Origin of the sequence: Micromonospora sp. WMMC250, assembly GCF_027460215.1 — a bacterium.
Classification (GTDB): Bacteria; Actinomycetota; Actinomycetes; order Mycobacteriales; family Micromonosporaceae; genus Micromonospora; species Micromonospora taraxaci.
This window is the reverse complement of the sequence record NZ_JAPZBJ010000002.1, coordinates 1,887,279-2,002,621: the sequence shown is the minus strand read 5'-3', so window position 1 is coordinate 2,002,621 and position 115,343 is coordinate 1,887,279. Positions and strand designations below refer to the sequence as shown.

The window sequence follows — 115,343 nt, the reverse complement described above, 5'->3', positions numbered from 1 at the left end:
GCGCTGGTGTGTGCCAACGACCTGATTGCGGTCGGTGCACTGCACGCCCTGCTGGCCGCCGGTCGTCGGGTACCGCAGGACGTCGCAGTGGTCGGCATGGACGACACCGAACTGGCCCGGATGATGTTCCCCCAGCTTTCCAGCGTCTCGCTCGGCTCGGCCGAACGAGGTCGCCGTGCCGCCGAACTCCTCCTGCAACGCGTCGCCGACGCGACCCTGCCGCCGCGCCGCGAGCAGGTGCCGCCGAGCCTCACCGTCCGCGCGTCCAGCGCGGCGACGCTGCCGGCACCCCGGTCCGCCGCAGCGGGCTCCCCACCGACCACCCACCCGTCCAGCGAAGGGGTGACCGCATGACCACCCTGACCGAACGGCCGGACGTCGAGCGGACCGGACCGGCCCGCCGGCCGAACCGGTTCCGGTCCGACCGCACCACCATCTACCTCCTTCTCCTACCGTCGCTGCTGCCGATTTTGGTGCTCTCGGTGTTTCCGCTGCTGCGGGGCATCTACCTCGGCTTCACCGACGCCCGGGCCGGGCGCAACGTCGAGGTCAGCTTCACCGGCCTCGCCAACTACCGCGAACTCCTGGGCGACGAACTGTTCTGGAACTCGTTCAAGATCGGCCTGCTCTGGGCGGTCGGGGTGACGGTCCTGCAGTTCCTGCTCGCCCTCGGGCTGGCCCTGCTGCTCAACCAGCAGTTGCGGTTCCGCGGCGTGGCCCGGGTGCTGGCCGTGGTGCCGTGGGCGATGCCTCCGGTCGTGGTCGGCATCCTCTGGAAGCTCGTCTACCACCCCGACGCCGGGCTGATCAACGAGTTCTTCCACCGCGTCGGCGCGGACGGGCTGCGTACCAACTGGCTCGGCGACTTCAGCACCGCCCTCCCTGCGGTGATCATCGTCGGGGTCTGGGCGGGCATGCCGCAGACCACTGTCGTCCTGCTCGCCGGCCTACAGGGCGTGGGTCGTGAGCTGCACGAGGCGGCGGCGGTGGACGGCGCCAGCACCTGGCACCGGTTCCGGCACGTCACGCTGCCCACCCTGGCGCCGGTGATCGTGGCCATCACCTCGCTGGACTTCATCTGGAACTTCAACTCGTTCGGTCTTGTCTACGTGCTGACCGCCGGCGGACCGGGCGGCAAGACGATGCTGCCGATGCTCTTCGCCTACGAGGAGGCGTTCCGCTACGGCAACTACGGCTACGCCGCCGCGCTCGGCAACGTGATGGTCGTGCTCATCATCGCGCTGCTCGCCGTCTATCTCCGTCGTCGGCTCAGGGAGGCGAACTGACATGTTCGGAAAACCGAGCCGCACCAGCCGGACGTTGCAGTACCTGGCCCTCGCCGGCTACCTGATCTTCCTCGGGTTCCCGCTGGTCTGGTTGCTCTCCACGGCGTTCAAGCCGCCACGTGAGCTGGTCCGGCTGCACCCGACGTTGATCCCGGACAACCCGACACTGCAGAACTTCGTCCAGGCCTTCACCGAGCAGGAGCTGGGCCGGGCGGCGCTCAACAGCCTCCAGGTCTCGCTCGCTTCGGCGGTGCTGACCGTGCTGGTCGCCATGCCGGCGTCGTACGCGCTGGCCCGGTTCCGCTCCAAGCTCGGCACCGCCGCGCTGGGCTGGGTGCTGCTGTCCCAGCTCTTCCCGTTCGTGCTGCTGATCATCCCGATCTTCCTGGTGCTGCGGCAGGTCGGCCTGGCCAACACGCACGCCGGCCTGGTGCTGATCTACGTGGTGTGGGCGCTGCCGTTCGCGCTGTGGATGTTGCAGGGCTTCGTCCGCAACATTCCGCGCGAGTTGGAGGAGGCCGCCTCGGTCGACGGGGCGAGCCGGGTGCAGGTCCTGCGGCGGGTGGTCTTCCCGCTGCTCGCCCCGGGCCTGGTCGCGACCGCGCTGTTCTCCTTCATCTCGGCCTGGAACGAGTTCTTCTTCGCGCTGGTGCTGATCAAGACCCCGGAGTTGGCCACCCTGCCGGTGGCGTTGGCCCGGTTCGTCGGCATCGAGGGCACCGCCCGACTGGGGCCACTGGCCGCCGGTTCACTGCTCGCCACACTGCCCAGCCTCATCTTCTTCGCGTTCATGCAGCGTCGGCTCTCGTCCGGGTCGCTCGCGGGCGCGGTCAAGGGCTGAGGCGTCCCCCCAACCACCACCAAGGAGGTAACCCCCATGCTCCGTACCCGATTCCGTCGGCTCGCCGCGGCCGCCGCGGTCGCGGTCGTCGGCCTCGGCGCGCTCACCGCGTGCGGTGACGGCGGCGACGAGGCCGCGTCCGGCCCGGTTAAGCTGCGCTTCCTCAGCCTCGCCTGGCAGAAGGAGTCGCTCCAGGTCAACAAGGACCTCGTCGCGAAGTGGAACGCCGAACACCCGGACATCCAGGTCGAGTACGTCCAGGGTGACTGGAACTCCGTGCACGACCAGCTTCTCACGTCGTTCGAGGGGGGCGACGCGCCGGACATCGTGCACTACGAGGCGTCCTCGATCGGTGAGTTCAGCAAGCAGGGCTACCTGGCCGACCTGTCCGACCTGCTCTCCGACGACCTGAAGGGGCAGATCGACAAGGGCATCTGGGACACCGCCACCGTCGACGGCAAGATCACCGGCGTGCCGTTCCTGCTGGAGTCGCAGGTCGTCATCGCCAACAAGAAGCTGCTCGACGCCGCTGGTGTCACGGTGCCGCCGGCCGACAGCGGATGGACCTGGGACGAGTTCCAGACCAACGCGCAGAAGCTCACCAAGCCGGGCCAGTACGGCGCGGCCTGGGCGCTGAAGTCGCCGACCAACCGGGTGCTCAACCTGGCGCTCAACTACGACGGGAAATTCTTCTACGGCGACGGCCGGCGTGCCGAGGTCAAGGTCGGTGACGGCGAGAAGGAGGTCCCGAAGCGGATCCACGACATGCTCTACACCGCCAAGTCGGCCTCCCCGGAGGCGCTCGGCATGAGCGGCGCGGACACGCTGCCCGGTTTCTTCGGCGGCAAGTACGCGATGCTGCCCGGCTCGGTGTCGCTGCGTCAGCAGATGGTCGAGCAGGCGCCGGCCGGCTTCGAGTGGGTCACGCTGCCGCCGCTCAAGGGACTCTCCGCCAAGCAGGCCGCCAACCCGCAGACGCTGTCCGTCTCGGCGGACAGCAAGCACAAGAAGCAGGCCGCGCAGTTCCTCGAGTACTTCCTGAACCCGACCAACATGGCCGCGCTGGCCAAGGGTGACTGGCTGGTGCCGACCGGCAAGCAGGCCAACGAGGAACTGGTCAAGCTGACCGCCGGCAAGCAGGGCTGGGACGTCGCGGCGGCCAGCGCCAAGGACCTGACCGTCGCCCCGTTCCAGCAGGCCGACGGCTACCCGGAGTGGAAGACCAAGTACGCCACCCCGGCCCTCCAGCAGTACTTCGCCAACAAGATCACCATCGATCAGCTCGGTACGCAGTTGGTCGACGGTGGCAAGCAGGTTTCGAGGTAACGACATGTCACTCTTGCTCGACACATCGGTCGGTTGCCTGGTCGGCGCCGCGGTCGGAGACGCCCTGGGTGGGGCCACCGAGACGGCGCTGCCGGAGCAGATCCGTGCGCGTTTCGGCGGCTGGGTCGAGGGCATCGTGCCCCCGTACCACGCCGACTGGGCCACCGCACGACCGCTCGCGCCGTACCACAAGGGCGACGGGCACCTCACCGACGACACGTTGATGACCCACGCACTGGTCCGCGCGTACGCGGCCAAACGGGACCACCTCGACGCGTACGACGTGGTGGAGCTGTTGGTTCCCGACCTGATCGAGCGGGTGGTGTACATCCCCGACCTGGAGCGCGACGGGGTGACCTTCCACCGGCTCGCCGCTGCCGAGCGGTGGCTGGTCACCCGTCTGCACCACGCCCATGCCGATCCGCGTGAGGCCGGGGTCGGCAACATCGTGAACTGTGGCGCGGCCATGTACATGGCGCCGGTCGGCATCGTCAACGCGGGCGACCCCGCCGGGGCGTACGCCGAGGCGGTGGAGATCGCCGGTGCGCACCAGCACAGCTACGGGCGGGAGGCCGCCGCGGTCTTCGCGGCTTCGGTCGCGGCGGCGGCGACCCCCGGCGCGGGCGTCGAGGACGTCGTCGCCGCGGCCCTGGACCTGGCCCGCGACGGCACCCGCGCGGCCATCGACGCGGTGGTCAAGGAGGCCCGCGGTCACAGCGACTGGAAGCAGGCCATTCCGGCGCTGCGCGCGGCGGTCGCCCCCTACGACACGGTGGGGGAGGAGTACCGCAGTCCCGGGTTGGGCGCGCGGCGGCCCAGCCGTCTGCACGCCATCGAGGAGCTGCCGGTGGCCCTCGGCATGCTCGTGGTGGCCGGCGGTGACTTCCGGGCGGCGGTGCTCGGGTCGGTCAACTACGGCCGGGACGCCGACTCGACAGCCACCATGGCCGCCGCCATCGCCGGTGCGCTGGGCGGCGCGGACGCGGTGCCGGCAGAGTGGTCAGAGGTGGTCGCCACGGCGTCGAAGACCGACCTGGTGGAGCCCGCCCGGGTCCTCGCGGCGGTGGCCGGCGAGGTGTTCGAGCGCGACCAGGCCCGGTTCGCCCGGCGGGCCGACCGCTTCGCCGCGCTGGCACGGGAGTCGACCCGGTGAGGATCACCTGGGTGCAGCCGGAGGACCTGCTGCCGCACGAACTGGCGGCCAGCCGGGACGAGGGACGCGACGTTGCCGCGCTCGCCGCGCGCTGGACGGCGGCCGGCGGGGACCTCACCCCGCCGGTCAGCGGGGCGTCGCCGACCCCGGTGGCACCGGACCTGCGGGCGCTCGCTGTGGAGCTGCTGGACGCCGCCGACGCGCTGCCCACCGTCGACGCCGCCGACGAGCCGGACGACCTGGCCACGCTGCGAGCCGGTTGGCCGGCCGGCTGGTCGCTGCCGACCGCCGTGGACTACGACCGGTTGCACGGCGCGTGGCTGGGCCGCGCGGCCGGCTGCCTGCTCGGCAAACCGGTGGAGAAGATCCCCCGCCACGGGATCCGGGAGATCCTGGTCGCGACCGACAGGTGGCCGCTGCACGACTGGTTCACCGCGAAGGGACTCCCGGCCGACGTCGCCGCCCGCTGGCCGTGGAACCGGCGCAGCGCGCCGACCAGCCTCGCCGAGAACATCGACGGGATGCCCGAGGACGACGACCTGAACTACCCGCTGCTGGCCCTGCGGGTGCTGGAGACGCGGGGGCGGAGTTTCACCAGCGCCGACGTGGCGCAGGCGTGGCTGGACTGGCTCCCCGGCGGACGGGTCTTCACCGCCGAGCGGGTCGCGTACCGCAACCTGCTCCTCGGGTACGCGCCGCCGCGCAGCGCCCGCCGGCACAACCCGTTCCGGGAGTGGATCGGCGCGCAGATCCGCACCGACGTGTACGGCTGGGTCAACCCCGGCCGGCCGGACCGCGCCGCCGAGCTGGCGTTGCGCGACGCTGCCGTCAGTCACGTCCGGGGCGGGGTGCACGGTGCGATCTGGGCCGCGGCCCTGGCCGCGGCAGCTCCGGTCGCGGACACGGTGGACGAGGTGCTGGACGCCGCCGAGGCGATCCTGCCGCCGCGCAGCCGGTTCGCGACCACGGTTCGCGAGGCCCGAGCCCTCGGCGCGGGAACCGACGACTGGGAGGCCGTTGTCGACGAGCTGTACGCCCGGCACGGCCACCTGCACTGGGTGCACGTGCGCAACAACGCCGCGCTGGTGGCCGCCGCCCTGGCGTACGGCCGGGGGGATCTGGAGCGGTCCATCACCGCGGTGGTCAGCGGCGGCTGGGACACCGACTCGACCGGCGCGACTGTCGGTGCGGTGACCGGTGCCCTCACCGGCGCGTCCGCACTGCCGGCCCGCTGGGTGGCGCCGTTGCGCAACCGGCTGGCCAGCAGCATCGGCGGCTTCGACGGGATCGGCTTCGACGAGCTGGCCCGGCGGACCCTCGCCCTGGCGGAACAGGGCGGAACGGAAGGGAGCGCGGCATGAGCGCACGCGTGGCGGTGGTGGGCAGCAGCAACCTGGACCTGGTGGTCACGACGTCGCGGCTGCCCCGCCCCGGCGAGACGGTGCTCGGCGAGAACTTCCGGACCGTGCCCGGCGGCAAGGGCGCCAACCAGGCGGTCGCCGCCGCACGGGCCGGTGCGGCCTGCGACTTCGTGGGCGCGGTCGGCGACGACGGGTTCGGTACGCAGCTGCGGACGAGCCTCGTCGGGGCGGGCGTGGACGTGCGGGGTCTGCGGACCGTCGCCGGCCCCTCCGGCGTGGCGTTGATCGGCGTCGACCGGGAGGCGGAGAACTTCATAGTGGTCGCCCCCGGGGCCAACGGCACGTTGACCGCACTGGACGCCGACGACCGGGCCACGATCGCGGCGGCGGACGTGCTGCTGCTCCAACTGGAGGTGCCGCTGACCGCGGTGACCCAGGCGGCCGACTGGGCCAGGGCCGACGGCACCACAGTGGTGCTGAACGCCGCCCCCGCCGCGACGCTGCCCACCGAACTGCTCGACCTGGTCGACGTGCTGGTGGTCAACGAACACGAGGCCGCCGTCGTGGCCGGGATCTCCTCCGACGACCCGCCGGTGCTGCTCGACGCGCTGCTGAAGCTGGTGCCCCGGGTGGTGCTCACCCTCGGCGCGCGCGGCGCCGCGTACGCCGACCGGCGCGGACTGCGTATCGCAGTCCCGGCGCCGCAGATCGAAGCGGTCGACACCACCGCCTCGGGTGATGCGTTCACCGGCGCGCTCGCCGTGGGCTGGGCCGAGCGCGGCGGCGCCGTCAGCGAGGACACCGTCACGGCGAGCCTGCGCTGGGCCTGTGCCGCCGGCGCGGCCTGCGCCCAGCGGCCCGGTGCGTCCACCGCCCTGCCCGACCGGCCGGCCATCGACGCCCTCTACGACGCGACCTACCGAGGTGCCCAGTGAGCTTCAACCCGTACGTCCCGCGCCCGATCGACCGGCCCACCGACGTGCCACTGGGCGGGCACGCCGACCTGAGCACCCTGGACGAGGCGAAGATCTTCGCCGCGCCGGGCGACCCGGCGGACTGGCCGGCCTGGCGGGAGCAGATCACCCGGTGGCGGGCCGACGCCCGGGACCGGATCGGCTACGTCGGCGAGCACTACGACGAGATCACCGGCGACTGCTTCAGCGTCTGCCTGGCCTGGCTCTGGGACGAGGCGCTCTACGACCACGAACGCGGCGTCTTCACCGTCGACGGGTTCCTCGACGCGGCCGGCCGGGACTTCGGTGGCTTCGACGGGGTGGTGCTGTGGCACGCGTACCCGGTGATCGGCCTGGACGACCGCAACCAGTTCGACTGGTACCGGGACGTGCCGGAGCTGGCCGACGTGGTGCGCGCGTTCCAGGAACGCGGGGTGCGGGTCTTCGTCGACTACAACCCGTGGGACACCGGCACCCGGCGCGAGGCGGGCACCGACGCCGAGGAGGTCGCCGAGCTGGCCGGCAAGCTCGGCGTCGACGGGGTCTTCCTGGACACCCTCAAGGAGGGCGCCGGGGAACTGCGCGCCGCGCTGGACGCGGTCCGCCCCGGCATGATCCTGGAGGGCGAGAGCCGGGTTCCGTTGGCCCGTATCGCCGACCACGCGATGTCCTGGGCGCAGTGGTTCGCCGACTCCGAGGTGCCCGGTGTGCTGCGGGCCAAGTGGTTCGAGCGGCGGCACGTGCTGCACCACACCCGGCGCTGGCACCGCGACCACCTCGACGAGCTGCACTCCGCCTGGCTCAACGGCGTCGGCGTCCTGGTCTGGGAGAGCGTCTTCGGCGTCTGGGTCGGCTGGAACGAGCGCGACCGGGCGGTGCTGCGGGCGATGCGCCGGGTGCAGAGCAGCCACGCCGCGTGGTTGCGCGCCGAGGACTGGGTGCCGCTCGCCGACCACCCCGGCCACGGCCAGGTGTACGCGTCCCGCTGGACGCACGACGACCAACCCCTGTGGACGGTGGTGAACCGGGGCGCCGACCACGACGGCCCGTGGCTGGTCGTCGACCCGGGCGCGGGGCGACGGTTCGTCGACCTGGTCACCGGTGTCGAGCTGACCGTCACCGAGACCTCCGACGGTCGGCTCGCGGTGGGCGGTCCACTCCCGGCCGGCGCGATCGCCGCCGTCGCGCCCGGCGTCGCCGCCGCGCACCAGCACGAGCCACCGACCGGCGACCCGGCCTTCCCGGCCCGCGAGGCGGTACGCGTCCGCACCCCGTGGGCACCCCGCTTGGAGGTGCCGTCGGGCATGGTCGCCGTCGCGGGCGGCCGACGGGACCTCGTCGTCCGGCACCGGGTGCGGGAGACCGGGCTGTACGGCGAGGCGCCCTACGTCGACGAGTGGAAACCGTTGCCGCCCCGACTGCACCACCCCGGCACGGTGCGGCGCAGCGTCCGACTCGACCGGTTCGCCATCGCCGTGCGCGAGGTCACCCACTCCGAGTACGCCGAGTTCCTGCGCGCCAGCGGCTACCGTCCGGTGCGCCCCGAACGGTTCACGGCGGGCAGCGGACCGGCCGACGAGCCGGTGACAGGTGTGGAGTTGTCCGACGCGCGCGCGTACGCGGAGTGGGCCGGGCTACGGCTGCCCACCGAGGACGAGTGGCAGGTCGCCGCCGAGGCGGGGCTGCTCGTACGACGGGAGCCGTTGGTGTGGAACCTGACCGACAGCGAGCACTCCGACGGCCGTACCCGGTTCGCCATCCTCAAGGGTGGTGCCGCCTACCGGGCGGAGGGCTCCGACTGGTACCTCGACGGCGGCCCGCAACCGGCGGACGTCTCGGTGAAGTTGCTGCTCACCGGCGCCGGTCTCACCCGCTCCGACCAGGTCGGTTTCCGCTGCGCGGCCGACCTTCCCGAGACGACGGAGGTGACCCGGTGACCGCACCGCTGGACGGCGTCACTGTCGTCGACCTGGCCACCCTGTTCGCCGGCCCACTCGCGGCGGCGTTCCTCGGTGACTTCGGCGCCGACGTGATCAAGGTGGAGCATCCGGTCAAGCCGGACCCGTCGCGGGGACACGGCCCGGCCCGCGACGGCGTGGGGCTCTGGTGGAAGGTCCTCGGCCGCAACAAGCGCACGGTGACCCTGAACCTGTCCGACCCGGAGGGCGCGGAGTTGCTGCTCCGGCTGCTCGCCGACGCCGACGTGCTGGTGGAGAACTTCCGCCCCGGCACCCTGGAGCGGTGGGGGCTGGGCCCGGCCGAGTTGCACGCCGTCAACCCCCGGTTGGTGATCACCCGGATCAGTGGCTTCGGGCAGGCCGGCCCGTACGCCCGCCGGCCCGGGTTCGGCACGCTCGCCGAGGCGATGAGCGGCTTCGCGGCGGCCACCGGGGAACCGGAGGGCCCACCCACCCTGCCGCCGTTCGGGCTGGCCGACTCGGTCACCGCGCTCGCCGCCGCGTACGCGGTGATGCTGGCCCTGCGGGCCCGGGACGTCACCGGCACCGGGCAGGTCGTGGACCTCGCCATCATCGAGCCGATCATGGCGATGCTCGGGCCGCAGATCACCTGGTACGACCAGATCGGCTACGTCCAGCCCCGGCTGGGCAACCGGTCCAACAACAACGCCCCGCGCAACACCTACCGGTGCGCGGACGGGCGCTGGGTGGCGGTCTCCACCAGCGCGCAGAGCATCGCCGAACGGGTGCTGCGGCTGGTGGGCCGACCCGAGCTGGTCGACGAGCCGTGGTTCGCCACCGGCAGCGGCCGGGCCGCGCACGCCGACGAGTTGGACGCCGCGGTGGGCGCCTGGGTCGCACAACGGGACCGCGACGAGGTGGTGGCCGCGTTCGAGGAGGCGCAGGCGGCGGTCGCGCCCGTCTACGACGTACGGGACATCCTCGCCGACCCGCAGTACGCGGCACTCGGCACCGTCCGCACCGTGCCGGACGAGGAGTTGGGCGAGGTACGAATGCAGAACGTGCCGTTCCGGCTCACCGAGACACCGGGCGAGATCCGGCACGCCGGACGGCGGCACGGCCAGGACACCGACACGGTGTTCGGGGCGCTCGGCCTGACCGACGAGGAATTGGCGGCGCTGCGCGAACGGGGCGTGCTCTGATGCTGCTGAGCTGGCTCTACGTCCCCGGTGACCGCCCGGACCGGTTCGCCAAGGCGGTCGCCTCCGGCGCGGACGCGGTCATCCTCGACCTGGAGGACGCCGTGGTCGCCGGACGCAAGGCGTACGCCCGCGACGCCGTCGCCGAGTTCCTCGCCGACCAGCACCCCGTGCCGGTGCAGGTCCGGGTCAACGAGCTGACCGGCCCGGACGTCGACGCCGACCTGACGGCGGTGACGGGTCGGCCCGGGTTGACCGGGCTACGGCTGCCGAAGGTCGAGTCGGCCGCGACGGTGACAGCCCTCGGGGAACGCGTCGACGTACCCCTGCACCCGCTGATCGAGTCGGCGCTCGGGCTGGAGTCCGCGTACCCCATCGCCGCAGCCCACCCCGCAGTGGCCTCGATCGGCCTCGGTGAGGCCGACCTGCGCTCCGACCTCGGGGTGAGTGACGACGACGGCCTGCTCTGGGCGCGCGGCCGGGTGGTGGTCGCGGCCCGTGCGGCCGGCCTGACCCCACCGGCGATGGCGGTGTACGCCGACGTGGTGGACCTCGACGGTCTGGCCGCGTCGTGCGCGGTCGGGCGGCGGCTCGGGTTCCTCGGCCGTACGGCGATCCACCCGCGCCAGCTTCCAGTGATCGTCGAGGCGTTCCGTCCGGCCGAGCGGGAGGTGGCCCGCGCCGCCGAACTGCTGGCCGCGGTGGCGGACGCGGAACTGCGGGACTCGGGGACCGTGGTCCTGCCCGACGGCCGGTTCGCGGACCGGGCGATGGTGGCCGCCGCCCAGCGTGTCGTCGACCTGGCCGCGCGCTACACCACCTGAGGGGCACCGGCCGGAGGTCACCGAGCGGGCGCGTTGGCCGGTGGTGCGGCCGACGGCGGCTGGTCGAGCCGGTCGAGCCGCGCGAGGTGGGCGTTGCCGTCCCGGACCACCGCCCCGGCCATCGCCGTGGTCGCCGGCTGCGCCCCGGCGTGCTGTTCGGCGCCGGCGATCCGGACCGCCTGCGCCAGGTGCGCGCGGAGGTGCCCGGCGAGCAGCCGGTGGAACGGCGACCCGGTGGCCGCCCGCAGCGCGGTCACCTGCTCGGCGGTGACCATGCCCGGCATGTCGTGACCCTCGTGCGGGTTGGTGGCCGGCGCGCCGGCAACTGCCAACAGCCGGCGGGCCCGGTCCAGGTCGGCGCGCTCGGTGGCCTCGACCTGGGCGACCAGACGTCGCCAGGCCGGGTCCGTGGTCCGCGCCGGCACGAGTTCGAGTACGGGCAGCAGGCGTTCGGCCATCGCCACCGTCAACTGGAGCCAGGCGATGTCGGTGGGGCTGAACGACCCCGGCGTACCCGTCGGTGCCGGCGCGACCGTCGGCGGCCGGGTCGGTGCCAGGTCGACCGCCGGTGGCTCGGTCGCCGCGGTGCTGGTCGGGTTGCGGGGCTGCCCGGTACCGCAGCCGGCGACGAGCAGGACGGCGACGAGCACTGTGGATGCTGCTGATCGGCGCATCCGGCCTCCTTCCCGCCAGGGCGGCGGGCCCGTGTGACCGGGCCCGCCGCCGTGGTGTGCACCTGTCGCTCAGATCGGTCGGCCGTCGTGACCGCACTTGATGACGGGGCGGATGCAGTCCTGGACCCGGCGGGCCATTTCCGCGACCGGCCAGGCGTTGAAGAAGTCGCCGTGCATCGTGTAGCCGGGCCCGGACGCCAGCCGGAACCGCGACGGGTCACCGGTGACGGGGTACCGCAACACCTGCCGCAACTTCGGCACATGCACCGGGTGGGTGCTCGGGCAGGCCTGGTTCACCGGGTACGCGAGGTGGCTCTTGTGGTCCGCCGAGTCCAGGTCCCGGCCGTTCCAACACTGCGGGAAGTCCAGGTACGACTCCAGCATCGTGCCGGACGGGCAGTTCACGAAGTCCTTCGACGGCGGCACGTGCCCGGCGTGCAGGCACGACCAACGGGCGATGCTGTCGTTCGGCCCGGTGGCCTTCGCGTTGCCGGCGACCAGCCGCAGGCCGAGGGGGAACGGCTGGGTGTTCGCGACGACGTCGGAGCGTACGCCCTCGCCCAGGTAGTAGAACGTGGCGATCGCCGGCTCCACCGGCACGTTGTCCCGGTACAGCGTCGGCACCCAGTAGGACGAGACGTCCACCCGCGGGTTGCAGGTGGTGGAGGAGTTGACCAGGTCGGGGAGCGTGGTGCGGGCGTTCGTCACCGTGCTGCCGAAGAAGCTGTGCATGTGCGAGGCTCCGGGCAGCCCGGGGAAGATGATCGGGTCGTCCGGCAGCCGGTGGCTGTAGGTGCAGTCGGCGGGGAACTCGGCGACCCGGATGACGTTGGTGCCGAAGTCGCCATCGGCCCGGTCGGGTGCGGCGTCGGCCCGGTCGGCTCTGGTCGACGCGGCGTCGGCCCGGTCGGTGGCGGACACCAGGTACGTGCCGAGTAGCACCAGCAGGGCGCCGATGGCCGTGACGATGCGCAGGCGGCGGTGGGTGCCGGATAGGGGTGCGGCCCTGTCCATCTCGTGACTCCTGTCGGGGGACGGGTCAGGGACGGCTCCGACGCCGCCGCCGAAGACGTCGGGGATGGCCCTGGCCAGTTGTGGTGGCGGCCGGTTACGGCCGACGCGAGAGAGCGCTCTCAGCACCCACAAGCCTCACCGCAATGTCGAAACTTGTCAATACGTTGCGCAGTTGGTGGAAAACGACGACGAAGGGCCGGGCCCCGTGGTGGGGTCCGGCCCTTCGGTGTTCGTGTGCTGTGTTGCTGTGTGGTTTAGCTGGTGGCGTAGCCGCGGGTGGCGATCCAGTCGGCGAGGTGCTCGACGGTGATCTGGTAGGAGGCCTGGTTCGGGTCGGCGGAGTCGGCGATGGTGACGATGGTGCCGTTGTCGCGGTAGCCGACGACGCTGATGTAGTGCCCGCCCTCGTAGGAGTGCGTGGTGCCGTTGGTGTCGGTGCTCGTGCCGGCGATGTTCGCGACCACAGCCCGGCCGTCGTCGACGGTGCGGACGATGTCGGCGCGCAGCTGGTCGGTCTGCTTGGCGTCGGCGTCGGGGCTGGAGATCTCCACCGACCGGTACGCGTTCTTGCCGGTCTCCTTGTTCAGCACCGGGGTGATGTCGTTGATCGAGTTCGTGCCGGCCTCGGTGGTGCCCATCTCCTTGGCCATCGCGTCCACGTTGATGTCCTTGCCCTGCACGGACAGGGCGTTGCGGGTCGCGGCGGGGCCGCAGTAGTAGAAGTTCGGCTGCGCCTCGTAGCGCACACCCAACTCCCGCTCACCGCTCTTGCGGTCGGTCTGGGTTTGCGTGGCGGGCTTGGCATCCGACATCGCATACGCGGCGGTCACGGGACCGGCGATGGCACCACCGGCAAACGCGAGACCAGCGGCGGTCAGAGCGGTCTTACGAATCAGATCGGTACGCATGATGGCGTGCTCCTCTGCTTCATCGGGGGATACCGCACGACGCACGGGGGGCGGCCATGCGGGAAAGCTCAACTGCCCGGCGACCCTGTAGGGCCGGCGTCGGGACCGGGTGTAACCAGGTAGGGCGGCGGATCATTCCGCCGAGCTCCTCGCCCGGCGTGCTCCGGGAGGGGGTAACCGGCTGCGGCGGCGGATTCATTCCGCCGAGCCAGGGGGCGTGATCCGGCGGCCCAGCTCATTGCGCTGGGCTCCCGGCCCGGGGCGTTCGGGGTGTAACCCAGGCGGCCTGGCCGGTGTTCCCGGCGGCTGCCGTCCACCGCGACCCAGTGTCGCGGCCGTGCCAGGTATAACGACCCCGCCCGGCCCCCGATTCCGCCACCCGGGTGACCCCACCCACCGGACAAAACTCGCACAGCGGACAGCCCTGCCCGTCGACGACGGCGCACCCGGCTTGATCCACTCGGGTTCGGCGATATCGCGGTATCCGAGCGCCGGGGATACCCCGACTTCGGCGAAACGGAGTGGATCAAGGCGCGCGGGCAGCGGATCCAGGCGGCGAGCGCGGTATCGCACCATGTGCGCCCACGATCACGGCGAACTCACCGCCGCCGCCACCCGCGACGGGACGCGGGAGGCGGGCGTATGCGACATCATGGTCGGCGATCTCGCACTATCCCCGAAACTGCTGCCTCGTGGCGCCGTGAGGCAGCACCTTCCCGGAAGTTGCGCGAATCTTGGCCGGGCCGGGCCGGGCCGGGCCGGGTACGGGCGGGCATTCAGGTCGGCCACCCAAGGCGGGCGCGGGGGTGCCCGGAGGCGCGCACGCCCGGGCGCGGCACGCCGGGGCGGGCGCACCTGCGGGGGGCACGCGGGGCGGGCATACCCGGGCGGGGCACTCGGCGGCGGCACACCTGAGGGGGCACGCGGGGGCGGGCGCACCTGAGGGGCGCACCCGGGCGGGCGCATCCGGGCGGGGCACCCGGGGCGCGTCTGGGGTGGGGGTGGACGTGCAGGTGGGGCAGCCCGTGACATCTCGGACTGCCCCACCAGGGTACGAAAGTGACGGGATCAGAAGCCGAGGACGTTCCGCCCGCCGACAACCGGAAGACGCAGTTCGCTGTCGTTCGGCGCGACCCGCAGTTCGGTGCCGCCCAACGGCAGCAGCGTGTACTCCTGGTCGCTGGAGAAGACGACCACGCCGATCCGGTGCCCGGCCGGGAAGACGTAGTCCTTCGGTTCCATGGTCCACCGGTAGTCGTACATCTTGCCCTGCTTCACCGGCGTCGTCCGGGCGTCGCTGTTGCGGTTCTGCGGGTCCATCCAGCCCCGCGTCACCACTGTCGGCGCGGCGGTCGACCCGGCCGGGCCGTAGTCGACCAGGTACGCGGTGAGGTTCGCGTCCGGCTTGTTGTCGATCGCCATCCGCAGTCGCATCTCCGGACGTCCGGAGATGCGGACGCTCTGCGTCAGCTCGGGGGAGCGGTACGCGAGCCGGTTGTCGCTCGCGGTGTCCGGGTTGGACACCAGGGTGTCCGGGTGGATGGTCCGGCCCTCGTCGACGAAGCTCTGCTCGATCTTGGCCTTCGAGGGCTTGCCGGTGGTGAGGGCCCCGGGGGCGGTGGCGTCCGTGGCGGCGAACCGCAGTCCGACCTCGCGTGCGGCGGGGTCGGGCCAGTTGGCGTACGTGGTGTAGGCCCGGTCCTCGCGCTGGAGCACGGCGGTCGGCTCGTCCATGATGCCGTTGCGCACGTTCCACAGCCAGTAGTCGAACCAGCGGTTCTCGGTCTGCTTGTACGTCCAGGTCTGCCCGCTGGGCAGGGTCACCGAGGCGCTGCTGCCCGGGCCACCGTGGCCGCCCTGGTGCAGCCAGATCTTGCGGGGTACGTCGCGCTTGGCGAGCTGGTCCCACCAGCCGGCGAAGTGTTCGGTCTTGACGTTCCAGTCGTTGAGGCCGTGCACGACGAAGACGCTGGCCTTGACGTTGCGGGCGTCGAGGTAGTCGCGGTCGCGCCAGAACGGTGAGTAGTCGCCGGTGATCCGGTCCTGCTCCTCGGTGATCGTCGCGAGTTCGTCGGCGCACTGCCCTTCGGCGCGTGCCTGGCCGGCGGTGTACTGGGCCAGGATGTCGAGGTCCTCGCCCTGGAACGTGCCGGGTGCGACCACCAGACCGTTGGCCCGGTAGTAGTCGTACCAGCTGCTGATCGCGGAGACCGGGACGATGGTCTTGAGTCCCTTGACTCCGGTGGTGGCCACCTGGTTGGGCAGGGTGCCGTTGTAGGAGACGCCGGTCATGCCGACCGCGCCGGTGGTCCAGCCGGCGGTGACCGGGGCGCCGTTGGCGTCGTACCCCTTGGCCCGGCCGTTGAGCCAGTCGATGACGGCCTTGGTGCCCAGCGTCTCGGCCTGGTCACCGCTGGTCGGGCAGCCGTCCGAGTCGCCGGTGCCGACGCTCTGGCCGAGCACCACCGCGTACCCGCGGGGCACGTAGTAGTCGTCCAGTGAGCCGGGCAGGTTCGCCTTGGCCTGGGCTCGCTGCGTGCCGACGTCGAGCGCGCGGCGGCCGGAGCGGTCGGTCAGGCCGTTCTGCGGCAGCTCGTCGACGAGCACGCTCGGGTACGGCACGTCACCCCAGGTGCCCTTGCGGTAGGGGCTGTGCTCGAAGATGACCGGCACCTTGAAGCCGGTGGTGGCGGTCTCGCGGGGCCGGGAAATGTCGATGGCGACCCGGTCGAGCCGGCCGTCGTGGTCGGTGTCCACAGGGGTCTGGACGAACACCCGCTCCTCGATCGCGTCGGCGAGCGAGAACACCGGTTGGGTCATGCCGTCGCTGACCACGATGCCGGTGGGCGTGGTGGCGGCGGGCGGTGCAGCCGTTGCGGTGGGGGCTGCGCTGAGCACCAGTGCGCCGGACACACCGACGCTCAGGAGCGCTAGATGACGGGGTCGACGCACGCGCGTCTCCCTTCGGTTGGGCTGGTTGCCGGGGTCGGCACTGACCAAGCTCGAAGATCCATTCGTCGACATGCTAGGTCGGCGGCGCCGTCGCGTCGATCCCGTGAGGTCTCCACTCTGGCCGGTCAGGGGGTCGGCGGCGTCACCGCGATGATCAGGTGGGCGCGTTCTCCGCTGGCGTTGCGGTAGAGGTGTGCCAGGCGCGAGTCGAAGGTGACCGACTCGCCGGCGGTGAGGGTGTACGACTCGCCGCCGATCTGCGCGACGACCTCGCCGGTGACGACGATCGCGCACTCGGTGGACGGGTGTGCCCAGGGTTCCGCCGAGCTGGCGTCGCCGGGTGCGAGGTGGGCCTGGAGGACCTCCAGGTCGCCCCGGCCAGGGGTGAGTCGTTCGTAGGTGATCTGGCCGGGCGGTGCGGCCAGCCGGGTCCGGGCGCCGACGCGGCTGACGTGCACCGGCGGCGCCTCGGGCTCGGAGAACAGCTCCGCGATCGAGGTGTCGAAGACCTGGGCGAGTTTTCGCAGGGTGGACAGGCTGGGGTCGGTCGCGCCGTTCTCGATCTGGCTGAGCAGAGCGGGGGACACGTCGGCGGCTGTGGCGAGCTGGCGCAGCGTGAGGGAGTGCTGCTGACGCAGGTCGCGGAGTCGGTCACCGAGCATGTGTCCTCGTTCCAAAAACAGTGTGGCTGAATCTTGATTGACCCGACTATACGGGGCTGTTTAGTATCGCTGAACAACAGGCGGCGACGTTCGACACCACTAGACAAGGCCGCGTCGAGACGAACCGGACGACGTCCCCGTCCGGCCTACATCCAACCCGAGACGACGCTTCCCGAGAACCCCGCGACGATCTCCCGCCGCTTCCGCCGGTGGTCGGGTCGCCCGAGGCGTCGACGCCCCGCGGTTCCCGCACGGCGGGCCGCGCGATAGAAGGTAGGAACAGCATGTCGGTGTCCCCCCGCCGGCTCCTCGCCGGAGCGTCCGCTCTGGCGACGCTGGCCGTCCTGTCCGTCAGCGCCTGCAGCGCCGGCGGCAGCGGTGGAAACGCGAACGGTGCGGCCAAGACGCTCACCGTGAACACCTCGTTCGTGCTCAAGACCCTCGACCCCGGCCGGGTCTACGAGGCGACCGGCCTGACCGCCGTGCACGCCCTCTACGACACCCTGCTCACCTTCAAGGGCTCGGACGTGAGCAAGCCCGTCCCCGCGCTGGCCGAGTCGTACCAGGCGTCACCCGACGCCAAGACGTTCACCTTCAAGCTGCGGCAGGGTGTCACGTTCGCCGACGGCAGCCCGCTCACCGCCGACGACGTCGTCTTCTCGCTCAACCGCCTGAAGAACATCAAGGCCAGCCCGGCGGTCACCGTCAGCGGCCTGACCGTGACCAAGACCGACGACAGCACCGTCGTGGTCGCCTCGAACACGCCCGACCCGAACATCCCGGTCGTGCTGTCGATGCCGTCGACAGCTGTGCTCAACTCCAAGGCCGCCAAGGAGCACGGCGCCCGCGACGGCGCCGACGCCGCGCAGGGCGACACCGCGCAGCAGTACCTGGACACCAACTCCCTCGGCAGCGGCCCGTACGTGCTCAAGTCGTACGACCCGTCGGCGCAGGTGGTGCTGGAGGCCAACCCGAAGTACTGGGGCACCAAGCCGCAGTTCTCCCGGGTGGTGCTGCGCAACATGGACGTGCAGACCCAGAAGCTGACCATGCAGCGCGCCGAGGCCGCCGAGATCTCCCTGGACATCTCCGGCAAGCTCCTCGACGGCCTGCCGGGCAGCGTGCAGACCTCCGGCGTGCAGGACACCGTCTACTTCCTCTTCCTCAACGCCGACCCGGGCGTCTCGGCGGTCACCTCGAACCCGAAGTTCAACCAGGCCCTGCGCGCCGCCATCGACTACCAGGGCATCGCGGCCCTGTACGGCAAGGGCGCGGCGCCCGGCGCCGGGCTGGTCGCGCCGGCCTTCCCGGGCGCGCTGCCGGCCGGCGAGGAGTCCAAGCGGGACGTCGCGAAGGCCAAGGCGCTGCTGGCCGAGGGCGGCCTGACCAACCCCACTGTGAAGTTCACCTACCCGGCCATCACCTACAAGGGTGTGGACCTCGGTACGGTGGCCACCAAGGTGCAGGGCGACGCCGCCGAGGCGGGCATCAAGCTGGAGTTGAACCCGCAGCCGCTGACCACGTTCCTCGACGAGATGCGCGGCGGGAAGTCACCGCTCGGGTTCACCCCGCAGAGCCTGAACTACCCGGTCGCCGACTCGCTCATCAACAACATGGCACCGGGGCAGGCGACCGCGCTGCGCTCCGGCTGGACCGTCGAGCGGGCCGACCCGGCCGTGGTGGCCGCCGGCAAGAAGGTCACCGAGACCCTCGACCTGGCCGGCCGGGCCGCCGCCATGCAGGAGTGGCAGCGGCTGATGAACGCGTCCTCGCCGTACCTGGTGCTGGCCAGCAACTCCTCCATCGTCGTGGCGACCACCGACCTGACCGGCGCGGACTACACCGCCGCCGGTTGGCAGGTGGACGTCGCCGCGGTCGGCCGCAAGTAGTCCCGACGACATGACGACAGTCCACGACGGTGAGCCGGGCGCGGTCGCCACGACCGCGTCCCGGCCCCGGGGTGCCCACCCGCTGCTGACGTTCCTGGCCAAGCGGGTGGCGATCACCGCCGGCCTGCTGCTGGGCGTCACGGTGGTGACGTTCGGCCTGGTCAACGTGGTCCCCGGTGACCCGGTGACCGCCAATCTCTCCGACCAGGCTCTCAACGACCCGGCCGCGGTGGCCGCCTTCCGCGAGAAGTGGGGTCTGGACCAGCCGCTCTGGGCCCAGTACGCGCACTACCTGGGCAACCTGCTGCACGGCGACCTGGGCCTCTCCCAGCAGACCGGGCGAGCCGTCCTGGACGACCTGCTGCACTACGTGCCGGCGACACTGGAACTGGCCATCCCGAGCATGGTGCTGGCGTTGCTCATCGGCACCGGGATCGGCATGCTCGCGGCGGTCCGCAACGGTCGGCTCACCGACCAGCTCGTCCGGATCGGCGCCCTGCTCGGGCTGTCCACCCCGCCGTTCTGGCTGTCGCTCGTCGTGCTCTACGTCTTCTTCTACCAGCTCGGCCTGGCGCCCAGCGGCGGACGACTCTCCACGGACTTCAGCCCACCGCCCACCGTCACCGGCATGTACACGGTCGACGCGGCGCTCGCCGGGCAGTGGGACGTCGCGTGGGACGCCGCCCAGCACCTGTCCCTGCCGGTGCTCGTGCTGACCTCGCTGACCGTGGCGATGCTGGTCCGGTTCGTCCGCTCGGCGATGCTGGAGGTGCTCCAGCAGGACTACATCCGTGCCGCGTACGCCAAGGGTCTGCCGACCCGGGTGGTGCTGCGCCGGCACCTGCTGCGCGCCGGTCTCGTCCCGGTGGTCACCGTCTCCGGGTTGGCCTTCGCCTCGCTGCTGTCCGGGACGGTGCTGGTGGAGAGCATCTTCGGCTGGCCCGGTGTCGGTCAGTACGCGTACCGCAGCGCCACGGCACTGGACCTGCCCTCGATCCTCGGCGTCAGCCTGTTCGTGGCGCTCGTCTACACGGTGGTCAACCTGACCGTCGACCTGCTCTACGGTCTCATCGACCCGAGGATCCGGCTCTCATGACGACACTCGCTGACCCGAAGGCGGAGCGGGCTCTGGGCCGGCGTCGTTGGCTCGGTCGACTCCGTGGCGGCGCGACCAGCCGGCCGGTCTGGCGTCAGCCGATCACGATGGTGGCCCTGACCATCCTCGGTGGGTGGTTGCTGCTGGCGCTGCTCGCCGACGTTCTCGCCCCGTACGGCCCACTGGCGCAGAGCCCCGACGCGTACGCGCCGCCGTCGGGGGCGCACTGGTTCGGCACCGACTCGCTCGGCCGGGACATCCTCAGCCGGGTCATCCACGGCGCCCGCCTGTCCATCCCGCTGGCCCTGGCCATCGTCTCGTTGGCCCTGCTGGTCGGCGGGCTGCTCGGGTTGGTCGCCGGGTACGTCGGTCGGTTCGTCGACGAGGCGCTGATGCGCCTGACCGACCTGGTGTTCGCGTTCCCGCAGATCATCCTGGCCATGGCGGTGACAGCGGCGTTCGGCCCGAACACCCGTAACGCCGTGCTGGCGTTGGTCATCGTCTCCTGGCCGGTCTACGCCCGGGTCATCCGCAGCGCCGTGTTGGGTATGCGGGGCGACGACTACCTGAACGCCGCCCGGCTGCTCGGCGTCGGGCCGATCCGCGCGCTGCGTCGCGACGTGCTGCCCAACAGTGTCGGGCCGGCGATCGTGCTGGCCACGCTGGAGCTGGGCAACGCGGTGCTGCTGCTGGCCGCGTTGTCGTTCCTCGGCCTGGGGCCCCGCCCGCCGGCGGCCGAGTGGGGCTCGATGGTGGCCCTCGGCGCGCAGGACCTGTCGATGTGGTGGGTCAGCGTGTTTCCCGGCCTCGCCATCCTGACCGTCGTGATGGCGTTCAACGTGCTCGGTGACGCGCTGCGGGACCGGCTCGACCCCCGCTACACGAAGGGACGCTGAGGTGGCACCGCTGCTCGACGTCGACTCCCTGGCCGTCACCCTGCCCTCGCCGCGCGGCCCGCTGCCGATCCTGCACGACGTGTCGTTGACGGTCGACGAGGGCGAGCTGGTCGGTATCGCGGGGGAGAGCGGCTGCGGCAAGAGCCTCACCGCGCAGACCCTGCTCGGGTTGCTGCCCCCGGGGGCGGCGGTCAGCGGCTCGGCCCGGTACGCCGGCACCGAACTGCTGGGCCTGGACGACAAGGGCTGGCAGCGGGTGCGCGGGGCCGGTATCGCGATGGTCTTCCAGGACCCGAGCGCGGCCCTGCACCCGATGCTCACCGTCGGCCGGCAGCTCACCGAACACATGCGGGTGCACCTGCGGATGGACCGGCGGGCCGCGGCCCGCCGTGCGGTGGAGCTGCTCGACCAGGTCCGCATCCCGGACCCGGAACGGGCCCTGCGTGCCTACCCGCACCAGTTCTCCGGCGGGATGCGGCAACGGGTCGCCATCGCCATCGCCCTGGCCGCCCGCCCTCGACTGCTGATCGCCGACGAACCGACGACGGCCCTCGACGTCACGGTGCAGGCCGGCATCCTGGCCCTGCTGGACCGGCTTCGCGCCGAGACCGGGCTGGCCGTCGCGTTCATCACCCACGACCTCGGGGTGCTCAGCGCCCTCACCACCCGCGGCTACATCTTCTACGCCGGGCGGGTGGTCGAGACCGGCCCGACCGGCGCTCTGCTCACCGCGCCCACGCACCCGTACACGGCCGCGCTGCTCGGCGCCCGCCCGCACGGCACCCAGACCGGCGGGACGCTGCGACCCATTCCGGGCGCGCCGCCGGCACCCGGTGAGGCGCCACCGGGATGCCCGTTCCAACCCCGTTGCGGGTACGCCGAACCGTCCTGCGGCACGGCACCGCCCCCGCTCGCCCCCGTCGGCGCGGACCGGTCGGTGGCCTGCGTGGTCCGCCCGAACCTGGAGGTGGCCGCATGACGACCCCCGCGCCCGCGCGACTGTCCTTCACCGACGTCGAGGTCGAGTACCGATCCCGAGGTCGGGGGCGGGTACGGGCCGTCGCCGGGGTCGACCTGGAGGTGCTGCCCGGCCAGATCGTCGGCCTGGTCGGCGAGTCCGGCTGCGGCAAGTCCTCGCTGGCCCGGGTGGCGGTCGGGTTGAGCGCGCCGAGCGCCGGCACCGTCCGGTACGCCGACCGACCGGTCACCCCGCTGGGCTGGCGACCCCGGGCGGGCGACGAGGTCGGCCTCCAGATGGTCTTCCAGAACCCGTACGCCTCGCTGAACCCCCGGCGAACGATCGGCTCCCAACTGCTCGACGGCGTACCGGCGACGGTCACCGGGGCGGCCCGCCGGGCCCGGGTGTACGAACTGCTCGACCGGGTGGCCATGCCGACCAGCGCCGCCGACCGTTACCCGCACCAGTTCTCCGGCGGTCAGCGGCAGCGCCTGGCGATCGCCCGCGCGCTCGCACCGGAACCCCGGATGATCATCGCCGACGAGCCGGTGACGGCCCTGGACGCCTCGTCCCAGGCGCAGGTGGTCAACCTGCTCGTCGGGCTGGTCCGCGACCTCGACATGGGCATGTTGTTCATCTCCCACGACCTGTCGCTGGTGCACGAGATCGCCGACGTGACAGCCGTGATGTACCTGGGCCGCATCGTCGAGACCGCGCCCACCCGCGAGCTGTGGCGCGCGCCGCGACACCCGTACACCCGGGCGTTGATCGACGCGGTGCCGCAGATCGGGCCCACCCCGCGCCTGCCCGCCATCCTCGCCGGGGAGGTGCCCGACCCGGCCAACGCCCCCACCGGGTGCCGGTTCCGGCCGAGGTGCCCGCACGCGTTCGACAGGTGCGTCGAGCAGCCACCCACCGTCGACCTGGGCGACCGCAGCGTCGCCTGTTGGCTCACCGACCCCGCGGCGGCGCCGACCGTCGTGCGCCCACTCTGAGGACGTCCCGATGCGCATGCCCACCGAACAGGTCCTGGTCAACCTCGCCCTCTACGACGGTGTCGAGGACACCCTCCAGCCGGACCGAGGCATCTGGATCGGCGCCGACGGGATGATCCGCGCCGTCGGCCCGGTCGACGACGTCCTCGGCGAGGCCGGCGACGCCCGGGTGGTCGACCTCGGCGGCGACCACGTCATGCCCGGTCTGACCAACATGCACGTCCACCTCTCGCTGGGGCTGCCCGGCCACCTCGCCGACACGGTCCACAACTCCAACCTGGCCGAGTTGGTGCTGCTGATGGCCGACTCGGCCCGGCGTACGCTGCACTCCGGTGTCACCACCGCCCGCCTCGTCGGCGAGAGCCGGTACGCGGACTTCGCCCTGCGCCGGGGCATCGAGGCCGGCGCCGTCGACGGACCGCGCATCTTCACCGCCGGCCACGCGCTCTGCTGCACCGGCGGCCACGGCTGGGACGCCGACGCCCTGGAGGCCGACGGCGCGGACGGGTTCCGCCGGGCCACCCGCGAGCAGCTCCGCGCCGGCGCCGACCTGATCAAGGTGTGCATCTCCGGCGGCATCGCCGGCCAGCACGAGGCCATCGACACCCCGCAGCTCCTCGACGACGAAATGGCCGCCGTCATCCGCGTCGCCCACGACTGGGGGCGCAAGGTCACCGCGCACGCCGGCCCGGCCGACTCGGTCCGTCGCGCCGTGGAACTGGGCCTGGACTGCGTGGAGCACGGGTACGAGCTGACCGACGACGTCACGCGGCTGATGGCCGAGCGGGGCGTCTGGTACGTGCCGACGATCGTGGTGAGTCGCTGCGAGCAGTTCTTCCGCGACTCCGGGGTGCCCGGCTGGCTGATGGACCGGGCCCTCGCGGCCGGTCCCCGGCACTGGGAGAGCCTCCAGCACGCCATCCGCAACGGCGTACCGATCGCGCTGGGCAGCGACATGCCGCCACACGCCGGCTACGACGAGACCACCGCGACGGTGCGCGAACTGGAGTTCATGGTGGACGCGGGGATGCCGGTCGCGGACGCGCTCAAGGCCGCCACCGCCCGCCCCGCCGAGTGGCTGGGTCGCGCCGACACCCTGGGCAGCATCGCTGTCGGCCGGCACGCCGACCTGCTGGTGCTGCGCGACGACCCGACCCGCTCGGTGTCGGCGCTGCGCACCCTGCACGCCGTGGTGAAGGGCGGCGTCGCGTACCGCGACGACAATGGCCGGTTCGGCGTCGCGTGCCGCGACGACCACGGCCGGCTCGGCGTACCGCGATGAGCAGCATCACCGATGTCGCCGACGGGTACCTCGACGCGCTCGCCGACCTGGACCCGCAGGCGGCCGAGGCGGCGGGGCGTACACCGGTGTCGCAGGTCCCGGACCTGTCGCCGGACGGCTTCGACGCCCGCGCGGAGCTGGCCCGACGCACCGCGACGGCCGCCGCCTCGGCGAGCGCGCACGGCCCCGGCGAGCCGGCCCTGGCCGACGCCCTGCGCGACCGCCTGGCCAGCGAGGTCGACCTGTACGACGCGGGTTTCACCACCCGGCTGCTCGCCCCGCTGGCCACCCCGGTGCACCTGCTGCGGCAGATCTTCGACAACCTGCCCCGGGACACCGCCGACGACTGGGCGGTGGTGGCCGCGCACCTGCGCCAGGTGCCCGAGGCCCTCGCCCGGTACGCCACCACGCTGCGCCGGTCGGCGCAGCAGGGACACCTGGTCGCCCGCCGGCAGGTCCTCGTGGTCGCCAACCAGTGCACGGCGTGGACCCGCGCCGACTTCTACGGCTGGCTGGTGGAGGGCTACCCCGGTGGCCCGCTCGCGGGGCAGCTGCACCTGGGCGCACGGCTGGCCACCGCCGCCACGTCCGGCTTCGCCGCGTTCCTCCGGGCCGACCTGGCACCCGCCGCGTCCGAGGTGGACGGTGTCGGGGGAGACCTCTACCGGGTCACCGCCCGCAGTTTCCTCGGCGCGACGATCGACCTCGACGAGGTGTACGCGTACGGCTGGGCGGAGTTGGACCGCACCGCCGCCGAGCTGCGCACCGTGGCGCGCGAGCTGGGCCACCGGGGGGTCGCGGCCGCGCGGGCGGCGTTGGACGCCGATCCGGCCCGCCGGGTGCCGGCCGGCCCCGCCCTGGAGGAGTGGCTGCGGCAGCGCACCGAGCAGCTGACCGACGCGCTCGACGGCACGCACTTCGACATCCCGGCCGCCACCCGGCGTGTGGTGTGCCGGATCAGCCCCGCCACGTCCGGGGTCATGTACTACACCCCGCCCGACCCGTCGTTGACCCGGCCCGGCGGGATCTGGTGGTCGGTGCCCTCCGGCGAGTCGACGGTGCCGGTGTGGCGGCACGTCGGGACGCTCTGCCACGAGGGTCTGCCCGGCCACCACCTCCAACACGCGCTCACCCTCACCACCGCCGACCTGCACCCCTGGCAGCGCCACCTCTGCCAAGTGCACGGGTACGCCGAAGGCTGGGCGCACTACGCCGAGCGACTGGCCGACGAGATCGGCCTGTACGCGGACCCGGCCGAGCGGCTCGGCATGCTCGACGGGCAGATGTGGCGGGCCGCCCGCGTGGTCATCGACCTGGGCCTGCACCTCGGACTGCCGATCCCGGCCGGCAACGGGTTCACCGACGAGCGGCGGTGGACGCCGGCGCTCGCTGTCGACGTCCTGACCCGCGTCGCCGGACTGGACGCCGAGACGGCCCGCTTCGAGGTGGACCGGTACCTCGGCTGGCCGGCGCAGGCCCTCGCCTTCAAGGTCGGCGCGCGGTTGTGGCAACAGGCCCGCCGGGAGTCCGAACAGCGCGAGGGGACCGCGTTCGACCGGAAACGCTTCCACCACACCGCCCTGGCGCTCGGACCCATGGGACTGGACCCGCTGCGCGCCCGTCTGGCCCACCTGCAGTGACCTGCCGTACCCCTCGGATCGGAAGTGACAGCCGATGAGCGCTGATCAGCTCACCACCACCATCACCGACCTGTACCGGTCGCTCGGCGACCGGCAGGCGTTCGACGCGCACCTGCACCCCGACCTGACGTTCTGGGAGTCCGACGCCGACGGCCTGCTGTCCGGGCTGGGCGCGCTGGACGACCTGCGGGACCGACGGGCCACACGGGCTGCCGGTTCGCCGCCGCTCGCGGTCGCGCCGGAACACCTGCACGCCGACGTCTGGGGCGACACCGGCCTGGTGCGCTACGTGCTGCGGGCCCGCTTCGCCGACACCCGGCCGGACGAGTGTTTCCGGGTGACCGACGTCCTGCGCCGCGAGGCCGGCACCTGGCGGATCGTGCACCACCACGCGGAGGCTGTGCGATGAGCGCCGTGGAACCCACGACCGACCTGTACGACCTGCGCGTCGTGGTGGAGCGGATCGAGGGCCGCTCGGTGTGCGGCCTGAAGCCGGGCGACCACTTCGACGTGACCGAGTCCAACCGGCTCACCATCCCCGCCGGCGGGCACTTCTGCCTGTACGCGCTGGCCGCGTGCCTGCCCCTGATCCCCGCCAAGCAGCGGGCGTTGGCCGAGGGCGACTGGATGGCCCAGGACAGCCATGTCGCCTGCCCGGACCCGGAGGAGCGGCTGATCATGCGCATCGAGCGGACCGGCCGCCGGCAGATCCCCACCGGGGAGCTGACGTGAGCGAAGGGCTGGTCGGGATCGGCCTGCAGTCGGACAAGTCCGCCGACGAGTACGCCGAGCTGGCCGAGCTGACCGAGCGGCACGGCTTCGACGTGCTGTCGGTCTTCGGCGACCTGATGTACCAACCGCCGATCTTCCCGCTGCTGGTGGCGGCCCGGCACACCAGCCGGATCCGCCTGGGCGTGGCGTGCCTCAACCCGTTCACCATGCACCCGGTGGAGGTCGCCGGGCAGGTGGCCGCACTGGATCTCGCATCGCACGGCCGGGCCTACCTCGGGCTGGCCCGGGGCACCTGGCTCGACGAGATCGGCGTGCCGCAGGTCCGGCCCATCCGGCGCATCGTCGAGACGGTCGCTGTCGTCCGGTTGCTGCTCGCCGGTGACGACAGCGGTTTCCAGGGCAGCGAGTTCACAGTGGCGCCCGGCACGTCGTTGCGGTATATCCCGGCCCGTGCCGACGTACCGGTCCTGGTCGGCACGTGGGGGCGGCAGACCGCGCGGGCGGCGGCCGGCTTCGCCGGCGAGGTCAAGGTCGGCGGGTCGGCGAACCCGGCGATGGCCCGGCTGATGCGCGGCTGGTTGGACGACGCGACCACGCCGGACCGCGACCGCACGGGTGTGGTGCTCGGGGCGGTGACAGTGGTCGACGAGGACGGTGTGGTGGCCCGGCGGGTGGCCCGCCGGGAGGTGGCCATGTACCTGGCGGTGGTCGCCGCCCACGATCCGACGATCGCTGTGGACCCGGAGTTGCTGGCCCGGATCCAGCAGCATGTCGGTCTTCGGGAGGACGACCTCGCCGGGGCGCTGATCGGCGACGACCTGCTCGACCTGTTCGCCTTCTCCGGCACACCCGAGCACGTGGCCGCGCAGGCCGCGGCGGTGTTCGACGCCGGGGCGAGCCGGGTGGAGTTCGGCACCCCGCACGGGTTGACGCCGCACGGCGGGATCGACCTGCTCGGTCGGCGGGTGCTCCCTTTGTTACGGCGGTGAAAACCCCTCGTCGCGGGCCTTAAAAGATCGTGTACTGGTGCTTATGATCTTGCGGGAAGCTGCCCGATGAGGCACTTTCGTCCACATTAGACGAGGAGCACCATGCTCAGGAGAACGCGGTGGCTGATGGCGGTTGCCGTCACGGCCACGACGCTGACCGCCCTACCGGGCGGCTCGGCCACAGCCGGCGGCATCGACCGACCCGGCGCACCCGCCGCCTCGACCGACGGCAGGACGCACACCGTCACCCTGCTGACCGGCGACGTGGTGACCGTCCACAGCAACGGCTCGGGCTGCCCGCAGGCCACGATCCGACCGGTCGACGAGAACGCGGTGATCAACCAGACCTGCGGCCCCGACGGTCACCTGCACGTCGTCCCCGCCCGCGTCGCGTCCCAGGTCGGCTCGGTCCTCGACCCCGACCTGTTCGACGTCACCACGCTGGTCGCCGACGGGTACGACGACGACAATTCCGCCGAGCTGCCGCTCATCGTGCAGCCCGCCACCGCGTCCGCCCGCGTCGCCGCCCTCGGCGACGTGCTGCCGTTACCCAGCATCGGCGCGGTCGCCGGCCGCGTACCCAAGAAGAGCCCGGCCACCGCGAAGCTGGCGACGAACTCGCTGCTCGCCGGCGCGAAGAAGGTCTGGCTCGACCGCAAGGTCCGCGCCACCGCCCTGCCCGCCGGCGCGAAGCCCGCCGGCCTGGACCGTAACCTCACCCAGATCGCCGCACCGGACGCCTGGAAGGCCGGCTACACCGGCAAGGGCACCACCGTCGCGGTGCTCGACACCGGTGCCGACTTCACCCATCCGGACCTGGTCGGGCGGGTCGCCGACCGGGCCGACTTCACCGCCGAGGGCGGCGACGCCGTCGACCACAACGGCCACGGTACGCACGTCGCCTCGACCATCGCCGGCACCGGTGCCGCCGCACACGGCCAGCGTCGCGGTGTGGCGCCCGACGCCAAGCTGCTGATCGGCAAGGTCCTCGACGACCACGGCTACGGCGACGACTCCGGCATCATCGCGGCCATGGAGTGGGCCGCCCCCCGCGCCGACGTCATCAACATGAGCCTCGGCGGCAGCGACGCCGACGACGGCAACGACCCGCTCTCGCTCGCCGTCGACGGCCTGAGCAAGTCCACCGGTACGCTGTTCGTCATCGCCGCCGGCAACAGCGGCGCGCAGATCTCCTCGCCCGGGTCGGCCGCCAGCGCGCTCACCGTCGGCGCCGTCGACAGTGACGACAAGCTCGCCGACTTCTCCAGCCGCGGACCGCTGGTGAACAGCCACGCGGCCAAGCCGGAGCTGGTCGCGCCCGGCGTCGACATCGTCGCCGCACGGGCCGCCGGCACCAACCTCCAGGACCCGATCGACGAGCACTACGAGGCGATCAGCGGCACCTCGATGGCCAGCCCGCACGCGGCGGGCGCCGCCGCGCTGCTCGCCCAGCGCCACCCGGACTGGACCGGCCAGCAGCTCAAGGCCGCCCTAGTCGGCGCGGCCGACCCGCTGACCGGCGTCGACGCGTACGCCGTCGGAGCCGGCCGGCTCAACACGGCCCGGGCCCTCGGCGGCCCGACCAGCAACCAGCCGGTGGTCAACCTCGGCACGTTCGCGTACCCGCAGTCGGGGACCGGCGAGGCGAAGCTGAGCTGGACCGGTGAGTCGACGGCCGTCCTCGACCTCGACGTGGCGGTGGTCAACCACGACGGCCAGCCGGTGCCTCGCGGCGCGGCGTCGCTGTCGACCAGCCGGGTCACCCTCAAGCGCGGCGCGACCGCCGGTGCGACGGTGCGGATCAACCGCGCGGCGCTGGCCGCCCGGCCCGGGTTCTACCTGGCCACCGTCACCGCCCGCACCGGCCGCAAACTGGTCGCCACCACTCCGGTGAGCTTCTACGTGGAGCCGCCCAGCTACGACCTGACGATCCGGACCAAGCCGATGCCCGGCCTGCGCGACGGTGCCGACGCCTGGATCAACGTCATGGTCGCCAACCTCACCGATCCCCTGCTGTTCTACGGCGGGGGCGGCGGCACGCCCGGGGAGACCTTCACCCTGCGGGTGCCGGCCGGCCGGTACTCGGTGCTCGGCGCGTCGATCGCCTACTACGTCGACAGCGACGTGCAGGAGAGCACCCTCACCGCGGCGGGTGACCTGGACGTGCACGCCGCCCGGAGCGTCACCCTCGACCCGGCGCAGGCCCGGCCGGTCACGGCTACCGTCGACGGGGCGGCCACCACGACCACCCGGACCGACCTCACCACCTTCCAGACCGCTGTGAACGGCCTGCCGTGGTGGCACCAGATCAGCGGGTTCGGGGTGGCCACGGCGGTCCGCAGCGTGGCGGTCCCGAAGCCCACCATCGGATCGCGGCGCACCTGGGCGGCCGTCAACATGGACTCGCCGGCCGGCACCGCGAAGCCGTACCGCTACAACATCGTCCACGAGTACGCCGACGGCGTGCCGGCCGACCCGTCGTTCCGGGTGACCAGGGCGGAGCAGGCCCGGCTGGCCCGCATCGACGAGACGTTCCACCAGACCGACTCGCCGGAGATGTACACCACGTTCGTCCGCCTCGGCGAGACCCCCGACGGGGTGCCGGTGACCCAGACCTTCGAGGGCGTCATGCCGCCGAGCCGGACGTCGTACCTCTCACCGGAGATCGTCTGGGCCGACCAGGGTGTCTACGGCGGACTGGGGGCCATGGAGGCGCCGCGCCAGTACCGACCGGGCAGCCGGCAGTCGAAGGTCTGGGCGCGGCAGCCGCTGCACTCCGACTGGTACGACGACCCGGCCGGTGACGGCTGGAGCTGCGCCACCCCGCCGTCGCGGACCCGGGGAAACCTGCACCTGGACATGGTGACGCTGACCGACCAGCACCAGCGGGCCGACTGCCTCCAGGGCGAGGCGATCGGCGTGAAGCGCACGCTGTCGCTGTACCGCAACGGCAAGCTGGTCGACCAGAGCGACCGGCCGGTCGCCGACTTCACGGTGCCGCAGGCGATGGCCGACTACCGGCTGACCTTCGACGTCGACACCAGCCTCATCCTGCCCATCTCGACCAAGGTCAACACCTCGTGGACGTTCCGGTCCGCCGGCCCTGACGGGACCGGGAGCGTGCCGCTGCCGCTGCTCGCCGTCGACTACGCCCTGCCGATGGACCACGACAACCACCCGGTCGACGGCACGGCCGAGCTGGCCGTCCGGCAGGCGCACGGCGTGAAGACACAGAAGGTGACGTCGTTCCAGGTCTGGACCTCGACCGACGACGGCGCCACCTGGAAGACCGCACGGGTCACCGGGAGCGGCGACACCTACCGGGTCGCGCTGCCGAAGGCCACCACCGGGCAGGCCGTCTCGCTGCGGGTGAAGGCCACCGCCAACGGCGGTAGCGGGATCGACCAGACCATCATCAGGGCGTACCGCGCCGGCTGACGGTCAACACGATGGTGTCGGCCCGGCTCCGGCCGGGCCGACACCCCAGCCGTCACTGACCCTCCCAGACCGCCTTCGCGCCGGAGTCGCCAGTGCGGATCACGTAGTACACGGCGATGCCGGCGGCGATCACCGAGAGCACCTGCAACGCGAGGGTCAGCGGTCGAGAGGGGCGTCCGTCGGCACCCGCCTCGGCGGCGCGCGGCGCGACGAACCAGACCAGTGCCAGCGCCACGATCCCCAACAGGATCGCGGCCCAGAGCGTGATGTCGCCGAACTCCTGGTGCGTCTCCAACGTCGGGAGGAACTCGGGGGTCACCCGGTTGGCGGCACGCATGCGCTCGAAGAAGGCGTCGCCGGTGAGCTTCGCCAGCAGGGCCGCGATCGGCGCACCCACCGCGAGCAGCCCCAGCACCCACCGGGTGTGCGGCCGGATCAGCGGGACGAGCGCGTAGCCGATCGTCAGGAGCGCCAGCAGCGGCACGAACACGACAGCGGCGTGCAGCACCAGCGGATGGGCGGGGATGCCCATGAACTCCTCGAACATCGGCGTCTCCTCACATCGGTCGGACGTCGATCGTCCGGGAATGGACGCTATCGGTACCAGCTGGGCGTGTCACTCCCCAAGATTGCCACCAGCGCCCGTCCCGGTCGGCCCAGCTGCCGCGCCGCGCTCCGCCGGGCCGGCACACTCAGGTCGTCGCCGCGCGAAAACCGAGACCGAGCAGGATCACGCCGGTCAGCCGATCGAGCCTTCGTCGCACCGATGCGGTGCGGAGCAACCGGACGGCGGCACCGGAGACGACGGTCCAGCCGGCGAGCCAGCAGGTGGCCAGGGCGGCGTGCGCCGTGGCGAGAAGCATCATCGGCACCAGCACCGGTCGGCCCGGTTCGAGGAACTGCGGTGCCAACGTGAGGTAGACGGCGGCGGCCTTCGGGTTCAACACGTTGCCGAGCAACCCCTGCAGATACGGGCGGTCCACGCGCCAGGGCAGCCTTCGGGCGGGAACCGTCGGTCGCCGTCCGGCCTCCGTGCGCCGGCGCGACGCGGACCAGAGCATCCAGAACCCGAGCCCGACCAGATAACCGGCCCCGACCAGCTTGACCACCCAGAACGCCTGCGACGAGCGGAGCACCAGCGCGGCCAGGCCGACAGCGGCCAGCGTGGCGTGTACGTAGAGCCCGGTCACCGTACCCAGGATCACCCACCAGCCGTGCCGCCGCCCACCGGCGGCGACCCGTGAGACGACAAGCGTCAGGCTCGCGCCCGGCGTGGCGGTGATCGGCGCGACGGCGACCAGGAAACCGAGGACAGCGACTCCCCGCATGCTCAGACCACCACCCGGTAGTGGGTGGTGAGCAGTCCGGCGTCGTCGTACACGTGGAACGCGACGCCGGGCGGCTGGGTCTGGGTCGCCAACGGTCCCTCGCCCTCCCAGGGCATCCGAAGCGTGGAGACCACACCCGGAGCGATCCGCAGCGGGCGGCCCGCGAAGGTGCTCGCGGCGGCGGTGTGGAAGTGCCCGGTCAGCACGGCGACGACCTGCGGATGCGTGGCGACCAGCTCGGCCAGGGGCTCGGCCCGCAGCAGCCGCATCGGATCGATGACCGGGTGGTGCAGCACCACCGGCGGGTGGTGGAAGGCGATGAACGTCGGCGTCTCGCGTGGCACCGAACCCAGTTCGTCAGCGAGCCACGTCATGGTCTCCTCGTCCAGGTGGCCGTCGTCCTCGCCAGGCACGGACGAGTCGGCGAGGAGGAAGACCGCGCCGGCCACGTCGTGCCGGGTGTTGATCGGGCCGGTGCCGCCACGTTCGTCGCCCAGCAGACCCTTGCGGTACGCGTCGCGCACGTCGTGGTTGCCAGGACAGACCAGGACCGGCAGCGGGGAGTCGAAGAGCTTCGCGGCGGTCTCGTACTCGGCCACCTCGCCGTGGTCGGCGACGTCCCCGGTGATCAGGATCGCGTCGACCTGTCGTGGCAGGCCGTGCAGGTAGTCCATGACCCGGGCGGTCCGCTCGGCAGATCGGGGATGGCTGTCGAGGTGGGTGTCACTGAGATGCGCGATGACCAGCACGAAGGTTCTCCTAACGGCTATCGAGGTCCAGCCGTCAGGGACGCTACTCTCCGCCAACTCGGCCGCCGCAGGGCGATCGCTGTGCTGGTCAGCTCCGGGAGCGCGGCAGACAGTCCTTCTTGTACTTCAGGCCGGAGCCGCACCAACAGGCGTCGTTGCGCTCGGGTGGCCACGGGATGCGCGCGCTGGGCCGCGCCGACACCTCGGCCGCGTACCCCGCCCGGACGCCCGCGTCGGTCGGGTCGCCGTCACGTCGACCGGCGAACGCGTTCAGCCCGGCCACCGTCGCGCCGAACACGCCCAGTCCGGCCTGACCGGCGCTCCTGAGCCGAACCAACTCCTTCTCCAACCGGCCCCGGTGCGCGTCCCAGTCCCTGCCGTACACCTCGGCGAGGGCGGGATGCTCGGAGATCAACGTGTCGAACTCGGCCCGTGGCCAGAAGAGCAGGTCGGACTCGGCGTCCCTGCGTTCGCCGGCCCGGCGTACGAGCTGCGTCTCCAGCCGGTCCGCCAGGTCGTCCTGCCGGTCGTGCGGCAGGTTGAGATTGCGGCGTACCCGATGCCGTTGTTGCAGCAGGAAGAAGGTCACACCGGGCGCGTCCGGCGGACCGAGGTCGACCACCGGGTCGGTCGCGGTGATCGCCGACGCCCCGCCGGCCGCACGATCGCCGAGCACGGAGTCGACAGCCTCACTCAGCCACGTCTCGGCGATCGCCGAACGACCACCGGCGTCCAGTGCCGCGCTGACGTAGGCGGGGGCGTCGGGCTGCGTGAGCAGCAACGGACGCAGGGCGGTCAACTCCGCCATCGCCTCATCGTCCTGACCGCCGGCCCGGAACAGCGCGCGGGCCCGCAGCGCCCGGGCGAACCCGGCCCGCGGGTCGTCGCCGGACGGGTACGCCGCCACGGCCTGCTCCGCGTAGCGCAGGGCCGCCTCGGGCCGCGCCCGGATCTCGGCGATCTCGGCGGCCAGCGTCAGGGCGTCCCCGGCATCGTCGGGATCCTCCAGCCGGCCCTGCTCGGCCGCCTCCGCGAGGTCGGCGGCGACACCGAGCGGGTTGGCCGTCCCGAGCGCCGAGCGGCGGAGTTCAGCGAGGTCAGCCTTGGTGAGTACGTCTCTCGTCGGCACGATCTCACGGTACGTCGGGGTGCGCGCGGTATGCGGGCAGATCACCTGTTACGCCGCTCTCACACCGCCGCAGCCGCGACCAAACGTGCCGGGCGGACTACGACCACGCGCCGGCCGCCGCCGCCCGGACGGCGTAGCTGTCGAAGTCGAGCGCGTCCCGGCCCAGCACCCGACGTACCCCGTCGGCGGGTTCGGCGAGATGGCCCGCGCGCATCCCCGCGAACAGGAGGTTGAGCCCCGAGGCCGTCTCCTCCGGATAACCCTCGGCGAGCAGTTCGGCGTGGTACTCCTGCGGGGTCACCTCCACGTAGCTGATCGAACGACCGGTCACCCGGGCGATCGCCGCCACCGCCGCGGCGAAGGTGAGTGCCCGAGGACCCGACACGTCGTACACCTGTTCGTGATGGTCGGGGGAGGTCAGGAGCGTCGCGGCCACCTCGGCGATGTCCTGGACGTCGACGAAGGGCTCCGGGGTGACGCCGATCGGCAGGGCCAGTCGGCCGTCGAGCAGCGGTTGGCGCCACAGGTCCTCGCTGAAGTTCTGACTGAAGTTGTTCGCCCGGATGATCGACCACCGGACGCCGGACGCCCGCACGGCCGTCTCCGCGGCGAGCATGCCGGGGGAGAAGTCACCGAACTGGTCGATCCCGCGTCCGGACAGCGCCACGATCCGGCGCACACCCGAGTCGACCGCCTGCGTCACGAAGTCGGCGGCCAGCGTCGGATCCTCCGGGGCCAGCAGGTAGACCGCAGAGCTGCCGGCCAGAGCCGGCTTCCAGGTGTCACGCCGCGACCAGTCGAAGCGCACCTCGCCCGAGCGGGAGGCCGCCCGGGCGTGCTGGCCCGCCGCCCGGAGCGTCGGCACCAACCGGCGGCCCGTCTTACCGGTACCGGCCATCACGAGTATCGACTGCGCGTCCGTCGTCATGACCACGAGTCAACTCGACCGGCCATGATCGGCCCATGTGCTGTCGTACACCGGGCATGTGTGATCGTCCGAGCGCCGTCATCCGGATCTATCGTCGGTGTCATGGACCCGTTCGACAGTCTGCTGCGGAGCGTGCACGCGGACGGCGCGGCCTTCGGCCGTTCCGTCCTGACACTGCCCTCGGCGCTGCGGTTCACCGACGGCGCCCCGCTGACGCTCTGTGTCCCGCTGCGCGGCGAGGGTTGGCTCTCCCACCCCGAGAGCGACAAGCCCCACCTGGTACGGGTCGGGGAGGTCGCCGCCGCGCGCGGCCCGGCACCGTTCACCTTCTCCGCCGAGCCGCGATCGAGCTTCCGGCCGGGGGAACTCCGGGACGTCCGGCGTGGCCAGACCGGGGCGGTCGACTCGACGGGCGCGGACCAGACCGAACGTCTCGTGCTGCTCGTCGGGGTGTACCACGTTCGAGGTCGGGTTCCCCAACGGCTGCTGGGTGCGCTGCCACCGGTGCTGGTCGTGCCGGACGAGCACGACTGCGCCCCGCTCCGCGACTACCTGGACGCACAGCTCGACGCCGGCCGGCCCGGCCGCCAGATCGTGCTCGACCGCCTGCTGGACTGGTTGTTGGTGTGCACCGTGCGGGACTGGTTCGACCAACCCGACGCCGAGCCCCCCGGCTGGTACCGCGCGCTGAGCGACGACACCGTCGGCCCGGTGCTGCGCGCCATGCACGACGCACCGGGCCGGCCGTGGACCCTCGCCAGCCTGGCCGCGCAGGCCGGAGTCTCCCGGTCCACACTGGCGAAGCGGTTCACCGACCTGGTCGGCGAGCCACCGCTGACCTACCTCACCGACTGGCGGATGACCCTGGCCGCCGACGTGCTGACCGAATCGACGGCGACGGTCGCCGCCGTCGCACACCAACTGGGGTACGCGGACGCCTTCGGCTTCAGCGCGGCCTTCAAGCGGGTCCACGGGCTCAGCCCGAGCGGGCACCGCCGGCTCACCCGGAGCGGCGACCAGGCGGCGTGACCGGCCGACGGCCGCATCGCCGAGGCCCGGAGCCGGTTGTCGAGTGGTCGCAAAACCAACCAACTACGGCCATCTGCCGTCAACCCGTCGTCGGTAGCGTCCGGTCGCCAGTTTCTCGACCAGATCGCACAAAGGCGGAGCTATGGGCACTGTGGACCGGCGTACGTTCCTCAAGGCGATGGGGGTCCCCGCGATCGGCGCGGCGCTCCCGATGGATCTCAGCAAGGCGCTCGCCATCCCGGCGAACAACCGGACCGGCACGATCAAGGACGTCGAGCACGTCATCATCCTGATGCAGGAGAACCGCTCGTTCGACCACTACTTCGGGACCATGCGCGGCGTACGCGGCTTCGGTGACCCCCATCCGGCGACACTGCCGTCCGGGAAGGACGTGTGGCACCAGCCCAACGGGGCCGACGAGCTGCTGCCCTTTCGCCCCGAGGTGAAGGACCTCGGCCAGACCTTCCTGCCGGACCCGCCGCACGGCTGGAACGACGGGCACGCCGCCTGGAACGACGGGCGGTTCGACAAGTGGGTGCCGAACAAGGGCGTCACGGCGATGACCTACCACACCCGCCAGGACCTGCCCTACCACTACGCGCTCGCCGACGCGTTCACCGTCTGCGACAGCTACCACTGCTCACTGATGGGGCCGACCGACCCGAACCGCTACCACATGTGGAGCGGCTGGGTCGGCAACGACGGCAAGGGCGGCGGCCCGGTCATCACCAACGCCGAGGCCGGCTACGACTGGTCGACCTACCCGGAGCGCCTGGAGCGCAACGGCATCTCCTGGAAGATCTACCAGGACGTCGGCACCGGCCTCACCGCCGCCGGCTCCTGGGGGTGGACGAACGACCCGTACATCGGCAACTACGGCGACAACTCGCTGCTCTACTTCCACCAGTACCAGAGCGCGCAGCCCGGCACCCCGCTGGCCGACCGGGCGAAGACCGGCACCGAGATCCGCACGCAGGGCCGCGACCCGGAGGCGCTGCTGGCCGACTTCCGCGCCGACGTCGAGGCGGGACGCCTCCCGCAGGTCTCCTGGATCACCGCTCCCGAGGCGTACACCGAGCACCCGAACTGGGAGCCGGCCTACGGCTCCTGGTACATCTCGCAGGTCATCGACATCCTCGCGTCGAACCCCGAGGTGTGGAGCAAGATGGCGCTCTTCATCACGTACGACGAGGAGGGCGGCTTCTTCGACCACGTGGTCCCGCCGACGCCCCCGCAGAGCCGCGAGCACGGCCAGTCGACGGTGCCCACCACGAACGAGATCTTCCCCGGCGACGCCGACCACCCAGCCGGGCCCTACGGCCTCGGCATCCGCGTACCCATGGTCATCGTCTCGCCGTGGACGCGCGGCGGCTACGTGAACTCGCAGGTCTTCGACCACACCTCGCTGATCAAGTTCCTGGAGGCGCGGTTCGGGCACGGCCGCCCGGACCTGATCGAGAAGAACATCACCCCGTGGCGGCGCGCCGTCGTCGGCGACCTCACCAGCGCCTTCGACTTCCGGCACCCCAACCGCTCGCGCGACGTCAGGTTGCCCGACACCGACGACTTCAAGCCCGAGGACCTGGTCCGGCACCCCGACGAGGTGCCGGTGCCGCCGGCCGACCAGCGGCTGCCGAAGCAGGAGCAGGGGGTACGCCCGGCACGCGCGATCCCGTACACCCTGCACGCCGACGGGCGCCGCGACGGCGAATCGCTGCGCATCGACTTCCGCAACACCGGCGGGGCCGCCGCGGTCCTCCAGGTCCGCCAGGCCGGCAGCGCGGACGCCCCGCGCAGCTACACGGTCGAGCCGGGCAAGCACCTGACCGACACCTGGACGATCGGGTCCGGGTACGACCTGTCCGTGCACGGGCCGAACGGCTTCTACCGCCGGTTCACCGGCGGCCGGGCCCACCTCGACATCACCCCCTCCTACGAGGAGCGCAACGACAAGGTGGTCCTCACGCTCAAGAACCCCGGGCCGAAGCGGGTCGAGGTGACCGTCACCGACCGGTACCACTCCCGCCCCGTGAAGCTGTCGCTGCGGCCGGGCCAGACGGAGCGGGCGCACTGGCAGCTGTCCCGCACCCACGGCTGGTACGACCTGACCGTCACCGTCGCGGACGACGCCGACTTCGCCCACCGGTACGCCGGCCACGTCGAGAACGGCAAGGACAGCATCAGCGACCCGTCACTCGGCGGGCTCGTCTAGGACCGGCGTCGCGTCACCCGGGTCCACCATCGGCCCGGGTGACGCCCGCTGTCGGATCGTCGTCTCGTCGCACAGCCCGGACGCCCGCCCCTCCGAGGCGGACGTCTGGTTGAGCGCTATGCCTCTGAGTCATATTTATGCCTCAGAGTCATAACCCTCGTCGCGATGGCCCGCTCGTCCGAGCATCACGCTTCGTAGCGGCCGCGCCGCCGGTCCTGGACAACGGGTAACGCGAAACCGGCTGGCTACGGCACCTCTGCGAGGTACGCCCGCATGGCCTCGCGGCTGCGTGGCAGGCCGTGCTCTGCGACGAGCATGGACACGTTGCCGAACTCCTGCCCGTCGACCAGCCACGGCTCGGTCGACCGGGCCAGCACCTCGGCGAGCCGCCGCTGCCGGGGCGCCAGCGCCACCGCCGGCGTCCCGGCCTCCGCCGGGCCGTCCGGGAACGCGAGTCGCAACGCCGCACCCAGCGCGGTCAACGACCGCTCGCCGCTCACGGTGGGCAGCCGGTCGAGCAGCGCGTCGAAGGCACTCTCGGCGTGCTGCGGCCCGAGCTGCCGCACTGCGAGCGCCGCGTAGCCGCCGAGATCGCCGCCGAGGAACGGCACCCATTCCCCCTCGGCCGGCTCGGCGTCGTCGGACGGCGCCGACGCCCACCTCAACAACTCCTCGGCCGTCGCCGGGTCGGTCGCCGCGCCGAGGACCCGGACCCGACCGATCGCGGCGGCCCAACGGACCAGCGGACGCGCATCGGTCACCCACCGCACGTCCGGCGTAGCGCCGAGCAGCCCCGAGGCCACCAGCATGGTCGCCACCTCACCGGGCGTCGACGCGACGTCCGGGGCCCGAGCGGCGTCGACCGCGCGGGCCAGCGCGGCCACGCTGCCGTCGGCCTCCTCCGGAAACCAGGCGAGGGTGTACGCCGCGACCGTGCGCACGCCCGGATCGGAGTGCTCCAGCAGGGTGCGGAACACGGGAACCCCGGCGCGCACCGCGTCGTAGGTCGCCACCTCGACGTACGCCCACAGCCGACCCTGATCCGCCTCGGACAGCGACTCGACGTAGGCGTACTCGACGTACTCCTTCTGCGACTCGTCCTCGCCGGTCCACGGCGGCGGCTTCGCCGCGAGCAACTCCCGACCGCCCTCGGCGGCCCGGCGGTATTCGGCCACCGGGAAACCCTCCGGCAGGACACCCTCGTCGTAGCCGACGGCCAGGACGCTCAGCAGCCCGAGCACCGACGCCGGGTCCGGGGTGGTCGGATCGCCGAGCATTTCCAGCAGGAACGGCACCGCGTACGCGCTCGCCTCGAACCGGTTGCCCTGGTGGAAGACGTTGGTGTAGAGGTCACCCAACGCCTCGTCCCGGGTCGCCGGATCGGGGGAGAGCAGGGCACGCAGTTGGCCGGGCACGTCGTCGGCCGCCCCGTAGGCGTGGCCCAGCCGCGCCCAGTCGATGTCGTCAAGTCCGTCGAGCACGCCCCATGCTCTCCCGACCCCCTGACCATCCTGTGGGGTGGGTCTCCTCAGAACTCCTCGTACACCGCCGGGTCCTGATCGGAGAGCCGCCCGTCCGGGCGGCCCAGCGCGGTGATGGCCTCCACCTGCGCGTCGGTGAGCGTGATGCCGAAGACGTCGAGATTCTCGACCTGCCGCTGCGGCGACGCGGCCTTGGGCAGCGGGATCACCCGACGGGCCACGTGCCAGGCGAGGATGGTCTGCGCCGGGCTGACGCCGTGGGCGTTCGCGATCTCCACGATGACGGGGTGCTGCTGAAGGTCGTTGCCGTGGCCGAGCGGGCTCCAACCCTGCATCAGGATCCCCCGCTCGCGGTGGTAGTCGAGCGCCTCCTGCTGCGGGAAGTACGGGTGCACCTCGATCTGGTTGACCACCGGGGCCACCCCGGTCTCGGCCACCAACCGCTCGATGTGCTCCGGCAGGAAGTTGGAGAGCCCGATGTGCCGCACCAGACCGCGTTCGCGCGCCTCGATCAGCGCCCGCCACGCCTGCGCGTACAGGTCTTCCTTGGGGTTCGGCCAGTGGATCAGGTAGAGGTCGACGTGGTCGAGGCCGGTGCGGAAGACACTCTCCTCGATGGTGGTCAGCGCCTCGTCGTAGCGGTGGTGCCGCCCTGGCAGCTTCGAGGTGACGACCAACTCGTCCCGCACGTCTCCCGCCGAACGGGCGGCCCGACCGACGGCCCCCTCGTTCTCGTAGTTCACCGCCGAGTCGAGCAACCGGTAACCCGCCCGGATCGCGTGCCCGATCGCGTCGACGCCCGCCGAACCGTTCAACTGGTACGTCCCGAGCCCGATCGCCGGCAGGGCGGTGCCGTCGGCAGCCGTCAGATGGGGAATCGTCATGATCGGAACCCTACCCGCGTCGGGGCGTCCCGGATGGCGAGCGCAGCCTGGATCAACGCGGCGTGCGTCAGCGTCTGGGGGTAGTTGCCGAGGTGGGCACCCGTCGCGGGATCCACCTCCTCGGCGTAGAGCCCGAGTGGGCTGGCGTAATCGACAATGGCCTGGAACAGCTCGACGGCCTCGCCGCGACGCCCGGTGCTGGCAAGCCCCTGCACGAGCCAGAACGAGCAGGGCAGGAACGCACCCTCGGTGCCGGGGAGCCCGTCCCGCCCGGCCGGGTAGCGGTAGAGCAGCGGACCGCCGGCGGACAGTCGGTCCCGGATGGCGTCGATCGTGCCGCGTACCCGGTGTGAATCGGTCGGGTCCACGCCGAGCAGCGGCAGGACCAGCAGGGCCGCGTCGAGATCCGGGGAGCCGTAGGTGCGGACGTAGCTGCCCGCCGTCGGGTCGAAGCCGCGCGTGCGGACCTCGGCGGCGATGGCATCGCGGGCTTCCTGCCAGCGTCGACGTTGACGCTCGGGCACGGGGTGCGTGTCCGCGATGGCCAGGGCACGGTCCACGGCGAGCCAGCCCATGAGCTTGGAGTGGACGTGTTGGGCGGGCTCGCGTACCTCCCAGATACCGGCGTCGGGCTCCCGCCAACGTCCGGCGACCACGTCGGCGAAGCCGCGTACCGCCCGCCACGTCTCGGCGGAGAGGCGGTGCCCGGCCTGGGCGAACGCCCACGCTGCGTCGATCACCCAGCCGTACCCGTCGAGCTGGTGCTGGCGGGCGGCGTCGTTGCCCATCCGCACCGGCCGACTGTCGAGGTAGCCGGGCCAACCGGGCAGTTCCCGTTCGGCGGGCACGTGCCGGCCGTGCACTGTGAGCAGCGCCGGCAGCCGTGGCCGTTGCAACCGGCTGGCGTGCAGCAGCCACGCGAGGAAGCCCCGGGCCTCGTCGGACTTGCCGACGCTCAGGAAGGCGCTGACGCCGATGCTGGCGTCGCGGGGCCAGACATAGCGGTAGTCCCAGTTCCGTACCCCACCTGGCTCCTCGGGCAGGGACGTCGTCGGCGCGGCCACCGGCGCTCCCGAGGGCGAGTAGGTCAGCAACCGCAAGGTGAGCAGGCTCCGCACGACGTGGTCCCGGAACGGCAGCCGCTCGTCGATCTCCCCGACCCAGGCCCGCCACCGAGCCTCGTCCTCGGCGAGCAGGTCCCAGGCGGCCGTCGGCTCGACGTGGATCACCGGCTCGCGGTGGGCCACGGCCAGTACGAGAGTGACAGGACGATCCGGCGTGACCGTGATCGGGATGGGCCGACCCGGTTCGAATCTGAACGGGGGAGTGCTGTTCAGCGCGACCGCGAGCGCCCCCCACTCACACACGAGGCCATGGCGCCGCTGCTGCGTTCGGGGCCGACGGTGTCGTGCGCCGAGGCGGGGGTCGAACTCCACCACCGCGTCGACAGCCGCCTGCTCCGCCGTCAGCCGTCGCACGACCAGCGTCGTGGGCAGCAGGCGACCGCTGACCTCGGCCACCATCGCCTCGGTGAGGCACAGCCGGCCGCCGCCCACCGCCCAGGTGGTCTCCAGGGTGGCGGTGTGCTGCCGGTACCGCCGTTCGACGACGGTGGCCGGCCCGGCCGGGCCGACCCGGAACGTTCCGGCGTCCGGGCCCCCGACCAGTCGGCCGAACAGGGGATCACCGTCGAAGCGCGGTACGCAGAGCCAGTCCATGGCGCCGTCACTCGCCACCAGGGCGGCGGTGCGCGTGTCGCCCAGCAGGCCGTAGTCGCTGATCGGCGGCCCGTCAGTCACGAGTCACCTGGGTTGCAGGAGCAGCCCGAGACAGACCCCGTAGACGAGGTGGACGACAACCGTGACCAGCGGGGTCTGGATGCCGTAGTTGAGCGCGAACAGCCCAGGTGGCTCCAACACCGCCGTGCTGGCCGGCCCCGCCCGTTGCGAGGCCATGCGCGGATGGACACCAGGCAGCAGCGGCAGAATCACCGTCAACGCGATCCCGACGTGCACAACCCCGAGCAGCGCCCCGATCCACCAGTTCGCGCGGTGCAACAGCGCGAACGTGGCCGCGTACCCCAGGGCGAAACCCTGACCGGCGCCGAGGTGGAGGAAGAACCCGACGACCCGGGCCCGGTCGGGATCCCCGGTGAGGAAGGCCCCGAGCACCAGAGGGAGGTCGAGCCGGGTGAGACCGGCCAGCTGGGCGGTGATCATCGCCGCGGTGAGCGCCGCGGTGGCGACCAATCCGAACAACGCCCATCCGGCCCAGTCCATCTCAGCAGTCGTCGACGTCGCGGGCGTTCGCGGTCATCGGTCACCCTCCGGCTGAACAGCGTGAATCCCACGGCCCGGACCGGACACCCGCCCACCGGGCGTCCGGTTTCTCACCATATGCCACCGGGCCTGTCGCGCTGACCTGCTCGCCCAGACGTAACTCAAGCAGGATCTCCACCCACGGCCGGCGGTGCCGGTCGCGGCCAGGACGTCGGAGGCGGGCCGAATGCGTGACGGCCGGCCCGCACGGCCAGGGTGGCGAGAGCAGCGTTGGCACCACCTCCGATCACCGCGCCGATACCGAAGGGTGCAACTCGACCGAGCACGATGATCCCCTGCTTGGTCCCGAACTTGGTGATGAAGTGCCTTCCCAGGATCTTGTTGATCTGACGCAACGTCTCGACGGGCACCTTGGCGACCACCTGGCGCCCCCAGTGTTGCCCGGTGCGCTCGGCGACCTTGGTGATGGTGGCCGAGCCGGACCCGCCGAGCATGATCCCCATGACGATCGTCCGGCGCCGTTCGACCTCGTCGATGCGGACGCCGTGGACTTCGGCGATCGAGAGCGCGAAGAGGGCGCTCAGTTGGAGCGAGGACAGAGCTTCGCCGGCCGACAACGCTAGCGCGACGCCCGTGCCGACGCCGGGTGCCGCCGCGGTCCCGCCGACGGCGGCACCCGTCCCGGCCAACGCGCTGACGTACATCCGCTCCAGGTTGCGGATCACCTCCGCCGGCGTCGCCTCCGGGTTGCGCTGGCGGGCCCGGGCGATGTTCTTTTGTACCAGTGGGGTTTGCAGGGCGATCGCCTTGTCCAGCAGGTCGAGGACCCGCTGCCCACGTCCGGCTGCCTCCAGAACCGGTTCGTCGAGGGGATCTTCTGCCATGCCTTGAGCTCCTTCAATCGTCACAACTTAACTGAGTCGCCCACCCCGACCAGCCGAGCGGATCGTGCACCAGATCGTTTGAACGGTGGACGCCGTGCTGGTGGTCGAGCCTGTCGACTGAGTGCGGATTACCGACCGAGGTCGGCGATCATGCGCCGGTACGCGATGGGGTGTACGACCGGAACGCCGTACTGGCGGGCCTTCTTGGCCTTGCCGGACATCGAGTCGGGGTCGGCGGCCACCAGGAGGCGAGTCTTCTTGGTGACGTTGTCACCGACCTGCAGCCCCGCCGCCCGAGCGTCCTCTTCCCAGGACGACCTCGGTGGCTCCATCGCCCCGGTGAAGACCACTAGATCGCCAGCTTGGAGTCGCCAGCTCTTGGCGTGCGGCCGGGCCGCGCCAACGTCACGAGCGGCTTTGAGTGCATGGTCGACGTCGGACGCCTGCAGCCCCAGCAACGAGGCGACCTGGTCCAGGTCATGGCGTTCGGCTGACGTGAGGACGTTGTCCTCCAAGGCCACAGCCGCCAGACTCGCCAGATAGGTGCGGTGCAGGTGGTCGACGTCGACTCGGGCGAGGCCGAGTTCTTCCGCCGTGGCGACGAGCGCGTCCGCTTCACTGACGGAGATATGTCGGTCAAGTAGTGCCTGGTCGAGCAGGTCCAAATACGCGTCACCCTGCGGCTCACGGAGCCGCGGAAGCCGGTCCACCAGACGGGCCAAGAAGTGCTCTTCCCGGTGTCCCGGGCCTCGGCGAGGCACCGGCGCCACCGCTTCGGTAGCCAAGGGCGGCCAAGGGGCCGCCGCAGCGGCGTCAATGAGGGTCGTCCACGGCGGCGGCGTTCCCGCATCCCGCAGATAGTGGGCCAGAAGCTGCGCGGCTGCCCTCGCGTCATGCAGAGCGGAGTGCGCCTGGTGCGGCGGTAACCCTGCCGCGCGACAGCAGTCGTGGAGGCTGCGACCGGCCGACGGGAGGAAGTGCCCGGCCAGCCGCATGGTGCACAACCCCTCTGCCGGGCTGATCGGCGCTTCAATCCGCAGCCGGCGGTATTCGGCGAGGAGAAAAGCGGCGTCGAAGTGCAGGTTGTGAGCGACCAGCACCCTCCCACGAAGGAGGCTGGCGATATGGCCTGCGAGCCGACTGAATTCCGGTGCGCGCCGTACCTCGGCAGCCGAGATGCCGTGGATGAGTTGCGGTCCGAGATCCCGGTCGGGGTTGACCAGGCTGCACCACTCGTGCGTCACCTGCCCGGCGCTGTCGAGGTGGATGACGGCAACCTCGACCACGCGGTCGTGCCAGCTGGTGCGCAGGCCCGTCGTCTCCAGGTCGATAACTGCGTACACGTCGAGTCGACTCCTTAGATCGTGGCCGGAGCGGAGTTGTCGGCGGCGGCGCGCAGTCGGGCCAGCCACCGTGGAGGCAGCGGCTGCGGTTCACCCAGAAGCCGCAGATACTTCCGGCGATACCGCGCCTGTTCGGTGTCCTGCCAGAGTTGAGCGGTCATGGCGACAGCCGACGTCAGGGCCAGCGCCGACCCCGCGACCGGCGAGGCGGCGCGGGGCTGCGCGGCGAGCCGAATCGCCAAATCCTCGTGACCCGGCACCTCGGCGGGCCAGGCGAGCGGGGCCAGCTTCGACGTGGACACCGCACGCTGCCGGTCGACCGCCTCGGCGTAGGCGGCTCGATGCTCAGTGATCTCCGTGAGGAGATCAGGGACGGTCAGCACGTGCCCCCGCAGCGTGCTGACCAATTGCTGTGGCAGTGCGTGGGCGACCCTGTCCAGGATCGCGACCGGAGTCTCCCGGTCCCACCCCACCAGGCACCGCCCCTGCAACATCCACATGATGTGCACAAGCTGGTCGTCCTGCGCGATGTCATCGAGGCGTACCACCCACGCGCCGCCGGCACGCCCGGTCGGGCTGAGCCGCCACACGGCCAGGGCCTCCGCCCCGTCCGCGTCGGGGCCGACGGCGAGAACAGCATGACCACGCGCACCGGGAACGTAGTCAACGGGTATGGCGAGTTCGCTCTCGGATTCCTCGGGTTCTGCCATCCCACGTCCTTCATGATCGAAATCGGGAGCATCACAGTAGGTGTCAACATGGTCACGCCGGCTCAACCGGAGCGGCACCTCAAGACGCGTAGTGTCCACACGCGAGTGGCTGAACAGATCGCATAGCGGGGTCAGAAGGCCGTGGTGACCGAGCGGGGTGCGGGGTTTTGGTTCGTGGTGCGGGCGGTCGGCTCAAGTCGCGTGAGTAAGGTGCTCACCTCGGTGTGCAGCCGCCGCAGCTCCGCCGCCGTGGGGGCCAATTCGTAGCAGTGGTGGTGCGTGGCGGCGGAGAGGCTCGCCCAGGCGAACGCCGTCCGGCGTGCGGTCTCGGTGCCCGGGCCGAGCCGGCCACGCAGCATGAGCTGCTTCGCGCGGCCCTGCCGGCACGCCGCCACTGGCGGCTTCACCCGCCGCCAGTAGGCGTCGATGCCGCCTTCGAGGGCGAGCCGGATCAGGCAGGCGCAGGCCCGGGGCCACCAACCGGCGCTCACCGCCACGACGCCGAGCACACCGGAGCCGCGCAGCAACTGGTCGGCCGCCGCCAGGCAGCGCTGGGGCGTCGGCGCGGTCACGACAGCGCCCCTGCGAGGAAGCGGGCGTCCGCGACCAGTCCGGGCAGGTCCGTCAGGTACGCCCCGTGCACGCCCTCCCGACACGCCTGGTAGGCGTTCACCGCCCGTCGTCCATGCCGGCGGCCGAGCCAGCCGAGCACGTCGCCGCCCTTCTCGGCGTCGTCGAACGCCGCCAGGGCGACGGTGGTGGTGACCCGCCGGGACGCGTCCTCGATGGCCGCCTCGATGTCGGCGTGCGGGACACCCCGCGCGACCCGGGTCCGCCAGACCGTTCGGTGGCAGGCCGCCTCGATCGCGGAGCGGCACAGTTCGGCGACCACCGGCCCGCGTACCTCGGCGGGGATCTCGTCGTTGCGCGCCAACGCGTGCGCATCGTCCAGGTAGCGGGTGACCGGGTCGGAGCCGGGCCGCAACGTCACCACCGACTGCTCCGCCCGGGTCACCTCGACGATGCGGGCGTCGCCGAGGCCGAGCCGGGTGACCGCGTCGGGCAGCCGGGTGTCGTGGGTGAAGACCACCACCTGCCGGTCCTCGGCCAGCTCGGCGAGCACCCGGGCGAGACCGTCCACCTTCGACGGGTCCATGCTCTGCACCGGGTCGTCGACGACGATGAACCGAAACGGGCTCTCCGGGGCGCAGCTGCGTGGCAGGAACGTGGCCAACCCGAGAGCCTGCATCTCACCCTGACTCATCACGCCCAGCGCGGTGCCGTTGTCGGCGCCGTCCACGCTGACCGGGAACACGACCCGCCGCCGGGTGTTCACCCCTTCCAGAGTCATCGCACCCAGCTCGACGTTGCTCTCCTGCCGTAGCTGCGCCCAGATCCGCTGCGAATGCCCGGCGAACGGCGCTACCCGCTCGTTGCGGATCTCCGCACCGACGCCCTTCAGCCAGGCGCGCGCGGCCTTCAACCGGGCCAGGGCCGCCTCCCGCGCCGCAAGCCCGTCGGCGGCGACCACCCACTCGCGCACGTCGGCCGCCGCCGCCCGCCAACCGGTGTCGCGCTGCCGCAGAAACCCCTCGGCGTACGCGCGGGCCGCCTCCGCCGCCGTCACCACCGCCGGGTAGCGCGCGGCCAGGTGGTCGGCCAGGTCGGCAGGCTTCCCGGGTACGCGCCGAAGCGCGGCAACGGCGTCGTGCAGCGCACCGACCGACGTCTCCGACCCCGGGCTCTCGGGAACCGCGAGGTCCTCGATCAGGTGATGCGCCTGCCGCAGCAGAGCGGTGAGCCGAGTCGCCGCGGTCTGGGCGGCGACGCTGCGCTGCCGCAGCTCGGTCAGCGACTGCGCGGCGGCGGCACGCCACCCACCGTCGAGGGTGCCGGTGGCGCAGACCGGACACGACCCGTCGCCCTCGTCCTCATGATGTTCGAGGGCGAGGCGGAGCAGTTCGGCGCTGCGCAACGCGGCCCGGGACCGGCCACCGTCGTAGCGCAGAGCCTCGTTCGCCGCCTCCCGCAGCTGACCGGCCAGCCGGATCACCTCGTCGACCGGCGGCGGGGCGAGGTCGGCGAGTTCCCGGCAGAGCAGTACCTCCCGGTCGGTGGTCGCCTCGTCCGGCTCGTCGAGGATCGCCGTCACCGCGCCGCTGTCGACAGCGCCCCGCCCATGCAGCAGTGCGGCGGTCCGTCGGGCCCGGTCGTCGACGATGTCGGTGAGCGCGTTGGCCAGGGCGGCACGCTGTCCGCGTACCTCCTTGATGGTCGTGTCGTGCGGCCGGGCGGCGCGCAGCAGACGCTGGTCGGCGTCGGTGAGCGCGTCCAGGCCAAGGATCGCGAAGAGCGCGTCGAAGAGCTGGCTCTGCGTGCCGGCGGCCAGCTTGCCCAGCTCGGCGGCGGTGAGGAACGGCCGATACAGCTCCAGTGGACGGGCGAGACCCAACTCGGACAGGCCCGTGTGCCGACCCCGGGCGCTGGTGACCGTCACTTCGGCGTCGGCCAGCTCGGCCCCGACCGGCCAGGCGCGGTGCACCCGGGTCGGCGTGGCCACTCCGTCGACGCGCAGCTCGACGTCGACCCAGCACGGGTCCGGGTTGTGCAGGTTGCGCCAACCCGTACGCCAGACGCTCGTCTTGTCGGCCCACCGGGCGCTGTCACCGGTCAGGGCGAGCTCGACGGCCTCGGCGAAGCTGGACTTGCCGGAGCCGTTGCGGCCCACGACCACTGTGAGGCCCGGACCGGGGTCGATCTGGAGGGTCCGCTCCGGGCCGACGCCGCGGAACCCGGCGACGGTCACCGACTTCAACCAGATCCGCTCTGCCGGACTGTGGTCGGTGGGGGAGCGGAGGTCGAGCCGGGTGGGAGTGCCGGCGAGGGCGGCGGTCAGGTCGTCGTCGCTGGTCAGCGCGGCGAGGACGAGCTCGGCGGTCTCGGTCGGTACGACGTCAGCGGCGGCGAGCCGGTCGAAGATCAGGTCGATCAGGGGTGTGGTGGGCTGCGGAGGCTCGGTCATGGTCGTCTCCAGGCGTGTGGTGTCCGCGGGCCGACGGGTCGTCGGCCCGCCCGGGGTGAGCGGTGGATGTCGGTGCTTCGGGTCAGCGCGCGGGGCGCCACTCGCCGCAGTTCTCCGAGCTGAAGGCGTAGTCGGAGGAGCGGATGGTCACCTGCACCCGTCGGGCGCTGTTGGTGAAGTAGTTGTCGATGGTGTCGCCGGAGCTGTTCTGCCGCTCCCAGTAGCAGCCGTCTACGTCGGTGGTGACGTAGGTGCCGGACTTGATCTCCTTACCGACGCGAAACGTGCCCTCGCCGAAGATTCGACCCTGGGCTGCCAGGTCCACGTCGACCTGCCCGCGTTTCACCGTCTCGCGCCACTCCTTCGCGTACGGGTAGCTGGGGCAGAGGACGAGAGCCGCGTTGATCTCCGGAATCTGCTCACTGCTGGCGGCGAAGCCGGCCTCCACGTACGTGTCCTCGGGGTCGACGGCGGCGCACATTTCGTACAGGGTGGTGATGTCCCCGTCCTCGTACTTCGACGTCTTCAGTGCGGTCTTCTCGGTGTCGGTCACGGGGTAGATCTCCGCCTGGGCGTCGCAGGACGTCGGCTTCGCCGCCCACACCTCACTGAAGTCCGGCCGGCCGTCCTTGCCGGGCCGCACCGTGAGCAGCGCATCCCAGTCGTTGCCCGTGTCGCACTCCAGGCTGACCGGGGGCTGTTGCGGGGTGTTATTGGGATCGTCGGGATAGGTGTCGCTGGAGTCGGGGATGCCGTCGGCGTCCCGATCCGGCGGCGGGGTCGGAGTCGGCGACGCGCTGGCGGACGCCGACGTGCTCGGGGAAGCCGTCGCCGCCGTGGTGGGGCGGCTCTCGTCAACGCAGCCCGCGAGTGCCGTGGCCAGCAGGGCAGTAGTGAGGAGCACGCCGGAGGAGCGGACCGTGGGGCGCAGGTGGATGGTCCGGGTGATGGTGCCGTACGGCTGGGAAAGGGCCATTGTCGTCTCCGCAGGCAGGGAGGTCCGCGGCGAAGGGCCAGTCGGACGCGTGATGGGAGTCAGACGCTGTGGAGTTGATGACGCAGACGAATCAGCCAGAGGCGATCAGGACGATCTACGGGGCTGAGTGCCGGTGTGAACAGGTTGGCTGTGAACAGCCGGGGCGGATCGTCCAGACCCGCCCCGGGATTCGGTGGAGAGGTCAGCTGAGGGCGACGTCGACGCCGCCGGAGAACATCGAGTCGTGCAGCTCGAGCTTGGTCAGCTTGACGTTCTTCGGGATGTCGAAGACCACGACGCCGGTGACCTGGTTGCCGGGGTTGACGTCGTTGAGGAACGTCTCGGCGTTCTTGTTGGCGTAGATCGCCGCGCCGGTGTCGGCGGAGTACTCGGTGCCGTCGGCCGCGTACGCCTTCTGGCTGCTGCCGTCGAACATCTGCGCTTCCTTGCCGATGTTCTTCACGTTGACCGTGACCAGGCAGAACTGGCCCTGCGCCTTCTGGCCGAGCGGCTCGCTGCCGACCTTGGCGACGCCGCACTTGGACGACTTCACAGTGAACTCGAACTTCCCGTCCCGGGCCGGCTGACCGATCTTGGCGGTCGCCGGCTTCTCCTCGGTCTTGGCGTCGCCCTTGTCGTCGGCGGAGCTGCCCGCCTTGGCGCCGCCCTCGTCACCGCTGGAGTTCGCCTTGTCGGCGGCACCGGAGCCGCAGCCCAGGGCGATGAGGCCGGTGGCGATCAGAGCGAGAGTGGTGGTCTTGCGCATCGTTGTCCTCCTGTTGTGAACGTTGCGGCGTCAATAAGAGCATCGTCGGACAACACTGTCAACAGACAATCTCGTGCTTGACAGTCGTGCGAGACTTCCGAGGTGCAGGAGAACCCGACCATCACGGCAGCGGAGATCGCCCGGCTCGCCGGCGTCGGTCGCGCCGCGGTCAGCAACTGGCGTAAACGGCACCCCGACTTCCCTGCCCCGGTAGGCGGGACGACGGCGAGCCCGGAGTTCGACCTGATCCAGGTCGAACAATGGCTACGCGCCCAGGGCAAGCTCCCGGAGCTGGCCACCGGCGACCGGCTCTGGCGACACCTCGCGGCAGCCAGCGACACCCCGGCCGCTGGCCTCGCCGCCGTCGGGGCCCTCCTACTCGCACGTCAACGCGGATCCCGAACCGGCCACCCCGATGCCCAACTTGCACCCCTGATGACCGACATCGCCGAACTCGCCGACGAGCTGGGCCCGCAGGGAGCGTTCGACGAACTGTGGCAGCGGTTCTCCGCACCAGGCCCCGGCCGCCCCTTCGCCACACCCGACGACCTCGCCGACCTGATGATCGGGCTCGCCAACGTCGGCGGCGGCTCAGTGCTCGACCCAGCCGCCGGCTCCGGCGCCATCCTGCGAGCCGCCGTCCGCGCCGGCAGCACCTCCGTCTACGGGCAGGAACTCGACGAGGATCTGGCCCGGCTCGCCGGCCTGTGGCTGGCCCTGCACGACGTACCCGGGGAGGTCAGCGCCGGGGACACACTGCGCGCCGATGCCTTCGCCGGCCGCGCCGTCGACGCCGTCGTCTGCCACCCCCCGTTCGGCGCCACCAACTGGGGTGACGACGAGCTCGGCCACGACCCCCGCTGGATCGTCGGCACCACACCCCGTACCGAACCGGAGCTGGCCTGGGTGCAACACGCCCTGGCCCACCTACGCGTCGGCGGGCACGCCGTCCTGCTGATGCCACCCACCGTCGCCAGCCGCCGCGCCGGCAAACGGATCCGCGGCGAACTGCTGCGCCGAGGCCACCTGCGCGCCGTCATCGCGCTCCCGCCGGGGGTGGCGGCGCCGCACGGCGTACCCCTGCATCTGTGGGTGCTGCGACGCGCCGCGACGGACGCGCCGCCACCGGCGTGGGCGCTGCTGATCGACGCCGCCGGTGGCGACCTGGCCGACACCGCCCCGCGCGTGCTGGCCGCCTGGCGGGCATTCGCCGCCGCCCAGGACGGCGACGTCGTGGAGGCCGGGTTCGCCCGCGCGGTCCCGGTCATCGAGCTGCTCGACGAGGACGTCGACCTCACCCCCGCACGCCGGCAACCCGCCGTCGTGGGCGAGGCATCGGGCGAGCATCTGGTACGCACCAGAGAACGACTGGCCGCCATCGTCGGCGAGCTGCCGGCGCTGCTGCCGCAGGTCACACCCGTGCCCGACGGACCGGACGGTCTTTTCCTCACCGTTGGAGAGTTGGCGAAGACCGGGGCGCTGCAACTGATCGGGCCGGTCCGCGCCGGCACCTCCGCACCCGCACCCGATGGGCCGCCGGTGCTCACCGTCCCGGACGTGCTCGCCGGAGTGGAGGCGTCCGGTCGGGGCGACGACCGGTTCGGGCAGGAGATCGCCCTGGCGGTGGGGGACGTGGTGGTGCCGATGATCGCGCGGCAGCTTGTCCCGCGCGTGGTCACCGCCGACGGCGCGCTGCTGGGACGCAACCTGTACCTGCTGCGGCCCAACCCGGCTGCGTTGGATCCGTGGTTCCTGGCCGGGCAACTGCGGACCTCGGCGAACGAAAAACAGTCGTCGAGTCTCTCGGGGACGATGCGGTTCGACATTCGGCGGGCGCAGGTGCGGCGGCTGTCGCTGGACGAACAGCGGGTTCACGGGGACGCCTTCCGGCGCCTGGACGCCTTCGAGTCGGCGATCCGGCAGGCCGCCTCACTGGGGGCGGAGCTGGCGCAACTGAGCGCTGACGGGTTGGCGCGGGGAGTCCTGCGACCAGACGCCGACATCCGATAAGGCAACGCCTCGGCCGTTACTCCGGCGTCCAGGGGTGCTCCCCGGAAGACCGAATCATCGTTCGGCGACTTTGCTCGATACCCTGTTCAACCCTGGGGGACATCGCCCAGCGCGATCGTGGGGCACAGTGGAGGGCTGAGCGGGGCGCCGAGGTGCGTAGCGGGGAGGTCGCGGAGTGCTTGGTCAGGATCCGGACGAGGCCCAGGAAATGTTGCATTCCTGGACAGCCCAGCTGTCGACACGCGCTCAAGCTGCCGCCGACCTGTCGGAGCGGGTTGCGGCGCTGGCTGCGTCGGCAACAGGTGCGGACGGCGCAATCCGGGTGACGGTCGCCGCCTCCGGGGCGCTGACGGACCTACGGATGGATGACCGCGTTCAGCGGATGCGCGGCTCCGAACTTGCCAGCATCATCATGGCCACGGTCGCCCGTGCGCAGGCCGGGTTGACCGATCAGGTGATCGTCGCGGTGCACGACACCGTGGGCATCGACTCGGAGACCGGGCGGGCGGTCGCCGACACCTACGCCAGGCGCTTCCCCAAGCCCGCTGACGAGCAGCCCGACCGGTGGGAACGGGGCACCACTAATGGCTGGTGACGTGGAGATGCAGATGTCGGTGGCTGCGGTAATGCGGCACGCCGCGACGGTCGACGACTCCGCCGAGAAGATGGAGACCGCTCGCGGCGCAGCGGCGTACGTGCAAATGGGCGCGGAGGCGTACGGGCAGATCTGCGGGTTCCTGCCTCGTCTCATCGACCCCGTGGCGGACAGGGCGGTCACCGCGCTCGGAGAGTCCGCTTCGGCATTGCGTGAGACGGCAGCCAACCTGCGAGCGGCTGCTGCCACGACTGAGGCGACCGACGCGGCGAGCGCACGGCTCCTCAACCGCAGTGAGGGCCGGTTGGGTCTGCCGCTGTGACAGACATGGCGGCCAACCCGTTGGTGGCGGCGCGTCAGGACTCGACCCGGTGGTACACCGGACTCGGGCTGGTGGAGGACGTGGCCGACACGGTATCGGGCATCGAGTCGGGCAGCTGGATCGACTCGACCATCGGTGGTGTCGCCACGTCGATGGACGCTCTGGCCACCGTTCTCGATCCGCTAGGGTCGCTGGTCAGTTGGGGCGTCGGATGGTTGCTCGAACACGTGAAGCCGCTGTCGGACGCGCTGGACTGGCTGGCCGGCGACCCGGACCAGATCAACGCGTACGCGTCCACATGGCGCAACGTCGCGAAGCAGAGCACCGACGCGGTTGGTGATCTGCAAGCGGCGGCCTCCACGCAGCTCGCCGAGTGGGATGGAGCCTCGGCGCGGGCCTACCGCGAACACATGTCGGGTCAGGTGCGGGCGATGGAGGGCATCGCCCGGGCTGCCGGCGGCATCGCTTCGCTGGTGGAGGGTGCCGGGTTGCTGGTGGCGGTGGTCCGCGAGTTGGTTCGCGACCTGATCGCGGACTTCGTCTCGGTGCTGGCGGTCCGGCTGCCGCTCTGGCTGGCCGAGGCCGGCGCGACGCTGGGCATCGCGACTCCGTTGGTGATCTCCCAGGTGAGCAGCCTGGTGGCCAAGTGGGCGGCACGGATCGGCAAGCTGATCAGCGCGCTGATCAGCAGCCTGCGTCGGCTGACCCCGCTGCTCAGGCGCTTGGGTGACCTGATCGACGACCTCAATAGCCTGCTGCGCCGGGCTGCCCGCACAGACCCGTCCAGCCTGGCCCGCAGCGGCATACCCAGTGAACGCACGGGGCTTTGGGGGGACTCGGATCTCGACTCGATGGGGCGCCGGTCGGATTGGGCGGATCCCTCCGCGCATCCTCATGCGCCGCCACCGTCGGACGCGAACCTTCCGGCCGGAGATCCGGTCTATCACCGGCCGAACAGCACGGCCATCGGCTACGACAGCGCCACGATGCGCAACTTCGACGCCGTGGCACCGATCCCCGGGCATCACGACGTGGTCGTACACGGCGAACGCACCGGCCTGTTCCGGCCTGGCCTCGTGGGTGCTGACGGTGCCGACCACCCCGCGAACTTCACCCACCCGCAGCAGATTGCCGACGCCATCCGTGCCAATCCGCACTACGACGGCGGCCCGGTGCGGCTGGTGTCCTGTCACACCGGCGCAGTTGCCCCCGAGGCCGGCGTGCCACCGGCGGCGCAACAGGTTGCCGACGCCCTCGGAGTGCCAGTGATGGCACCGACCGACGCCGTCGGTGTCGACCGGTATGGTCCCGTGGGGCAGACCCCGATGATCCGGGGCGACGGAGAGTGGAAGACCTTCTATCCGAACGGTGGGCGTTGATGGACCGCGGTCAGTTGAAGTCGGCGGGAATGTTCCGCGAATTCGGGCCGGTCCGCTCCGCCGAGCCGCAGGAGAGCATCTTCGACAGCGTCGCCGCCGAGGAACTGCCCGACGTCACCCAGGTGGTCGCCTATCTGAACTCGGGGCACGTCCTCATCGACGTGATGGACGTCGCCGACGACGCCTTCGACCCGGCCCAGCAGGTGATGAACGGCTCGACCGTCATGACCGACGGCGACTGGCTTTGGCGGAAGGACCTTGCCTACTACGTGCGGCGTCATCGCGTTGCGTTGCCGGAGGACTTTCTCGCGCTCATCCGTGAGCGTGACTACGCCGTTCCTTCGCGGGGTGTGCCGGAGTTGACGGCTTGTTCGCGGCAGGCGCGCGACCTGATGTTCTGGAACAGCTGACAAGCCGCCGATTGAGACACGCTTCTAGTCAGAAACCGGACAGCCGTGCCGGGCTTCAACGATATGCGCGCGGCTGGTGAGCCGGCGCATCCCCAGCTGTTCGACTGCGTCATCAGGGACGAAGGTGGCTAAACGCGGACTCGTCCATCGAGCCGGCATGAAGTACGAATTCAGCGCCTAAGAAGAACCGCCGTTCGGACGCTTCCTCGTAGAAAGTTCAACGTTGTACGGTCATGCGTCCGCCGAGGCGTCCAGACGCCAGAGCGGACGAGCAATGTGGTCGGGTGTCATCGTGAGGGGGACCAATGACGCTGGGCAGAATCGGCGGCTATGAACTGGTCCGGCCACTGGGCTCAGGTGGCATGGGCGACGTGTTCTTCGCGGTGTCGCCGACGGCCGAGCGGGTCGCCATCAAAGTGATCAAGCAGCACCTGATCGAGGCGCCGACGGTGCGTGAGCGATTCGCTGTCGAGGTCGACAGCCTCAAGCTGGTCTTCGGGTCCCGGGTGGCCCGCCTCGAGGGCGCCGACGCCTACGCGAACCCGGCCTGGCTCGCCGTGGAGTACGTCCCCGGTGCCACGCTGCGTCAGCACGTCGACGCCCGGGGGCCGCTCGCCCTGCCGTTGGCCGCGATGGCCGGCGCGATGCTCGCCGAGGGCCTCGCCAAGGTGCACGAGGTCAAGCTGCTGCACCGAGACCTTAAACCGCAGAACATCATCCTCGGCCCCGATGGCCCCAAGCTGATCGACTTCGGGTTGGCGGTGCTGATCGATCGGAACGACTACCTCACCGAGCCCGGCGCGCTGGTCGGCACACCTGCCTACATGTCGCCCGAGCAGGTCAAGGGTGAGCGGAACCTCACCGCGGCGGTGGACGTCTACGCGCTCGCGGCGACGCTGGTCTTCGCGCTCACCGGGCGTGGGCTCTACCCGCCGACCAACTCCTGGAACCTGCTGCTTCGCATCAGCGAGCCGAGCGACCTGCCCGACCTTTCCGAGGTGCCGGCCGAGCTGGTCCAGTTGCTCGGCGCGATGCTCGCCTACGACCCCACGGCCCGACCCGGCCTCAACGACGTTCGCGCCCGGTTGCTCGCGGTCGCCACCGCCACCAGCGGCAAGAGTGTCCTTGCCCTGCGTCAGGAAGTCGCTGAACTCACCTACGACGGTGGCACGGAGTTACTGGTCCCGCCGGACCTGGATGATCCGCGACAGGACCCGGAGGCCACACCGGTCATCGAGGATGTGGCCCCTCCGAATCCGGCCACGCCCGATCGCCAGCCACCCATCAAGGCGTCCACCGACGTGACGTGGCTGGTCGACAAGGTGCGCCGCCAGTACGCCCGCCGCTCCACCCTGTAGGAAGGCACCACCGATGACCACCACCGAGGTAGCGACCTTCGCTCCGGGCTCCCGCATCGTCGTCCGCGACGAGGAGTGGCTGATTCGCAGCGTCAAGACCGGCACAGCGGACGGCACGATGGTGAAGGCAGTCGGCGTCTCCGAGTTCGTGCAGGACGTTGAGGCGACCTTCTTCACCAAGCTTGAGGACATCACGCCGCTGGTGCCCGAGGAGACGGAGCTCGTCCAGGACACCTCGTCGCGGTTCCGGCAGAGTCGCCTCTTCCTGGAGGCGGTGCTGCGGCGTACGCCGCTGCCCCGCACCGAGCGCGGGTTGGCCCTCGCCGACCGGTTCCTGCTCGACCCCTTGACCTACCAGCATCGACCGGTGGAGCTGGCGCTCTCCGGCCTGCGGCCGCGGATTCTGCTCGCCGACGTCGTCGGCCTGGGCAAGACGCTGGAGATCGGGCTGATCCTCGCCGAGCTGATCCGACGGGGCCGGGGTGAACGCATCCTGGTTGTCTCGCCGCAGCAGGTCCTCGAACAGTTCCAGCGGGAGCTGTGGACCCGGTTCGCGATCCCGCTGGTCCGGCTCGACTCGACCGGCATCCAGCGCATTCAGCAGGAGATCCCGGCCGGACGTAACCCGTTCACCTACTTCAAGCGGGCCATCATCTCGGTCGACACCCTGAAGGACGCCGGCCAGTTCGGCCACCACCTGGACGCCACGACCTGGGACGCGGTCGTCATCGACGAGTCGCACAACCTCATCAACAAAGGCACCCAGCGCAATGAGCTGGCCCGCCGCCTGGCTGCGAAGACCGACGCGCTGCTGTTGGCCAGCGCCACCCCGCACAACGGTGACAAGGAGTCCTTCGCCCAGCTGATCTCGCTGCTCGACCCAGCGGCGATCGCCAACGAGAAGGACTACCAGGCCCGCGACATCGCGCACCTCTACCTGCGCCGTACGAAGATCAGCCCGGAGGTACGCGACCAGATCGGCGACCGCTGGGCCGACCGCGGCCCGTCGCAGGCACTGCACTGTGAAGCCAGTGACCGCGAAGAGCGGGTCTTCGACGAGCTGACCGACGTGTGGTTGGCCGGCAAGTGGTCCGACGAGCCCGTCACGGGGCAGCACCGGCTCTTTCCGTACACCTTGTTGAAGTCGTTCCTTTCCTCGCACCGCGCGCTGCACGAGACGGTGACCAACCGGCGCAAGAAGGCCACTGGCACCGAGCGGGCAGCCCTGGACCGGCTCGCGGAGCTGACCTCCGCGATGACCGACCAGGATTCCAGCAAGCTCCAGAGGCTGGTCGACGAGCTGAGGGATATCGGCGTCGGCAAGAACAGCAGCACCCGGGCGGTGGTCTTCTCCGAGCGGCCACCGACCATCAAGTGGCTCGCTGAGGTCGTCCCCGGGCTGCTCGGCCTGAGGCCGAACGCGATCCGGGTGCTGCACGGTGGCATCGCCGACAAGGATGAGCAGACGATCCTGCAGGAGTTCGAGCTGGCCGGCAGCGACGTGCGGCTGCTGTTCACCAGCGACGTCACCTCGGAGGGCGTCAACCTGCACCAGCAGTGCCACCACCTGATCCACTACGACATTCCGTGGAGCCTGATCCGGATCGAGCAGCGCAACGGCCGTATCGACCGGTACGGGCAGAAGCACCAGCCGCAGTTCCGCGCGCTGATCCTCACCTCCGACCGCGAGGATGCCAAGGACGACCGGACGGTCGCCGAGAAGCTGCTCAACCGGGAGGAGACCGCGCATCGCAGCCTCGGCAGTGTCGAGGCCCTGACCGGTCAGTTTGACGCGAAAGCTGAGGAGGACCGGCTGGTCCGGGACCTGCTCGCCGGCAGGTCGGTGGACGAGTCGTACGAGGCTGCCCACGCCGAGGTCGACGTGATGGCCGACCTCTTCGGCGAGGTCGGCACCGCGCCCGTGGCGACGGACGTGTTGCAGGTCCGGGTGCCGAAACTCTTCGATTCCACCCAGGACTTCGTCGACACGGCCCTCTACGAGATCTACGAGGACCGCCCCGAGGACCACATCGACCTGCGCCGCGAGGACGAACTGCTGACCTTCCTCGCGCCCCACGATCTGGTGCATCGCCTCACCGACCTGCCCCGCTCCTACCTGCGCGCGCACCGGGAGGGCGAGGACCTGCGGCTCAAGGTCACCTTCGACCGTGCCCTCGCTCAGCGCAAACTCGACCAGGCCCGGCAGAGCAAGACCCCGATGTGGCCGGACATCGCCTTCCTCAGCGACGTGCACCCGATGGTCGACTGGTTGGTCGACAAGGTTCTGATCCGGCTGGGCCGCCAGCAGGCCCCGGTGCTCACCGCCGACGTGGCCGTGCCGACGTTTCTGATCCAGGGCGTCTACGCCAACCGCCTCGGCCAGCCCACCGTTGTGCAGTGGATGGCCGTCTCCAATCTCCCTGCGTCGCCGACGATCCGGCCGATGGACGAGGTGCTGCGGGAGGCGAACGTCGGCCCCACGATGGTCAACCGCGCGGAGACCATCGCCATCGACCCACTGAAAGAGCTGCTGCCGGAGGCCGTCCAGGTGGCCCGGCAGTATCTGGAGGGCAAGCGCGCCGAGTGGACCGAGGCCACCGCCGAGCCGTTGCGCAAGCACCGCGAGCAGCTGAGGACCTTCCAACAGGCCAGCCTCCTCGATGAGCTGCCCGGCGTGCACCGGGAGAAGCGACGCCAACGCGTCGACACCACCGTCCAGGAGCAGCACGACCTGCTCGACCGCTTGGAAACCACCGGCGACCCGCTGCTGCGGGTGCTTGCCGTCCTCGTACCGTCGCAGGAGAACGCCGCATGAGCTTCGAGTCGCTGACCAACCGTGGCGAGTACCTCTCCGCGCACTACCTGGCCGAGATCCTGCCCACCACCCTCAAGGGTGGCCTGCTCAAGCAGTGGGCCGAGCAGGAGAAGAGTGGCGAGCAGACCCCACGCACGAAGCTCCGCCGCCTGCGCCGGCCCTACTTCGACTCCAAGACCGAGCTGACCGACGCCGAACTCTTCGACCCGGAGCGGCTGCGTAAGCACCATCGAGAGGTGCTGGAGGCGCTCGGCTTCGACCCGCAGCCACAGACCATCACCGTCGAGCGCAACGCCCAGGAGTACGAGGTCCACGTCGCGCACGCCGAGCTGACCACCGCGCACGGCATCGTCGCGCTGGACTGCGGCTGGGCGGTCGACACCGAGGCCGCCCAGGACCCGGACGACGCCGGCCGGCTGCTCGACCCACTCACCCTGTCGAGCACCGAGACCATCGAGACGGGCGCCAAGCTCGCCTCGCTGCTCTTCGCCGCCGACAGCCCCAAGCCCCGCTACGTGCTGATCCTCAGCGGCGGCGTGGTCACCCTCGCTGACCGCACGGTCTGGGGTGAGGGCCGCTACCTGGCCGTCAGCCTCGACACCGCATACGCCCGCAACGACGACAAGGAACTCGACGTCGTCGCCGCGCTCTTCGGCGCCGACTCGCTGCGCCCACCCGCCGAGGGCGGCACCGAACCCCTCGCCGACCTGGTCGCCGGCTCCCGCCAACATGCCGTCGGTGTCTCCAGCGAACTCCGCGTGGGCCTGAAGGATTCCGTCGAACTCATCGCCAACGAGGTCCTCGACCAGATCCGGCGGGCCGGCTATCAGCCGCAGCAGGTGATGGACCTCGACGAGCTGGCGAAGGAGCTGGGCCGGGAGTCGCTGCGCTACCTCTACCGCATCCTGTTCCTGCTCTACGCCGAGGCCCGCCCCGAGCTGGGCGTGCTGCCGGTCAACGACCCCCAGTACGTCGAGGGCTACAGCCTCGCCCGCCTCGGTGACCTCGTCTCCCGCCGCCTCGCCCCCTCCGCCGAGGACGGCACCCACCTGTACGAGTCGCTGGACCTGCTCTTCCACATGGTCAACGAGGGGCACCGGCCACGCGGCGGCGCGGAGATCGCCGACAAGGCCAGCGAGGGCGAAGGGCTGCGCTTTGAGCCGATGAAGTCGGACCTGTTCCTGCCGGAGAAGACCAAGCTCATCGGCCGGCTGATCCCCGTGCCAGGCAGCGACCCCGACGACGAGGACGCCCCGAAGATCGACACGCGGCTGCGCAACAAGGTGCTCTACGAGGTGCTGCGCCGGCTGATGCTCACCAAGGGCGGCAAGAAGCGCCGCGGCGGCTTCATCTCGTACGCCCAGCTCGGCATCAACCAGCTCGGCGCGGTCTACGAGGGCCTGATGTCATACACCGGTTTCGTCGCCACCGAGCAGCTCTACGAGGTCGCCAAGAACGGCGATCCGAAGGACGGCTCGTGGATGATCCCGGCCTCCAAGACCGACGAGTACGACGACAACGTCTTCGTCTACCGGGAGAACGCGTACACCGGTGTCCGCAGCCGGGTCTGCTACGAGGCGGGACAGTTCGTCTACCGGCTCGCCGGCCGGGACCGGCAGACCAGCGCCTCCTACTACACCCCGCAGTCGCTCACCGAGGTCACCGTCCAGCTCGCCCTCAAGTACCGCCTCGACCAGGACGACACCATCACCCCGGCCCGGGAGCTGCTGGACTGGACGATCTGCGAGCCGGCGCTCGGCTCCGGCGCGTTCCTCAACGAGGCGATCAACCAGGTAGCCGCCGAGTACCTGCGCCGCCGCGCTCGCGAGTTGCAGGTCGACCTGGACCCGGAGCAGTACCACCTCGAACTCCAGCGGGTGAAGGCGTACATTGCTCTGCACAACAGCTACGGCGTCGACCTCAACCGCACGGCCGTCGAACTGGCCGAGGTGTCGCTCTGGCTCAACGTCATGCACGCCGGCCTCCAGGCCCCCTGGTTCGGCCTGCACCTGCAACGCGGCAACTCCCTCATCGGCGCCGGCCGCAAGACCTACATACCGAAGCAGCTCGCCGACAAGTCGTGGCTCACCACCGCGCCCAAGGAGCAGCCCTTCCGGGACGGGCCGATCGACGAGGGCACCATCCACCACTTCCTGCTCCCCGCCGACGGCTGGGGCGCGGTAGCGGGGGAGAAGGAGGCCCGCGAGCTGGCGCCGGACGAGACCGCGCGATTGAAAGCCTGGCGTACGGCGATGAAGCGCACGCCGTCGGCCAAGGGGAAGAACTCGCAGGTCCAGCGGTTGCAGGCCCTGGCGCGGCGGGTCGAGTTCCTGTGGGGGCTGGTGCAGCAGCGGCTCGCCATCTCCGAGCAGGAGATCCGCCGCGACATTGCGGTCTGGGGTGCTGAGGACCTGCCTAAGGTCACCGGGGCGGTGCCCCGGGATGAGATTCTCGCCGACCTGACTGCGCCGGGAACGCCGTACTGGCGGCTCAAGACGTTGATGGACGTCTGGTGCGCGCTGTGGTTCTGGCCGCTGGACAAGGTCGGGCTGCTCGACGGCTCCGACCCTGCGTATCCAGCCGCGCCTGTCCAGGTCTCCCACATCAAGGACGAGCCGGCGTACGAGGAACCGGTGGTCTACGAGACGGCCGACATCTTCGGCAACGTGCAGCCGCAGCAGATGAAGATGCCGACGAAGGCGACCGGCACCCGGCGGATGACGGTGGCGGAGCAGCTTCGCCAGCAGGTGCCGCTGTCCAACCTGGACGACTGGCTGACCTTCGCAGAGGCGCTCATCGGCCGGAGCGATGTTGACGAAAACACCGAGAGGTTCTACGGCCGGAAGCTGACCAGCCTGAGCGAGATGAGTGACTTCGAGCGGAGGCTCGACGGCGTGATCGGCGTGGACTCGCCGTGGATGCTGTCCGACCGGTTCCCCTGGCTGCTTGCCGCCGACCAGATCGCCGAGCAACAGGGCATCTTCCACTGGGAACTGACGTTCGCGCAGGCATTCGCAAAGGAGGGCTTTGATCTCCAGGTCGGCAACCCGCCTTGGGTGCGTCCGGAGTGGGACGGGGACGCCGTGCTCGCCGAGTTGGACCCGTGGTTCGAGATTGTGAATGGTTCTGAGGTGATTGACCGCAACCGTCGATTCGAGCTCGCCATTAGGGGGCACGGAAAGAGCTATTTCGTTGACGAGCTTGCGAAGCAAGTGGCGATTTCCACATTCATGTCCTCGTCTGCAAATTATCCCTTGCTGGCGGGCACTCGCCCCGATCTCTATCGTGGCTTCATGTGTCAGGTCTGGCGCCACATGGGAACTGGAGCGGCGGGCCTACTGCATCGCGACACTCATTTTGAAGGATCGCGAGCGGAGGCACTTGCGTTGCGTGCCGAGGCGTATCGCCGCCTGCGCGTTCATGGCTCTTACGTGAATGGAGGCAACTGGGCATTCGCCAGTCCAGTGAGCCGAACTCTCGAATTCGGAATGCATATTTACGGTCCTGAGAAAGAAGTCGATTTCATTCAGGCGAGTCAGCTGTACGGGGCGCAGGTTCTGACACAGTCACTCGAACACGAAGGAAGCGGTGAGCTTCCGGGTGTCAAAAACGGCCGCTCGTGGGACCGTCGCCCTCATCGGGAGCGGATCATTAGGGTGGATTCCAAGGTGCTTAGGGAGTGGCGTGAACTCTTGGGTCTGAGCCTCGGGCCATTGGAGCATACGCCATTGCTGCATTCGATTACGAGCCGTGAGCGTGGGGCGATGGATGCTCTCCGAACCTTTACGACAAGACTGTCTTCGCGTCATCCATGCATTTCACCTGGGTACAACCAGACTAAGGACAAGGAGCTTGGCCTATTCCAAGAACGACTAACTAACCCCTCAAGCTGGAATGATGTCATTCTACAGGGGCCGCACATAGGTGTTGCAGCGCCTGTAGCTAAGCAGCCACCGAATATGGGTAATGCTGATCGAACGATGAATCTGGTCGAGATAAATGACGATCACGTGCCGAGCACAAAGTTTATCCGCAGCTGTGATGTAGGGAAATACACCGCTCGGCAAGATGTCTGGCGCGGTCGGCCCTACACGGAGTACTACCGGGTGGCCTGGCGGGAGATGATCGCAGACAACGGCGAGCGCAGCCTGTTTGTCGCTCTTATTCCCCCTGGTCCGGCTCATGTTCATGCTATGAGGAGTATGGCGATGCCGACTGAGAGGGAAACGGCGCTGGTCGCCGGCTTCTGGGCGGCTTTGCCTCTGGATTACCTGCTGCGCATCACTGGTCGTGACCATCTAGATGTTGGCGATGCTGCCCTGATGCCCGTACCGACGCCGGATCATCCGCTTTCGTCGGCGCTGCTGCTTCGAACATTGCGCCTTAACTGCGTTACTTCGGCGTATGGGGATCTCTGGGGCAGCTTGTTTGAGGCTGAGTGGACGCGGAAACACGAGTGGGCGACTTCGGCGCATGGTTCGCTCGAATTGGGCGACGTTAGCTTTCAATGGGAGCGGAGAACTGCGCTACGTACTCAGCGAGAGAGGCGGGCGGCGCTGGTCGAGATAGACGCACTAGTTGCGGTCTGGCTCGGGATGGGCGCCGAAGAGCTCGTGGCGGCATACCGCTCTCGCTATGGAGTACTTGATAACTATGAAGCAGATATGTGGTTCGATAATCGAGGAAGAAAGATCGCTGCGAACCACAATAGCTATGGGCACGGACAGACCAAGGCCCACTACATGCAGCTAGTTGCCTACTTGGATGATCCGGAGCGGCATCCGGTGCCTGACGGATACGAGGCGCCGTTCTATAAGGCGGATCGCGAGAACGAGTATCGGCAGGCTCATGCCGTGTTCAGCAACCAACTCCAGGATGCCATTGATGCAGGCTGGCGGCCGTCCTAACTACACGCGATCCATCTCCCCGGTCTAGCGAGTTGTTAGTACGAACTAAATGAGTGAGTGATGATGACGTTTAGCTTTATCCAACAGTGCCGCAAGTCGAGCGCTGATGGAAAAATTTTGTTCCCGTTCGAGGATAATGAGGAATTTAACCCGCACTGGTGGAAGCGCTTCTCTTACTTGACGGGCTCTTATACGTTATTTGAGGTGCGCACAGGCGGGGTTGAGGTGGCGCGGATCGAACTTGATTCGAACGTTGCGACCGATGAGTATATTGGGGCGCCCGAACTGGGTGACGTGGCGCTTGAAATTCAATTCATCGAGGTAGCATCCTCTTGGCGAGGCCGGGGGATCGGATCCAGAGTTGTGCAGTTGCTTGAGGAGAACTACCGCGGCCGGCGGTTGGTGGCGTTTAGTGAGAATGCGGATGGTTTTTGGGCCTCTCTGGGGTGGGACCGATATGATCACCGAGAGGGGTGGCCGCACTACCGACCGTTGTTCGTCTCAGGCTCTACCAGGAAGCCCGAGGACCGTTAGCGGCGATTTTTTGTGTTGGCGTTGAGTGCGAGGCATGGAGAGCCTAGCCGCCTGACTGCACCGTGAGCAGACCGGGTTCGTTGGTGACCTCGACACAGTTGTCATTGTTGTCGCCTCACAACTGTTTTTGCACGCGCTGCATGCCGATCAGACGGCTGTCGCTGGCCTCTTCGAGAATCTTGTTAGCCTCAGCGCAACGGGAGTGCATCCTGCGTTTCTGTAGATGCGCTCCCGTGCGCGCAGTGGTTCATTACTCGGTCTTGGCGGCACGGACGAAGCTGGTCCAGGCAGCAGGGGAGAAGTTGAGGACGGGGCCCGTCGAGTCTTTGCTGTCGCGTACGGCGACGATGCCGGGGAGGTTGTCGGCGATCTCTACGCAGTTGCCGCCGTTGTCGCCGCTGCGGGTGCTCTTGCGCCACCGGGCGCCGGTCAGCTCAGCCATGGTGGACCTCTCCAACGATTTTGTTGATCAGATGCCTTGATTGTTGCTCATCGAGGGCCAGCGACGTGAGGCTCGCCCAGACTTCTTCGTAGATAGCGAGTTCGTCCTTGCGGTCGAGGTAGAGCGCCCCGGTGAGCGACTCACTGTAGATGACCGGTGGGTCGGGCTCGACCCGGTTGCGGAGCGGGAATTCCAGCATGACGAAGGGGCCAGCGACCGCGCCGAAGTGAAGTCCGGCGCTGAGTGGCAGCACCCGGATCGAGACGTGGGCGAGCCTGGCTGTGTAGAGCAGGTGTCGTAGCTGTTCGGCCATCGTGGCGGGATTACCGACGACCCGGAGGAGAACCGCCTCTGATAGGACGACCTCGAACTGTGGTGCAGGTGGAAGGCGGCGTTCCAGGAGCGCCTGACGTTGCAGTCGGACTTCGACCAGCCGCTCCCGTTCGTCCTGGGAGATGCGCGAGCGGTGCTGGTAGACGCCGTTAGCATAACCTCTGGCCTGGAGCAGCCCGGGTATCAGGGTGTCGTCGTACTCACGTAGGCGGGACGCGGCAGATTCCAGGCCGACGTACAGCTCGAACCACTCCGGGATGGCGTCTCCGTACGAGTGCCACCAGCCCTTGGCCTTGGTCTCGTTGGCCAGGGCGGTGAGCGCGCCGGTCAGGTCGGGCGTCGCCCCGTACAGCTCGCACATGGCCTTGGCGTCCACGGAGCGGACCGGGCCGAGGCCGGTCTCGATGCGCCACAGCTTCTGCCGGCTGAACTGCATCGCCTCGGAGGCGCCGTCCAGCGTCATGCGCGCCTCGGTGCGTAGGTCGCGCAGCGCTCGTCCGAGCTGCCGTCGCGGCACTGTCGATCCCATGTCGTCGGCCATCCGCCACCCCTCTCCGTGTTGCATGGTGTTACATCCTGACGCCATCGCTGAAACGTGGAACCGTTGCCGTTTGGCCATTCTTCGGCGGCGCCACTGCATCAATAGCGATACGCGTCTGACCATACAAGAAACTCCCGACAACAGTCATGCACGCGCAATTCCCACGCGACGATTGTCGGCGTACCAATGGGTTTCTGTATGTTTTCGGGGTGATCGGAATTCGCCGCCGGCTCCGGCGTGTCGGCCGGAGCCGGCGGTTGGGGCGGGGAGTCGCGGTCAGCCGGCCAGCGGGCTGAAGCTGCGGCCGTCGAGCACGTTGATCAGCTCGTCGTCGCGGTGCACCTCCTAGTCGCGTCGCCGTAGCTCGGCCACCAGCTCCGCCTCATCGCTCAGCGGGATTTCCAGCAGGTCGCCATTGAGGACGGTGGCCTGCTGCTTGCCGAAGCGCGTGCGCAGGTCCTTCGGCAGCAGCGTGAAGGCCCGTTCCGCCACCAACGGCGGCCAATCGCCCTCCATGACTGAACTCACCTCGTTGATGTCGAACGCTTCGTCGTCCGCGGGGTCCTCGTCGGGGTCGTAGTACTTCGGGTCGGCGGGGTTCGACACTCGGGTGGTCCGGATCCGCCGGGCCTCGCCCCAGGTGCGGGCGGCGGCGATCGCTTTGATCTCCGCAGCCTCCTCGGCGGCGGTGTCCGCGTCGGCGACGGCGAGGCAGTCGTGCATCTGCGCGTGACCGTAGACCAGGCGCCGGGTGGTCGGGTGGTGCGTTGTCATGATCCAGATCCTGCCTGAGGGCTACGACGTGCAAGATCAGGTGTTGATGTGAGTCCCGTCGGCGGGGCCGGTCGGGCCAGTCACCTTCAGCGCCTCCGTTCTCTGTCGTGCGTACCTACCGGCATCATGCGGTTGGTCAGACGTGCACTGTCGCCATTGATCTATCTCGCTGCCTGCCGCATGCTGTGGCGATACGGCGGGAGGTCGGCCAATGACTCTGAGTAGCCATGGCGAGCTGGGTGGTGGCGGCACGTTTACGACTCACCGGTCGAGATGAGGGCGCATGGACAGGAGCGCCCGCACCCGCAGTGCGGCCGACGTGCCCGGTCCTCGGGGTTCTGCTGAAGCGTACGGCGCCGTGCTGGAGGCAGCTGTTTCTCACTTCGGTGCTTCCGTCGCGCCGCTCCTTCAGCGGGGACTGGCTGCTCGGGAGGACACCTTGCGGGCGCCAATGGTCGAGCTTCTCGTTGCGGCTGGACAAGCGATTGGCTGCCCGGTCAGGGCGCATGGCGAGGTCCGCCTCCCGGACCTTGCTATCCGCCCTGACTACTTGATCGACGTCGACGGAGCCCCGATCGGGTATGTGGAACTCAAGGCGCCGGGCAGGGGTGTTCCCGGCCACGGTTGGCATCCCACGGCCCGGGAGCGTAGGCAATGGGTCCAGCTTCAGTTGCTTCCGAACGTTCTGTACAGCGATGGTCAGTCCTTCGCGGTGTATCGCTGGGGAGAATTGCAGGGGCCAGTGGCACGGATGGACGGCGACCTGCAGCGGGCCGGTGCGCGCCTTCGGCCCGCAGACGGCAACCTGGCGCTCGTGCTCCACGCTTTCCTTGCGTGGCGTCCACGTCCACATCGCCGCCTCGAACATCTGGTCCGAGACGCGGCACGACTTTGCCGATTGTTGCGCGACGAGGTGTTGGACACCCTTGGTCAAGAGCGACTCGGTGGGAGGGTGCGGCTCTTCAGCGATCATCTAGCCGACTGGCGCAACTGGCTATTTCCCCACCTGAGCGAGGAGTTGTTCGCCGATGCCTACGCGCAGACCGTCACGTTCGGGCTGCTGTTGGCGCGTCGGTCAGGGATCGAGTTCGAGGGCAAGGAACTGCCGACGCTTGGGCGAGAGCTGGCCAAGAACCACCTGCTCGTCGGGCGAGCGCTGGCCATCCTCACCGAGGATCACGGTGGTCCGAGCATCGAGCAGCGCAGCGTGGCTCTGCAAACGCTGCGGCGCGCCATCGCGGCCAGTGACTGGACAGATTGGCGGACAGACACATCGGACCAGCTGTATGAGCGCTTCTTGGAGTTGTACGACCCAGCGGTTCGACGGGGAAGTGGCTCCTACTTCACGCCGCAGCCCGTTGCGGACTTCATGGTCCAGTTTGTCGACAGCATCTTGCACGAAAAGCTGAAACGACGGCTAGGTCTGGCCGGCCGCGACGTAGTGGTCGTCGACCCGGCTATGGGTACAGGCACCTTCCTGTTGAGCGTGATTGCACGTGTAGCGAAGACGATTGCGGCTGACCGCGGGGACGAGCCAGCTGAACTTCGTGCTCTCCTCGGTCGTTTAGTTGGATTTGAACGCCAGATCGCGCCCTTCGCCGTAGCGGAACTACGGCTGCACCAGGATCTCGCAGCGCGAGGGCTGGAGGTTGCCGACGAGAAGGTCAGATTCTACGTCACCGATACCCTGGAGGACCCTGACGTAGAGACGCTGGTTAGCCCGTACGTGTACCGGCCAATTGCTGAATCCCGGGCGGACGCAATCAAGGTCAAGACCGAGGAACGAGTCATGGTCGTTCTCGGCAACCCGCCCTACCTCGAACGTGCCAAGAATCAGGGAGGGCTCGTACTTGCCAGCAACAAGGGAAAGTCGAGCATGCTCGACGCTTTTCGGGGCACCGGTACCGGCCGGCTCGAGTTCAAACTGCACAACTTGAACATCTACTTTTGGCGCTGGGCCACCTGGAAGGTATTCGAAGCGCATCCTGAACACCCGGAGGGGATCGTAGCCTTCGTTTGCACGTCGGCCTACACGACCGGACCAGGCTTCGCCGGCATGCGCGAGTACCTGCGACGGCAGGCCGACTGGGGTTGGATCATCGATCTCTCTCCTGAGGGGCATCAGCCTGAGGTGCCGACACGCGTTTTCCCAGATGTGCAGCAGCCATTGTGTATCGGCGTATTCGGACGTGCCAAGACGGCCGATACGGAAACACCCGCCAGGATCCGTTACGTTGCCCTCTCCGGGACCAGGAAAGAAAAATTCAACGCCCTCCAGGCGCTGACTGCCGCAAGCGGTCGGTGGTTGGACTGCCCCACGAACTGGTCGGCTCCATTCCGTCCCGCGTCGCAAGCCATATGGAACGACTGCATTGCGCTCGCTGACCTGATGCCGTGGCAATCACCAGGCATCAAACCTAACCGAACATGGGTTTACGCGCCGGACGAAGAAACGTTGGCCGAGCGGTGGCGGCGCTTAAGCTTGGCTCCTCTGGCAGAACGACCGGAGCTCATGAAGGAGACTAGGGACAGGGCAATCTCTGTCGCACTCTCGCCGCACTTCGATGGCACAGGCCAGCCCGCGTCACTGGCTGGCGCCATTGATCCTCAGGCTTCCATCATGCGCGTATCGTTCCGGAGCTTCGACCGGCAGTATGTTATTGCCGACCGAAGGGTTGTCGACTTCTCCCGCCCCGATCTCTGGTCTACCTACGGAAAGCATCAGACGTATCTGACCACACTGTTCGCGGAATCGATAACTTCGGGACCGGCCGTCGTTTTTGCCGCCGAGGTGCCGGATACCCACCACTACATGGGCCATCATGGCGGCAAGGTACTTCCTCAATACCGTGACGCCAGAGGTGAGCAGCCCAACATCGCGCCTGGCTTGATTGAGCATCTTTCTTGCCAGTTCGGTCGCCGCGTTACCTGCGACGAAGTGCTCGCCTATATTGCCGCCGTGGCTTCCCATCCCGGCTATCCGATACGATTCCGTGCTGACCTTCGCACTCCGGGAGTGCGGATTCCGTTTACCGTGAACCCTGGCCTTTGGCGTGAAGCAGTCAGGCTTGGTGAGCGAGTAATCTGGCTCCAGACCTACGGTGAGCGTCATATCTCCGCAGCAGCCGGCCGCCCACCTGGACCCCCGCGGGAACTGCGGCCTGACGTCCTCACGCCCATACCAGGCGTGCCGGACCGCATGCCGGAAAGCATCACGTACGACCGGGACAGTTCGACCCTGTATGTGGGTGAAGGAGCCCTCGGTCCCGTTCCGTCAGCAGTATGGGATTACAACGTTTGTGGCACGCAAGTAGTCAAAAAGTGGTTCGACTACCGCTCCAAGCGGCCCCGCGTGCGCAAATCGTCTCCACTGAACGACATCGTTGCGAGTAGGTGGGACTTCACCGACGACTTGCGAAATTTGCTAGCCGTACTCCATGGATGCGTGCTCCTCGAGCCGCAACAGGACGACGTGCTGAAAGCCATCCTCGATGGACCTCTTCTGAAGGCGACAGAACTTGAGGACTTAGGCATGCTGCCACCAGCAGATGAAGCGAAACAGCCGATCATCGATGTCCAGCCTCCCCTCTTCCAATGATCGGCTCGGTCGGACCATGTCTCGCGGTCGGAGCCTCCGGCGGCCGTCGATCTCGATGATCCTGAGGACTGACGGCGCGCAGGCAGGGCGCATGCGGCTGCTGGAGGCGGGACGCGAGACTGAGGTGAGCCCGGACCTGGTGCCCGGTGCCCTCGCCCATGACGGCGTCGTCCTGATCCGGCAGGGGTCCATCGCCGAGGTCCGGGCGCTGCTCGACCGCTGGACCGTCCCCGTCGACCATCCGCACCAGGTGGCCGAGGGGCTGACCGTCATCGCACCTCGGATACGTACCGACGAGCAGGACAACGAAGCTGGCTTCACCGATCTGGCCCTGTCGCCGCACACCGATCGCAGTCTGCACGCACGGCCCCCCAGCGTGCTCGCCACCCTCATGCTGACTCCAGCGAGGGCAGGGGGAAGCGCCACACTGGTCGACGGCGCGCAGGTGCTGGCTCTCGTCCGCCAATGTGCCGAAGACAGCGAGATCGCCGGTCTGCGGCTGAGGACGGCAACCGGTCGGCCAGGCCCGGCGGTTGTCGAGATCGGTGGGAGCCACGCCCGCATCCGCTATCGCGACGACCGGATCGCCGGTCCGTACAGCACCGATGGGCGTACGGACGTCGTGGTCGCGGTCCGTCGCCTGATCGCTGAGACGGCTCAAACTCTGCACCTGGATGCGGGCGACGGTTACCTCGTACACAATCACCGCTTCCTGCACGGGCGCACGGCCTTCACCGGCGATCGGAGCCTGGCGCGTTTCCTGGCGAGAGTCACCAGCGACCATCCGTACACCTGGTTGAACCGGGGGTTTTCGATTGCGAGTTCCTAGACCTCGCGCGGCAGTGGCCTCACCGCAAAGCCGTGCGCGCCTCGTCGCCGCGCTGTCGAAGGTGCCGCCACCGTCCGACGCGGCCTTCCCGCAGGCAATCCGGGCCGTCGTCGAGGCGTACCCCGACCCCGAGCCGCTGCTGCGCGCCGTTCTCGACGATCACACCATTCGCAGCCGGTCCCGGTTCGCGGCGCTCTACGCTCTCCTGCTGCGGCTACGGCGCGAGGAGCGCCACGCCGAGTACGCCTCGGTCGTCCGAGACCATGAGGACGAGTTTGGGGCGCAGCCCTACTTCCACACCTTTCGCGCGATCGTGGCCCGCGCCAAGGGCGACCTCGCCTCACTTCGCAGCTCGGTCGAATACTCCCGTCAGGCCGTCGCCTCCATGCCTGATGTGGCGGCGGTGATCCATCAGCTGGCGGCGTTCTGGGTCGAATACCTCGAACGCCTGGAAGATCCAGGGCCGGCACGTGACCTCGACGAGGTGGAGCGGCACATCGACCGGGCGATCACCCTCACCCAGGGGCGTGTCGCCCACTACTACGAGACCAAAGGCCGGGTGCTGGCACTGCGCGGGGAGTTCGAGGCGGCCAGGGCCGCCGTCGCGCAGGCCATTGAACTGGAGCCGCGCGATTCCCGGGACCACCTGCGTCGGCTCACCCAGTACCAGTCGAGCCGGATCCGGATCGATCTGATGCAGGAGCGCGCCCGGTGGGTCCAGGCCCACGCCCGCTTCCGCACCGAGTTGACCGAGTTCAAGGGCCAGCAACTGCAACTTCTGGGCCTCCTGGCGGCCGTGGTGGCCTTCATCGCCACGGCCAGCAACATCGCCAGCCAGAGCACAGGCGTCGAGGGCCTCCGTCTCATGCTCGTGGCGTCCGGCGCGATCGCTGTCGTTTTCGGTACGTTCTCTCTCGTCAACAACAGCCGCGTTACCCGGGTGATCGCAGCGATCGTCATCGGGTGCGCCATGATCGGGGCCGGTATGTTCGTGCCAGCCTCGTGGATGTCATGAGAGTTGGACAGGTCGTGAAGGTAGGAGAAGCGATCACCTCGGCCGGTGGCATGCGGGCGAATGAAGACCGCGTCGGCCACTGCGGCACCCTCGCCTGGGTCATCGATGGCGCCACCGACCTGTACGACGACAGCGCGCTGCCCGCCGACAGTGATGTGCAGTGGCTTGTCGACCACCTCGCCGAGCGGTTGACTCGGGCCGGTGCGGACAACTATCAAGGTTCCGCCGCCGCGCTCCTGACGTCGCTTGCCGACGACGTGGCCCGGGAGCAGACAGCACTGTCGTTCCCCGAAAGCCGGGTGCCACCGGCCTGCTCAATCGCGGTCTGTGTCGACCAGGGCATCGGCTACGACCTCGCTCGAATCGGCGACGCTACCGCCGTGGTCCACGGCGTTCGACCGGTGGTGCTGTCGACCGGCTACTTCGACCGACGCGAAGCCGCGGCGGTCGCGATAAATGAGGGCGAGGCCGACCGCGTCATCGCGGCCATGCACCAGCGCCGGCTGCACACGATGACCTCCGGTGATGTCGAATCGATCTTCTCCGGCCACCCGAATCGCCGGCTTCGACCACACACCGCTGCCGGCGAGTGGACGCACGTCGACTGCATACTGCTATGCACCGACGGCTTCGCCCGGCTGATCACCGACTACGGGATCTACCGCTCGTGGGCTCAGGTGATTCCTGATGCGCGTGATCGAGGGCTGCACTACCTGGAGAAGTTGATCCGGGACGCGGAAAGCGGATTCGGTGGTAGCGGTGGTCGGTTCAAACGGGCCGACGACATCGCTGCTCTCCTGCTGACCGCCAACTGATGCCGCGCCACGGAAGGACTTCTCGCGTGACGGAGCGACCGCCGTACCTCGTCGAGCGGAACCCGGGGTATTTCGAGTACCAGCTACCTATCTCGGTCAAGCTTGTCGTCGACCACCACGGCCGCGTGCCGCTGTTGCGCAACGAGCGCGACGAGTGGGAGCTGCCCGGCGGCAAGCTCGAAGTCGGCGAGACACCCGAGGATGGTGTTTGCCGGGAGGTCGCCGAAGAACTCGGGCTGACCATCACCGACGTCGACATCATCGACTCCTGGGTCTACGAGATCACGCCGGTCCGACACGTGTTCATCGTGAGCTTCGGCGCTACCTACGTCGGGGATGAGGAGCTTGTCTACTCTGCGGAGCACAAGGAACTCGGCGTGTTCACGTACGACGAGGTTCCCCGTCTGCACATGCCCGAGCCTTACAAGCGGACCATCCAGCGCTGGCACAAGCGCCGTCAGCCGGCATAGCGCGTCCGTTCGGGTCGGTCCGCCCGTTCCTTCCTACCCAACCCCTTCGTCGGGCTCGGCCGCCTCTCGGTAGTTGGCCCGCACCTCGTGGTGGTGCGGGAACGTCGACCGCAGCCACTGGGCCACCGGGCTCTTGGCGTCCTTCACCTCAATGGTCAGCGCGGACACGTTTCCGGCTCGGCTCGGCGAACTGGTGGTCTGCCGCTGCACCCGTGTGTGCCCGTCATGTGATTGCCGGCGCGATCGTTGGTAGCAGGCTTGTCAGATCAATCAGTTCGACGTGCTTCGCCGGCCCGGCGGTGAAGTCGCGGACGGACATCTCCACCGAGCCGAACTCTTCATCGAACCGCCGGCGTAGGTTGGGCGACGAGCGTCCGAGCGCCCAGGCGGCAGACCCCTTGCTGCTGCGCAGATAACTGATGGGCAACGGGCCGGAGACGAAGAGTTGGGCCTTGCGCGGGGGCCCGGCCAAAGCGAGATGCACGAGGTCGGCGAAGACGCCGCGCTTACGCATGGTGTCCCGGCCTTTCCACACCGCCATCTTGAACTCGGCGACGCGGCGGTCCGTCTCCAAGTCGAAGAGTCGTCCCGGGTCGTTGCCGGCAGCCAACGACGGTCGCCGGATTACTCGCTCGCCATCCTCAAGGATCAGCGGGAGGGTTTGCATGATCACGGCGGCGTGGATGATGTCGCTGAGCCGGCCAGCGTACTTCCGTACCTGCAATGCGGCGTCGAGTACGTCGAATCCCAGCTCGGAGGTAGCTGCCATCTCGGCGGCTGCTTCCCGATCGATGCCTTCCAGGTCAGTTTCCAGAGCGGCAATCCGCGACGTGAGGTCACCGGTGCCAATGAACATCAGCAGGCTCGAGAAGGCGTCCGCCAGCCGTTGCTCGTCACCGCCAACGACGGGTGCCATCGGCGAGGGGATTGGGCTGCGCGGCAGTGGAGTCCCCTTCTGCTCGTTCCGATCGCGTTCGATGGGCAACTGGCTCGTCGAGAAACCCAATGCGCGTAGGTGGCGCAACGCGGTGTGCGAGGTGAACTCGTCGCGGGGAGCGCGAGTGTTAACTCGAGAGCCTGCTTGACGGGCCACCGGACTCCGTCGACGTCGACCCAGTGATCCCGCACGTCTTCCCGGAGTTGGCCCCGCAGCCCTGCTCGGACCGTGTCGACGTCCACGCGGTACCGGCGTCCGTTGAGCTGGAACTCGTGTGTCATGAAGCGTTGTACCTGCGGATCGTTCTCAGGAAGTTCTGGATCATGTCGACGTCCCCATCCCTGACGGCATCCTTGCTGAAGTGCATGACCCGGTTCCGTATCTCGCGGATATCGTTGAGGCGATTGACTAGGCGCGTGCGCTCGAGTCTCCAGCCGAGGCCACTCCAGCAGCTCTCATCGCCAAGCACCGCCTGGTAGTGGGACATCATCATCTTGTCGACAGAGCGGAAGGTCAGCCCAGCACGGACGCATGCGTCCCGGATCGTTGTCTCATCGAAGGTGTCGCGGATTAGCTGATGCAGCTCGCGGTCGATCTCGCCAATGAGGATGAACGGTGTCGCGGTCTGGTGGTAGGTCTGAACTACATCGGCGGCGGTGATGATGCCGGCAATTTTCCGCTCATGGTCCCTGACGAAGATGAACTCGTACTCCAGCAGTGGTTGGAGTACGTCGATCAGCCGGCGGTCGTAGTCGAACACCTGGACGTCGGGATCGATCGCGTCGCTGAAGGTGGCCTCAGGATTCTGCGCCCTGGCCTTTGTGATGGTCTTCCACGATACAACGCCATGGATCTTGTGGGGGTTTGCCAGAACCGGCAGTTGGGAGAAGTCGTCCAACTCCATAGCGGTGATGGCCTCGTCGAAGGTGGAGGTCGGTGTCACCGATATCAGGCGGGTTCGGCTTGGCAGGAGATTTCCAAGCGTCAGACCGATGGTGCCACCCGTCTCATCATCCACCCCGGTCGTCGTCTCCTCAGGCCCATCGCCCGTGCCGTCTGCGGCTGGCGGCGGTGCCATGCCGAATCGGAGGACTCGCACTGTCTGGTCAAGGTCAACAGAATTGAAGTCCGGCACCGTGATCAAACCGAAGTTCGCCAGGTCCGTCGTAATCTGTGGGGCTGCCTCGCTGTCCCGGTCCTCGACGCCCCACAGCCCGATGAGGTCACGAACAGTGATCGCTGTTGGGGTGCCTGCTTCGGCGGCCTGCCTGGCCTTCTCCAAAGCTGCCATGCGTCGTCCCACCGCTTCCGCCTGCGGCTCTTGGCGGTTCGTCACCTCAGCCGCGACACTCTTGATGAGCCGAAGGCGGAGTTCGCCCAGGAAGGGGCCGTTTGGTCCGACCCGCCAGACCTCCCAACCTGCTACGGCTGTCACGTCGGCGGCGGCAGCCGCCGCTCCCGACGGCGTGTCGAACTCGCGCCCGTCGGCGAGGCGAAGCCGCCCTCTGTCCGTGACCGTCGCCTCGTGTGGTACCGACCCGATGTACTGGCGGTAGTACAGAGTGGCGCCCTTCTGCAACAGGCCGGCGTTTGTGAGGTCAGAGATGCGGACCCGACGTCCGTTGAGCAGTACCTCGCGACGCGTCCGAGGAGGGTTGGGGGACATGGATGCGCAGCGTAGGCGGAGACCGACCAGTCGGAGTGTCGCGAATCTGACTCGCCCGGTGATGAGGCCGTCGGGGCAGGTCAACGTCGGTAAGGGGTGCAGTAGCATGCGGCGGTGATCCGCTCATGAGGCCGACCATCGCCGCCGACACACTGCGTCGGACCCTCACCCAGTACCTGACCACCACCTTCGGCCTGACCGAGGACGGCGTACGTCAGGGCCTGGAGGGCTTCCTCTCCCACCCGGAGCAGGGCATCTTCCGCGGCCCGTACCTGCGGATCCGCACTCCCTTCCGCCCGGCGGAGGGTGACTGGCGGGTGCAACTCGACTGGGCGCCGGCCGATTTCACCCCTTACCTGCACCAGGCGAATGCGTTCGCCCGGCTGTCGACGAAGGGCAAGCCGGCCAAGCCGACGCTGATCACCACCGGCACCGGCTCGGGTAAGACGGAGTCGTTCCTGATCCCGGTGCTCGACCACTGCCGGCGGCAGAAGCAGCAGGGCAGGGCCGGCGTGAAGGCGATCCTGCTCTACCCGATGAACGCTCTCGCGACGGACCAGACGCAGCGCATCAACGAGTTGCTCTCCGATCCGGCGCTCAGCCAGGTCACCGCCGGTCTCTACATCGGCGACGTGGCGGCCATCGAGTACGCGCATGTCTTCACCAAGCGGTCGGAGATGCGGCGCACGCCGCCGGACATCCTGATCACCAACTACAAGATGCTGGACCTGCTGCTCCAGCGCGCCGACGACCTGCCCCTCTGGGAGGGCGCCGAACCGGCGTACGTGGTGTTGGACGAGTTCCACACCTACGACGGCGCGCAGGGCACCGACGTGGCGATGTTGTTGCGCCGGCTCGCCGCGGCGCTCGACCTTGACGAGCCGGAACGGCCGTTGGGGCCGATCTGCCCCGTGGCGACCTCTGCGACCCTCGGCGAGGGCGGTGGCCGGGACGGTCGTACCGCGATCCGTGAGGTCGCCGAGCAGGTCTTCGGCGTCGCCTTTGACGCCGGGTCGCTGGTGGGGGAGGACCGGTACGAGGCCGGCGAGTTCGTCGCCCGCCAGGACTTCAGCCTGCCGCTGCCCAGCCCGGAGCAGCTCGCGGCCGTCGACGACCGCGACCCCGAGGCGATGATGACCGAGGTCGCCGAGCTGGTCGTCGGCGAGCGTTGCCTCGATGCCCCGATGCGACTCGGCGAGCTGCTCCGTCAGCATCCGTTGACGAAGGCGGTGCTCGACTCGCTCCAGGCGCGGCCATGCACGCTCGACGAGATCATCGACGTGCTGCCTCGGAAGAACGCCACCGGTTGGGGCAGCGTGATGAAGACCCCACCCGAGATCACGGCGAAGGCTCTCGCCCGGTTCGTCGGCCTGCTCTCCGTCGCGCAGAACCCGGAAGCTCCCGGCCGCCCGCTGCTCAACATCGAAACCCACCTTTGGGTGCGCGCCGTCTCCCGCCTGCTGCGTGGCACCTCCCACGAGGCTGCCTTCGGTTGGTACGGCGAAGCGCCGCGCGAGCTGGACCCGTACGCCACCGATACCGACGCGGTCGTGGCCGACAACCGCTACCCACGGTTACCGGCCATCTACTGCCGGCACTGCGGTCGATCCGGCTGGATGGCGCTGTCGCCCGAGAAGGACCCACAGGAGCTGGAAACCGACCCCGACAAGATCTACCGGGCCAGCGTCGGCCGGGACAAGCGCCGGGTCCGCGCGCTGATCGCCGCGACCGGAGACGAGGTACGCCAGCGCTCCCGAGGCCTGCTGGTCCTGGAGTACGGCCGTCGGGTACGCCCCTTCGACGAGCAGCGCGACCGCAAGCCCACCGACGACGCGATCGTCGTGCTCGGCGACGTTCTCGACATCGACGGCGCCGAGAAGGACCGCTGCCCGTCCTGCGAACTGGACCACGGCATCCGCTTCCTCGGCGCCGGCCTGGCCACCCTGGCCTCGGTGGCCATCACGCAACTCTTCACCGGTGGGGAACTCGACGAGGCTGAGAAGAAGACGCTGCTCTTCAACGACTCGGTGCAGGACGCCGCGCACCGGGCCGGTTTCGTCGCCAACCGGTCCTACTCGTTCTCGCTGCGGTCCCTGCTCGCCGGCCGGTTGAGCGCCGGGGAGTCGATCGGACTCGACGACCTCTTCGTCAGGATGATCGAGGAGGCGGCGAAGCCGGAGATCCTCTCCACCGTCGTGCCGCCGGACCTGCACGATCAGCCCGGAGTCGACAGCCTGCTCGCCGGTGAGCACAACGGAAGCCGGGAGACCTGGGAGCTGATCAGCGAACGGCTCGTCTTCGCCACCGTGATGGAGACCGGGTTGCGTTCGCGCCAGGGCCGCACCCTGGAGTTGACTCGTAGCGTGGCCGTCGAGGTGGCCCTCGACGATCCGGCGCGAGCCGCCGCGATCTGTCGGGACGTTCACCTCACCGGCCCCGGTCACATGGCCGCAACGGCGCCGGACGACGCTCGCTACCTCGCCTTCCTCCGCGGTCTCCTGGAACGGCTACGGACCCGGGGCGCGGTGTTCCACGAGTGGCTGGTGCCGTACCTCAAGCGCGGTGGCACCCGGTGGCAGATCTGGGGTGGCCGGCCGGCCGGGATGCCCGCGTTTCCGAGGGGCCTATCCGCGCCCGCGTTCCTGCTCGCCACGCCGAAGTCCCGCTCGGAGTTCGACGTGATCACCGCGCGGGGCAACTGGTACCAGGACTGGACTTCGCGCTGCCTCGGTCTTGATTCCGGGGATGCTGCCGGCTTCCTCAGTCGGCTGTTGCCGGCCCTCGCCGCCGCCGACGTGGTCGCGGTCGGCGACACCGAGGACGGCAACACGGTGTACGGGCTGATGCCCGGCCATCTGCGGGTGACCCGACTCGACGAGGCTTCCGCCGCGATGGCCGGGGTCGGCTGCGACACCTGCCACTGGCAGCAGACCGAGCACCCTGACCGGGTGGCCGACTGGATCGGCCAGCCGTGCCGGCAGTACCGCTGCCGTGGTCAACTCCAGGCTGCCCGCGACGACACCGCCGCCGACGACTACTACCGCCGGCTCTACCTGGACAGCCCGGTGTTCCGGGTCGTCACCGGCGAACACACCGGGATGCTCACGCGCTTTCAGCGGGAGACGGTGGAGAAGCAGTTCCGCGACGGTGAGCGCTACACCGACCCGAACGTGCTCTCCTGCACGCCCACCCTGGAGATGGGCATCGACATCGGCGCCCTCTCGGCGGTGGTGCTCGCGTCGCTTCCGCACGGCCCGGCCAACTACGTTCAGCGGGCGGGCCGTGCCGGCCGCAAGAGCGGTAACGCACTGGTGCTGACCCTGGTCGGGAGGACCGAACGGGACCGCTACTACCTGGCCGATCCGCGCGACATGATCGCCGGCCAGATCGTGCCACCCGGTTGTTTCCTCTCCGCCGTGGAGATCCTGCGCCGCCAGTACCTCGCCCACCTGATCGACCTGGCCGCCCGTGGTCGTCTCGCCGGGGTACTGCCGATGCCACGGCGGGCGCACGTGCTGTTCGGTCCGACCGGTTGGCTGACCGGCCTCGCCGAGGCTGGTCGCCGCGACAGCGGACGGCTGGTGGAGGGCTTCCTGAGTTTGTTCGGGGACAAGGTCCTTCGCGCTGCCGCAGATCAACTGCGGGAGTTCGCGGCCGATGGCATCGTCCACCGGGTCAAGGAAGCCGACGAGGTCTGGGACTCCCGATTGGCCGACCTGCGGCGCCGGATGCAGGAACTCGCCGCCGCCCGGGGCACGCTTGTGCCCAGCGACCCGGACCACGCCCGCGAGATCAAGATGTTGAAGGCGGAGGAGGGTGCGGTCCGTCGCCGACTGCGGGAGGTCAGCGCAGCTGCCGCGCACGGCACGATGGTTGAGTTCGGGCTGCTGCCGAACTACGCGCTTATCGACAGTCGGACCGACTTGGAAGCCACCTTGACCTGGGAGGATAAGGCTGACGGCGACCGCCGGTTCCACAGTGAACTCCGCGAGTACGCCCGCCCCGCCCGCCAGGCGTTGGTTGAAATCGCACCCGGCAACAGTTACTACGTACGGGGCTACAAGCACGAGATATCGGGGCTGGACGTCGGCCCGGCGGACCGGCCGGCGTACGAGCAGTGGCGGATCTGCGCGCAGTGCGGCTATGTCCGCACCCACCTCGCCAAGGAGGACACCAGCGCCTGCCCGCGTTGTCTGGACCCGGGCATCGCCGATCACGGACGACTGTTCCAGGTCCTCCAACCGACCCGGGTGCTCAGCCGTGACAAGCGCGACGACGCCCGCATCCGCGATGACAGCGACGACCGGGACAGGCGTTTCTACGCGACCACCGTCGCTGTCGACGTTGACCCCGTTAAGGTCGATTCGTCGTGGCGGCACGCCCATGACACGTTCGGTGTCGACTACAGCCGCCACGCGATGATCCGGCACTTCAACCTGGGTGCGCAGCGCTACGACCGGGCGGCCGAACTGTTCGCCGGCGAGGAGGTGCGGATCAACCGCTTCCACACCTGCACCGCATGCGGCGGGACCACGGTTGACGGCGTCCCCGCGGTGGCCCAGCAACTCGCTGCGGAGGCTTCCGGGTCGACCGTCGTGAAGGGCGCCGAGCACCACCGGCCCTGGTGCCCGTACCGGCGCTCGCCAGCCGCCCCGGACGCCCACGTCGACCTGATCCTCGCCCACGAGTTGGAGACCGAGGCGCTGCGCATCCTGATCCCGGCCGCCACCGCCGTGGTCCAGGAACGCATCGCGTCGTTCGCTGCCGCGATCCGCCTCGGCATCGCCGCGCAGTACGGCGGCGACCCCGCCCACCTCCAGGCTGTTCCGGCCACCATGCCAGACGGGCAGAGCGACGGGACGCGGAACTTCGTGGTCGTCTATGACACTCAGCCGCAGGGCACCGGCTACCTGCACCGCCTCGCCAAGCCGGAGGAGTTCCGCGCGGTCCTCGAGTTGGCGCGGCAGCGGATTGCCGACTGCGTCTGCCGGCACGAAGGCAGGGCGGTGTGTCACCGCTGCCTGCTACGTCATGCGCGTAACGAGCACTTCGCCCTGATGAGCCGTGACGAGGCGTTGGGGATGCTGGACAAGCTCCTCGACACCTGGGACGTCGAGGAGGGCACCCGGACGGATGAGATCTCGCTGATCCACCAAGTGGAGAGCGAGCTGGAGATGCGTTTCCTCACCAAGCTGCTGGCGCTTGGTGAGACACCCAACTCGGGCCTGCGAATCGATCGACGGACCGACCACGACGGTGCCCGCATCGCCGACCTGCGGTTCGTCCGCGACAACGGTCAGAGCGTCACCCACTGGCAGATGAAGCTGCAGAACACCGTTCGCGGCACCCGCCCCGACGTTCACTTCACACGCCTCGACGCCCCGTCGCCAGAGGTGGCCGTCTACCTGGACGGGTTCAAGTACCACGCCTCGTCCCAGTACAACCGGCTCGCGGACGACGCGGAGAAACGGGCCCGGCTGCGCGCCCACGGCTACCTGGTCTTCGCCGCCACCTGGGACGACGTCAAGACCTGGGGAAACACCGACGGGCAGGGCCGGTGGACGCCGTACGGCGGGGTCAGCAAGCAGGCCGCCCGGGAGCGATACCGACAGTTCCTCCCCGGCGCCGACCCGGATGAGCTTGAGGAAACCATCTGGGTCAACCCGATCGAGCAGCTGATGCGCTTCCTCGCCGACCCCGACCTCAACCGATGGCAGCGGCGGGCCGAAGCCACCCTGGCCGGCATGATCAAACAGGCCCGGGACAACACCGCCGCCGACTCTGGTGGCGTGGCGGAGCGGCTCTTGGCGGCATTGCGTGGCGAGCCCCTACCCAGTCCGACCGCAGGCAAGATCATGATTGCCCGCGCCCGGGACAATGCCGACTGCCCGGTGACCCTCGTTGTCGACGGGCGCAGCAGGCCGCTGCCGACCTGGTCCGCGCTGACTGTCCTCGATGACCTGCCAGCCGCCGTGACCGGGGTGGGCCACAAGGAGCGTTGGGCCGCGTGGCTTGCCTGGGGCAACGTCATTCAGTTCCTCGGCAATGGTGGCGGCGATGCCGGTCAGCTCGCCGTGTCCACCCTTGACACGTTCGAACCGGCCTCGATGGCGGTCACCGAGGGCACCGGCCTCGTGCTGGCCCACCGTGCGTTGCCGCTCGACGAGGAGACGGCGACGTGGCTCGGTGTAGTAGCGCAGCCGGTGCCCTCCGATCCCGAAACGCTCGACACCGAGTCGCCATGGCGGGACGTTCTGCGCTACCTGGACCCGGACGAGAAAACCCTCGACCAGCTCGTCCAGCAGCTCGCCCGGCAGGACCTGCCCGCGCCAGTCGTCGGCTACGAGCTGGGCGACCAGGGCTGGCAGGCCGAGTTGGCCTGGCCCGACCGGCGGATCGCGATCGTGCTTACCGGTCCGTCCGACGACCCGGAGACGGAAGATCGCGACCGGGCGTACGCGGAGGCGGGCTGGCATGCCCGTACCGCTCGGGAGTGGTCGGTTGACGAGTTGGCTGCCGAGATCAAGGCGATGAGCGGGGGAGAACGTCGATGAGCACCGGAGCAACGACACTGCGGATGCTGGACCGCGCCGACAAGGAGGTCATGAAGCTCACCCGCGCCGACATCGGAGCGGTCTACGAGTTCATGCACAAGTTCCGGCACAACCCGGAGAACCCGGGGCTCAACCTGAAGGCGCTCAACAGCGAATCCCGGCTGATGTCCGCCCGGGTCAACAAGGACTACCGCGCGCTGCTGCTGCACATCGCCGCGCGCGACTACCTGCTCGTCGCGGTCAAGCACCGCGGTGAGGTGTACGACGACCTCAGCCGGTACGCGTACCGCATCAATCGGATCACCGGCGGCATCGAGGTCGTCGACATGGCGCCCGTCGGGGACAGCATCATCGGTCGGGTCGTGCCGCCGGATGCCGAACCGGAGCCCGCCCAGAAGCCGCTCTTCGACACCTACACCGACACTCAACTGCTGGAGCTCGGCGTCTCCGAGCCGTTGCTGCCGCAGATCCGGGAGCTGACCACCGAGGCGCAACTCCTGGAACTGCTGGATCGGGCCCCGCAGCTCACCACCGACGTGCTGTTCGCGCTCTTCGACGGCACCCCCTACGACGAGGTGCTTCAGCAGGTCACCGAACCGGTCCGCGCCGACGAGCCGGTCGACCCCGACGATTTCGAGGCTGCCGTCGAACGCCCCGCCACCCAGGTGACCTCCGACGACGAGGCGTTGCAGGCGATGCTGGGCGAGGCCTTCGAGCGGTGGCAGATCTTCCTGCACCCCACCCAGCGGAAGCTGGTCGAGCGCCCGTACAGCGGCCCGGCACGGGTCGGTGGTGGTCCTGGAACCGGAAAGACGATCGTCGCCCTGCACCGGGTGGCGCACCTGGCGCGGCAGTTGCCACCCGGGGTGGACAAGCCGATCCTGCTCACCACCTTCAACCGGAACCTCGCCGCCGACCTGCGGACCCGACTGATGGCCCTGGGCGGGCAGGAGTTGGTGTCACGCGTCGACATCGTCAACATCGACCGGTTGGCCAGCCGGGTCGTGGCTGAAGCCAAGGCGGGTGGCAGCCGCCGCGTGGTGGACGACAATCGCGTCCTTGAGCTGTGGGACGAATTCCTGTTGGAGACCGGGGCGACCGGCTGGGAGGCGGAGTTCCTGGCCGCCGAGTGGACCCAGGTGATCCTGGGTCAGGTGCTCAACTCCCGGACCGACTACTTCAAGGCCCGTCGCCCCAACCGGGGCCGCAGTCTCACTCGGGCGGAGCGGGACCAGATCTGGCAGCTGACCGAGCGCTTCGCCACCTGGCTGGAGAATCGTGGCGTCTGGACGTGGCGACAGGTAGCGCAACGGGCCGCCCGTCTCGAAATGGACCGCACTGCGCAGAACACCGGCGCAGCAGGCGAGTCGTCCGGCGGGTTCTACCGGCCGCGCTACCGCCACGTCGTGGTCGACGAGGCGCAGGACCTCAGCGCCGCGCACTGGAAGATGCTGCGTGCCATGGTCGCGCCAGGGCCGGACGACATGTTCCTTACCGGCGACACCCACCAGCGCATTTACGACAACCACGTCACGTTGGGCAGCCTCGGCGTCAACATCCGGGGCCGATCGTCCCGACTCACGCTGAGCTACCGCACCACCAGGCAGATCCTCGCCGACGCCCTGCAGATCATGTCCGGTGAGGTGTACGACGACCTCGACGGCGGTGAGGAGAATCTGGCTGGCTATCGGTCGTTGCTACGGGGCGATCGACCGGTCTTCCGCGGTGCGTCAACGTGGGCGCAGGAACGGGACCTGATCGTCGAGCAGTTGCGCGACTGGGGCAACGCGGCAGACGGCTCGATCGCCATCTGCGTACCGACGAAGGATCTGGCCGCTGAAGTCATCAGCCGGCTGGAAGGCGACGGCCTGGCGGTGGTGGAGATCGGGCCGGACGGCCCGAAGCGCCCTGACGGCGTGCATATCGGCACGATGCACCGGTTCAAGGGCCTCGAGTACCAGCGCATGATCATCGCTGGGGTCAGCGATGGTCTGGTGCCCCGGCAGATGATCAGCCGGTACCGGGACGCCGACCCGAAGCGTTACCAGCGCGAACGCCAGCGCGACCGGTCGCTACTCTTCGTCGCCGCCACCCGGGCGCGGGACGAGCTCGCGGTGTTCTGGCACGGAACGCCCAGCCCGTTCCTGACCGGGCGGCTCGTGCAGCGACAGCTAGCCTGAGTGCTGGCTTCTGCTGAGGCGAGGCCATGCAATGCGGGGGAGGCTGTGAATGCAAGCGGGGGACCGTATCGGTGACCGGTACGAGTTGACGTATCCGGTCGGTCGCGGGGGGATGGGCCAGGTCTGGGCCGGCTTTGACGAGCGGCTCGACCGACCAGTGGCGATCAAGTTTCTCCGGCAGCTGGAAGTGCCGGAGGACGAGCGTGAGACGGCGGGCAAACGCTTCCGGCGGGAGGCGAAAGCTACCGCCAGGCTCGACCATCCCGGTGTGCCGGCTGTGCATGACCTGGGCGTGCACGGTGAAAATCTCTTCATCGTCATGCAGCTCGTGCCGGGGATCGTCCTCGCCGACCACATTGCCGAGCAGGAACGACTGCCTGTCGGCGAGGCTGTTTCCATTGCCGCGCAGGTCTGCACGGTGCTCGGCGTCGCACACTCCGCCTCCCTCGTGCACCGCGATCTCAAGCCGCAGAACCTCATGATCACACCAACCGGGGTGATCAAGGTGCTCGACTTTGGTGTGGCCGCGCTGCTCGGGCCGGCCGAGGCGTCACGCCTCACCGCGACCGGCCGCACGCTCGGCACTCCCGCCTACATCGCGCCCGAGCAGGCTCAGGGTGGCCCCGTGGGGCCCGCCGCTGATCTGTACGCCTTGGGCTGCGTCCTTTTCGAGATGCTCGCCGGGCACCCTCCCTATGAGGCGGCGAACGCCCCGGACCTGATGCGCCGCCATATCGATGCGCCCATTCCCATCATCACCGCATATCGTTCGGACGTCCCCGATGACCTGGCACACCTCGTCTATTGCCTGCTGGCCAAGAACCCAACGGATAGACCAGCCTCGGCCGACGAGGTTCGTCAACTCCTGATGCCCTTCCTCGGCGGCGGCCATGTTTCGGGGCCGGTCGCCCTAATGGACACAACGATCTCCAGCACCGCACCGCACAAAGCCCTCGTGCCGGTTCCGGCCCAGATATCCCCGCAGCGACTAGTGGAGTTGCGGGCGCAGGCAAGAGAACTCGCCGAAAGCGAGCGTTTCGTGCAGGCAGCCGAAATCTTGGAGCGAGCCCTCCGCGTGGTGCCGCAAGGTGACGGGCGGCTTGCCACCGAGATCGTGGCGCTGCGAGTGGATCTCGCGAACCTCTTGCTGCTCGCAGGTGACTTTCGGCAGGCCCGCCACGCGTTCACGGCACTGGCCCGAGACCTCGAGCAGTCAGACGACGAGCAGGATCTCGTCGAGGAGTGCCGACATCAGGCGGTGGCCTGCCAGCTTGAGATGGGCGAACCCACCGACGCCGCCGGTCCGCTCGCAATCCGCTAACTCACCCGGACCAGTCTCCCTTCCCGTTGTAGCGAATCCTTTGCCAGCCGCTACAGCTCACGATCGTTTCAGGCCTTCGGGTATCCGCACCTTGCTCCGTTCCACCACGCAACACCGCATCACCCGCTCCTGCAACTCACATGGATAGCAACAAAGAAAGTCGATACACATGACCAGAATCGCTGCCTGAAGCATTGCCTATCCACTTCAGCCCATCGCAGGCTGATTCCAGCACGGTGGCCGGCCGGTCCTCCCGCCCAGCTGCCGTGCATTAGGAACAGACCTCGCTGAGTAGCCGTGGTGCCGTACCGCTGAGTCGAAGTGCGGTGTCCGGGCGGGTGTGTCTGTCGCATCGGATCAGCGAGCAGGCCCGCCCTGTCCACGATCAGGAAGGCGGATGTACATGAACGCTGGCAACCAGCGGCCCACCCCGGTCGGCGATGGGGCGACGTACCGCTCCGCCGCTTACACCAGTCTGCTGCCGTGGCAGGTGCGCGAGCGCCGCTTCGCGCCGACCGGGCTCGGGCGTCGCGGTCTGAACCCCGACGATGTGTATGCCTTCCTCGACCGGGTCGCCGGCGACATGGCCGCCGTCTACGCCGCTCTCGCCGAGAGTCGCCGCGAGACGGCCCGGATCAAGGCCGGGCTGCGTCGCTGGCAGACCGAGCAGGCCCGTGCCCGCAACGAGCGGGACCAGGCCCGATGAGCCAGCGGTACGTCATCCACCTGCCCGTCGTCGCCGCTGACCTGCCCGCCGCGCAGCGCTTGGCCCGGGTCATCGGCCGCTGGATGTTGGTGCTGCCGATGGCGGACCCGGGGGAGACCACCGTCTCCGAGGAGGACCGGCAGTTCCTCCGGCACCGGGTCTTCTGCGACCTGCGGATGCCAGGCGGCCGGCGCTGCCTCTTGCGCGACGGTCACGACGGCGACTGCACCCGTCGCTTACGCCGCTACCGGTAGAGGCGATTCACCGGACACGTTCGGCGAGCCTCAGCTCAGTCAGGTAGCGCTTGACGACCTGGCCCCCGTGGTCGACGTCAATGAGCCGCGCGATGGATGTCAGCAATCCACTCTGCTGTGCGGCCGGCAAGGCACGGTGGCCGGAGTAGGTCAAGAGCAGATCCAGGTAGTCCGCTGTCGAGTACGGCAACTCCCACTCGTATCGGTAGAAGCTCGCAGGCCCGAACCGCTCCGACGAGGTCAGCTCCCGATCGTCCTCCGGAATATCTTGAGCACCCTCAAGACGCAGCCCCGGCGGGGTCGATGGATCGAAGCGCTCGTAGAGCTTTTGAATCTCGACGAAGAACGCGTCGGTCCAGGTGCCACCGGCGATGTGGTGGGTTCCCACGGTGGCCAGCAGACCACCGAGACGCAAGGCGTCAGCAGACTTCGACACCCGCACGGCCGGATCGATCCAGTGAAACGCCGTCGCGGAGAAGACCACGTCGAACGGTTCCGCAGGCAGGGGCCACTCCTCGAACGCTGCCGTCACGACCTCCACCGAGTCGGAGCCCGGCAAGGTTTCGCCGAGCCACAGCAGCCATGTCTGCACCCAACTCGACGGCTACGATCCGGTAGCCCCGTTCCGCCAGCGGCACTGTCGCCTGGCCGGTACCACAGCCGATCTCCAACACCCTTGCACCGGGCGCTACTTTGGCCGCAGCGAGATCATCGAACATCTGTGCCGGGTACCGGGGCCGCGCACGGTCATACCGTTCAGCGTCCTCATTGAAGGTTTCTCGCAGCCTCACATAGTCATAGCCATCGCTCACCCAGAGAGACTACGGGTGCCGCTCCTACGACTTCCAAGATCGTCGTACGGTCGGGGCCCTCTCCACCGGTGGGTTGACCGCTAGGCTGGCCCCCCACGGTCTCCCCACCTGGAGAAACGCCCATGTCCGACAGCGTCTTCGCGCAGTTCACCGCCGACGACGACCAGCTCGAAGTCGGGTTGCTCGTGCAGCCGGCGATCAACGCCGCCCTGGTGCACAACCGGGTGCCGCTGGTCCGTCACCTCACCCTCGTCAACCGGGGTCCGGTGCCGCTGACCGACGTCACGCTGACGCTGGAGCTGCGAGGCCCGGACGGCGCGTTGACCGAGCCGTGGACGCGCACCCTGACCGCACCGTTGCGGCCCGGCGCGAGCACGAGCTGGGACGACTTCCGCGACTTCACGCCGGACCGCAAGCTGCTGTACCGCACCGACGAGGCATTCCCAGTCGACTACCGGCTCATCGTCGAGACAGCCGACAACGACCTGACATTGGTCGCCCCGTCACGAGTGTTGGCGCACAACGAGTGGTTCAACAGCCCCGCCCTCTACGACAGCCTCGCGGCCTTCGTACAGCCGAACACCCGGGCGGTGGAGGCGGTCCTGCGGGCTGCCGCGCAGCTCCTGCTGGCGCGGACCGGCTCCGGTTCCTTGCAGGGTTATCAGGAGGGTTCGGAGCGGGCGGCGCTGATCGCCGGTGCCGTGTACGAGGCGCTGCGCCATCTGGAGATCACCTACCAGACCCTGCCGGCGTCGTTCGAGAACACCGGCCAGAAGGTACGCACGACTGCCGCCGTGCTGGACGGGCGACTGGGTAACTGCCTCGACCTGTCCGTCACGTACGCCGCGTGCCTGGAGGCGGCGGGGCTGCACCCGCTCATCTTCGTCAGCGCGGGGCACGCCTTCGGTGGCTTCCTGCTGGAGGAGGAGCGGCTGGGCTCGGCCGCGGTGACCGAGACCAACCTGCTGATCTCGATGGTGGACTCCGGCCGGGCCGTGCCCGTCGAGCTGACCCGCATCGGGCCGGGCGCGCAGTCGGCGACCTTCACCGAGGCGGTACGCGTCGGGCTCGGTCACTTCCGCGGCGACGGCGAGCGCATACGGGGCGTGGTCGACGTGCACCTGGCGCACCGCTCGGGCATCCAGCCCTTGCCGTCAGCCGACGAGCTGATCGCGCCCGCTGCGGTCGACGCCGAGGCGACGGTGGAGATCACAGCATCCCTCGACCTTCCGCCCGGCGTGGCCGCCGCGAAGCTGCGTCAGCTCGCCGACGACGGTGACGAGGTGGCGCAGCAGTCCGACGGGTCGCCGGCGCGGATCCAGCAGTGGAAGAAGTCGCTGCTCGACCTGAGCCTGCGCAACCCGCTGCTCAACCTGCCCAAGCGCGGCCGTGGCCTGGACCTGCACGTGCCGGCGGGTGCGCTGGCTTTGCTCGACGATCTCATCCACGACGGCCGTCAGGTGCAGGTCATCCCGCAGGACGACATCAGCCACGTCCACGAGCTGGCCGGGGCGCGCCGGGCGCAGGACCTCGACGCCGAGATCCTGACTCGGGAGCTGCGTACCGATCGCCGGGTCTACGGCGCGGTCACCGACGCCCGGTACAAGACGGCGATGCGGGCGTTGCAGCGCGAGGCGCGCACGATGGAGCAGGAGACCGGCAGCAACTACCTCTACCTGACCATCGGCACGCTGGTGCACACCAAGACGACCGGAGGCGAGGCGTACGCGCCGCTGTTCCTCCTGCCGGTACGCGTCGAGGGTGGCAGCGGCCGTCGCCCGTACGCGATGATCATCGACGGCACCGAGGCCGCCAGCCCGAACCACTGTCTGATCGAGTGGTTGCGGGTCAAGCACAGCGTGCGGATCCCGGAGTTGGAACAGCCGGTCCTCGACGAGCACGGCATCGACATCGCGAAGACCCTCGCCGCGATCAACACGGGGTTGCTCGACAACCGACTCAACTACCGCATCGACGAGACCGCCAGCCTGCGCCTGTTGCAGTTCTCCACCTTCCAGATGTGGCGGGACCTCACCGACCACTGGCCCCGGTTCATGGAGAACCCGGTCGTCCGGCACCTGGTGGAGTCCTCCGGCGCCACCTTCGACGACCCGGCCCGCCCCGACGACGCCGAGATCCTGGTCGACGAGGCGGACCTGCACCTGCCGATCCCCGCCGACGGCTCGCAGATGCAGGCCATCGTGCGCGCCGAGCGCGGCCACTCCTTCGTCCTGGAGGGCCCGCCCGGCACCGGCAAGTCGCAGACCATCACCAACATGATCGCCCGCGCGGTCAGCACCGGTCGGTCGGTGCTCTTCGTCGCCGAGAAGCAGGCCGCGCTGGAGGTGGTGAAGCGCCGCCTCAAACAGGTCGGCCTCGGACCGTTCGCGCTGGACCTGCACGGGCGTAAGCAGTCCCTCAACGCGATCCGCCAGCAGCTGCGGGACGCCCTCGACCAGTACGACCAGGGCGGCGACGGCACGTGGACGGCTGTCGAGACGGCCTACCGGACGCGGCTCGCCCCGCTGACCGAGTACCCGGCCCAGGTGCACACCACCAACCCCGTCGGGATGTCGCTCTGGTCGGCCTACGAGCAGACCCTGGCGTACGGGGACGGCCCGGTCGCCCCGATCCCGGTGGCCTATCTGCACGCACCGGCCGAGGCACGTACGCAGGTCGAGACGACACTGCGGGAGTTCCCCGCCGCCGCCCGGTCGGCCCGACTCCGGGCGGCGCACCCGTGGGCGCTCAGCGGCTGCCGCACCCTCGACGGGTTGCACGGCGCGGCGGTCACCGAGATCGCCGGTGAGCTGGAACGTCTCCGCGCCGACCTCGCCGCGTACCCCGGTCTGGTCCGGTTGCTGCGGACCCTGCCCGCGCCAGAGACCGTGAGCGAGGTGCAGGCGGGCGCCTGGCTCGCCGTACGCGGACTGCTGCCGGACCGGGCGACCACAGTGCACGCGAGCGACCGGCGCTGGGACGAGGCGATGGCCCGGTTCCAGGCGGACCTGGCGGCGTTCCGGCAGGGCTTCGCCGGTGAGCTGGCGACGTTCCGGCCGGACGTGTTCGCCCGACCGGAGTTGACCGCCTGGCACGGTGAAGCCCAGGAGGCGGCGAAGCGGTTGTTCGGCAAGCGCAAGCGCCGACAGGCCGTCGCGGACCGGTTGGCAGTGCACGCGGTCGCCGGTGCCACGCTCGACGTGGATCAGATCGAGGTGCTCACCGGCCGGCTGGTGGCTGCCCAAGCGCAGGCCGCCGCGCTGCACCACCACCTGCTGGGGCTCGGTGGGCTGCGGCTGCCGCAGTGGCTGCCCACGGACCCGTACGCGCAGGAGCGGCTGACGGAGGCCGTCGAGGCGACCCGGGTCGGCCGGACGCTGCTGAGCCAGCATCCGCAGGCCTGGGAGCTGTTCCAGAGCGGGTTCACCGATGTCGGCGCGGCAGTGCTCGACAGGTTCGCCTCGCGGTGGCGGGCCTGGCGCGGGGTGCTGCGCTCCGGCGGGCCGGAGCTGACAGTGTGGGCCGCCGGTTCGCACTGGATGGACGCCTGGCAGCGCGACGGCGCGGTCTGGCTGCAGGAGTTGCGGGCCGAGGAGCTGTTCCCGCTGCGCCGATGGGCGACCGTCCTCACCCATGCCGACGTGCTGGCCTCGGCCGGCCTCACCGACTACCGGGACCAACTGCTGCGCGCCGAGGTGTCCGCGCAGGTCGCGGAGGAGGTCTACCGGCGGGGAGTCGCTACCGCGTCGCTCGCCGAGCGGGTACGCGCCGGCGGCCTGGAGTATTTCGACAGCGAGCTGCACGACGACCAGATCGACCAGTTCGAGGCCGCCGCCGGTGAGCTACGGTCCGCGCTGCCGACGCAGCTGCCGTCGGTGCTGGTCCGACGCCGCCCGTTCAGCCCGACCGATCGGCGTGGCCGTTTCGCCGACTTCGCGGCGGAGCTTCGCCGCAAGCGGGGCGGGCGGTCCTTCCGGGAGTTGTTCGGGCAGTACCCGGACGCGGTACTGGCGTTGACCCCGTGCGTGCTGGTCAGCCCGGCGTCGGCGGCGAACTTCCTGGCGCCGGGGAGCCAACGCTTCGACCTGGTCATCTTCGACGAGGCCTCCCAGATCCGCGTGGCGGAGGCGATCGGCGCGATGGGTCGGGGCAGCGCCGTGGTGGTGGTCGGCGACTCCCGGCAGATGCCGCCGAGCAGCATCATGCAGGCCAGCCACACCGTCGACGAGATCGACGACGGCAACGGCCCGGTGCCGGAGGACCTGGAGAGCATCCTCAGCGAGGCCGTCGAGTCGGGGTTGCCGCAACGGTGGCTGTCCTGGCACTACCGCAGTCACGACGAGTCCCTGATCGCCTTCTCCAACCGCTACTACTACGACAACAAGCTCTCCAGCCTCCCGTCGCCGGGCGCCTCCAGCGCGGCGGGCATCAGCTGGCGACGTGTCGACGGCCAGTACGACCGGGGCGGATCCCGCACCAACGAGGCCGAGGCGCGGGCGATCCTCGCCGACATCACCCGGCGGCTGCACGACCCGGCCACCGCCAACCACTCCGTCGGCGTGGTCACCTTCAACATCCAGCAGCGCGACCTCATCCTCAACCTGCTGGAGGAGAGCGCCGACCCGATCATCCGCGAGCACCTCTCCGGTGCGGTCGCGGAGCCGATCTTCGTCAAGAACCTGGAGAACGTGCAGGGCGACGAGCGGGACGTCGTCCTGTTCTCGCTGGCCTTCTCCACCAACCCGGAGACCGGCCAGCTTCCGCTGAACTTCGGTCCGCTCAGCCAGGCCGGCGGGGAGCGGCGGCTCAACGTGGCCATCACCCGCGCCCGCCGGCAGGTCGTCCTCTACTCGTCCTTCGACCCGTCCGACATCGACCTCGCCCGCACGTCCGCGCTGGGCACACAGCACCTGCGGGCGTACTGCGAGATGGCCGCCGCAGGCGCGGACCGTCTGGGTGACCTGGCCACCGACCGCACCGAGCGACGTAGCCGGATCCGCGACGAGGTGGCCGCGGCGCTGCGCGACCGCGGCCACGAGGTCCGCACCTCGCACGGCCTGTCCGACTTCACAGTGGACATCGCCGTACGCAAAGAAGGCTCACCACGCTGGCAGGTGGCCGTCATGCTCGACGGCCCGGACTGGAGCGCACGCCCGACGGTGGCCGACCGGGACTCGGCACCCGCGCTGCTCTGCTCGATCATGGGTTGGCCGGAGGTGGTGCGGTTCTGGCTGCCGGCCTGGATCCACGACCGGTCGGCCATGCTCGACCGCGTCGACGAAGCGGTCATCCGAGCCGAGGCCCTCGCGACCGCCGAACCGGAGCCCGATTCGTCCGCGGTCGCACCTGGCATCGAGCTGCCGCAGCCCCGTTCCGTGACAGACGGGGAGCCGCAGCTTCCGGCACCGGCGGCCGAGGTGCCACAGCCGCGCCGCACGGTGGAGCAAGAACCGGGCGTGTCGTCGCCCGTCACCGCGCTCGCCGCCGCGACGGCGACGACAGCGGACACCGTCACGGCAAGCCCGTTCGTGCCGTACGTCCCGACCCCGCTCGGAGACCAGGCCGACATCGAGCTGCTGGCAACCGACCGGCGCGTCCGTGACCTCGTGCGGAACGGACTCCGCGAGATCATCGAGAGTGAGGGGCCCATCGAGCAGCACCGGCTCGCACGCCTCGCCCTCGCCCGGTTCGGTTTCCTCCGCACACGTGAGGACCGGCGTACCGCGGTGCTCGCGCTCGTGGACTCCCGCCGCCTGCACACACACCCGACGCTGGGCCGGTACGCCTGGCCCGATGGTGTCGACCCGCAGACCTACCGGGCGTACCGGGTCACCCAGGCGAGCAACGACCGGGCGTTCGAGGAGGTACCACCCGAGGAGGTGGCCAACGCCTTCGTGCACGTCTTGCAGGATGTGTCGAGCATGGACGAGGAGCGGCTGTTGCGCGCCGGCCTGGAGCGGCTGGGCTACCGCCGACGCACCGAGAAGATCGACAAGCTGCTCCGGTACGGGCTGCACGTCGCCGTGACCAGCGGTCGCCTCCGCATCGACGCGGAGGGCCGCCTCACCCGCGGCTGACGATCGATCTCCATGTCGTCGCCGTGCGAAAGCCGGGTGACCCGCTGCTCCGACGCAACCCCCCGCCGGTCGATTCGTTGGTGCGACGAGGGGTGGACTGAGGAGGACGATGACGGCGGGACCCGGTGCCAAGCTGCTGCGCCCGCCGACGAGTTCGGGCCGAGCCACGTTCCTGGAGCTGTTCTTCGACCTGGCCTTCGTGGTGGCCCTCACCCAGGTCTCGCGACGGTTCGCCGAGCTGGGCGACGAAACCGGCTGGGCGCTCGCGAGCGGGTTCGGTCGTACCCTGCTGCTCTTCCTGGCGCTCTGGCTGGTCTGGTCGCACACGGCGTGGATCACCAGCCGCTACGAGCCGGAGCGTTCGGTCATCCAGGCCGTCGTGGTCGGGACCATGTTCGCCGGCCTGGTGATGGCGGTGGCGCTGCCCCGTGGGATGGAGGAGCGGGCGCTGCCGTTCGCGGCCGCGTACCTGTCGGTCATGGTGGTGCGTCCGTTGGTGATCGCCGTCGCGCTGCGTGGCCACCCGCGACGGCTGGTGCCCTTCCGGCTCGTCATCTGGGCTACGGCGAGCGCACCGCTGTGGCTGGCCGGCGCCCTGGGCCCGGACCGACATCTCCCGGCGTGGTGGGCCGTCGCTCTCGGCGTCGACTACCTCGCCTGGATTCTGGGCTGGCCCCTTCCACGGCTCGGGGCCTCGGCGGTGAGCCGCTGGCGGATCGCCGGGGTGCATCTCGCCGACCGCTACCAGCAGATGATTCTCATCGCCCTCGGTGAGTCGATCCTGCTCATCGGCATCGTCTTCGGCGGCGTCGACTATTCCGCCGAGCGGGCGGCGGCCTTCGTCGTCACGTTCGTCACCAGCGCACTGCTCTGGCGGATCTACTTCTACCGTGCCGGTCTGCTGCTGCCCGATGCGTTGAGTCGCGCGGGCATGCCCGGCCGGTTGGGCACGGCGTCGGAACGTACGCACCTGCTGATCGTGCTGAGCGTGCTCGTCACGGCCGTCGGCTACGAGTTGGTGATCGACCATCCGTACGGGTCGCCGCCCGCGAGTTGGCTGCTGTTCGTGGTCGGTGGCCCGGCGCTCTTCCTCGTGGCCCGGATGCGGCTGGAGTACGAGATCTTCGGCCGGGCCTCCCGCGCCCTGGTGATCGGCCTGGCAGCTCTGCTGTTGCTCACGCCGGCGCTGTTCCGCTGGACGTCGATGGCCGCGCTGTCCGTGGTGGCCGGTGTGTTGGCCCTGGTCGCGCTGCTCGACGCGCGGCGAAGCCGGGGCCGTCCGCTGGAGGCGCCCGCCCCGCCGGTCGGGCGGGAGCCGTCCGACCGGGACGACTCCGAGGCGTGAGAAGGCGAATAGGTCGCAAACCGGTCAACCCTCGGGGGCCGTCGGTCACCTCTGCGGGGGTGGATGCGGTGATGACCGGTATACCTCAGAGTCATAAATATGACTCTGAGGTATACCGGTCAACGGCACATCGGCCTGGCGTCCAGCCGAGGCATGAGCAGGCGACTCAGCGGTCGGTTTCGGCCGACCGGCGCTCCGTGTTGATCCGGAGGAGACCTTCCACCCCGCGGAGGAAGGTCTCGGACACCAGGGCGGGGTTGAAGAGGCATCCGGCGGCCATGGCGCCGTCGCGGAGCATGACGAAGTGCCGCGCGGCGGGATCGGCGGTCTCCTCGTGGACCTGCGCCATCAGCGTGGTGAGCGTGTCCAGGAACCACTGCCGGTGGGCGATGATCTCCTGGTGCACGGGATGGCCGGTGTCGGGATACTCCGCCGCGGCGTTCAGGAAGGCGCATCCCCGGAACGCGGGGGACTGGACGTTCTGGGCGATGGCGCCGGCGATGCCGAGGAGTGAGTCGACCGGCGCGGGGTTGGCGGCGATCGCCGCGTCGACCAGTCCACGCTCCAGGGCGTGGACTTCCCGCAGGTAGGCCAGGATGAGGTCGTCCTTGCTGGGGAAGTGCCGGTAGAACGTGGCCCGCGTCACCTGTGCCTCGGCGATGATCCGGTCGACGCCGACGGCGTGGATCCCTTCGGCGTAGAACAGCCGCATCGCCGTGCCGAGGAGCCGGAGTCGCGCCGCGGAGGGCCGGGTGTCGGGTTCGGTGCGCGCCATACCCGCCATCATAGCGGATAGAACGGTCGGTCCCGACGGGTCGCGCTGGACTGCGGTGGCGCTGCGTGCATGCCCATGCGGCCGTCCGTATCATGTCGCCATGGTGCTCGACCCGGGCATGCGGTTCAGTCGGCGGGCGGCACTGCTGACCGCCGGAGGGCTGCTCGTCGGTTGCTCACGGCAGCCCGAGGTGAGCGAGGTCCACCTGCGGTTGGCGACCGGGCCGGCGGGAGCGGTCTACCGGCGCATCGGCGGCGCGTTGGCCGACCATATCTCCGAGCAGGTGCCGGGCGCGACGGTGACCACGGTGCCGAGCGGGGCGTCCACCGACAACATCCGGATGCTGCGGGCCGGCGACGTGCACCTCGGGCTGACGAGCCTGGACGCGTTGATCGAGGCCGACGGCAGCGCGCCCCGGGGGCTGTCGGCGATCTGCCGGCTCTACGACAGCCACCTGCATCTCGTGGTGATGGCCGGTTCGACGATTCACGAGTTCCGGGACCTCGAAGGTAGGCGTCTGTCCCTCGGTGCGCACGACTCGGGCACGGAGTTCACAGCGCTGCGCGTTCTGCGGCTCGGCCCGGTGAACGTCGACCGGAGGCATCTCAGCCAGGCCGAATCGGCGGCGGCGTTGCGCGACGGTGCGATCGACGCGATGTTCTCGCTCACCGGTGTCCCGACACCCGCCATCACCGAGCTGGCGCAACGGCACCCCATCCGGCTGATCCCGTTGGACGCGCAGGCGGGCGGGCTGTTCACGGCGTACCCGGGTCCCTACGCCCCGGCGATGATCCACGCGACTGCCTACGCCGGTGTCCCGGCCACCCGTACCGTCGCCGTACCGAACGTGCTGCTCGCGCGCGACGACCTGCCCGACGACCTGGTCTACGCCATCACCGACACGGTGTTCACGCACACCGGCGCGATCACCTCCGCCGGCCGCGACGACGCCGAGACCCTGCCCGAGGCGTGGCAGATCAACGTGCGTACCGGAATATCGACGGCGTCGGTTCCGCTGCACCCGGGCGCGGCGGCCTGGTTCCGCGACCGGAAGCGCTGACCCGGGACCGCGACCGTCAGATCGGCACCGACGCCGGAGCGTCGGCCGGCGACACCACCTGGGGTACGACCGGCAACACCACCACCGCGGCGAGGCCGTGCCCGGAGCCGTCCGGACGCGGCAGGCCGTCCTCCAGGCGCAGCGTGCCTCCGGCCGCCCCGATCAGGTCGGCGCAGATCGCCAGCCCCAGGCCGGTACCGGACACGTTCTGGTGGCGCGACGACCGCCAGAACCGTCGTAGCGCCTGGGTCCGCTCGGACGCGTCGATGCCCTGACCGTCGTCGCGGACGACGACCGTGACCACGGCGCCCACGCGGTCCCCGACGCCGACGTGGCCGGGGACGACCTGTGCGGACACCTCCACCACCCGTGCGTCGGACAGCCGCAGCGCGTTGCTGATCAGCTCGTCCAGGATGCTGCCCAGGCCGCCCGGCGGCTCCAGCAACCGCAACCCCGGCGGTACGTCGACGGTGAGTGTCTGCCCGGCCGTGGCCGTCAGCGCCCGCCACCTGTCGACCCGCGTCGCCAGCACCTCGTCGAGGTCCACCGGCGACGCGGTCCGCATGCTCTCCATCCGCGCGCTGGCCTGCAACGAGTTCAGCATCCGCTGCATCGCCTTCAGTTCGTCGACGGCGACGTCGTACACCTGCTGGCCGTCACCCTCCGGTCGCAGGTGCGGCGCGAGGCTCTCCACCGCGAGCCGGAGGCTGGTCAACGGGTTGCGTAACTGGTGCGACGCGTCGGACACGAACGCGCGCTGTCGCTGCGCGGCGTTCTCGACGGCGTCCATCATGGTGTTGAACGACTGCGCCAGCCGCCGCAGCTCGATCGGCCCGGCCTCGGCGTCGGCGCGGATCGTCAGGTCGCCTTCGGAGATCCGTGAGGTCGCCGCGTCCAGCTTGCGTACCGGCCGCAGCACCCACGCCGACACCGGCCAGGCGACGGCCGCCAGGGCGACCAACGGCAGCAGCCCGAGCCCGGCCAGCCACGCCCAGCGTACGAGGATGAGCTCGCGCGTCCTGGACAGGTCGGAGATCGTCACGACGGCGCCGACGACCTCGCTGTCCCGGCCCACCGGCTCCGCGACGACGAGGGGAGAGTCGTCCCACGGTGCCCATTCCCAGGATGGTTCGGACCGGGCACCGGCCAGTGCGGCGGTGACGATCCGGGGCAACGCCGGCTCGGTGCGCGCCGCCGCCTCGTAAGCGTCGACGGGCCCGAGGAGCACAGTGCCCGACGTGTCGATCAGCGCGACCGGGATGCCGTAGAGATCGTGGTACCGCGTCAGTTCCTGTTGCAACGCCTCGGTCCGGCCGGTGGACAGCGCGGCCTCGGCCAACGAGGCGAACCGGCCGACGTCGTTGAGCCGGTTGACGTAGGTCTCCTGCATCTCCCGTTCGGCCACTGTGACGCTGAGCGGCACCCCGAGCGCCGCGACGAGAAGCACCGCGAGGGGGACCAGGACGACCAGCAGGCGGCGGTGCACGGCGCGTCAGCCGATCAACTCCGGCTGGTCGGCGAGGAGCCGATAGCCGACGCCGTGGACCGTGCGGATGACCACTCCCGGCCCGAGCTTGTGCCGCAGTGCCGCGATGTGGGTGTCCAGGGTACGGCTCGACGACTCCCAGGTAGCACCCCAGATCTGGTCGAGGATGACGTCGCGACTGACCACGTTGGGCGCATGCCGCGCCAGGAGCAGGAGCAACTCGAACTCTTTGCGGGTCAGCGGCACGGGGGTGCCGTCGACGGTGACCTCGCGGGTGCCGACGCAGATCCGTACCGGCCCGAGGACGAGCGGCGCGTCCGGTCGACCGTGCGCGCGGGCGGCCCGGGTGCGCCGGAGCACGGCATCGATGCGGGCGAGCAACTCCGGGATGCCGAACGGCTTGACGATGTAGTCGTCGGCGCCGGCGCGCAGGCCACGGACCCGCTCGTGCTCCTCCGACCGTGCGGTCACCGCGATGACGGCGGTCTGCGGGTGGTCACGCAACCTGCGGATCACGTCGAGCCCGTCGCCGTCGGGAAGGCCGAGGTCGACGAGGACCACGTCGGACGGCGCGGCGCGCACCGCCTCCGCGGCGGTGGCGACCCGGTGGACCTCGAAGCCCGCCTGGGTCAGCACGGTCACCAGGCCCCGCGCCACGCGGTCGTCATCCTCGATGACGGTTATCCGCATACCAGCGGAGTCTACGGGCCGGACCGGTGCTCGTGCGGTCCGCGAGTTCTTGGGATTTCTCTGACACCATCCGTGCCCCGACCAGCAGAGACTGGGGTCCTCGCATCCACCGAGGAATGTCCATGCGCTGATGGGGAGGGCCGCCGTATGGGAACGACCAGCAGGTACCGGGCCGCCGGACGGATGACCGCCGCGATCAGCGTCGTCGCGCTCGTGGCGGCCTGCTCCGGTAACGGAGGCGCCGCCGGCGGAGGCGACGCCGCAGGTTACCCGGACCAGAACATCACCATCGTCGTGCCGTTCAGCGCCGGCGGGCCGACGGACACGGTCACCCGCATGATCGCCGAGCCGATGGCCGCGAAGCTCGGCGGCAAGATCGTCGTCCAGAACGTCGAGGGTGCCGGCGGCACTGTCGGCGCCGGCGACGTCGCGCGGGCCAGGCCGGACGGTTACACGGTGCTCATGCACCACATCGGCATGTCGACGGCGCCCGCCCTGTACAAGAGCCTGGGCTACAAGCCCCTGGAGGACTTCGAGACCGTCGGTCTCGTCACCGAGGTGCCGATGACGATCGTCGCCCGTAAGGACTTCGCGCCCGCGACGCTTCCTGACCTCGTCGCTCACGTGAAGGCGAACGCCGGCAAGGTCACGCTGGCCAACGCGGGTATCGGGGCCGCCTCCCACCTGTGCGGCCTGCTGTTCCAGACCACCACGGGCGTGAAGCTCCAGGAGGTCCCGTACCAGGGCACCGGTCCCGCGCTGACCGACCTCGTCGGCGGTCAGGTCGACTTCATGTGCGACCAGACGACGAACACCAGCGGTCAGATCGCCGCGGGGAAGGTGAAGGCGTACGCGGTCACCACGCCCGAGCGGGTGAAGAGCCTCCCCGACCTGCCCACCACCACCGAAGCCGGGCTGCCCCAGCTGAAGGTCAGCGTGTGGCACGGTCTCTACGTCCCGGCCGACACGCCGCCGGAGATCGTCCAGAAGCTGTCCGAGGCGTTGAAGGTGGCGCTGGCCGACCAGGGGGTCATCGACCAGATGGCCAAACTCGGCACCGCGCCCGTCCCGGCCCAGGACGCGACACCGGACGCGCACCGGGCGAAGCTCGACGAGCAGCTGGGCACCTGGGCGAAGATCATTGCCGACGCCGGGGTCAAGGTGTCCTGAGGTGCAACGCCATCGGTCGTTCCCGGACGTCCTCGCCGGGGGCATGTTCGTCCTGATCGGTGGCGCATTCGTGGTGGGGGCGCTCGGCTACGAGCTGGGCACCCCGACACGGATGGGCCCGGGTGCCTTCCCGTTGCTGGTGGGCGCGGCAGTGGTCGCCCTGGGCCTGGCGATCGTCGGCAAGGGCCTGGTCGCCGGTGAGGTGATCTCGTTCGGACCGGTCCCGTGGCGGGCCGTCGCCGTCATCGTGCTCGCGGTCCTGTTCTTCGGATTCACCATCCGGCGCCTCGGATTCGTCCCGACGACGGCGGTGACCGCCCTGCTCACCACCCTGGCCAGCAGACGCGTACGGCCCCTCACGGCGGTGGCCGTGGCCGCCGGGCTGACGGTGGCCAGCACGCTCATCTTCGTCGTCGGACTTCAACTGCGGATCCCCCTGTGGGGCCCGTGGTTGGTGTTTTGACGCGGCATCGGGATTGAGGCATGGAACTCCTCGACAACCTCGCGCTGGGCTTCTCGACGGCCCTCCTGGTCCAGAACGTCCTCTACTGCTTCGTGGGAGTGCTGCTCGGCACCGCGGTGGGCGTCCTGCCCGGCATCGGACCGACCGCGACGGTCGCGATGCTGCTGCCGATCACGTTCAGCTTCGAGCCGGTGACGGCGCTGATCATGCTGGCCGGTATCTACTACGGCGCGCAGTACGGCGGTTCGACGACCGCCATCCTGATCAACCTGCCCGGTGAGTCGTCCGCGGCGGTCACCGCGCTCGACGGGCACGAGATGGCCCGCCAGGGCCGGGCCGGACCGGCCCTCGCGGCGGCGGCGATCGGGTCCTTCGTCGCGGGTACGGTCGCCACGGTGGCGCTCGCCGCCGCTGCTCCGCCGCTGGCCAGCGTCGCCTTGAAGTTCGGCCCGGCCGACTACTTCTCGCTCGTGCTGTTCGGGCTGATCGTGTCGATCGCCCTGGCCCGGGGCACTGCCCTCAAGGCGCTGGCGATGATCGCGCTCGGCGTGCTGCTCGGCACCGTCGGCCAGGACATCTACACCGGGACGCCCCGGTTCGTGTTCGAGCAGCGGGAGTTGTACGGGGGCATCGACTTCGTGTCGGTCGCCGTGGGCCTGTTCGGGGTGGCCGAGATCCTGCGCAACCTGGAGAACGAGCAGACCCGTGCGGCGATCGTCAACCGGGTGACCAACCTCTGGCCGACCCGCGAGGACCGGCGTCGGATCGTCGCCCCGATCGCGCGGGGCACCGGTCTCGGCGCCGCGCTCGGTGTCCTGCCCGGGGGCGGTCACGTGCTCGCCTCGTTCACCTCGTACGCCGTGGAGAAGCGGATCTCGAAGCGGCCGCAGGAGTTCGGGCACGGTGCGATCGAGGGTGTCGCCGGTCCCGAGTCGGCGAACAACGCCGCCGCGCAGACGTCGTTCATCCCCCTGCTCACCCTGGGTCTGCCCGCCCACCCGGTCATGGCACTGATGATCGGCGCGTTCATCGTGCACGGCATCACCCCCGGCCCGAACGTCATCAACGACGAACCGGCGCTGTTCTGGGGCCTGATCGCGTCCATGTGGATCGGCAACGTGCTCCTGCTGCTGCTGAACCTGCCGCTGATCGGGCTCTGGGTGCGCATGCTGCGCATCCCGTACCAGGTGCTGTTCCCGATGATCATCCTGTTCGCCGCGATCGGCACCTACTCGCTGAACTTCAACGCGTACGACGTCTACGCGATCGCGTTCTTCGGGATCCTGGGCTACCTGCTGATCAAGTGCGGGTGCGAGCCGGCGCCGCTGCTGCTCGGCTTCGTCCTCGGCCCGTTGCTGGAGGAGAACCTGCGACGAGCGCTCATCATCTCCCGTGGCGACCCGTCGGTCTTCGTGACCCGACCGATCTCGGCGGTGCTCCTGGCCCTGGCGGTTGCCGCGCTCGTCGTCGCCGTCCTTCCGGCGATCCGCAAGCGCCGTGCGACCGTGTTCGCCGAGGAGGAGTAGAGCTTTCCCGCCCCACGCCCGCCGGTCGGTGATGTCCCTCAATTCGGGCCGCGTGACGGTCGGGTCAACGAAGATTGTTCCGTGACGAGCAACAACCCACGCCGGGTGATGATCACCCGGACCGCCTGGGAGGGGCGGTTCAACGCTCCGCTGCGCGCGTTCCTGCGCACCGAGACCGGCGGCGCGCGGGTGGTAGTGGTCGCCGCGGTGGTGGCCCTCGTCTGGGCGAACCTGCACTCGTCGTCGTACGAGTCGGTCTGGAGCACCACCTTCTCGGTCCGGCTCGGCGACTGGCCGGTGTCGCACGACCTGCGGACCTGGGTCAACAGCGGGTTGATGACGTTCTTCTTCCTGGTCGCGGGGTTGGAGTTGCGTCGCGAGTTCGACATCGGCGAGCTGCGGGAGCGGCGGCGACTGGCGTTGCCGATGCTGGCCGGGTTCGGCGGCATGCTCGTGCCGATCGGGATCTACCTCGCGTTCAACGCGGGGCAGACCACCGCCGCCGGGTGGGGTGCCGTGATGGCGACCGACACGGCGCTTGCGCTCGGCGCCCTCGCCGTCTTCGGGCCGCGCTTCTCCGACCGGCTGCGCAGCTTCCTGCTGACCGTCTCCGTCGTCGACGACCTGGTCGCGATCGCGGTGCTGGCCATCGCGTACCCGGATCACCCCTCGCCCACGGCGTTGCTCGTCGCGGCGGCGATCTTCGGTCTCGTGCTGCTCGTCCGGGCGTGGGGCGTGCGGTTCGGGCCGATCTACGCGCTGTTGGGGGTGGCGGCCTGGGTCGCGGTCTCGGAGTCCGGTGTCGACCCCGTCGTGGTGGGCCTGGTGATGGGGCTGCTGACCTACGCGTACGCCCCCGGGCGGGACGAACTGCAGCACGCGAGCGACCAGTTCCGCCTCTTCCGGGAACAGCCGACCCCGCAGCTCGCCCGGATGGCCCAGGCCGGTCTCACCTCGGCGCTGTCGCCGAACGAGCGGCTGCAGACCCTCTACCACCCGTGGGCGAGCTACGTGGTCGTGCCGCTGTTCGCCCTGGCGAACGTCGGGATCGTCCTCGACGGTGAGCTGCTGTCCAGGGCCGTGACCTCGCCGGTGACGCTCGGCGTCGTGGCGGCGTACGTCGTCGGCAAGCCGCTCGGGATCGTGGCCACCTCGTGGCTGGTGGCCCGGCTGAGCGGGAACCGCTTCCGGCCACCCGTCGGCTGGGTGGCCGTGGCGGGCGTCGGCACTGTCTCCGGCATCGGGTTCACCGTCGCCCTCCTGATCGCCACCCACGCCCTGCACGGCCCGGCGCTGGACGAGGCGAAGTTCGGCATCCTGGTCGCGACGGTCGGTGCGTCCGTCGTGACCTGGTTGGTGTTCCGTGCTGTCGCCCGCCTCTCGCCGTCGCGACGTGCGCGCGCTCTGCTCGGCGTCACCGAGGCCATCGTCGATCTGAAGCTTGCTGTCGAGTCGGGGCGCGACCACATGCGTGGGGCGCTCGACGCGCCGGTGACGGTAGTGGAGTACGGCGACTTCGAGTGCCCCTACTGCGGGCAGGCCGAGCCGGTGGTGCGGGAGATGCTGGCCGACTTCGCCAATGTCCGGTACGTCTGGCGACACCTGCCGCTCACCGACGTCCACCCGCACGCCCAACTCGCCGCCGAGGCCGCCGAGGCGGCGGGGGAGCAGGGCTCGTTCTGGGAGATGCACGACCTGCTCCTCACCCACCAGGACGCGCTCAATCCCACCGACCTGCTGGGCTACGCCGAGCGCCTCGGCCTGGATCTCGACATGTTCCGGGAGCACATGGGCAAGCGACTGGGCGTGGACCGGGTGGCCGAGGACGTCGAGTCCGCCGACCTCAGCGGCGTCACCGGCACCCCGACCTTCTTCATCAACGGCCGTCGCCACCACGGCGCGTACGACATCGTCGCGCTCTCGGCGGCGGTGAAGGGGGCGTTCGCCGCCGCGAAGCTCCGCCCGGAGTACCACCGTCGCGACCGTCAGCACCGCGACGACCCGCCGACGAGCTGACCGCCCGTCATCCGGCCCGGTGGCCGGCGGATCCCGCGGTCGCGCCGCGTCCGACGTGGATTCACGTGCGCACCGTGTTCGTGGGATCACGATCGACGTGAACTCTTGACTCCGGCGAAACATGCGGCCACGATCTGACAACGTTGTCAGAGACCGTCGATTGACAACGTTGTCCCGTCTGGAGGCACAATGTCCGAGCAAGCGCCCCTGTCGCGGCGTACCTTCCTCTCCGCCGGAGCCACGCTGCTGGCGTCGGTCGGGGTGGCCGCGGTCCTACCGGACGCCGTCGCGGCCGCCGCTCCGGCGACGCCGCCTGCCACCCCGCAGGCCACCGACCTCGCCCGGTACCGTCCGGTCGCGGTCTCCTCGACCGACTACGCGCCGACGCCCGCGACCTTCGCGGTGGACGGTCTGCCGCAGGTCGGCGTCCGGGGGAGTGGGTGGCGGGCCGCCGGCAACGCCGATCCGCAATGGATCTCCGTGGACCTGCAGGCGCCCTGCCGGGTCGAGGCGATCACCCTGGTCTTCGAGGCCACGCTCGCCGACGGGCCGTTCGACGGCAACTACACCGAGACCGACGGCGACGAGATCCTCTCCAGCGCCGCCACGTCGTACCGGATCGAGGTCTCCACCGACGGCCGCACCTGGACGTCGGTGTACGAGACGACCGAGGGTCAGGGCGGCGTACAGGCGATCAAACTGCCGGAGCCGGTCACCGCCCGGTGGATCCGCATGACGGCCACGAAGCGTTCGAACAGCAACCCGGTGGGCCTCAACGGGTTCCAGGTCTACGGAGTGCCCCTGGCGGGACGGCCGAACGTCGAGGGCTGGACCAGTTGGGAGGACGGCAACACCGGCCCGGCTCCCGCGCTGAGTGTCGCCGCCGACGGCACGGTGCCGCTGGAGTCGGGCTGGTCGTTGACAATGGACGACTTCGCCGGCACCGCCGACGGCGCCGAACTCTCCCGGGCGGGTGTCGACGTCCGCTCCTGGCTACCGGCGACGGTGCCCGGCACAGTGCTGGGCACCCTGGTCGAGCAGGGGCACCTGCCCGACCCGGTGTCCGGCTTCAACAACATGCGCATCCCGGAGGCGCTGTCCCGGCACACCTGGTGGTACCGGCGCGCCCTGCGGTTGCCGCGCGAGCTGGACACGTCGGCCGGTCGGCGGATCTGGCTGGAGTTCGACGGCATCAACCACGAGGCGACCGCCTGGGTCAACGGCGTGCAGGTCGGCAGCGTCAAGCACCCGTTCGCGCGGGCTGCCTTCGACATCACCGACGCCCTCGCCGGTCACCGCGGCGAGCACGTCCTCGCCGTCCGGGTCACCCCGATGCCGCACCAGGGCACCCCCGGTGACAAGGGCGCCGACGGCCGTACCTTCCTCCAGTCGGCCCACCACTACCTCGACGCGCCGACCTACCTCGCGGTGTCCGGTTGGGACTGGATGCCCGCCGTCCGCGACCGGGTCACCGGCCTCTGGGACCACGTCCGGCTGCGGAGCACCGGTGCCGTCGTCGTCGGCGACCCGCACGTGCAGACCACGCTGCCGGACCTGCCGGACACCGGCGCCGCCGAGGTCACCATCCGGGTGCCGGTCCGCAACGCGACGGCCACCGCCACCACAGTCACCGTCCGCGCCGAGTTCGACAAGGTACGCGTCGAGTCCACTGTCACCGTCCCCGCCAACGGAAGCACCACTGTCACCTTCGCGCCGGAGCGCCACCCCGCGTTGCGCCTGCGCAAGCCCCGGCTGTGGTGGCCCAACGGCTACGGCGACCCCCACCTGTACGACCTCACGCTCACCGCCACCGTCAAGCGGACCGTCAGCGACCGGCGTGAGCTGCGCTTCGGTGTCCGACAGTTCGCCTACGACTGGCACCAGCCGATCGTGATCTCGCCGCCCGGCAAGCCCGCCCTGGAGTTCGTTGACGGGGCGGCGACGCAGACCGTCACGTTCGACCGGCAGCACGCCCGACACGTACGCATCCAGGCCGGCCAGCGCGCGACCGGCTGGGGTATCTCGATGTTCGCGCTGTCGGTGGCCGACGGCACCGGGCCGGACCTCGCCCTGCGCCGCGACGCGACGGCCTCGTCGGCGGAGAACGACACCAACGTGGCCGCCAGGGCCGTCGACGGCGACGCGGCGACCCGCTGGGCCTCGAAGGCCGAGGACGACCAGTGGATCCAGGTCGACCTCGGCGCGGCCGTCGACTTCGACCGGGTCACCATCGTCTGGGAGCAGGCGTACGCGCTCGACTACCGCGTCCAGGTCTCCGCCGACGGCGGCGCCTGGACCGACGTGAAGTCGGTCAGCAACGACACTCCGCTGGGCAGCCGCGCCGACCAGGTCGAGACGTTCGCCAGCCAGACCGCTCGACACCTGCGCATCCAGACCGGTGCGCGGGTGACCTCGTGGGGAGTGTCCATGTGGGCGCTCTCGGTGCAGCGGCAGGCCGAGCCGGACGTGGACCTGGCCCTGGGCAAGACCGCCAGCGCGTCGTCGTCGGACGGCGACTCCAACGGCCCGGAGCGGGCCGTCGACGGCAACCCCCGGACCCGCTGGTCGTCGACCTTCGAGGACAACCAGTACATCCAGGTCGACCTCGGCGCACCGGTCACGTTCGACCAGGTCACCATCGTCTGGGAGCAGGCGTACGCCCGCGACTTCGTCATCCAGGTCTCGGACGACGGGCAGTCGTGGACCGACGTGAAGTCGGTCAGCAACAAGATCACCGAGCTGAAGATCAGTGTCAACGGTGTGCCGGTGTTCGCCCGGGGCGGCAACTGGGGCTGGGACGAGCTGTTGCGTCGGGTGCTGCCGGACCGACTGGCCGACACCGTCGAGATGCACCGCGACATGAACTTCACGATGATCCGCAACTGGCTCGGCAGCAGCAACCGTGAGGAGCTGTACCGGGCCTGCGACGAGCAGGGCATCCTGGTCTGGAACGACTTCTGGCAGGCCGGCGGGTTCCTGCCCAACCCGCCCGGCTACGTCGACATCGCCGCCGACACGATCCGGCGGTTCCGGCACCACCCGAGCATCGTGGTGTGGTGCGGCGCCAACGAGGGTGACCCGCCGCCGATCGTCGACGCCGGCCTCAAGCAGGCCGTCAGCACCGAGCACCCGGAGATCCTCTACATCCCCAACTCCGCCAGCGGCATCGTGAGCGGACGCGGGCCGTACCACTGGGTCGACCCGAGCACCTACACCGACGTGACGATGTACGAGGCCGACTCCTTCGGCTTCCACACCGAGATCGGCATGCCGGTCGTGTCGGTGACGGAGAGCATGCGCAACCTCGTCGGCGACGCGAAGGAGTGGCCGATCAGCGAGGTGTGGAACTACCACGACTGGTCGACCATCGGTAACCAGCGCGTCGGCACGTACCAGGCGGCCATCGACGCGCGGCTCGGCGAGTCCGTCTCGCTCGACGAGTTCGCCACCCGGGCGCAGTTCGTCAACTACGAGAGTCACCGCGCCATGTTCGAGGCGTGGAACGCCAACCTGTGGCAGGACGCCACAGGTCTGCTGCTGTGGATGTCGCACCCGGCGTGGCACAGCACGGTCTGGCAGACCTACGACTACGACCTCGACGTGAACGGCGCCTACTACGGGGCCCGTAAGGGCTGCGAGCCGCTGCACGTGCAGGCCGACCCGGGCACCTGGCAGGTCCGCGTGGTGAACCACACCGCGACGGCGGTCACCGGCGTGACGGTCACCGCCCGGCGGTACGACCTGAGCGGCCGGTCGTTGGGTACGCCGCAGCGGCAGCGGGTGGACGTGGCCCGGTCGGCCACGACGGCGGCCTTCCCGCTCGCCGCGCTGGACGGTGGCGGGCTGCACTTGGTCCGCCTGGAGCTGCGCGACAGCCGCGACCGGCTGCTCACGGAGAACACCTACTGGCGCTACGACAAGGCCGAGCAGATGCGGGCGCTCAACGACCTGCCGAACACCCGCCTGTCGACGTCGTCGGGCACCGTCCGTGTCGTGGACGGCCGGAACACCGTCACCACGACGGTCCGCAACCAGGGCCGTACCGTCGCCGCGTTGGTGCGGCTCGCCGTGCGCGACCAGCATGGTGAGAGGGTCCTGCCGGCCCGCTTCGACGACAACTACTTCTGGCTCCTGCCGGGGGAGACCCGCGAGGTGCGGGTGTCCTGGCCCGCGCGGCCGGGCCTGGCCCGGCAGGCCCGGGTGACGGCGCAGGCGTACAACTCCTAGGCTCGGTCGGTCACGTCGGTCGCCCCTGTCGGGGCGGACGCGGAATTGAGCGGTATACCTCAGAGGTATGGATATGACTCTGAGGTATACCGCTCAACAGCACATCGACATGCCGGGCCAGCCAACGAGCACGTTGCCGAGAGGCTTCGGCGTCGTCTGCGGTGAGATGAGCCAGCCGGGTGCCTGGGCCGGCGCTACGTGCGGCCCTCCGGCCTGGGCCTGGGCTGAGCACGCAGCCACCTGATGTGGTCGTTTCGGGCTGTTACCGCATCTCCGCCGGGGTCGAGACCCATGCTGTACGCGGGAACAGAGGCCGCGACGGGAGCGTGCGGGAGTCGACGGCACGCAGGCAGGGGTCCGACCCGGGAGGACTGACCATGTCCGACGCGAGCCGTGCCGGGGGCGTGACGCCTCGGTCGACGTCCGGTGCGGTACGGGTCGCGTTCGCGTTCTGGATCACGCTCGTGGGCACCACAGTGCCGACCCCGCTCTATCCGCTCTACGAGATGGAGTTCGGGTTCTCGTCGTTGACCGTGACAGTGGTCTACGCGTTGTACGCGTTGGGCGTGGTCGTCGGGCTGCTGGTCTTCGGTCGGCTCTCCGACCAGATCGGCCGCCGTCCGGTCATCCTCATCGCGCTGGTGCTGTCCGCCGCCGCGGACGCCGTCTTCCTGTTCGCCGTGGACCTGGCGATGATCATCGCCGGTCGGATCATCGCCGGACTCTCCGCCGCGCTGATCATCGGCGCGGCGACCGCGGCGCTGGCGGAGCTGATCGACCGTCGGCATCCGAAACGCGCCGCCACCGTATCGATCTTCGCGAACCTCGGTGGGCTCGCGACCGGCACCCTGCTGTCCGGGATCGTGTCGGACGTGGCCCCGGATCCGCTCCGGCTGCCCTGGGTGATCGTGCTGGTCCTGGCCGTCGTCGCGATCGTCGCGTTGCGCGGTGTGCCGGAGACGGTGCGGGAACGGTCACCGGTGACCCTCCGGGTGCAACGGTTGTCGGTGCCGGCGGCCATCCGGGGTGACTTCGTCCGCTCGGCGATCACCGCCGGGGCGGGCTTCGCGGCTCTCGGAGTGCTCACGTCGGTGACCGGGCTGTTCCTCGGCATGGTCCTGCACGAGAGGTCGCACACCCTCGCGGCGCTCGTGGTCTTCGTCGCCTTCGCCGGCGCCGCGTTCGGTCAGTTGCTGACCCGCGTCCTCTCCTCGCGCGCCGCACTCGCCTACGCCTGCGCCGGTCTGGTCGTGGGGGCCGGCCTGCTCGCGTTCAGCATGTGGATGGCTCTGCTGGCGACGCTCTTCGTCAGCGCGGCGGTCATCGGGGTCGCGTCCGGGGTGGCGGTCGGCGACGGCGTCGCGACGATCACGATGAAGACGCCGCCGCAGCACCAGGCCGAGGCGGTGTCGACCTTCTTCGCGATTCTGTTCGCGATGCTCGGCGTGCCCGCCGTCGGGGTCGGCCTGCTGATCCAGACGATCGGGCTGCGGCCCGCCGGCGAGATCTTCAGCGCGGTGGTGGCGGTGCTCGCGCTGGTCGTCCTGCTCAGTCTCGTGCGGGGCGGCCGGGCCCGGCCGGCGAGCTGATCGGTGCCGTCCTGCCAGGGTGTCTGGCCGGCGTGGAAAGCCATTCACGGAGGTCTTGCGGCACTCATCGTATACAACATACGCTCCCGGAATCGCCCATTCGAGGAGCTCCCCATGACGAACCTCTCCGTCAGCGAAACGAGCCGTGTCCTTCGGGTCGCGGTCGCGGCGGCCACCGCCGTCTGCGCGGTCGTCGCCTGCTCACCGGTGTCGGACAGCGGCGGCGGCGACCAGTCCGGCGGCAACCAGTCGGCAGGCCAGGACTCCTTCGGTACGCCGGCCGATCCCGCCGCCGTGAAGCAGGGCGGCAGGTTGGTCATCGCCCTCTCCGCCGAGCCCGACGCGTTGGACCCGACGCTGTCCAGAAGCCTCTACTCCCGCTACGTCTTCCAGGCGATGTGCCAGAAGCTCTACGACGTCGACGAGAAGGCGCAGGTCGTACCGCAGCTCGCGACCGCGCTGCCCACGACGAGCAGCGACGGCCGGACGGTGACCATCCCGCTGCGGCCGGGGGTGCGCTTCGCGGACGGGACGCCCTTCGACTCCGCCGCCGTGAAGGCCACGGTGCAACGCCACCTCACCAACTCCCGGTCGGCGCGCAAGAGCGAACTCGGCCCCATCGACGGCATCGACACCCCCGACGCGCAGACCGTCGTCCTGCGGTTGAAGCAGCCGTTCGCGCCGCTGCTGGGAGCCCTGGCCGACCGGGCCGGCATGATCATGAGCAGCAAGGCGCTGCAGAGCCTGGGTGACGACTTCGCCTCCGCACCGGTCTGCGTCGGCCCCTTCAAATTCGCCAAGCGGGTGCCCCAGAACTCGATCGACGTCGTGAAGGACCCGAACTACTACGACGCGGCCAAGGTGCACCTCGACGCCATCTCGTGGCGGATCCTCACCGACGCGAGCATCCGCGCCGCCAACCTGCGCTCCGGCGACGTGCAGGTCGCCGACAGCGTGTCCACCCAGGACTTCGCCGCCCTGCGGCAGGACGCCGCGATCTCCGTCCTGCAGTCGCAGTCCCTCGGCTACCAGGGCCTGACCATCAACGTCGGCAACGTCGACGGCGTCGGCACCGCACCCAAGCCGATCAACCGCCCTCTCGCCCAGAACGCCAAGGTACGGCAGGCCTTCGAGCACGCCATCGACCGCAAGGCGCTCGTCGACGCGGTCTTCAACGGTCTGCACGCCGCCGCCTGCTCGCCGATCTCCCCCGCGAGCCCGTTCTCGTCGCCCGAGGCGCAGACCTGCCCGGCCCACGACCCCGCCAAGGCCAAGCAGTTGCTCACCGAGGCGGGGGTGCAGACGCCGTACCCGGTGACGATGCTCGCCTCCAACACCCCCGACACGCTGCGGCTCGCCCAGGCGTTGCAGTCCATGGTCAAGGACGGCGGGTTCGACCTGAAGATCAACCCGGTCGAGTACTCGTCGCTCCTCGACGAGCAGGACCGCGGCAACTTCGAGCTGTTGCAACTCGGCTGGAGCGGGCGGATCGACCCGGACGCCAACATCACGAACTTCGTCGGCACTGGGGCCAGCCAGAACGTCGCCGGCTACAGCAATCCACAGCTCGACACACTGCTGACCCAGGCCCGCCAGGCCGGCGACGTCGAGGAGCGCAAGAAGCTGTACGGGCAGGCGGTCACGCTGCTCCAGCAGGACGACGCGCTGATCTACCTCTACCGGCAGCGGAACCTCACCGCCGTCAGCAAGCAGATCCAGGGCCTCCAGGTCTTCCCGGACGGTGTGCTCCGGGCGGGCTTCGCCGGCTTCGCCAAGTAGGTCACCGTGGCCCGATATCTGCTCACCCGCGCCTGGCAGTCGGCGCTGACCCTGCTGCTGTCGACGGTCGTGGTCTTCGTCGGCGTACGGGCGCTGCCCGGTGACCCGGCCCTCGCCCTGGCCGGCGAGGACCGGTCACCGGAGGCGTTGGAGGCGATCCGCCGCCACTACGGGCTGGACCAACCACTGCCGGTCCAGTTCGCGCAGTACGTGGAGCGCATGGCACAGGGCGACTTCGGGGTGTCGATCCGCACCGGCACGCCGGTCTCGTCGATGCTCACGACCGCCCTGCCGGTGACCGTCGAGTTGTCCGTCCTGGCGATCCTCATCGCCTCGGCGCTCGGGGTCGGCGCGGGTGTGCTCGCCGCGGTGCGTCGCGGACGGCCAGCGGAGTGGCTGGCCAACGGTCTGGCGCTGATCGGCCTGTCGGTGCCGCACTTCTGGCTGGGGCTGCTCGCGATCCTCTACCTGTCCGTGGCGACCGGGCTGTTCCCCGCCTCCGGCTTCGTGCCGATCCTGGAGGACCCCGTGGACAACCTGCACCACATCGTCCTGCCGGCGGTCATCCTCGGGACCGGCCTCGCCGCCATCATCATGCGGCAGACCCGCTCGGCGATGCTGGACTCGCTCTCGTCGGACTACGTGCGCACCGCGAAGGCCAAGGGCCTTCGCCCGCGAGCCGTCATCACCCGGCACGCGCTGCGCAACAGCCTCATCGTGGTGGTGACCGTCGTGGGTCTCCAACTCGGAGGGCTGATCTCGGGCGCGGTGGTCACCGAACAGATCTTCGGGCTCCCGGGCTTCGGCAAGATGACCATCGACGCGGTGTTCCAACGGGACTACCCGGTGATCCAGGCCGTCGTCCTGCTCACCGCGACGGCCTACATCGTGATCAATTTCCTGGTGGACCTGCTCTACTCGGTCATCGACCCCCGCATCCGGGTGACGGGAGATCCGGCATGACCGTCCTCACCGTACCGATGGCGGAGACCGCGGTCGGCGTCACCAGGCGTACGCGGGTGCTGCGTCGGCTGCGCCGCAACCCCCTCGCGGTGGTCAGCTTCGTCGTGCTCGCGCTCGCGGCGGTCATCGCGCTGCTCTCGCCGTGGATCGCGCCGTACTCCGTCGACCAGACCGACTTCGCCCGTACCCTCGCACCTCCCGGCACCGCCGGGCACGTGCTCGGCACCGACGACCTCGGTCGGGACGTCCTCTCCAGGATCATGCTCGGTGCCCGGGCGTCGTTGCAGGTGGGGCTCCTGGCGGTGGCCACCTCCCTGGTCATCGGGGTGCCACTCGGGCTGGCGGCCGGCTACTTCCGCGCCTGGGACGCGGTCATCTCGCGCTTCACCGACCTGCTGCTCGCCTTCCCGTTCCTGATCATGGCGGTGGGGTTGGCGGCCATCCGGGGCGCCAGCCTCGGCAACGCGGCGGTGGCCATCGGCATCGCCCAGATCCCCGGGGTGATCCGGGTCGTCCGCTCGGACACGCTGCGCCTCAAGTCGTTGGACTTCGTCGCGGCCGCCGTCGTGGACGGGGCGAGTGACCTGTGGGTGCTGACCCGGCACATCCTGCCGAACGCGACGTCGGTGATCCTGGTGCAGGCCACGGTCGCCATTCCGGCCGCGATCCTCGGCGAGGCGGTGCTGTCCTTCCTCGGCCTCGGCATCCAACCACCAGCGCCCAGCCTGGGCACCATGCTGGCGACCGCCCAGCAGTTCGCCGCCCGGGCGCCGTGGGCGGCCGTCTTCCCCGGAGTGGTGATCATGGGCTTGGCGCTGGCGTTCAACGTCTTCGGTGACGCCCTGCGGGACGCCCTCGACCCGAAGGGAGACCGCCGATGACCACGCCCGTGCTGGAGATCCGCGACCTGTCGGTGTCCTTCCCGACCGAGACCGGCACCGTCTCGGCGGTGGACGGCGTCAGCCTGGACCTCGCCCCCGGGGAGATCGTCGGAATGGTCGGCGAGTCCGGGTGCGGAAAGAGCGTCACCGCGATGAGCATCGCCGGCCTGCTGCCCGCCAGCGCCCGGATCACCGGCTCCGTACGCCTCGACGGCACCGAACTGGTCGGCGCCCGCGAGTCGGCGCTGCGCCGGGTACGCGGCCAGGAGATCGCCTACATCTTCCAGGAGCCGATGACGTCCCTGAATCCGGTGCTCACCGTCGGGCGTCAGATCGGGGAGGTGCTCCAGGTCCACGAGCGGATGTCCCGACGGGCGGCGCGGGCCCGCGCCGTCGAGCTGTTGACGCTCGTCGGCATCCCCTCCGCGGCCCTTCGGGTCGACACCTATCCGCACCAGCTCTCCGGCGGCATGCGGCAACGCGTGATGATTGCGATGGCGGTGGCCTGCGGCCCGAAGGTGCTGGTGGCCGACGAACCGACCACGGCGCTGGACGTGACCGTCCAGGCCGGCATCCTCCAGGTGCTGCGCGACCTGCGCGACCGGCTCGGCACGAGCGTCCTCATCATCACGCACGACCTTGGCGTGATCGCCGACATCGCGGACCGCGTCGTCGTCATGTACGCCGGGCGCGTCGTGGAGCGTGCACCGGTGGACGACCTGTTCGCACACCCACGGCACCGGTACACCGCCGGGCTGCTGTCGGCGTCACCGCGGCCGGGTCGGCACGCCGGCACGGACCGGTTGACCGAGATTCCCGGGCTGGTGCCGGTGCTGTCGACGCAACCCGACGCGTGCACCTTCGCGGACCGCTGCCCGGCCGCCGACACGACATGCCGCGACTCCGCCCCGCCACTGTCGGGCATCGGTGGCGACGGCCACCTCGCCGCGTGCTGGCACCCCTGCCCCACGGCACCCCAGGAGGCGACCCGATGACGCCGCAACCGCCCGCC

The 115,343-nt window shown here is 69.9% G+C and carries 87 protein-coding genes and 1 pseudogene (2 of these 88 cut by a window edge); 56 read left to right on the top strand and 32 right to left on the bottom strand.

Features of this window, described 5'->3' with window-relative positions; translation table 11 throughout:
- The 10 genes in view from O3438_RS08595 to O3438_RS08550 are tightly spaced (at most 36 nt apart) and all read left to right on the top strand, a layout consistent with a single transcriptional unit that may run on beyond the window.
- A protein-coding gene (locus O3438_RS08595; RefSeq protein WP_269679448.1) for a LacI family DNA-binding transcriptional regulator crosses the window boundary here: on the top strand, nucleotides 1-354 show its final stretch. Its footprint begins 747 nt before the window's first position; 354 of the gene's 1,101 nt are visible here — the last part of the coding sequence; the start codon falls outside the window, past its left edge; it ends in the stop codon at nucleotides 352-354.
- A complete protein-coding gene (locus O3438_RS08590) occupies nucleotides 351-1,286 on the top strand; it encodes a carbohydrate ABC transporter permease (protein WP_269679447.1) in 936 nt (311 codons plus the stop codon). Before O3438_RS08595 ends, O3438_RS08590 begins: the two co-directional genes overlap by 4 nt.
- Nucleotide 1,287: 1 nt before the next feature.
- Nucleotides 1,288-2,127: a carbohydrate ABC transporter permease gene (locus tag O3438_RS08585; protein ID WP_088989072.1), complete on the top strand. Its 840-nt coding sequence runs from the start codon at nucleotides 1,288-1,290 to the stop codon at nucleotides 2,125-2,127.
- Between the two features lie 36 nt (nucleotides 2,128-2,163).
- Entirely contained in the window at nucleotides 2,164-3,453 is a 1,290-nt protein-coding gene (locus O3438_RS08580) for an ABC transporter substrate-binding protein (RefSeq protein ID WP_269679446.1), read from the top strand.
- Nucleotides 3,454-3,457: 4 nt separating this feature from the next.
- Nucleotides 3,458-4,606, top strand: a complete 1,149-nt coding sequence (locus O3438_RS08575) for an ADP-ribosylglycohydrolase family protein (RefSeq protein ID WP_269679445.1) — start codon at nucleotides 3,458-3,460, stop codon at nucleotides 4,604-4,606.
- Nucleotides 4,603-5,967: an ADP-ribosylglycohydrolase family protein gene (locus O3438_RS08570; protein ID WP_269679444.1), complete on the top strand. Its 1,365-nt coding sequence runs from the start codon at nucleotides 4,603-4,605 to the stop codon at nucleotides 5,965-5,967. The genes O3438_RS08575 and O3438_RS08570 overlap by 4 nt, the downstream gene beginning before the upstream one ends.
- Complete coding sequence (locus O3438_RS08565) at nucleotides 5,964-6,902, top strand: ribokinase (protein WP_269679443.1); 939 nt, start codon at nucleotides 5,964-5,966, stop codon at nucleotides 6,900-6,902. Before O3438_RS08570 ends, O3438_RS08565 begins: the two co-directional genes overlap by 4 nt.
- Entirely contained in the window at nucleotides 6,899-8,857 is a 1,959-nt protein-coding gene (locus O3438_RS08560; protein ID WP_269679442.1) for an SUMF1/EgtB/PvdO family nonheme iron enzyme, read from the top strand. Before O3438_RS08565 ends, O3438_RS08560 begins: the two co-directional genes overlap by 4 nt.
- Nucleotides 8,854-10,041: a CaiB/BaiF CoA transferase family protein gene (locus tag O3438_RS08555; RefSeq protein WP_269679441.1), complete on the top strand. Its 1,188-nt coding sequence runs from the start codon at nucleotides 8,854-8,856 to the stop codon at nucleotides 10,039-10,041. Before O3438_RS08560 ends, O3438_RS08555 begins: the two co-directional genes overlap by 4 nt.
- Nucleotides 10,041-10,862: an HpcH/HpaI aldolase/citrate lyase family protein gene (locus O3438_RS08550; RefSeq protein ID WP_269679440.1), complete on the top strand. Its 822-nt coding sequence runs from the start codon at nucleotides 10,041-10,043 to the stop codon at nucleotides 10,860-10,862. The genes O3438_RS08555 and O3438_RS08550 overlap by 1 nt, the downstream gene beginning before the upstream one ends.
- 17 nt (nucleotides 10,863-10,879) lie before the next feature.
- Here O3438_RS08550 and O3438_RS08545 read toward each other — a convergent pair whose 3' ends face one another.
- The 5 genes from O3438_RS08545 to O3438_RS08525 all read right to left on the bottom strand — a co-directional run bounded on the left by O3438_RS08545 (nucleotide 10,880) and on the right by O3438_RS08525 (nucleotide 17,072).
- Complete coding sequence (locus O3438_RS08545) at nucleotides 10,880-11,536, bottom strand: DUF305 domain-containing protein (protein ID WP_269679439.1); 657 nt, start codon at nucleotides 11,534-11,536, stop codon at nucleotides 10,880-10,882.
- 69 nt (nucleotides 11,537-11,605) lie between these two features.
- A complete protein-coding gene (locus O3438_RS08540; RefSeq protein ID WP_269679438.1) occupies nucleotides 11,606-12,550 on the bottom strand; it encodes a DUF1996 domain-containing protein in 945 nt (314 codons plus the stop codon).
- 254 nt (nucleotides 12,551-12,804) lie between these two features.
- Nucleotides 12,805-13,458 (bottom strand): C39 family peptidase, encoded by a 654-nt coding sequence (locus tag O3438_RS08535; protein WP_269679437.1) that lies wholly within the window; start codon nucleotides 13,456-13,458, stop codon nucleotides 12,805-12,807.
- 1,068 nt (nucleotides 13,459-14,526) lie between these two features.
- A complete protein-coding gene (locus O3438_RS08530; protein WP_269679436.1) occupies nucleotides 14,527-16,410 on the bottom strand; it encodes a Xaa-Pro dipeptidyl-peptidase in 1,884 nt (627 codons plus the stop codon).
- 125 nt (nucleotides 16,411-16,535) lie between these two features.
- Nucleotides 16,536-17,072 carry a helix-turn-helix domain-containing protein gene (locus O3438_RS08525; RefSeq protein ID WP_269679435.1) on the bottom strand — a complete coding sequence of 179 codons (537 nt, stop codon included), beginning with the start codon at nucleotides 17,070-17,072 and terminating at the stop codon, nucleotides 16,536-16,538.
- Nucleotides 17,073-17,356: 284 nt separating this feature from the next.
- Between O3438_RS08525 and O3438_RS08520 the strand changes: the two genes are divergently transcribed.
- The 11 genes from O3438_RS08520 to O3438_RS08470 all read left to right on the top strand — a co-directional run bounded on the left by O3438_RS08520 (nucleotide 17,357) and on the right by O3438_RS08470 (nucleotide 30,987).
- Nucleotides 17,357-18,961, top strand: a complete 1,605-nt coding sequence (locus O3438_RS08520; RefSeq protein ID WP_269679434.1) for an ABC transporter substrate-binding protein — start codon at nucleotides 17,357-17,359, stop codon at nucleotides 18,959-18,961.
- Nucleotides 18,962-18,971: 10 nt separating this feature from the next.
- Entirely contained in the window at nucleotides 18,972-20,057 is a 1,086-nt protein-coding gene (locus O3438_RS08515; RefSeq protein WP_269679433.1) for an ABC transporter permease, read from the top strand.
- Nucleotides 20,054-20,953 carry an ABC transporter permease gene (locus O3438_RS08510; protein ID WP_269679432.1) on the top strand — a complete coding sequence of 300 codons (900 nt, stop codon included), beginning with the start codon at nucleotides 20,054-20,056 and terminating at the stop codon, nucleotides 20,951-20,953. The genes O3438_RS08515 and O3438_RS08510 overlap by 4 nt, the downstream gene beginning before the upstream one ends.
- 1 nt (nucleotide 20,954) lies before the next feature.
- Nucleotides 20,955-21,932 carry an ABC transporter ATP-binding protein gene (locus tag O3438_RS08505; protein ID WP_269679431.1) on the top strand — a complete coding sequence of 326 codons (978 nt, stop codon included), beginning with the start codon at nucleotides 20,955-20,957 and terminating at the stop codon, nucleotides 21,930-21,932.
- A complete protein-coding gene (locus O3438_RS08500; RefSeq protein WP_269679430.1) occupies nucleotides 21,929-22,906 on the top strand; it encodes an ABC transporter ATP-binding protein in 978 nt (325 codons plus the stop codon). Before O3438_RS08505 ends, O3438_RS08500 begins: the two co-directional genes overlap by 4 nt.
- Nucleotides 22,907-22,916: 10 nt before the next feature.
- The gene (locus tag O3438_RS08495; RefSeq protein WP_269679429.1) at nucleotides 22,917-24,188 is read left to right on the top strand and encodes an amidohydrolase family protein; all 1,272 of its coding nucleotides are present in this window, start codon (nucleotides 22,917-22,919) and stop codon (nucleotides 24,186-24,188) included.
- Nucleotides 24,185-25,828 (top strand): DUF885 domain-containing protein, encoded by a 1,644-nt coding sequence (locus O3438_RS08490; protein WP_269679428.1) that lies wholly within the window; start codon nucleotides 24,185-24,187, stop codon nucleotides 25,826-25,828. Before O3438_RS08495 ends, O3438_RS08490 begins: the two co-directional genes overlap by 4 nt.
- Nucleotides 25,829-25,862: 34 nt before the next feature.
- Nucleotides 25,863-26,237, top strand: a complete 375-nt coding sequence (locus tag O3438_RS08485) for a nuclear transport factor 2 family protein (protein ID WP_269679427.1) — start codon at nucleotides 25,863-25,865, stop codon at nucleotides 26,235-26,237.
- Nucleotides 26,234-26,560, top strand: a complete 327-nt coding sequence (locus tag O3438_RS08480) for a TIGR04076 family protein (protein WP_269679426.1) — start codon at nucleotides 26,234-26,236, stop codon at nucleotides 26,558-26,560. Before O3438_RS08485 ends, O3438_RS08480 begins: the two co-directional genes overlap by 4 nt.
- Nucleotides 26,557-27,549: an LLM class flavin-dependent oxidoreductase gene (locus tag O3438_RS08475; RefSeq protein WP_269679425.1), complete on the top strand. Its 993-nt coding sequence runs from the start codon at nucleotides 26,557-26,559 to the stop codon at nucleotides 27,547-27,549. Before O3438_RS08480 ends, O3438_RS08475 begins: the two co-directional genes overlap by 4 nt.
- A gap of 102 nt (nucleotides 27,550-27,651) precedes the next feature.
- Nucleotides 27,652-30,987 (top strand): S8 family peptidase, encoded by a 3,336-nt coding sequence (locus tag O3438_RS08470; protein WP_269679424.1) that lies wholly within the window; start codon nucleotides 27,652-27,654, stop codon nucleotides 30,985-30,987.
- Nucleotides 30,988-31,039: 52 nt separating this feature from the next.
- Here O3438_RS08470 and O3438_RS08465 read toward each other — a convergent pair whose 3' ends face one another.
- From O3438_RS08465 to O3438_RS08445, 5 genes are all read right to left on the bottom strand, one after another.
- Complete coding sequence (locus O3438_RS08465; protein ID WP_269679423.1) at nucleotides 31,040-31,534, bottom strand: DUF2231 domain-containing protein; 495 nt, start codon at nucleotides 31,532-31,534, stop codon at nucleotides 31,040-31,042.
- 145 nt (nucleotides 31,535-31,679) lie between these two features.
- On the bottom strand, nucleotides 31,680-32,315 hold the full coding sequence (locus O3438_RS08460) for a LysE family translocator (protein WP_269679422.1): 636 nt from the start codon (nucleotides 32,313-32,315) through the stop codon (nucleotides 31,680-31,682).
- Nucleotides 32,316-32,317: 2 nt separating this feature from the next.
- The gene (locus tag O3438_RS08455; RefSeq protein ID WP_269679421.1) at nucleotides 32,318-33,064 is read right to left on the bottom strand and encodes a metallophosphoesterase; all 747 of its coding nucleotides are present in this window, start codon (nucleotides 33,062-33,064) and stop codon (nucleotides 32,318-32,320) included.
- Nucleotides 33,065-33,152: 88 nt separating this feature from the next.
- Nucleotides 33,153-34,193, bottom strand: a complete 1,041-nt coding sequence (locus O3438_RS08450) for an SEC-C metal-binding domain-containing protein (RefSeq protein ID WP_269679420.1) — start codon at nucleotides 34,191-34,193, stop codon at nucleotides 33,153-33,155.
- Between the two features lie 97 nt (nucleotides 34,194-34,290).
- Entirely contained in the window at nucleotides 34,291-35,121 is an 831-nt protein-coding gene (locus O3438_RS08445) for an NmrA family NAD(P)-binding protein (protein ID WP_269679419.1), read from the bottom strand.
- 102 nt (nucleotides 35,122-35,223) lie between these two features.
- Between O3438_RS08445 and O3438_RS08440 the strand changes: the two genes are divergently transcribed.
- Together O3438_RS08440 and O3438_RS08435 are read left to right on the top strand one after the other, a co-directional pair.
- Nucleotides 35,224-36,150 (top strand): AraC family transcriptional regulator, encoded by a 927-nt coding sequence (locus O3438_RS08440; protein ID WP_269679418.1) that lies wholly within the window; start codon nucleotides 35,224-35,226, stop codon nucleotides 36,148-36,150.
- 142 nt (nucleotides 36,151-36,292) lie between these two features.
- Nucleotides 36,293-38,362: a phosphocholine-specific phospholipase C gene (locus O3438_RS08435; RefSeq protein ID WP_269679417.1), complete on the top strand. Its 2,070-nt coding sequence runs from the start codon at nucleotides 36,293-36,295 to the stop codon at nucleotides 38,360-38,362.
- Nucleotides 38,363-38,607: 245 nt separating this feature from the next.
- Here O3438_RS08435 and O3438_RS08430 read toward each other — a convergent pair whose 3' ends face one another.
- From O3438_RS08430 to O3438_RS08380, 11 genes are all read right to left on the bottom strand, one after another.
- Nucleotides 38,608-39,843 (bottom strand): hypothetical protein, encoded by a 1,236-nt coding sequence (locus O3438_RS08430; RefSeq protein ID WP_269679416.1) that lies wholly within the window; start codon nucleotides 39,841-39,843, stop codon nucleotides 38,608-38,610.
- 47 nt (nucleotides 39,844-39,890) lie between these two features.
- Nucleotides 39,891-40,727, bottom strand: a complete 837-nt coding sequence (locus tag O3438_RS08425; RefSeq protein WP_269679415.1) for an aldo/keto reductase — start codon at nucleotides 40,725-40,727, stop codon at nucleotides 39,891-39,893.
- Complete coding sequence (locus O3438_RS08420; RefSeq protein ID WP_269679414.1) at nucleotides 40,724-42,526, bottom strand: glycoside hydrolase family 15 protein; 1,803 nt, start codon at nucleotides 42,524-42,526, stop codon at nucleotides 40,724-40,726. The genes O3438_RS08425 and O3438_RS08420 overlap by 4 nt, the downstream gene beginning before the upstream one ends.
- Before the next feature lie 3 nt (nucleotides 42,527-42,529).
- Entirely contained in the window at nucleotides 42,530-43,006 is a 477-nt protein-coding gene (locus tag O3438_RS08415) for a hypothetical protein (protein WP_269679413.1), read from the bottom strand.
- A gap of 161 nt (nucleotides 43,007-43,167) precedes the next feature.
- The gene (locus O3438_RS08410) at nucleotides 43,168-43,890 is read right to left on the bottom strand and encodes a hypothetical protein (RefSeq protein WP_269679412.1); all 723 of its coding nucleotides are present in this window, start codon (nucleotides 43,888-43,890) and stop codon (nucleotides 43,168-43,170) included.
- Between the two features lie 128 nt (nucleotides 43,891-44,018).
- The gene (locus O3438_RS08405) at nucleotides 44,019-45,233 is read right to left on the bottom strand and encodes an exonuclease domain-containing protein (RefSeq protein WP_269679411.1); all 1,215 of its coding nucleotides are present in this window, start codon (nucleotides 45,231-45,233) and stop codon (nucleotides 44,019-44,021) included.
- A 14-nt stretch (nucleotides 45,234-45,247) separates the two neighbouring features.
- Nucleotides 45,248-45,943, bottom strand: a complete 696-nt coding sequence (locus O3438_RS08400; protein ID WP_269679410.1) for a DUF6218 family protein — start codon at nucleotides 45,941-45,943, stop codon at nucleotides 45,248-45,250.
- A 131-nt stretch (nucleotides 45,944-46,074) separates the two neighbouring features.
- Nucleotides 46,075-46,515 (bottom strand): hypothetical protein, encoded by a 441-nt coding sequence (locus tag O3438_RS08395; RefSeq protein ID WP_269679409.1) that lies wholly within the window; start codon nucleotides 46,513-46,515, stop codon nucleotides 46,075-46,077.
- Complete coding sequence (locus tag O3438_RS08390; protein ID WP_269679408.1) at nucleotides 46,512-48,965, bottom strand: AAA family ATPase; 2,454 nt, start codon at nucleotides 48,963-48,965, stop codon at nucleotides 46,512-46,514. Before O3438_RS08390 ends, O3438_RS08395 begins: the two co-directional genes overlap by 4 nt.
- A gap of 82 nt (nucleotides 48,966-49,047) precedes the next feature.
- Nucleotides 49,048-49,941: a hypothetical protein gene (locus O3438_RS08385; RefSeq protein ID WP_269679407.1), complete on the bottom strand. Its 894-nt coding sequence runs from the start codon at nucleotides 49,939-49,941 to the stop codon at nucleotides 49,048-49,050.
- Between the two features lie 202 nt (nucleotides 49,942-50,143).
- On the bottom strand, nucleotides 50,144-50,707 hold the full coding sequence (locus O3438_RS08380; RefSeq protein ID WP_269679406.1) for a DUF4352 domain-containing protein: 564 nt from the start codon (nucleotides 50,705-50,707) through the stop codon (nucleotides 50,144-50,146).
- Between the two features lie 102 nt (nucleotides 50,708-50,809).
- Here O3438_RS08380 and O3438_RS08375 point away from each other — a divergent pair, with 102 nt between their 5' ends.
- From O3438_RS08375 to O3438_RS08335, 9 genes are all read left to right on the top strand, one after another.
- On the top strand, nucleotides 50,810-52,717 hold the full coding sequence (locus tag O3438_RS08375; protein WP_269679405.1) for an N-6 DNA methylase: 1,908 nt from the start codon (nucleotides 50,810-50,812) through the stop codon (nucleotides 52,715-52,717).
- A gap of 175 nt (nucleotides 52,718-52,892) precedes the next feature.
- A complete protein-coding gene (locus tag O3438_RS08370; RefSeq protein ID WP_269679404.1) occupies nucleotides 52,893-53,312 on the top strand; it encodes a YbaB/EbfC family nucleoid-associated protein in 420 nt (139 codons plus the stop codon).
- Entirely contained in the window at nucleotides 53,302-53,634 is a 333-nt protein-coding gene (locus tag O3438_RS08365; RefSeq protein WP_269679403.1) for a type VII secretion target, read from the top strand. The genes O3438_RS08370 and O3438_RS08365 overlap by 11 nt, the downstream gene beginning before the upstream one ends.
- A gap of 5 nt (nucleotides 53,635-53,639) precedes the next feature.
- Nucleotides 53,640-55,013, top strand: coding sequence for a WXG100 family type VII secretion target (locus O3438_RS08360; RefSeq protein ID WP_442929711.1), 1,374 nt, complete (start codon nucleotides 53,640-53,642; stop codon nucleotides 55,011-55,013).
- Entirely contained in the window at nucleotides 55,013-55,423 is a 411-nt protein-coding gene (locus O3438_RS08355) for a hypothetical protein (RefSeq protein ID WP_269679401.1), read from the top strand. The genes O3438_RS08360 and O3438_RS08355 overlap by 1 nt, the downstream gene beginning before the upstream one ends.
- Before the next feature lie 305 nt (nucleotides 55,424-55,728).
- Nucleotides 55,729-56,781: a serine/threonine-protein kinase gene (locus tag O3438_RS08350; RefSeq protein ID WP_269679400.1), complete on the top strand. Its 1,053-nt coding sequence runs from the start codon at nucleotides 55,729-55,731 to the stop codon at nucleotides 56,779-56,781.
- A gap of 13 nt (nucleotides 56,782-56,794) precedes the next feature.
- Nucleotides 56,795-59,596 carry a helicase-related protein gene (locus O3438_RS08345; RefSeq protein ID WP_269679399.1) on the top strand — a complete coding sequence of 934 codons (2,802 nt, stop codon included), beginning with the start codon at nucleotides 56,795-56,797 and terminating at the stop codon, nucleotides 59,594-59,596.
- Nucleotides 59,593-64,503 carry a class I SAM-dependent DNA methyltransferase gene (locus tag O3438_RS08340; RefSeq protein WP_269679398.1) on the top strand — a complete coding sequence of 1,637 codons (4,911 nt, stop codon included), beginning with the start codon at nucleotides 59,593-59,595 and terminating at the stop codon, nucleotides 64,501-64,503. The genes O3438_RS08345 and O3438_RS08340 overlap by 4 nt, the downstream gene beginning before the upstream one ends.
- Before the next feature lie 60 nt (nucleotides 64,504-64,563).
- Nucleotides 64,564-65,037 (top strand): GNAT family N-acetyltransferase, encoded by a 474-nt coding sequence (locus tag O3438_RS08335; RefSeq protein WP_269679397.1) that lies wholly within the window; start codon nucleotides 64,564-64,566, stop codon nucleotides 65,035-65,037.
- Between the two features lie 250 nt (nucleotides 65,038-65,287).
- Here the strand turns inward: O3438_RS08335 and O3438_RS08330 are convergent, their stop codons facing one another.
- The 3 genes from O3438_RS08330 to O3438_RS08320 all read right to left on the bottom strand — a co-directional run bounded on the left by O3438_RS08330 (nucleotide 65,288) and on the right by O3438_RS08320 (nucleotide 67,127).
- Entirely contained in the window at nucleotides 65,288-65,479 is a 192-nt protein-coding gene (locus O3438_RS08330; RefSeq protein ID WP_269679396.1) for a DUF397 domain-containing protein, read from the bottom strand.
- Nucleotides 65,472-66,353 (bottom strand): helix-turn-helix domain-containing protein, encoded by an 882-nt coding sequence (locus O3438_RS08325; protein WP_269683601.1) that lies wholly within the window; start codon nucleotides 66,351-66,353, stop codon nucleotides 65,472-65,474. Before O3438_RS08325 ends, O3438_RS08330 begins: the two co-directional genes overlap by 8 nt.
- Nucleotides 66,354-66,698: 345 nt before the next feature.
- Nucleotides 66,699-67,127, bottom strand: coding sequence for a hypothetical protein (locus O3438_RS08320; protein ID WP_269679395.1), 429 nt, complete (start codon nucleotides 67,125-67,127; stop codon nucleotides 66,699-66,701).
- Nucleotides 67,128-67,485: 358 nt separating this feature from the next.
- Here O3438_RS08320 and O3438_RS08315 point away from each other — a divergent pair, with 358 nt between their 5' ends.
- The 5 genes from O3438_RS08315 to O3438_RS08295 all read left to right on the top strand — a co-directional run bounded on the left by O3438_RS08315 (nucleotide 67,486) and on the right by O3438_RS08295 (nucleotide 73,854).
- Nucleotides 67,486-70,725, top strand: coding sequence for a type ISP restriction/modification enzyme (locus tag O3438_RS08315; RefSeq protein WP_269679394.1), 3,240 nt, complete (start codon nucleotides 67,486-67,488; stop codon nucleotides 70,723-70,725).
- A 91-nt stretch (nucleotides 70,726-70,816) separates the two neighbouring features.
- Entirely contained in the window at nucleotides 70,817-71,554 is a 738-nt protein-coding gene (locus O3438_RS08310) for a TauD/TfdA family dioxygenase (protein WP_269679393.1), read from the top strand.
- A 13-nt stretch (nucleotides 71,555-71,567) separates the two neighbouring features.
- Nucleotides 71,568-72,569: a hypothetical protein gene (locus tag O3438_RS08305; RefSeq protein WP_269679392.1), complete on the top strand. Its 1,002-nt coding sequence runs from the start codon at nucleotides 71,568-71,570 to the stop codon at nucleotides 72,567-72,569.
- 14 nt (nucleotides 72,570-72,583) lie between these two features.
- Nucleotides 72,584-73,384, top strand: coding sequence for a protein phosphatase 2C domain-containing protein (locus tag O3438_RS08300; protein WP_269679391.1), 801 nt, complete (start codon nucleotides 72,584-72,586; stop codon nucleotides 73,382-73,384).
- Between the two features lie 26 nt (nucleotides 73,385-73,410).
- Nucleotides 73,411-73,854 carry an NUDIX hydrolase gene (locus O3438_RS08295; RefSeq protein ID WP_269679390.1) on the top strand — a complete coding sequence of 148 codons (444 nt, stop codon included), beginning with the start codon at nucleotides 73,411-73,413 and terminating at the stop codon, nucleotides 73,852-73,854.
- Nucleotides 73,855-73,887: 33 nt separating this feature from the next.
- Here O3438_RS08295 and O3438_RS08290 read toward each other — a convergent pair whose 3' ends face one another.
- From O3438_RS08290 to O3438_RS08280, 3 genes are all read right to left on the bottom strand, one after another.
- Complete coding sequence (locus O3438_RS08290) at nucleotides 73,888-74,064, bottom strand: hypothetical protein (protein ID WP_269679389.1); 177 nt, start codon at nucleotides 74,062-74,064, stop codon at nucleotides 73,888-73,890.
- A gap of 13 nt (nucleotides 74,065-74,077) precedes the next feature.
- On the bottom strand, nucleotides 74,078-74,770 hold the full coding sequence (locus O3438_RS08285; RefSeq protein ID WP_269679388.1) for a hypothetical protein: 693 nt from the start codon (nucleotides 74,768-74,770) through the stop codon (nucleotides 74,078-74,080).
- A 298-nt stretch (nucleotides 74,771-75,068) separates the two neighbouring features.
- On the bottom strand, nucleotides 75,069-76,457 hold the full coding sequence (locus O3438_RS08280; protein WP_269679387.1) for a CBS domain-containing protein: 1,389 nt from the start codon (nucleotides 76,455-76,457) through the stop codon (nucleotides 75,069-75,071).
- Between the two features lie 125 nt (nucleotides 76,458-76,582).
- Between O3438_RS08280 and O3438_RS08275 the strand changes: the two genes are divergently transcribed.
- The 5 genes from O3438_RS08275 to O3438_RS08255 all read left to right on the top strand — a co-directional run bounded on the left by O3438_RS08275 (nucleotide 76,583) and on the right by O3438_RS08255 (nucleotide 87,472).
- Complete coding sequence (locus tag O3438_RS08275) at nucleotides 76,583-83,011, top strand: DEAD/DEAH box helicase (RefSeq protein WP_269679386.1); 6,429 nt, start codon at nucleotides 76,583-76,585, stop codon at nucleotides 83,009-83,011.
- Nucleotides 83,008-85,191 (top strand): UvrD-helicase domain-containing protein, encoded by a 2,184-nt coding sequence (locus O3438_RS08270; protein ID WP_269679385.1) that lies wholly within the window; start codon nucleotides 83,008-83,010, stop codon nucleotides 85,189-85,191. The genes O3438_RS08275 and O3438_RS08270 overlap by 4 nt, the downstream gene beginning before the upstream one ends.
- Before the next feature lie 49 nt (nucleotides 85,192-85,240).
- Nucleotides 85,241-86,512: a serine/threonine-protein kinase gene (locus O3438_RS08265; RefSeq protein WP_269679384.1), complete on the top strand. Its 1,272-nt coding sequence runs from the start codon at nucleotides 85,241-85,243 to the stop codon at nucleotides 86,510-86,512.
- 397 nt (nucleotides 86,513-86,909) lie between these two features.
- The gene (locus tag O3438_RS08260; protein WP_269679383.1) at nucleotides 86,910-87,218 is read left to right on the top strand and encodes a DivIVA domain-containing protein; all 309 of its coding nucleotides are present in this window, start codon (nucleotides 86,910-86,912) and stop codon (nucleotides 87,216-87,218) included.
- A complete protein-coding gene (locus tag O3438_RS08255) occupies nucleotides 87,215-87,472 on the top strand; it encodes a hypothetical protein (RefSeq protein WP_269679382.1) in 258 nt (85 codons plus the stop codon). The genes O3438_RS08260 and O3438_RS08255 overlap by 4 nt, the downstream gene beginning before the upstream one ends.
- A 7-nt stretch (nucleotides 87,473-87,479) precedes the next feature.
- Here the strand turns inward: O3438_RS08255 and O3438_RS08250 are convergent, their stop codons facing one another.
- Nucleotides 87,480-88,064, bottom strand: coding sequence for a class I SAM-dependent methyltransferase (locus O3438_RS08250; protein ID WP_269679381.1), 585 nt, complete (start codon nucleotides 88,062-88,064; stop codon nucleotides 87,480-87,482).
- 16 nt (nucleotides 88,065-88,080) lie between these two features.
- A pseudogene (locus O3438_RS34315) lies at nucleotides 88,081-88,191 on the bottom strand (class I SAM-dependent methyltransferase); the annotation flags it as partial.
- Between the two features lie 215 nt (nucleotides 88,192-88,406).
- Here O3438_RS34315 and O3438_RS08245 point away from each other — a divergent pair.
- Entirely contained in the window at nucleotides 88,407-94,361 is a 5,955-nt protein-coding gene (locus O3438_RS08245; RefSeq protein ID WP_269679380.1) for a DUF4011 domain-containing protein, read from the top strand.
- A gap of 109 nt (nucleotides 94,362-94,470) precedes the next feature.
- Nucleotides 94,471-95,706 (top strand): low temperature requirement protein A, encoded by a 1,236-nt coding sequence (locus O3438_RS08240; RefSeq protein WP_269679379.1) that lies wholly within the window; start codon nucleotides 94,471-94,473, stop codon nucleotides 95,704-95,706.
- Between the two features lie 166 nt (nucleotides 95,707-95,872).
- Here the strand turns inward: O3438_RS08240 and O3438_RS08235 are convergent, their stop codons facing one another.
- Nucleotides 95,873-96,481 (bottom strand): TetR/AcrR family transcriptional regulator, encoded by a 609-nt coding sequence (locus tag O3438_RS08235; RefSeq protein ID WP_269679378.1) that lies wholly within the window; start codon nucleotides 96,479-96,481, stop codon nucleotides 95,873-95,875.
- A gap of 100 nt (nucleotides 96,482-96,581) precedes the next feature.
- Here O3438_RS08235 and O3438_RS08230 point away from each other — a divergent pair, with 100 nt between their 5' ends.
- On the top strand, nucleotides 96,582-97,541 hold the full coding sequence (locus tag O3438_RS08230) for a TAXI family TRAP transporter solute-binding subunit (protein WP_269679377.1): 960 nt from the start codon (nucleotides 96,582-96,584) through the stop codon (nucleotides 97,539-97,541).
- A 16-nt stretch (nucleotides 97,542-97,557) separates the two neighbouring features.
- Here the strand turns inward: O3438_RS08230 and O3438_RS08225 are convergent, their stop codons facing one another.
- Both O3438_RS08225 and O3438_RS08220 read right to left on the bottom strand, forming a co-directional pair.
- Complete coding sequence (locus O3438_RS08225) at nucleotides 97,558-99,027, bottom strand: sensor histidine kinase (RefSeq protein WP_269679376.1); 1,470 nt, start codon at nucleotides 99,025-99,027, stop codon at nucleotides 97,558-97,560.
- A 6-nt stretch (nucleotides 99,028-99,033) separates the two neighbouring features.
- The gene (locus O3438_RS08220) at nucleotides 99,034-99,717 is read right to left on the bottom strand and encodes a response regulator transcription factor (RefSeq protein ID WP_269679375.1); all 684 of its coding nucleotides are present in this window, start codon (nucleotides 99,715-99,717) and stop codon (nucleotides 99,034-99,036) included.
- Nucleotides 99,718-99,864: 147 nt separating this feature from the next.
- Between O3438_RS08220 and O3438_RS08215 the strand changes: the two genes are divergently transcribed.
- The 11 genes from O3438_RS08215 to O3438_RS08165 form a co-directional block, all read left to right on the top strand.
- Nucleotides 99,865-100,887, top strand: a complete 1,023-nt coding sequence (locus O3438_RS08215; RefSeq protein WP_269679374.1) for a tripartite tricarboxylate transporter substrate-binding protein — start codon at nucleotides 99,865-99,867, stop codon at nucleotides 100,885-100,887.
- 1 nt (nucleotide 100,888) lies between these two features.
- Nucleotides 100,889-101,350, top strand: a complete 462-nt coding sequence (locus O3438_RS08210) for a tripartite tricarboxylate transporter TctB family protein (protein WP_269679373.1) — start codon at nucleotides 100,889-100,891, stop codon at nucleotides 101,348-101,350.
- Nucleotides 101,351-101,370: 20 nt separating this feature from the next.
- Nucleotides 101,371-102,876 carry a tripartite tricarboxylate transporter permease gene (locus tag O3438_RS08205; RefSeq protein WP_269679372.1) on the top strand — a complete coding sequence of 502 codons (1,506 nt, stop codon included), beginning with the start codon at nucleotides 101,371-101,373 and terminating at the stop codon, nucleotides 102,874-102,876.
- An 81-nt stretch (nucleotides 102,877-102,957) separates the two neighbouring features.
- Nucleotides 102,958-104,892, top strand: coding sequence for a Na+/H+ antiporter NhaA (gene nhaA / locus O3438_RS08200; RefSeq protein ID WP_442929578.1), 1,935 nt, complete (start codon nucleotides 102,958-102,960; stop codon nucleotides 104,890-104,892).
- Between the two features lie 189 nt (nucleotides 104,893-105,081).
- Nucleotides 105,082-109,119, top strand: coding sequence for a discoidin domain-containing protein (locus O3438_RS08195; RefSeq protein ID WP_269679371.1), 4,038 nt, complete (start codon nucleotides 105,082-105,084; stop codon nucleotides 109,117-109,119).
- A gap of 377 nt (nucleotides 109,120-109,496) precedes the next feature.
- Nucleotides 109,497-110,708, top strand: a complete 1,212-nt coding sequence (locus tag O3438_RS08190) for an MFS transporter (protein ID WP_269679370.1) — start codon at nucleotides 109,497-109,499, stop codon at nucleotides 110,706-110,708.
- A gap of 114 nt (nucleotides 110,709-110,822) precedes the next feature.
- Nucleotides 110,823-112,487, top strand: a complete 1,665-nt coding sequence (locus O3438_RS08185; RefSeq protein ID WP_269679369.1) for an ABC transporter substrate-binding protein — start codon at nucleotides 110,823-110,825, stop codon at nucleotides 112,485-112,487.
- A 6-nt stretch (nucleotides 112,488-112,493) separates the two neighbouring features.
- Entirely contained in the window at nucleotides 112,494-113,450 is a 957-nt protein-coding gene (locus O3438_RS08180; RefSeq protein WP_145780691.1) for an ABC transporter permease, read from the top strand.
- Nucleotides 113,447-114,331, top strand: coding sequence for an ABC transporter permease (locus O3438_RS08175; RefSeq protein ID WP_269679368.1), 885 nt, complete (start codon nucleotides 113,447-113,449; stop codon nucleotides 114,329-114,331). The genes O3438_RS08180 and O3438_RS08175 overlap by 4 nt, the downstream gene beginning before the upstream one ends.
- Nucleotides 114,328-115,326 carry an ABC transporter ATP-binding protein gene (locus tag O3438_RS08170; protein ID WP_269679367.1) on the top strand — a complete coding sequence of 333 codons (999 nt, stop codon included), beginning with the start codon at nucleotides 114,328-114,330 and terminating at the stop codon, nucleotides 115,324-115,326. The genes O3438_RS08175 and O3438_RS08170 overlap by 4 nt, the downstream gene beginning before the upstream one ends.
- On the top strand, nucleotides 115,323-115,343 hold the start of the coding sequence (locus tag O3438_RS08165) for an ABC transporter ATP-binding protein (protein WP_269679366.1). The gene runs 981 nt beyond the window's last position; 21 of the gene's 1,002 nt are visible here — the first part of the coding sequence; the start codon lies at nucleotides 115,323-115,325; its stop codon lies beyond the right edge, outside the window. The genes O3438_RS08170 and O3438_RS08165 overlap by 4 nt, the downstream gene beginning before the upstream one ends.

Excerpts from the sequence above, each read along its gene's own strand:
- O3438_RS08400 (WP_269679410.1), bottom strand. The coding sequence starts at position 45,943 with ATGGCAGAACCCGAGGAATCCGAGAGCGAACTCGCCATACCCGTTGAC.
- O3438_RS08470 (WP_269679424.1), top strand. The coding sequence starts at position 27,652 with ATGCTCAGGAGAACGCGGTGGCTGATGGCGGTTGCCGTCACGGCCACG.
- O3438_RS08385 (WP_269679407.1), bottom strand. The coding sequence starts at position 49,941 with ATGGCCCTTTCCCAGCCGTACGGCACCATCACCCGGACCATCCACCTG.
- O3438_RS08465 (WP_269679423.1), bottom strand. The coding sequence starts at position 31,534 with ATGTTCGAGGAGTTCATGGGCATCCCCGCCCATCCGCTGGTGCTGCAC.
- O3438_RS08440 (WP_269679418.1), top strand. The coding sequence starts at position 35,224 with ATGGACCCGTTCGACAGTCTGCTGCGGAGCGTGCACGCGGACGGCGCG.
- O3438_RS08245 (WP_269679380.1), top strand. The coding sequence starts at position 88,407 with ATGTCCGACAGCGTCTTCGCGCAGTTCACCGCCGACGACGACCAGCTC.
- O3438_RS08500 (WP_269679430.1), top strand. The coding sequence starts at position 21,929 with ATGACGACCCCCGCGCCCGCGCGACTGTCCTTCACCGACGTCGAGGTC.
- O3438_RS08215 (WP_269679374.1), top strand. The coding sequence starts at position 99,865 with ATGGGAACGACCAGCAGGTACCGGGCCGCCGGACGGATGACCGCCGCG.
- O3438_RS08575 (WP_269679445.1), top strand. The coding sequence starts at position 3,458 with ATGTCACTCTTGCTCGACACATCGGTCGGTTGCCTGGTCGGCGCCGCG.
- O3438_RS08525 (WP_269679435.1), bottom strand. The coding sequence starts at position 17,072 with ATGCTCGGTGACCGACTCCGCGACCTGCGTCAGCAGCACTCCCTCACG.
- O3438_RS08310 (WP_269679393.1), top strand. The coding sequence starts at position 70,817 with ATGCGGCTGCTGGAGGCGGGACGCGAGACTGAGGTGAGCCCGGACCTG.
- O3438_RS08285 (WP_269679388.1), bottom strand. The coding sequence starts at position 74,770 with ATGGCACCCGTCGTTGGCGGTGACGAGCAACGGCTGGCGGACGCCTTC.
- O3438_RS08520 (WP_269679434.1), top strand. The coding sequence starts at position 17,357 with ATGTCGGTGTCCCCCCGCCGGCTCCTCGCCGGAGCGTCCGCTCTGGCG.
- O3438_RS08260 (WP_269679383.1), top strand. The coding sequence starts at position 86,910 with ATGTACATGAACGCTGGCAACCAGCGGCCCACCCCGGTCGGCGATGGG.
- O3438_RS08445 (WP_269679419.1), bottom strand. The coding sequence starts at position 35,121 with ATGACGACGGACGCGCAGTCGATACTCGTGATGGCCGGTACCGGTAAG.
- O3438_RS08380 (WP_269679406.1), bottom strand. The coding sequence starts at position 50,707 with ATGCGCAAGACCACCACTCTCGCTCTGATCGCCACCGGCCTCATCGCC.
- O3438_RS08330 (WP_269679396.1), bottom strand. The coding sequence starts at position 65,479 with ATGGCTGAGCTGACCGGCGCCCGGTGGCGCAAGAGCACCCGCAGCGGC.
- O3438_RS08220 (WP_269679375.1), bottom strand. The coding sequence starts at position 99,717 with ATGCGGATAACCGTCATCGAGGATGACGACCGCGTGGCGCGGGGCCTG.
- O3438_RS08490 (WP_269679428.1), top strand. The coding sequence starts at position 24,185 with ATGAGCAGCATCACCGATGTCGCCGACGGGTACCTCGACGCGCTCGCC.
- O3438_RS08495 (WP_269679429.1), top strand. The coding sequence starts at position 22,917 with ATGCGCATGCCCACCGAACAGGTCCTGGTCAACCTCGCCCTCTACGAC.
- O3438_RS08390 (WP_269679408.1), bottom strand. The coding sequence starts at position 48,965 with ATGACCGAGCCTCCGCAGCCCACCACACCCCTGATCGACCTGATCTTC.
- O3438_RS08355 (WP_269679401.1), top strand. The coding sequence starts at position 55,013 with ATGGACCGCGGTCAGTTGAAGTCGGCGGGAATGTTCCGCGAATTCGGG.
- O3438_RS08540 (WP_269679438.1), bottom strand. The coding sequence starts at position 12,550 with ATGGACAGGGCCGCACCCCTATCCGGCACCCACCGCCGCCTGCGCATC.
- O3438_RS08255 (WP_269679382.1), top strand. The coding sequence starts at position 87,215 with ATGAGCCAGCGGTACGTCATCCACCTGCCCGTCGTCGCCGCTGACCTG.
- O3438_RS08185 (WP_269679369.1), top strand. The coding sequence starts at position 110,823 with ATGACGAACCTCTCCGTCAGCGAAACGAGCCGTGTCCTTCGGGTCGCG.
- O3438_RS08585 (WP_088989072.1), top strand. The coding sequence starts at position 1,288 with ATGTTCGGAAAACCGAGCCGCACCAGCCGGACGTTGCAGTACCTGGCC.
- O3438_RS08335 (WP_269679397.1), top strand. The coding sequence starts at position 64,564 with ATGATGACGTTTAGCTTTATCCAACAGTGCCGCAAGTCGAGCGCTGAT.
- O3438_RS08510 (WP_269679432.1), top strand. The coding sequence starts at position 20,054 with ATGACGACACTCGCTGACCCGAAGGCGGAGCGGGCTCTGGGCCGGCGT.
- O3438_RS08360 (WP_442929711.1), top strand. The coding sequence starts at position 53,640 with ATGGCGGCCAACCCGTTGGTGGCGGCGCGTCAGGACTCGACCCGGTGG.
- O3438_RS08170 (WP_269679367.1), top strand. The coding sequence starts at position 114,328 with ATGACCACGCCCGTGCTGGAGATCCGCGACCTGTCGGTGTCCTTCCCG.
- O3438_RS08275 (WP_269679386.1), top strand. The coding sequence starts at position 76,583 with ATGAGGCCGACCATCGCCGCCGACACACTGCGTCGGACCCTCACCCAG.
- O3438_RS08565 (WP_269679443.1), top strand. The coding sequence starts at position 5,964 with ATGAGCGCACGCGTGGCGGTGGTGGGCAGCAGCAACCTGGACCTGGTG.
- O3438_RS08345 (WP_269679399.1), top strand. The coding sequence starts at position 56,795 with ATGACCACCACCGAGGTAGCGACCTTCGCTCCGGGCTCCCGCATCGTC.
- O3438_RS08235 (WP_269679378.1), bottom strand. The coding sequence starts at position 96,481 with ATGGCGCGCACCGAACCCGACACCCGGCCCTCCGCGGCGCGACTCCGG.
- O3438_RS08515 (WP_269679433.1), top strand. The coding sequence starts at position 18,972 with ATGACGACAGTCCACGACGGTGAGCCGGGCGCGGTCGCCACGACCGCG.
- O3438_RS08435 (WP_269679417.1), top strand. The coding sequence starts at position 36,293 with ATGGGCACTGTGGACCGGCGTACGTTCCTCAAGGCGATGGGGGTCCCC.
- O3438_RS08230 (WP_269679377.1), top strand. The coding sequence starts at position 96,582 with ATGGTGCTCGACCCGGGCATGCGGTTCAGTCGGCGGGCGGCACTGCTG.
- O3438_RS08535 (WP_269679437.1), bottom strand. The coding sequence starts at position 13,458 with ATGCGTACCGATCTGATTCGTAAGACCGCTCTGACCGCCGCTGGTCTC.
- O3438_RS08320 (WP_269679395.1), bottom strand. The coding sequence starts at position 67,127 with ATGACAACGCACCACCCGACCACCCGGCGCCTGGTCTACGGTCACGCG.
- O3438_RS08480 (WP_269679426.1), top strand. The coding sequence starts at position 26,234 with ATGAGCGCCGTGGAACCCACGACCGACCTGTACGACCTGCGCGTCGTG.
- O3438_RS08240 (WP_269679379.1), top strand. The coding sequence starts at position 94,471 with ATGACGGCGGGACCCGGTGCCAAGCTGCTGCGCCCGCCGACGAGTTCG.
- O3438_RS08190 (WP_269679370.1), top strand. The coding sequence starts at position 109,497 with ATGTCCGACGCGAGCCGTGCCGGGGGCGTGACGCCTCGGTCGACGTCC.
- O3438_RS08545 (WP_269679439.1), bottom strand. The coding sequence starts at position 11,536 with ATGCGCCGATCAGCAGCATCCACAGTGCTCGTCGCCGTCCTGCTCGTC.
- O3438_RS08265 (WP_269679384.1), top strand. The coding sequence starts at position 85,241 with ATGCAAGCGGGGGACCGTATCGGTGACCGGTACGAGTTGACGTATCCG.
- O3438_RS08460 (WP_269679422.1), bottom strand. The coding sequence starts at position 32,315 with ATGCGGGGAGTCGCTGTCCTCGGTTTCCTGGTCGCCGTCGCGCCGATC.
- O3438_RS08425 (WP_269679415.1), bottom strand. The coding sequence starts at position 40,727 with ATGACGATTCCCCATCTGACGGCTGCCGACGGCACCGCCCTGCCGGCG.
- O3438_RS08325 (WP_269683601.1), bottom strand. The coding sequence starts at position 66,353 with ATGGCCGACGACATGGGATCGACAGTGCCGCGACGGCAGCTCGGACGA.
- O3438_RS08410 (WP_269679412.1), bottom strand. The coding sequence starts at position 43,890 with ATGGCAGAAGATCCCCTCGACGAACCGGTTCTGGAGGCAGCCGGACGT.
- O3438_RS08270 (WP_269679385.1), top strand. The coding sequence starts at position 83,008 with ATGAGCACCGGAGCAACGACACTGCGGATGCTGGACCGCGCCGACAAG.
- O3438_RS08365 (WP_269679403.1), top strand. The coding sequence starts at position 53,302 with ATGGCTGGTGACGTGGAGATGCAGATGTCGGTGGCTGCGGTAATGCGG.
- O3438_RS08580 (WP_269679446.1), top strand. The coding sequence starts at position 2,164 with ATGCTCCGTACCCGATTCCGTCGGCTCGCCGCGGCCGCCGCGGTCGCG.
- O3438_RS08350 (WP_269679400.1), top strand. The coding sequence starts at position 55,729 with ATGACGCTGGGCAGAATCGGCGGCTATGAACTGGTCCGGCCACTGGGC.
- O3438_RS08415 (WP_269679413.1), bottom strand. The coding sequence starts at position 43,006 with ATGGACTGGGCCGGATGGGCGTTGTTCGGATTGGTCGCCACCGCGGCG.
- O3438_RS08280 (WP_269679387.1), bottom strand. The coding sequence starts at position 76,457 with ATGTCCCCCAACCCTCCTCGGACGCGTCGCGAGGTACTGCTCAACGGA.
- O3438_RS08195 (WP_269679371.1), top strand. The coding sequence starts at position 105,082 with ATGTCCGAGCAAGCGCCCCTGTCGCGGCGTACCTTCCTCTCCGCCGGA.
- O3438_RS08340 (WP_269679398.1), top strand. The coding sequence starts at position 59,593 with ATGAGCTTCGAGTCGCTGACCAACCGTGGCGAGTACCTCTCCGCGCAC.
- O3438_RS08205 (WP_269679372.1), top strand. The coding sequence starts at position 101,371 with ATGGAACTCCTCGACAACCTCGCGCTGGGCTTCTCGACGGCCCTCCTG.
- O3438_RS08485 (WP_269679427.1), top strand. The coding sequence starts at position 25,863 with ATGAGCGCTGATCAGCTCACCACCACCATCACCGACCTGTACCGGTCG.
- O3438_RS08590 (WP_269679447.1), top strand. The coding sequence starts at position 351 with ATGACCACCCTGACCGAACGGCCGGACGTCGAGCGGACCGGACCGGCC.
- O3438_RS08550 (WP_269679440.1), top strand. The coding sequence starts at position 10,041 with ATGCTGCTGAGCTGGCTCTACGTCCCCGGTGACCGCCCGGACCGGTTC.
- O3438_RS08175 (WP_269679368.1), top strand. The coding sequence starts at position 113,447 with ATGACCGTCCTCACCGTACCGATGGCGGAGACCGCGGTCGGCGTCACC.